General features: G+C 67.9%; 117 protein-coding genes, 3 tRNA genes and 1 pseudogene (2 of these 121 running past the window's edge). 75 read left to right on the top strand and 46 right to left on the bottom strand.

All coding sequences use genetic code 11. The annotated features are described in order from the left end of the window. Nucleotides 1-1186, top strand: the 3' portion of a protein-coding gene (locus ACFQGD_RS31135) for a choice-of-anchor P family protein (protein WP_345391415.1). 383 nt of this gene lie to the left of the window's left edge; 1186 of the gene's 1569 nt are visible here — the last part of the coding sequence; the start codon falls outside the window, past its left edge; its stop codon occupies nt 1184-1186. Nucleotides 1187-1253: 67 nt separating this feature from the next. Here ACFQGD_RS31135 and ACFQGD_RS31130 read toward each other — a convergent pair whose 3' ends face one another. The 4 genes from ACFQGD_RS31130 to ACFQGD_RS31115 all read right to left on the bottom strand — a co-directional run bounded on the left by ACFQGD_RS31130 (nt 1254) and on the right by ACFQGD_RS31115 (nt 6782). After that, nucleotides 1254-3032, bottom strand: coding sequence for an acetolactate synthase large subunit (locus ACFQGD_RS31130; protein WP_345391412.1), 1779 nt, complete (start codon nt 3030-3032; stop codon nt 1254-1256). 125 nt (nt 3033-3157) lie between these two features. After that, complete coding sequence (locus ACFQGD_RS31125) at nt 3158-4192, bottom strand: ion channel (RefSeq protein ID WP_345391409.1); 1035 nt, start codon at nt 4190-4192, stop codon at nt 3158-3160. A gap of 43 nt (nt 4193-4235) precedes the next feature. Beyond that, nucleotides 4236-5354, bottom strand: coding sequence for a tetratricopeptide repeat protein (locus tag ACFQGD_RS31120; RefSeq protein ID WP_345391406.1), 1119 nt, complete (start codon nt 5352-5354; stop codon nt 4236-4238). A 54-nt stretch (nt 5355-5408) separates the two neighbouring features. Then, on the bottom strand, nt 5409-6782 hold the full coding sequence (locus ACFQGD_RS31115; protein WP_345391403.1) for an MFS transporter: 1374 nt from the start codon (nt 6780-6782) through the stop codon (nt 5409-5411). Between the two features lie 188 nt (nt 6783-6970). On the opposite strand from ACFQGD_RS31115, the gene ACFQGD_RS31110 reads away from it, so the two are divergent. After that, a complete protein-coding gene (locus ACFQGD_RS31110) occupies nt 6971-7993 on the top strand; it encodes a DNA polymerase IV (protein ID WP_345392421.1) in 1023 nt (340 codons plus the stop codon). A gap of 3 nt (nt 7994-7996) precedes the next feature. Here the strand turns inward: ACFQGD_RS31110 and ACFQGD_RS31105 are convergent, their stop codons facing one another. The 3 genes from ACFQGD_RS31105 to ACFQGD_RS31095 all read right to left on the bottom strand — a co-directional run bounded on the left by ACFQGD_RS31105 (nt 7997) and on the right by ACFQGD_RS31095 (nt 11491). Further along, nucleotides 7997-8791, bottom strand: coding sequence for a hypothetical protein (locus ACFQGD_RS31105; RefSeq protein ID WP_345391400.1), 795 nt, complete (start codon nt 8789-8791; stop codon nt 7997-7999). Between the two features lie 208 nt (nt 8792-8999). After that, a complete protein-coding gene (locus tag ACFQGD_RS31100; protein ID WP_345391397.1) occupies nt 9000-9878 on the bottom strand; it encodes a diacylglycerol/lipid kinase family protein in 879 nt (292 codons plus the stop codon). Beyond that, the gene (locus ACFQGD_RS31095; protein ID WP_345391394.1) at nt 9878-11491 is read right to left on the bottom strand and encodes an FAD-binding oxidoreductase; all 1614 of its coding nucleotides are present in this window, start codon (nt 11489-11491) and stop codon (nt 9878-9880) included. The genes ACFQGD_RS31100 and ACFQGD_RS31095 overlap by 1 nt, the downstream gene beginning before the upstream one ends. Before the next feature lie 46 nt (nt 11492-11537). On the opposite strand from ACFQGD_RS31095, the gene ACFQGD_RS31090 reads away from it, so the two are divergent. The 6 genes from ACFQGD_RS31090 (at nt 11538) to ACFQGD_RS31065 (ending at nt 18935) form a co-directional block, all read left to right on the top strand. Then, nucleotides 11538-12161, top strand: coding sequence for a TetR/AcrR family transcriptional regulator (locus ACFQGD_RS31090; protein WP_345391391.1), 624 nt, complete (start codon nt 11538-11540; stop codon nt 12159-12161). Beyond that, a complete protein-coding gene (locus ACFQGD_RS31085) occupies nt 12158-13669 on the top strand; it encodes a glycerol-3-phosphate dehydrogenase/oxidase (protein WP_345391388.1) in 1512 nt (503 codons plus the stop codon). The genes ACFQGD_RS31090 and ACFQGD_RS31085 overlap by 4 nt, the downstream gene beginning before the upstream one ends. A gap of 79 nt (nt 13670-13748) precedes the next feature. Then, a complete protein-coding gene (locus tag ACFQGD_RS31080) occupies nt 13749-14030 on the top strand; it encodes a metal-sensitive transcriptional regulator (protein WP_345391385.1) in 282 nt (93 codons plus the stop codon). A gap of 127 nt (nt 14031-14157) precedes the next feature. Next, complete coding sequence (locus ACFQGD_RS31075) at nt 14158-15549, top strand: hypothetical protein (protein WP_345391382.1); 1392 nt, start codon at nt 14158-14160, stop codon at nt 15547-15549. Beyond that, entirely contained in the window at nt 15546-16526 is a 981-nt protein-coding gene (locus ACFQGD_RS31070; RefSeq protein WP_345391379.1) for a glutamate ABC transporter substrate-binding protein, read from the top strand. Before ACFQGD_RS31075 ends, ACFQGD_RS31070 begins: the two co-directional genes overlap by 4 nt. 9 nt (nt 16527-16535) lie before the next feature. Next, entirely contained in the window at nt 16536-18935 is a 2400-nt protein-coding gene (locus tag ACFQGD_RS31065) for a serine/threonine-protein kinase (RefSeq protein ID WP_390183422.1), read from the top strand. 8 nt (nt 18936-18943) lie between these two features. On the opposite strand, the gene ACFQGD_RS31060 is transcribed toward ACFQGD_RS31065, so the two are convergent. From ACFQGD_RS31060 to ACFQGD_RS31050, 3 genes are read right to left on the bottom strand one after another with little or no spacing between them, the layout of a single operon-like run. Then, nucleotides 18944-20155, bottom strand: a complete 1212-nt coding sequence (locus tag ACFQGD_RS31060) for a metallophosphoesterase (protein WP_345391376.1) — start codon at nt 20153-20155, stop codon at nt 18944-18946. A gap of 48 nt (nt 20156-20203) precedes the next feature. Further along, nucleotides 20204-20788: a PaaI family thioesterase gene (locus tag ACFQGD_RS31055; RefSeq protein WP_345391373.1), complete on the bottom strand. Its 585-nt coding sequence runs from the start codon at nt 20786-20788 to the stop codon at nt 20204-20206. Between the two features lie 42 nt (nt 20789-20830). Next, nucleotides 20831-21574, bottom strand: a complete 744-nt coding sequence (locus ACFQGD_RS31050) for an Ig-like domain-containing protein (RefSeq protein ID WP_345391370.1) — start codon at nt 21572-21574, stop codon at nt 20831-20833. A gap of 321 nt (nt 21575-21895) precedes the next feature. On the opposite strand from ACFQGD_RS31050, the gene ACFQGD_RS31045 reads away from it, so the two are divergent. Then, the gene (locus tag ACFQGD_RS31045) at nt 21896-22099 is read left to right on the top strand and encodes a cold-shock protein (RefSeq protein ID WP_345391367.1); all 204 of its coding nucleotides are present in this window, start codon (nt 21896-21898) and stop codon (nt 22097-22099) included. A gap of 69 nt (nt 22100-22168) precedes the next feature. On the opposite strand, the gene ACFQGD_RS31040 is transcribed toward ACFQGD_RS31045, so the two are convergent. Beyond that, entirely contained in the window at nt 22169-22501 is a 333-nt protein-coding gene (locus ACFQGD_RS31040; RefSeq protein ID WP_345391364.1) for a hypothetical protein, read from the bottom strand. A gap of 407 nt (nt 22502-22908) precedes the next feature. On the opposite strand from ACFQGD_RS31040, the gene ACFQGD_RS31035 reads away from it, so the two are divergent. The 6 genes from ACFQGD_RS31035 (at nt 22909) to ACFQGD_RS31010 (ending at nt 25250) form a co-directional block, all read left to right on the top strand. Continuing rightward, entirely contained in the window at nt 22909-23157 is a 249-nt protein-coding gene (locus tag ACFQGD_RS31035) for a hypothetical protein (RefSeq protein WP_345391361.1), read from the top strand. Between the two features lie 362 nt (nt 23158-23519). Beyond that, nucleotides 23520-23592: transfer RNA gene (locus tag ACFQGD_RS31030), tRNA-Glu, on the top strand. A 14-nt stretch (nt 23593-23606) separates the two neighbouring features. After that, nucleotides 23607-23680: transfer RNA gene (locus ACFQGD_RS31025), tRNA-Asp, on the top strand. A 91-nt stretch (nt 23681-23771) separates the two neighbouring features. Then, entirely contained in the window at nt 23772-24335 is a 564-nt protein-coding gene (locus ACFQGD_RS31020) for an LppA family lipoprotein (RefSeq protein WP_345391358.1), read from the top strand. Nucleotides 24336-24410: 75 nt separating this feature from the next. After that, nucleotides 24411-24484, top strand: a tRNA-Phe gene (locus ACFQGD_RS31015). Between the two features lie 286 nt (nt 24485-24770). After that, entirely contained in the window at nt 24771-25250 is a 480-nt protein-coding gene (locus ACFQGD_RS31010; protein ID WP_345391355.1) for a nitroreductase/quinone reductase family protein, read from the top strand. A gap of 54 nt (nt 25251-25304) precedes the next feature. Here the strand turns inward: ACFQGD_RS31010 and ACFQGD_RS31005 are convergent, their stop codons facing one another. From ACFQGD_RS31005 to ACFQGD_RS30975, 7 genes and pseudogenes are all read right to left on the bottom strand, one after another. After that, a complete protein-coding gene (locus ACFQGD_RS31005; RefSeq protein ID WP_345391352.1) occupies nt 25305-27713 on the bottom strand; it encodes an excinuclease ABC subunit UvrA in 2409 nt (802 codons plus the stop codon). Further along, nucleotides 27683-28306, bottom strand: coding sequence for a glyoxalase (locus ACFQGD_RS31000; RefSeq protein ID WP_345391349.1), 624 nt, complete (start codon nt 28304-28306; stop codon nt 27683-27685). Before ACFQGD_RS31000 ends, ACFQGD_RS31005 begins: the two co-directional genes overlap by 31 nt. Then, complete coding sequence (locus ACFQGD_RS30995) at nt 28303-28713, bottom strand: VOC family protein (protein WP_345391346.1); 411 nt, start codon at nt 28711-28713, stop codon at nt 28303-28305. The genes ACFQGD_RS31000 and ACFQGD_RS30995 overlap by 4 nt, the downstream gene beginning before the upstream one ends. Nucleotides 28714-28723: 10 nt before the next feature. Next, nucleotides 28724-29167: a helix-turn-helix transcriptional regulator gene (locus ACFQGD_RS30990; protein WP_345391343.1), complete on the bottom strand. Its 444-nt coding sequence runs from the start codon at nt 29165-29167 to the stop codon at nt 28724-28726. A 151-nt stretch (nt 29168-29318) separates the two neighbouring features. Further along, nucleotides 29319-29557 (bottom strand): annotated as a pseudogene (locus tag ACFQGD_RS30985) (DUF5131 family protein); the annotation flags it as partial. Nucleotides 29558-29674: 117 nt separating this feature from the next. Continuing rightward, nucleotides 29675-30220 (bottom strand): FKBP-type peptidyl-prolyl cis-trans isomerase, encoded by a 546-nt coding sequence (locus tag ACFQGD_RS30980; protein ID WP_345391337.1) that lies wholly within the window; start codon nt 30218-30220, stop codon nt 29675-29677. A 102-nt stretch (nt 30221-30322) separates the two neighbouring features. Then, nucleotides 30323-30577 (bottom strand): helix-turn-helix domain-containing protein, encoded by a 255-nt coding sequence (locus ACFQGD_RS30975; RefSeq protein ID WP_345391334.1) that lies wholly within the window; start codon nt 30575-30577, stop codon nt 30323-30325. A gap of 138 nt (nt 30578-30715) precedes the next feature. Between ACFQGD_RS30975 and ACFQGD_RS30970 the strand changes: the two genes are divergently transcribed. Next, complete coding sequence (locus ACFQGD_RS30970) at nt 30716-31369, top strand: hypothetical protein (protein WP_345391331.1); 654 nt, start codon at nt 30716-30718, stop codon at nt 31367-31369. A gap of 25 nt (nt 31370-31394) precedes the next feature. On the opposite strand, the gene ACFQGD_RS30965 is transcribed toward ACFQGD_RS30970, so the two are convergent. The 4 genes from ACFQGD_RS30965 to ACFQGD_RS30950 form a co-directional block, all read right to left on the bottom strand. Then, nucleotides 31395-31751 carry a J domain-containing protein gene (locus ACFQGD_RS30965; RefSeq protein WP_345391328.1) on the bottom strand — a complete coding sequence of 119 codons (357 nt, stop codon included), beginning with the start codon at nt 31749-31751 and terminating at the stop codon, nt 31395-31397. 6 nt (nt 31752-31757) lie between these two features. Next, a complete protein-coding gene (locus ACFQGD_RS30960; RefSeq protein WP_390221125.1) occupies nt 31758-32099 on the bottom strand; it encodes a hypothetical protein in 342 nt (113 codons plus the stop codon). Nucleotides 32100-32170: 71 nt separating this feature from the next. Beyond that, entirely contained in the window at nt 32171-32602 is a 432-nt protein-coding gene (locus ACFQGD_RS30955) for an Hsp20/alpha crystallin family protein (RefSeq protein WP_345391322.1), read from the bottom strand. 309 nt (nt 32603-32911) lie between these two features. Beyond that, nucleotides 32912-33187, bottom strand: coding sequence for a hypothetical protein (locus tag ACFQGD_RS30950; RefSeq protein ID WP_345391319.1), 276 nt, complete (start codon nt 33185-33187; stop codon nt 32912-32914). Between the two features lie 155 nt (nt 33188-33342). Here ACFQGD_RS30950 and ACFQGD_RS30945 point away from each other — a divergent pair, with 155 nt between their 5' ends. After that, on the top strand, nt 33343-33672 hold the full coding sequence (locus tag ACFQGD_RS30945; RefSeq protein WP_345391316.1) for a helix-turn-helix domain-containing protein: 330 nt from the start codon (nt 33343-33345) through the stop codon (nt 33670-33672). 57 nt (nt 33673-33729) lie between these two features. Here ACFQGD_RS30945 and ACFQGD_RS30940 read toward each other — a convergent pair whose 3' ends face one another. After that, nucleotides 33730-35814 carry a heavy metal translocating P-type ATPase gene (locus ACFQGD_RS30940; RefSeq protein WP_345391313.1) on the bottom strand — a complete coding sequence of 695 codons (2085 nt, stop codon included), beginning with the start codon at nt 35812-35814 and terminating at the stop codon, nt 33730-33732. 311 nt (nt 35815-36125) lie between these two features. Between ACFQGD_RS30940 and ACFQGD_RS30935 the strand changes: the two genes are divergently transcribed. From ACFQGD_RS30935 to ACFQGD_RS30925, 3 genes are all read left to right on the top strand, one after another. Beyond that, nucleotides 36126-36536, top strand: coding sequence for an Hsp20/alpha crystallin family protein (locus ACFQGD_RS30935; protein WP_345391310.1), 411 nt, complete (start codon nt 36126-36128; stop codon nt 36534-36536). A gap of 101 nt (nt 36537-36637) precedes the next feature. Beyond that, entirely contained in the window at nt 36638-38197 is a 1560-nt protein-coding gene (locus ACFQGD_RS30930; protein ID WP_345391307.1) for a bifunctional aminoglycoside phosphotransferase/ATP-binding protein, read from the top strand. A 144-nt stretch (nt 38198-38341) separates the two neighbouring features. Next, on the top strand, nt 38342-39277 hold the full coding sequence (locus ACFQGD_RS30925) for a sigma-70 family RNA polymerase sigma factor (protein ID WP_345391304.1): 936 nt from the start codon (nt 38342-38344) through the stop codon (nt 39275-39277). Between the two features lie 80 nt (nt 39278-39357). Here the strand turns inward: ACFQGD_RS30925 and ACFQGD_RS30920 are convergent, their stop codons facing one another. Further along, nucleotides 39358-39783, bottom strand: a complete 426-nt coding sequence (locus ACFQGD_RS30920) for an archease (protein WP_345391301.1) — start codon at nt 39781-39783, stop codon at nt 39358-39360. Between the two features lie 215 nt (nt 39784-39998). On the opposite strand from ACFQGD_RS30920, the gene ACFQGD_RS30915 reads away from it, so the two are divergent. Both ACFQGD_RS30915 and ACFQGD_RS30910 read left to right on the top strand, forming a co-directional pair. Continuing rightward, complete coding sequence (locus tag ACFQGD_RS30915) at nt 39999-40148, top strand: hypothetical protein (RefSeq protein ID WP_345391298.1); 150 nt, start codon at nt 39999-40001, stop codon at nt 40146-40148. Between the two features lie 413 nt (nt 40149-40561). Further along, nucleotides 40562-40795: a hypothetical protein gene (locus tag ACFQGD_RS30910; RefSeq protein WP_345391295.1), complete on the top strand. Its 234-nt coding sequence runs from the start codon at nt 40562-40564 to the stop codon at nt 40793-40795. A 160-nt stretch (nt 40796-40955) separates the two neighbouring features. On the opposite strand, the gene ACFQGD_RS30905 is transcribed toward ACFQGD_RS30910, so the two are convergent. Beyond that, nucleotides 40956-41840 carry a hypothetical protein gene (locus tag ACFQGD_RS30905; protein ID WP_345391292.1) on the bottom strand — a complete coding sequence of 295 codons (885 nt, stop codon included), beginning with the start codon at nt 41838-41840 and terminating at the stop codon, nt 40956-40958. 237 nt (nt 41841-42077) lie between these two features. Beyond that, on the bottom strand, nt 42078-42512 hold the full coding sequence (locus tag ACFQGD_RS30900) for a universal stress protein (protein WP_345391289.1): 435 nt from the start codon (nt 42510-42512) through the stop codon (nt 42078-42080). A gap of 190 nt (nt 42513-42702) precedes the next feature. Here ACFQGD_RS30900 and ACFQGD_RS30895 point away from each other — a divergent pair, with 190 nt between their 5' ends. After that, the gene (locus ACFQGD_RS30895; protein ID WP_345391286.1) at nt 42703-42951 is read left to right on the top strand and encodes an SHOCT domain-containing protein; all 249 of its coding nucleotides are present in this window, start codon (nt 42703-42705) and stop codon (nt 42949-42951) included. Between the two features lie 7 nt (nt 42952-42958). Beyond that, nucleotides 42959-43648: a hypothetical protein gene (locus tag ACFQGD_RS30890; RefSeq protein ID WP_345391283.1), complete on the top strand. Its 690-nt coding sequence runs from the start codon at nt 42959-42961 to the stop codon at nt 43646-43648. Between the two features lie 45 nt (nt 43649-43693). Here the strand turns inward: ACFQGD_RS30890 and ACFQGD_RS30885 are convergent, their stop codons facing one another. Continuing rightward, nucleotides 43694-44206, bottom strand: coding sequence for a DM13 domain-containing protein (locus tag ACFQGD_RS30885; protein WP_345391280.1), 513 nt, complete (start codon nt 44204-44206; stop codon nt 43694-43696). A 255-nt stretch (nt 44207-44461) separates the two neighbouring features. Here ACFQGD_RS30885 and ACFQGD_RS30880 point away from each other — a divergent pair, with 255 nt between their 5' ends. Further along, on the top strand, nt 44462-45487 hold the full coding sequence (locus tag ACFQGD_RS30880; protein ID WP_345391277.1) for a D-cysteine desulfhydrase family protein: 1026 nt from the start codon (nt 44462-44464) through the stop codon (nt 45485-45487). A gap of 41 nt (nt 45488-45528) precedes the next feature. Here the strand turns inward: ACFQGD_RS30880 and yczE are convergent, their stop codons facing one another. Next, entirely contained in the window at nt 45529-46143 is a 615-nt protein-coding gene (gene yczE, locus ACFQGD_RS30875; protein ID WP_390183444.1) for a membrane protein YczE, read from the bottom strand. Nucleotides 46144-46229: 86 nt separating this feature from the next. Here yczE and yczR point away from each other — a divergent pair, with 86 nt between their 5' ends. Next, nucleotides 46230-47693 (top strand): MocR-like transcription factor YczR, encoded by a 1464-nt coding sequence (gene yczR, locus ACFQGD_RS30870; protein ID WP_345391271.1) that lies wholly within the window; start codon nt 46230-46232, stop codon nt 47691-47693. 458 nt (nt 47694-48151) lie between these two features. Here yczR and ACFQGD_RS30865 read toward each other — a convergent pair whose 3' ends face one another. Together ACFQGD_RS30865 and ACFQGD_RS30860 are read right to left on the bottom strand one after the other, a co-directional pair. Then, a complete protein-coding gene (locus ACFQGD_RS30865) occupies nt 48152-49201 on the bottom strand; it encodes a hypothetical protein (protein WP_345391268.1) in 1050 nt (349 codons plus the stop codon). 172 nt (nt 49202-49373) lie between these two features. Beyond that, complete coding sequence (locus ACFQGD_RS30860; protein ID WP_345391265.1) at nt 49374-50537, bottom strand: pyridoxal phosphate-dependent aminotransferase; 1164 nt, start codon at nt 50535-50537, stop codon at nt 49374-49376. Between the two features lie 29 nt (nt 50538-50566). On the opposite strand from ACFQGD_RS30860, the gene ACFQGD_RS30855 reads away from it, so the two are divergent. Next, nucleotides 50567-51877, top strand: a complete 1311-nt coding sequence (locus ACFQGD_RS30855) for a DUF445 domain-containing protein (RefSeq protein WP_390183424.1) — start codon at nt 50567-50569, stop codon at nt 51875-51877. Here the strand turns inward: ACFQGD_RS30855 and ACFQGD_RS30850 are convergent. From ACFQGD_RS30850 to ACFQGD_RS30840, 3 genes are read right to left on the bottom strand one after another with little or no spacing between them, the layout of a single operon-like run. Beyond that, nucleotides 51850-52383, bottom strand: a complete 534-nt coding sequence (locus tag ACFQGD_RS30850) for an SAM-dependent methyltransferase (protein ID WP_345391262.1) — start codon at nt 52381-52383, stop codon at nt 51850-51852. The two genes, ACFQGD_RS30855 and ACFQGD_RS30850, sit on opposite strands and share 28 nt — an antisense overlap. After that, nucleotides 52380-53168 (bottom strand): SDR family oxidoreductase, encoded by a 789-nt coding sequence (locus tag ACFQGD_RS30845; RefSeq protein WP_345391259.1) that lies wholly within the window; start codon nt 53166-53168, stop codon nt 52380-52382. The genes ACFQGD_RS30850 and ACFQGD_RS30845 overlap by 4 nt, the downstream gene beginning before the upstream one ends. After that, nucleotides 53165-53995, bottom strand: a complete 831-nt coding sequence (locus ACFQGD_RS30840; protein WP_345391256.1) for an ArsR/SmtB family transcription factor — start codon at nt 53993-53995, stop codon at nt 53165-53167. The genes ACFQGD_RS30845 and ACFQGD_RS30840 overlap by 4 nt, the downstream gene beginning before the upstream one ends. A gap of 152 nt (nt 53996-54147) precedes the next feature. On the opposite strand from ACFQGD_RS30840, the gene ACFQGD_RS30835 reads away from it, so the two are divergent. From ACFQGD_RS30835 to ACFQGD_RS30805, 7 genes are all read left to right on the top strand, one after another. Beyond that, a complete protein-coding gene (locus ACFQGD_RS30835; protein WP_345391253.1) occupies nt 54148-54567 on the top strand; it encodes a TFIIB-type zinc ribbon-containing protein in 420 nt (139 codons plus the stop codon). Between the two features lie 4 nt (nt 54568-54571). Next, a complete protein-coding gene (locus ACFQGD_RS30830; RefSeq protein ID WP_345391251.1) occupies nt 54572-55198 on the top strand; it encodes a P-loop nucleotide/nucleoside kinase family protein in 627 nt (208 codons plus the stop codon). Between the two features lie 64 nt (nt 55199-55262). Next, nucleotides 55263-55634: a VOC family protein gene (locus tag ACFQGD_RS30825; protein WP_345391249.1), complete on the top strand. Its 372-nt coding sequence runs from the start codon at nt 55263-55265 to the stop codon at nt 55632-55634. A 404-nt stretch (nt 55635-56038) separates the two neighbouring features. Further along, nucleotides 56039-56557 (top strand): helix-turn-helix domain-containing protein, encoded by a 519-nt coding sequence (locus tag ACFQGD_RS30820; protein WP_390183445.1) that lies wholly within the window; start codon nt 56039-56041, stop codon nt 56555-56557. Nucleotides 56558-56610: 53 nt separating this feature from the next. Continuing rightward, nucleotides 56611-57324 carry a hypothetical protein gene (locus ACFQGD_RS30815; RefSeq protein ID WP_345391247.1) on the top strand — a complete coding sequence of 238 codons (714 nt, stop codon included), beginning with the start codon at nt 56611-56613 and terminating at the stop codon, nt 57322-57324. Between the two features lie 140 nt (nt 57325-57464). Then, the gene (locus ACFQGD_RS30810; protein WP_345391244.1) at nt 57465-57767 is read left to right on the top strand and encodes a DUF2516 family protein; all 303 of its coding nucleotides are present in this window, start codon (nt 57465-57467) and stop codon (nt 57765-57767) included. Between the two features lie 5 nt (nt 57768-57772). Next, nucleotides 57773-58327: a YbaK/EbsC family protein gene (locus tag ACFQGD_RS30805; protein WP_345391241.1), complete on the top strand. Its 555-nt coding sequence runs from the start codon at nt 57773-57775 to the stop codon at nt 58325-58327. Here ACFQGD_RS30805 and purU read toward each other — a convergent pair. Then, on the bottom strand, nt 58324-59223 hold the full coding sequence (gene purU, locus ACFQGD_RS30800) for a formyltetrahydrofolate deformylase (protein ID WP_345391238.1): 900 nt from the start codon (nt 59221-59223) through the stop codon (nt 58324-58326). The genes ACFQGD_RS30805 and purU overlap by 4 nt on opposite strands. 1 nt (nt 59224) lies before the next feature. Then, nucleotides 59225-59725 carry a DUF2505 domain-containing protein gene (locus ACFQGD_RS30795; protein WP_345391235.1) on the bottom strand — a complete coding sequence of 167 codons (501 nt, stop codon included), beginning with the start codon at nt 59723-59725 and terminating at the stop codon, nt 59225-59227. A 62-nt stretch (nt 59726-59787) separates the two neighbouring features. Here ACFQGD_RS30795 and ACFQGD_RS30790 point away from each other — a divergent pair, with 62 nt between their 5' ends. The 6 genes from ACFQGD_RS30790 (at nt 59788) to ACFQGD_RS30765 (ending at nt 66627) form a co-directional block, all read left to right on the top strand. Continuing rightward, nucleotides 59788-60864, top strand: a complete 1077-nt coding sequence (locus ACFQGD_RS30790) for a UDP-N-acetylmuramate dehydrogenase (protein WP_345391231.1) — start codon at nt 59788-59790, stop codon at nt 60862-60864. Nucleotides 60865-61128: 264 nt separating this feature from the next. After that, nucleotides 61129-62298 (top strand): L,D-transpeptidase, encoded by a 1170-nt coding sequence (locus ACFQGD_RS30785; protein WP_345391228.1) that lies wholly within the window; start codon nt 61129-61131, stop codon nt 62296-62298. A 302-nt stretch (nt 62299-62600) separates the two neighbouring features. Next, on the top strand, nt 62601-63842 hold the full coding sequence (gene mshA, locus ACFQGD_RS30780; RefSeq protein WP_345392409.1) for a D-inositol-3-phosphate glycosyltransferase: 1242 nt from the start codon (nt 62601-62603) through the stop codon (nt 63840-63842). After that, a complete protein-coding gene (locus ACFQGD_RS30775; RefSeq protein WP_345391225.1) occupies nt 63839-64357 on the top strand; it encodes a type III secretion system chaperone family protein in 519 nt (172 codons plus the stop codon). The genes mshA and ACFQGD_RS30775 overlap by 4 nt, the downstream gene beginning before the upstream one ends. Nucleotides 64358-64437: 80 nt before the next feature. After that, entirely contained in the window at nt 64438-65409 is a 972-nt protein-coding gene (locus tag ACFQGD_RS30770; RefSeq protein ID WP_345391222.1) for a DUF4349 domain-containing protein, read from the top strand. Between the two features lie 468 nt (nt 65410-65877). After that, nucleotides 65878-66627, top strand: coding sequence for a phosphoglyceromutase (locus ACFQGD_RS30765; RefSeq protein ID WP_345391219.1), 750 nt, complete (start codon nt 65878-65880; stop codon nt 66625-66627). A gap of 3 nt (nt 66628-66630) precedes the next feature. Here the strand turns inward: ACFQGD_RS30765 and ACFQGD_RS30760 are convergent, their stop codons facing one another. After that, on the bottom strand, nt 66631-67386 hold the full coding sequence (locus tag ACFQGD_RS30760) for a dioxygenase family protein (RefSeq protein ID WP_345392406.1): 756 nt from the start codon (nt 67384-67386) through the stop codon (nt 66631-66633). A gap of 185 nt (nt 67387-67571) precedes the next feature. Here ACFQGD_RS30760 and ACFQGD_RS30755 point away from each other — a divergent pair, with 185 nt between their 5' ends. The 12 genes from ACFQGD_RS30755 (at nt 67572) to ACFQGD_RS30700 (ending at nt 78659) form a co-directional block, all read left to right on the top strand. Then, the gene (locus tag ACFQGD_RS30755) at nt 67572-68822 is read left to right on the top strand and encodes a sensor histidine kinase (protein WP_345391216.1); all 1251 of its coding nucleotides are present in this window, start codon (nt 67572-67574) and stop codon (nt 68820-68822) included. Continuing rightward, entirely contained in the window at nt 68819-69517 is a 699-nt protein-coding gene (locus ACFQGD_RS30750) for a response regulator transcription factor (protein ID WP_345391213.1), read from the top strand. The genes ACFQGD_RS30755 and ACFQGD_RS30750 overlap by 4 nt, the downstream gene beginning before the upstream one ends. 140 nt (nt 69518-69657) lie before the next feature. Next, nucleotides 69658-70629, top strand: a complete 972-nt coding sequence (locus ACFQGD_RS30745; protein WP_345391210.1) for a Ppx/GppA family phosphatase — start codon at nt 69658-69660, stop codon at nt 70627-70629. Nucleotides 70630-70687: 58 nt separating this feature from the next. Further along, nucleotides 70688-71872, top strand: coding sequence for a hypothetical protein (locus ACFQGD_RS30740; RefSeq protein WP_345391208.1), 1185 nt, complete (start codon nt 70688-70690; stop codon nt 71870-71872). 60 nt (nt 71873-71932) lie between these two features. Next, on the top strand, nt 71933-72706 hold the full coding sequence (locus ACFQGD_RS30735; RefSeq protein WP_345392403.1) for a sugar phosphate isomerase/epimerase family protein: 774 nt from the start codon (nt 71933-71935) through the stop codon (nt 72704-72706). A gap of 55 nt (nt 72707-72761) precedes the next feature. Then, complete coding sequence (locus ACFQGD_RS30730; protein WP_345391205.1) at nt 72762-73688, top strand: proline dehydrogenase family protein; 927 nt, start codon at nt 72762-72764, stop codon at nt 73686-73688. Nucleotides 73689-73713: 25 nt separating this feature from the next. Next, nucleotides 73714-74565: a thioesterase family protein gene (locus ACFQGD_RS30725; protein ID WP_345391202.1), complete on the top strand. Its 852-nt coding sequence runs from the start codon at nt 73714-73716 to the stop codon at nt 74563-74565. A 120-nt stretch (nt 74566-74685) separates the two neighbouring features. After that, complete coding sequence (gene proC, locus ACFQGD_RS30720; RefSeq protein ID WP_345391199.1) at nt 74686-75534, top strand: pyrroline-5-carboxylate reductase; 849 nt, start codon at nt 74686-74688, stop codon at nt 75532-75534. A 219-nt stretch (nt 75535-75753) separates the two neighbouring features. After that, entirely contained in the window at nt 75754-75966 is a 213-nt protein-coding gene (locus tag ACFQGD_RS30715) for a helix-turn-helix domain-containing protein (protein ID WP_345391196.1), read from the top strand. 147 nt (nt 75967-76113) lie between these two features. Next, on the top strand, nt 76114-76215 hold the full coding sequence (locus tag ACFQGD_RS30710) for a 30S ribosomal protein bS22 (RefSeq protein ID WP_005453035.1): 102 nt from the start codon (nt 76114-76116) through the stop codon (nt 76213-76215). 247 nt (nt 76216-76462) lie between these two features. Continuing rightward, entirely contained in the window at nt 76463-77512 is a 1050-nt protein-coding gene (locus ACFQGD_RS30705; protein WP_345391192.1) for an NAD-dependent epimerase/dehydratase family protein, read from the top strand. A 34-nt stretch (nt 77513-77546) separates the two neighbouring features. Further along, nucleotides 77547-78659: a lysophospholipid acyltransferase family protein gene (locus tag ACFQGD_RS30700; protein ID WP_345391189.1), complete on the top strand. Its 1113-nt coding sequence runs from the start codon at nt 77547-77549 to the stop codon at nt 78657-78659. A gap of 15 nt (nt 78660-78674) precedes the next feature. On the opposite strand, the gene ACFQGD_RS30695 is transcribed toward ACFQGD_RS30700, so the two are convergent. The 3 genes from ACFQGD_RS30695 to ACFQGD_RS30685 all read right to left on the bottom strand — a co-directional run bounded on the left by ACFQGD_RS30695 (nt 78675) and on the right by ACFQGD_RS30685 (nt 81931). Next, entirely contained in the window at nt 78675-79778 is a 1104-nt protein-coding gene (locus ACFQGD_RS30695) for an HAD family hydrolase (RefSeq protein ID WP_417368071.1), read from the bottom strand. A 146-nt stretch (nt 79779-79924) separates the two neighbouring features. Then, a complete protein-coding gene (locus tag ACFQGD_RS30690) occupies nt 79925-81139 on the bottom strand; it encodes a DUF5667 domain-containing protein (protein WP_345391183.1) in 1215 nt (404 codons plus the stop codon). 183 nt (nt 81140-81322) lie between these two features. Next, nucleotides 81323-81931: a sigma-70 family RNA polymerase sigma factor gene (locus ACFQGD_RS30685; RefSeq protein WP_345392400.1), complete on the bottom strand. Its 609-nt coding sequence runs from the start codon at nt 81929-81931 to the stop codon at nt 81323-81325. Between the two features lie 459 nt (nt 81932-82390). Between ACFQGD_RS30685 and ACFQGD_RS30680 the strand changes: the two genes are divergently transcribed. The 7 genes from ACFQGD_RS30680 (at nt 82391) to ACFQGD_RS30650 (ending at nt 91098) form a co-directional block, all read left to right on the top strand. Further along, nucleotides 82391-83908 carry an AMP-binding protein gene (locus tag ACFQGD_RS30680; RefSeq protein ID WP_345391180.1) on the top strand — a complete coding sequence of 506 codons (1518 nt, stop codon included), beginning with the start codon at nt 82391-82393 and terminating at the stop codon, nt 83906-83908. Between the two features lie 163 nt (nt 83909-84071). Next, nucleotides 84072-84308: a glutaredoxin family protein gene (locus ACFQGD_RS30675; protein WP_345391177.1), complete on the top strand. Its 237-nt coding sequence runs from the start codon at nt 84072-84074 to the stop codon at nt 84306-84308. Nucleotides 84309-84365: 57 nt separating this feature from the next. Further along, the gene (locus ACFQGD_RS30670) at nt 84366-86033 is read left to right on the top strand and encodes a molybdopterin-dependent oxidoreductase (protein ID WP_345391174.1); all 1668 of its coding nucleotides are present in this window, start codon (nt 84366-84368) and stop codon (nt 86031-86033) included. A gap of 221 nt (nt 86034-86254) precedes the next feature. After that, the gene (locus ACFQGD_RS30665; protein WP_345391171.1) at nt 86255-87070 is read left to right on the top strand and encodes a redox-sensing transcriptional repressor Rex; all 816 of its coding nucleotides are present in this window, start codon (nt 86255-86257) and stop codon (nt 87068-87070) included. Then, on the top strand, nt 87071-88408 hold the full coding sequence (locus tag ACFQGD_RS30660) for a glutamyl-tRNA reductase (RefSeq protein WP_345391168.1): 1338 nt from the start codon (nt 87071-87073) through the stop codon (nt 88406-88408). Between the two features lie 14 nt (nt 88409-88422). Continuing rightward, the gene (gene hemC, locus ACFQGD_RS30655) at nt 88423-89370 is read left to right on the top strand and encodes a hydroxymethylbilane synthase (RefSeq protein WP_345392397.1); all 948 of its coding nucleotides are present in this window, start codon (nt 88423-88425) and stop codon (nt 89368-89370) included. 183 nt (nt 89371-89553) lie between these two features. After that, nucleotides 89554-91098 (top strand): bifunctional uroporphyrinogen-III C-methyltransferase/uroporphyrinogen-III synthase, encoded by a 1545-nt coding sequence (locus tag ACFQGD_RS30650; protein ID WP_345391165.1) that lies wholly within the window; start codon nt 89554-89556, stop codon nt 91096-91098. Nucleotides 91099-91189: 91 nt separating this feature from the next. Here ACFQGD_RS30650 and ACFQGD_RS30645 read toward each other — a convergent pair whose 3' ends face one another. Next, nucleotides 91190-91738: a hypothetical protein gene (locus tag ACFQGD_RS30645; protein ID WP_345391162.1), complete on the bottom strand. Its 549-nt coding sequence runs from the start codon at nt 91736-91738 to the stop codon at nt 91190-91192. 159 nt (nt 91739-91897) lie between these two features. Here ACFQGD_RS30645 and ACFQGD_RS30640 point away from each other — a divergent pair, with 159 nt between their 5' ends. The 12 genes from ACFQGD_RS30640 to ACFQGD_RS30585 all read left to right on the top strand — a co-directional run bounded on the left by ACFQGD_RS30640 (nt 91898) and on the right by ACFQGD_RS30585 (nt 104543). Next, nucleotides 91898-94285: an LPXTG cell wall anchor domain-containing protein gene (locus ACFQGD_RS30640; protein ID WP_345391159.1), complete on the top strand. Its 2388-nt coding sequence runs from the start codon at nt 91898-91900 to the stop codon at nt 94283-94285. Between the two features lie 194 nt (nt 94286-94479). Continuing rightward, nucleotides 94480-95451, top strand: a complete 972-nt coding sequence (hemB, locus tag ACFQGD_RS30635; protein WP_345391156.1) for a porphobilinogen synthase — start codon at nt 94480-94482, stop codon at nt 95449-95451. A 4-nt stretch (nt 95452-95455) separates the two neighbouring features. Then, complete coding sequence (locus tag ACFQGD_RS30630; protein ID WP_345391153.1) at nt 95456-96079, top strand: hypothetical protein; 624 nt, start codon at nt 95456-95458, stop codon at nt 96077-96079. Next, entirely contained in the window at nt 96076-96561 is a 486-nt protein-coding gene (locus ACFQGD_RS30625; protein WP_345391150.1) for a hypothetical protein, read from the top strand. Before ACFQGD_RS30630 ends, ACFQGD_RS30625 begins: the two co-directional genes overlap by 4 nt. Before the next feature lie 44 nt (nt 96562-96605). Beyond that, entirely contained in the window at nt 96606-97028 is a 423-nt protein-coding gene (locus tag ACFQGD_RS30620) for a hypothetical protein (protein ID WP_345391147.1), read from the top strand. A 68-nt stretch (nt 97029-97096) separates the two neighbouring features. Continuing rightward, nucleotides 97097-98392: a glutamate-1-semialdehyde 2,1-aminomutase gene (hemL, locus tag ACFQGD_RS30615; protein WP_345391144.1), complete on the top strand. Its 1296-nt coding sequence runs from the start codon at nt 97097-97099 to the stop codon at nt 98390-98392. Beyond that, a complete protein-coding gene (locus ACFQGD_RS30610; RefSeq protein WP_345391141.1) occupies nt 98389-99018 on the top strand; it encodes a histidine phosphatase family protein in 630 nt (209 codons plus the stop codon). The genes hemL and ACFQGD_RS30610 overlap by 4 nt, the downstream gene beginning before the upstream one ends. Then, complete coding sequence (locus ACFQGD_RS30605) at nt 99015-99602, top strand: TlpA disulfide reductase family protein (protein ID WP_345391138.1); 588 nt, start codon at nt 99015-99017, stop codon at nt 99600-99602. The genes ACFQGD_RS30610 and ACFQGD_RS30605 overlap by 4 nt, the downstream gene beginning before the upstream one ends. A 49-nt stretch (nt 99603-99651) precedes the next feature. Then, nucleotides 99652-100434 (top strand): cytochrome c biogenesis CcdA family protein, encoded by a 783-nt coding sequence (locus ACFQGD_RS30600; protein WP_345391135.1) that lies wholly within the window; start codon nt 99652-99654, stop codon nt 100432-100434. Further along, nucleotides 100431-102044 (top strand): cytochrome c biogenesis protein ResB, encoded by a 1614-nt coding sequence (gene resB / locus ACFQGD_RS30595; protein ID WP_345391132.1) that lies wholly within the window; start codon nt 100431-100433, stop codon nt 102042-102044. Before ACFQGD_RS30600 ends, resB begins: the two co-directional genes overlap by 4 nt. After that, on the top strand, nt 102044-103072 hold the full coding sequence (ccsB, locus tag ACFQGD_RS30590; RefSeq protein WP_345391129.1) for a c-type cytochrome biogenesis protein CcsB: 1029 nt from the start codon (nt 102044-102046) through the stop codon (nt 103070-103072). The genes resB and ccsB overlap by 1 nt, the downstream gene beginning before the upstream one ends. A 112-nt stretch (nt 103073-103184) precedes the next feature. Next, complete coding sequence (locus tag ACFQGD_RS30585) at nt 103185-104543, top strand: MinD/ParA family ATP-binding protein (RefSeq protein WP_345391126.1); 1359 nt, start codon at nt 103185-103187, stop codon at nt 104541-104543. A 65-nt stretch (nt 104544-104608) separates the two neighbouring features. On the opposite strand, the gene ACFQGD_RS30580 is transcribed toward ACFQGD_RS30585, so the two are convergent. Both ACFQGD_RS30580 and ACFQGD_RS30575 read right to left on the bottom strand, forming a co-directional pair. Next, a complete protein-coding gene (locus ACFQGD_RS30580; RefSeq protein ID WP_345391123.1) occupies nt 104609-104791 on the bottom strand; it encodes a hypothetical protein in 183 nt (60 codons plus the stop codon). Nucleotides 104792-104946: 155 nt separating this feature from the next. Next, entirely contained in the window at nt 104947-105162 is a 216-nt protein-coding gene (locus ACFQGD_RS30575; RefSeq protein ID WP_034267129.1) for a BldC family transcriptional regulator, read from the bottom strand. Between the two features lie 309 nt (nt 105163-105471). Between ACFQGD_RS30575 and ACFQGD_RS30570 the strand changes: the two genes are divergently transcribed. Then, complete coding sequence (locus tag ACFQGD_RS30570) at nt 105472-105807, top strand: DUF4229 domain-containing protein (protein WP_345391114.1); 336 nt, start codon at nt 105472-105474, stop codon at nt 105805-105807. After that, a complete protein-coding gene (gene cds1, locus ACFQGD_RS30565) occupies nt 105804-106880 on the top strand; it encodes an L-cysteine desulfhydrase Cds1 (RefSeq protein ID WP_345391111.1) in 1077 nt (358 codons plus the stop codon). Before ACFQGD_RS30570 ends, cds1 begins: the two co-directional genes overlap by 4 nt. Before the next feature lie 42 nt (nt 106881-106922). Here cds1 and ACFQGD_RS30560 read toward each other — a convergent pair whose 3' ends face one another. Together ACFQGD_RS30560 and menE are read right to left on the bottom strand one after the other, a co-directional pair. Next, entirely contained in the window at nt 106923-107798 is an 876-nt protein-coding gene (locus ACFQGD_RS30560; RefSeq protein WP_345391108.1) for a 1,4-dihydroxy-2-naphthoate polyprenyltransferase, read from the bottom strand. 126 nt (nt 107799-107924) lie between these two features. Further along, nucleotides 107925-109124: an o-succinylbenzoate--CoA ligase gene (gene menE / locus ACFQGD_RS30555; RefSeq protein WP_345392394.1), complete on the bottom strand. Its 1200-nt coding sequence runs from the start codon at nt 109122-109124 to the stop codon at nt 107925-107927. A gap of 155 nt (nt 109125-109279) precedes the next feature. Here menE and ACFQGD_RS30550 point away from each other — a divergent pair, with 155 nt between their 5' ends. Together ACFQGD_RS30550 and glmS are read left to right on the top strand one after the other, a co-directional pair. Continuing rightward, nucleotides 109280-109555, top strand: coding sequence for a hypothetical protein (locus tag ACFQGD_RS30550; RefSeq protein WP_345391105.1), 276 nt, complete (start codon nt 109280-109282; stop codon nt 109553-109555). A gap of 15 nt (nt 109556-109570) precedes the next feature. After that, complete coding sequence (gene glmS, locus ACFQGD_RS30545; protein WP_345391102.1) at nt 109571-111397, top strand: glutamine--fructose-6-phosphate transaminase (isomerizing); 1827 nt, start codon at nt 109571-109573, stop codon at nt 111395-111397. A 10-nt stretch (nt 111398-111407) separates the two neighbouring features. Here glmS and ACFQGD_RS30540 read toward each other — a convergent pair whose 3' ends face one another. Beyond that, entirely contained in the window at nt 111408-111941 is a 534-nt protein-coding gene (locus tag ACFQGD_RS30540; RefSeq protein ID WP_345391099.1) for an SRPBCC family protein, read from the bottom strand. A 119-nt stretch (nt 111942-112060) separates the two neighbouring features. Then, nucleotides 112061-112373 carry the 3' portion of a 1,4-dihydroxy-2-naphthoyl-CoA synthase gene (locus ACFQGD_RS30535; RefSeq protein ID WP_345391096.1) on the bottom strand. Its footprint extends 611 nt past the window's final position, so the window shows 313 of its 924 coding nt (coding positions 612-924); its start codon lies beyond the right edge, outside the window; its stop codon occupies nt 112061-112063.

Below are 112373 nucleotides of genomic sequence, written 5' to 3'. Positions count from 1 at the left end.
CGACAAAAAGGTCGACTCCGACGATCCGGAGTGCCACACCGATGGCGACCCGACCAACCCGGACTCGTATGACCCGCGTGATGACGACGAGTCCAACGGCGATCAGCCGGAGTGCTCGGACGGCGTGGATAACGACGGCGACAAGAAGACCGATTTCCCCGAGGACCCGGGCTGTGACTCGGCTGAGGACGACAGTGAGGCGCCGAACCCGGAGTGCTCGGACGGTGTCGACAACGATGGCGACAAAAAGGTCGATTCCGATGACCCGGAGTGCCACACCGATGGCGACCCGACCAACCCGGACTCGTATGACCCGCGTGATGACGACGAGTCCAACGGCGATCAGCCGGAGTGCTCGGACGGCGTGGATAACGACGGCGACAAGAAGATCGACTACCCGGACGACCCGGGCTGTGACTCGGCTGAGGACGACAGTGAGGCGCCGAACCCGGAGTGCTCGGACGGCGTGGACAACGATGGTGACGGCAAGGTCGACTCCGATGATCCGGAGTGCCACACCGATGGCGACCCGACCAACCCGGACTCGTATGACCCGCGTGACGACGACGAGTCCAACGGTGGCACCGGCGATGGTGCCTTCAGCTGCCGCGCGAGCGCACTGCGCATCGACGGTAGCCCGCTGGCTCCGGTCATCGGAGACCCGTTCGAGCCGTTCGTGGCCAACGACGCCAAGGATCCGTGTGTGGATGCGGATGGATCACTGATCAACACTGGTGACGACATCTCCGGGCCTCCCGGGACGCTCACGGTCAAGGTCCTCCACGCCACCACCGAGGACGACAACGGCGCCGATGCCGAGGCAGGCGCGGCCAACGTGATCGTCAAGGACGAAACGGGTGCTGAGGTGCTGCGGGTTGGCGTGGCGAATGCCAACGCGACCGGCCGGTGCGAAGGTGGTCAGCCGGTGCTCGACGGCGAGTCCGAGATCGTCGGCCTCAAGATCGGTGAGAACGAGACGACGATCCCGCAGGACGACCCGGCGACCCCGGAGGACGAGTCGTTCACCGAGATCCCGCTCGGTCCGCTCGGCACGGTGTTCCTCAACTGGGAGGACGACACCGGCGACGAGCTGACCAGACGTGCGGTGTTCTTCCAGGGCTCACCACTGGGTGACGTCATCGTCGGCGAAGCCATCGCCGACTTCAGTGACAACCCCTGCGCGTAATCACGCGTGATTCACCGGCGGGGCGGGTCCAGGGTGACCCGCCCCGCCGCTCGTGTGCACGGCGTTGTTAGTCGTCGCTGTCGAATAGTGGCCGGATGTCGCGGGCGGCCATGATCTCGTCGTTGCCGGTTCCTGCCGCCACCATGGGCCACACCAGCGATTCCTTGGCGACGACGAAGTCGATCACCACGGGCCGGTCGTTGATGTCGAGCGCTTTCTTGATCACGGCGTCGACGTCGGTCTTGTTGTCGCAGCGTAGCCCTGTGCATCCCATCGACTCCGCGAGCAGCACGATGTCGGGGATCCGTCGGACGTCCAGGTCGGTGTTGGAGTATCGACCCGCGTAGAACAGGTGCTGCCACTGCCGGACCATGCCGAGCGAGCCATTGTTGATCACGGCGACCTTGATTGGGACGTCTTCGATCGCGCAGGTCACCAGCTCCTGGTTGGTCATCTGGAATGAGCCGTCGCCGTCGATCGCCCAGACCAGGGTGTCCGGATGCGCCAGCTTGACGCCCAGCGCGGCGGGTACCGCGAACCCCATGGTGCCGAGGCCACCGGAGTTGATCCAGGTGCCGGGGTGTTCGAACCGCAGGAACTGTGCCGCCCACATCTGGTGCTGGCCGACACCGGCGATGTAGCGGGTGTCGGGGTGGGCGAGTTTCCCGATCCGCTCGATCACGTACTGCGGCGCGAGCCCGCCGTCCGCGGGCCAGGTGTAGCCGAGCGGGTACGTCTCGCGCCAGCCGTCGATGCGTCGCCACCATGCGGTGTAGTCGGCCGCGCCGGCGGAGCGCAGTTCCTGCCTGGTCGCGGCGGTCAGTTCCGCGATGATCTCCCGACAGTCACCGATCAACCCGACGTCGGCGGTCCGGTTCTTGGAGATCTCCGCCGGGTCGATGTCGGCATGAACCACGGTGGCGTCGGGCGCGAACGAGCTGAGCTTGCCGGTGACCCGGTCGTCGAACCGGGTGCCCAACGCGACCAGCAAGTCGGCGCGCTGCATCGCCGCGACCGCGGTGACCGTGCCGTGCATGCCGGGCATCCCGAGATGCTGCGGGTGCGAGTCGGGGAACACCCCGCGCGCCATCAACGTCGTGACCACCGGGATACCGGTCAACTCGGCCAACGTCTTGAGTTGCGTGGCCGCGCGCGCTTTGAGCACGCCACCGCCGACGTAGAGCACCGGTCGCCGTGCGGTGCGGATCAGCTGCGCGGCCTCCCGTAGCTGCCGGTCATGCAAGCGCCGCGCGGGCTTCGCTCGAGGCGATGTCGCCGTCGGCGTCACCGTCGCCTGTAAGACGTCCTTGGGGATGTCGACCAGCACGGGTCCCGGCCTGCCGTGTGATGCCTCGTAGAAGGCGTCCGCGATCACGCGAGGGATGTCGGCCGCGTTGGTGATCAGATAGGTCCGCTTGGTGATCGGCTTGGTGATCGCGCAGATGTCGGCTTCCTGGAACGCCTGCGTGCCCATCACCGCCTGTGCGACCTGCCCGGTGATCGCCACGATCGGCACCGAGTCCATACAGGCATCCGCCAGCGGTGTCACCAGGTTCGTCGCGCCAGGCCCCGAGGTCGCCATGCACACCCCGACCTTGCCACTGGTCTGCGCGTAGCCGGTCGCCGCGTGGCCGGCGCCCTGTTCATGGCGGACCAGCACATGGCGGATCGACGTCGAGTCCATGAGCGGGTCGTAAGCGGGAAGAATCGCGCCACCGGGAATCCCGAAGACGATCTCGACGCCCGCGTCCTCCAAGGCCTTGACGAGCAGGTGCGCCCCGCTGGACGTGGGGCGAGTGGGCACCTCGGTGACGGCTGACGACTCGGTTCGCGCGCGGCTGCCCACGGTTACGTCCTTCCGGTCGATCCGGTGTGGTGCCCATGCTCGGCGCACGCACCGACGGCACACAGAGGACGACTTCTGTTAGCGACGTGGCGGGGTCGCTCCGGCGATCAGCAGCGGCGCGTCGGTTATACGGTCGCCCGCAGCGAGTCGGTGAGCCGCTCGGTCGGGATGCGGCTGGCCGCCATGTAGTACAGCGTCGCGCCCGGCGCGAGCTCGACATCCCAGCTGGGATTGACTAGCAGGTCGTCGCCGGACTGCGCCGCGAGCAGCGTCGCGCCGTGTTGCTCGCCGAGTGCGCGCTGGCAGTCGCCCACCCGCACCGTGCCAACCGGCTCCGGCAGGGTCATGGAGTAGGTGTTCGCCCCGCCATGTGTCAGCAGTTCGGCATACACCTCGGTGATGCCAGGCGACTCCAGTTCCTCGGTCACCATGCGCGGGGTGTGCCACTGCACGCAGTGGATGTCTTCGTCGATGTAGCCGATCTGCGACGCCCGCGCCATGTCGCGCAGCGTGACGACGACGTGTGCACCCGACTGAATGCGATCCACCGTCAGCGCGACGGCCAGCGCCTCGTTGTCGTCACGGACGTCGACCAGCACGGTCGACGCTCGGTGCGCCCCAGCCCTGCGGAGCACGTCGACGTCGGTCAGCTCGCCGCGCACGAACGCGATGTCGCGGTCGGGAATGGGGTGGGTCGCGACGTCGTCCCAGGTACAGAGCACGAGTTCCTGGTCGCAGTCGGCCATCAGCTCGTCAGCGATACGTTCGGTGCGGCCCGGGGTGTAGCCGAGCAGCACGATGTGGCCGGTCGCGGTGACGGTGATCGCACCCTGCATGTGACGCCCCCTTGCGGTTTCGAGCACGGCTGCCAGCTTGGTGAAGACGGTGGTCAGCGTCGCGATGCCGCCGATGATGACGTACACCCCGACCAGGTGGCCGCCCGCCGTCTCGGGGAAGAAGTCGCCGTAGCCGACCGTCGACGCCGTGACGATGAACCACCACCAGTAGTTCGCCGGGTCGACCAGTGGATTGTCCGGTCCCTCCGCCCACGCCATGAGCGGCCACGCCGTCGCGAACACGAACACGGACACGATGGCGGGCGTGGCCCAGCTACGCAGGAAGACCATGCGCGCGAGAAGGCGCGAGATGAAGATCGGCACGCTGCTCCCTTCCTACCCGGTGACATCGTGTCCCAGGCCGCCGTCACCCGCGCGAGCGGTCCGTCTCCGACCCAGCCTGGCGCTGCTCCTCCGCCAGCCGCTCGCGGTAGTGTTCCGCGCGTAGGTGGTGCCCGGTGCGCTCGGCGGCTTCGGCCGTCGCGGCGAGCATCGTCGCCGGCAGCCTGGGCACAGCGGATGCTACGCCGTCGGCCTCGGCGAACACGGCGCTGGCCAGCTGAACGTCGGCGGCGAGCGCGAGCAGCACCAGTTCCTTCACGTACGTACGGCCCATCGCGTACTGCTCCCAATTCGGGACGTCGACAATCACCCGGCCGCACTGTCGCAGCGCCGCGAGCGCCGCCTCGTACTGTCCAGCCCTGCGCCGGAACTCGGCGAGGGTGCACCAGTTGACGGCGAGGTCGCGCGGCGTGCCCAGCAGCGACAAGTACTCCTCCTGGGTCTGCGCCGCCGCCGCGTAATCGCCAACGGCGCTCTGGTGGTAACGCAGCTGACTTAGCGTCGACTGGTCACGCGCGCGGCCATCGGCCCACCGCGCCAGGTAGTCGCGCGCGGCATCGACGTCACCGACAAGCCGGGCTCGCTCGACCCAGGTCATCGGGTCCTCCGCGTCCGGATCGGTGGGGAACTGCCTGCTCTTCCGCTCGAACCACGCTGCCAGCTCGTCCTCGGTCACGATCGGCTCGCCGCGCCGGTCGAGGACCTGCTTCAGCAGCGCGTCCTTGTCCTCGTGGTCGCTCGCGCGGACGTACTCGATCGTGGCAGCCACCCCGGCAGCGAGTAGGTGCTCGACGTCGTAGCCGGTGGTCGTGTCGAAGTTCGCGCGCTTGATCGCCCACTGCGTCCAGACGTCTTCGATCTCACCGTGCTCGGCGAGCAGGAACCCGGCTAGCCGCGCCTCGTCGCTGAGTCCGGCGAGCGGTGCCTTCCGCCGGCACACCGCTTCCTGCTCCGCGATGTGTCGCAGCAGGTCATGATCGTCGGCCCTGCGGTCGTACTGCAATGCCCACAGCACCTTCGCCCGCCGCGCCATCGCCGTGTCGTAGGCGTAACCGTCGGCACCGACAGCCTCGTCGTAACGCAGCTCCTGCCAGCCCGAACGGTTCTGCCGCAGCCGGGCGAGCTCGTCTCGCGCGCTTTCCATCACCCCCAGCAGTGTGCCAGGTTTCACGCGCTCGTCACTGGTCGATTTCGCTCATCAAACCGAGGCGTAGGCGAGGTTCGGCACCCGCTCGATCGCGAACCGCGACCGCAGGTAGAACCACCAGGTCACGGTGATGCAGACGCCGTAGAAGCAGATGAACACAGCCAGCGCCGGCACCAGCGATCCGCCGTTCGACAGTGCGAATCGAAACACTAGGTTCACCGCGACCCCGCCGATGGCGCCAACCGCACCCGTGAGCCCGACGACCGCGCCCGCCTGCCGCTTGGCCGCACTGACGTCGTCCCCACGTTCCCGCGCTCGTGCGGTGAAAATCGACGGGATCATCCGGTAGATGGCGCCGTTGCCGATTCCGGTGAGCACAAACAACGCGATGAACGAGCAGAAAAACACGCCGAAGTCGTGGTCGGTGACGCCGATGAGCGCGGTCGCCGCGCCGACCGCCATCCCGGCGAACGCGAGCAGTGCGATGCGTGCCCCACTGAAGCGGTCGGCGAGCCAGCCGCCGACCGGACGGCACAGCGCGCTGATCAGCGCACCGAGGAAAGCGAACCCGATGAAGTGGTCGTACTCGGCGAAGCTGGTGCCGATGAGCAGCGGGAACGCGAACGAGAACCCGATGAACGACCCGAACGCACCGACGTAGAGCAGCGACGCGATCCAGGTGTGCTTCGTACGCAACGCGGCCTTGTATGAAGAGCCGTCCGGCTTCGCGCTGGTCAGGCTGTCCATGTACCGCCACGCGCACGCCGAGGAGACGATGATCAACGGCATCCATAGCAGCGCCGCGTACGCCAGGTTGATGCCGGTGCCCAGCGTGATCACCAGCGGCACCACGAGTTGTGCGACCGCCGCGCCGATGTTGCCGCCCGCCGCGTTCAGGCCCAGCGCCAAGCCCTTCTCGCGGTCGGGGAAGAAGAACGACATGTTGGCCATCGACGACGAGAACGTCGCGCCGCCGAGCCCCATCGCTGCCGACGTCAGCAGGAAGAACCAGTACGGCGCGCCGCTGGTCACCGCGTAGGCCAGCATCGCGCACGGCACCAGCAGCACCGACGTCGCGATCGTCGTCCACGCCCTGCCACCGAAGACAGGCAACGCGAACGTGTACGGCACTCGCAGCAGCGCCCCGACCAGGTTCGGCACGATCACCAACAGGAACTTCTCGCTGGTCGTGAACGCGAACCCGACGTCGTTCAGACTCACGACGACCACGCTCATCAGCAGCCACACGTTGAACGCCAGGTGTTCCGCCACCACGCCGACGCCCAGGTTGCGCCAGGCGATGCGACGTCCGGTGCGCTGCCAGAACGCCGGGTTCTCCGGATCCCAGACGTCGATCCAGCCGCGTCGCTGACGTGGCCGCTGGTCGCCCGGTTGTTCGGCTGGCTCGGTGAGCACGGCCGTCATCGGCTACCTCCCGTTACGACTTCGTGCCGAGCGTCGTGCGGAGACGTGTCCGAGCCGATTCCGCCGCGTTTCAGCGGCGTAACCGAAACCTCTCCGCGCAGGTCAACGCGGTGGAACGCTGGTCAGGCGGCCAACGGGTCGCCGTGATTCGCCCCACGTTGTCGGTGCCATGCGGCACACTGTGGGCTGTGGCGTGGTGGGTGCTGCATGTTGATCTGGATCAGTTCCTCGCGGCGGTGGAGTTGCTGCGACGACCCGAGCTGCGTGGGAAACCGGTGATCGTCGGGGGAGAAGGCGATCCCACGCAGCGGGGAGTGGTGTCGACGGCCTCGTACGAGGCGCGGGAGTTCGGGGTGCGGTCGGGAATGCCGCTGCGTACCGCGGCCAAGCGCTGCCCTGACGCGGTGTTCCTCCCGGTGGACGCCGACGTCTACAACGCGGTGTCGGCGCGGGTCATGGACACCCTGCGGGAGTTCGGCGCGCCCGTGGAGGTGCTCGGCTGGGACGAGGCGTATCTCGGGGTGGAGACCGACGATCCCGAGGCGCTCGCCGGTGAGCTCCAGCGTGCCGTGCGGGCCGCGACCGAGCTGGACTGTTCGGTGGGCATCGGGGACAACCGGCTGCGCGCGAAGCTGGCCACCGACTTCGGCAAGCCCGCGGGTGTCTTCCGGCTCACTCGGGAGAACTGGTACGAGGTGATGGCGGACCGCCCGCCCGACGCGCTGCTCGGCGTCGGCGCCAAGACGACGAAGAAGCTGGCCGCGCTCGGGATCACGACGGTTCGCGAGCTGGCCGCCGCCGACCGGAACGCGCTCGCGGAGCGGTTCGGGCCGACGATGGGGCCGTGGATCTGGTATCTCGCGCAGGGCAGAGGTGAGACGGAGGTATCAGCGACCCCGTACGTCGCGCGCTCGCGCGGCAGGGAGACGACGTTCCAGCAGAACCTCACCACGTGGGACGACGTCGAACGCGAGATCGCCGTGCTCGCACGCCGGGCCGCTGACGACGTCGCCGAGGAGGGCAGGCCTGCGGCGCGGGTGGTGGTGAAGGTGCGGTTCGCGCCGTTCGAAACGGAGTCGCACGGCGTGACGCTGCCCGTGCCGACGTCCGACCCGGCGGACATCGAGCAGGCGGCACTGGACGTGCTCGGGCGGTTCGAACCGTCCCGTGCGGTGCGCCTGCTCGGTGTCCGTGCGGAGTTCGAGCGATAGCGGCTACATGCCTGGCAGTCTGCGCGGGGCCATCGCCGCCGCCGCACACAGCAGGTAACCGACCGCTGGGCCGAACGCTCCGATGCTCAGCTCGGTGAGGTCCGACGCGCTCGAGATGTCCGCGACCGCCGCGACGTGCACCGCGGCGGACACCAGCAAGATCGCGATCGCGACCCTGCGGAACATCGCGACCGCGGTCTTGAGCACGAAGATCACCACGACGAGCACGCCGATCGCGACCATGCCGATGGTGATGTTGAGTGGGGTGAGTTCGACGTCACCGCCGATGGTGTCACCCAGGTCGACGAACGAGCCGAGGCCGTACTTGAGGGCGAGGAATCCGGCGCCGATCAGTGCGAGCCCACCCCAGATGACCTTGAGCGCGACGGACTCCAGCACGGCGGCGAACGCGAGCAGGACACCGAGCACGACCAGCGGATAACTGAAGATCTCGACGTACGACTCGCCGAACCCGCTCGCGGCCAGGTCGACGTCGCCGGACCACAGGTCGACCAGCGACTGGCTCGTCGACGTGCCGTTGGTCATGGCCAGCCACGGCAGCACCGTGACGCTGAGCAGTTGGACGACCAGACCGAGCAGGGTGAGGATCAGCCCGAGGCCGGGCAGGCGGAACCCGCGTCCGGGCGACGGTGGCGGGGGTGGTGGGGGCTCCGCTTGCGGACGCTGTGGTGGGTATGCCGGTGGACCGTGTTGTTGGTACGGCTGTTCGTACGGCGGCTGCGGATGCCGATACCGCTCCGGCGGTTGCCGTTCCGGATTGATCGGTGGTTGCGACATGCGGGCACGGTACTCGCGAGTCGCACCTTTCGACACCGCGAGTTGTCCGCCGTGTCGCGAGTCCCGAGTTACGGAGGCGCGAGTCCCACGATCCGCCGCGGTGGGTTCCGCGCTCCGGGGCCGCGAGCTCCGACTTGGAGCGCCGTGACCCCTGCGACCGACGTTGTCGACCGTGCTGAACAGAGCACGGGAACGGGGGACACGGCGGTCAGTGTGCCACCGGGGCCAACAGCCGCAGGGCGGCTGGGCGGACGTGGACCGTCACAGGGAGGGTGCCGATCTCGTCGCCGTCGGCGCAGACCGGGACATCGGCGTCCGCGTCGATGGTCACCGACGTCCCCGCGACGAGTGTGACCTCCGGACGACGGATGTGCTCGCCCGTCTTCGCCTCCCGCATGAACTTCACCAGCTCACGCCGGGGGCCGTCGCCGACGGCCATCACGTCGAGCTTCCCGTCGTCCAGCACGGCGGACGGCACGATCCGCAGCCCGTGGCCGTACGCGCCCGAGTTCGCCACCACGACGGAGTACGCGCACACCGAGCGCGCGTCGCCGTCCGTGGTCACCGTGAACGTTGGCGAGCGCCACCGCAGTATCGCCCGCACCGGTGCCAGCCGATACGCCAGTAGCGCGGGCAACCACCGGGTGTCGTTGATGATCCGCGTGGACATCGAGTCGATGCCGACGTAGACGTTGCCCGGGACGACGACGCCGTCCGCGTCGAGGACGTCTATGGCGCGCGGCTCGCCGGACAGCAGCAGCCGCGCCAGTTCAGCGGCCGAGGATGGCAGTCCGAGCGCGCGCCCCAGGTCGTTGCCCCGGCCAGCAGGAACGATGCCGAGCACTCCGCCCGCGTCAACCACGCCGCCGGCGGCGTCGCGGACAAGCCCGTCGCCGCCGACGGCGACGACGACGTCCCCGGCTCGCGCGGTCTCCGCGGCGGTTGACCGAGCGTGCGCGGCGTCAGTCGTCTCGACCACCCGCACCGGGGCGCCAGCTGTGGACAGCGTCTCCGCGATCGGTTCCCACACACGAGCGGCGTGCCCACCACCGGAGATCGGGTTGATCAGTGCGGTGAAGGACCGCATCAGGACGCCGCCGGGATCAGCACGCCGGGGTTGAGAATGCCCGCCGGATCGAGCGTACGTTTGACCTCCCGCAACACGTCGGACGCCAGTGCCCCGATCTCCTCGCCGTACGTCTCGCGGTGGTCGGTGCCGACGCCGTGGTGGTGGCTGATCGCCGCGCCGCACTCGCGAATCGCTCGGTTCGCGGCTTCCTTCGCCTTCGTCCACTCGCCGAGCGGGTCCGCTGTCTGCGCGCACACCACGGTGAAGTACAGCGACGCGCCGGTCTCATAGACGTGCGAGATGTGGCAGAGCACCAGCCCCTGCACGCCCTGCTCACCGAGCGCGCCGGTGATCGCGGACGTGACGGCCTCCTTCAGCGTGTCCAGATTGGACCAGAAGGTCACCGTCTCAAGTGTCTCCACCAGCACGCCCGCGTCCAGCAGTGGATCCCGCAGGTACGGCGCGCGATACCGTCCGGTACGCCACTTCTCGCCCGGTTCTGTGCCGAGCGCCGTGCCGCCGGACGCCGTCAGGGCAGCGGATGCCGCCGCGCGTCGCGCCGTCACGTCCGCAGCGGTGCCCTCGTACCCCACGATCGCGAGGCAGCCGCCTGGTCCGCCGGACAACGCCGAGCCGGGGTCGGCCAGATTGACCGCCGTCTCCGCCTCGTCAGAGAGCCGGATGACTGTCGGGAGTGGACCGTCCTGTGCCAGTGCGCGCAGCGCCCCCGCGCCCTCGCTGAACGACTCGAACCGCCAGCCCTCGTACACCCGCTGCTCCGGTAGCGGCCGGATCCGCACGGTGACCGACGTGATCACGCCGAGCGTGCCCTCCGATCCGAGTACGAGCTGCCGCAGGTCGGGGCCCGCCGCCGACATCGGCGCGCTGCCCAACGACACCGTGCCGCGCGGGGTCGCCAACTCCAGCCCGACGACCATCTCGTCGAACCGCCCGAACCCGGCCGACGCCTGCCCCGCCGAGCGTGCTGCCGCGTACCCGCCGATGCTCGCCCCCTCGTACGACTGCGGGAAGTGTCCCAGCGTGAAACCGTGCTCGTGCAGCAGTCGCTCCGCTTCCGGGCCGCGCGCGCCGGACTGCAACGTCGCCGTGCGCGACACCGGGTCGACGTCGACCAGTCGGTTGAGCCGCCCCATGTCCAGTGCGATCACTCCGGCGAACCAGTCTCGCGCCGGGGCGAGGCCGCCGACGACGGACGTCCCGCCGCTGTACGGCACGACCGCGACGCGCAGCCGCGAGCAAACCTCCAGCACGGCGAGGACTTCGTCGTGCGAGCCGGGGTAGACGACGGCGTCCGGCGCGTCGCTGGCGTCGCCCGCGCGGATCTTCAACAGATCGGATGTGGACCAGCCACGCGTGTGGGCGATGCGCGCGGCATGCTCGGACGTCACGTGCTCCGCGCCGACGATCGACTCCAACTCCGCTTGTGCCTGTTCGCCGAGCGCGACCTGCGCCAGTGGAATCTCGTCCACCTTCACCGGCCCGTGCTCGGGAGTGGTGACGCCGAGCGCCTGCAACGCGCCCGCCGCGGCGTCGGGTAGTTCGGCTGGCGCGGATGGGTTGCCCCAGCGGTACGGGTGGAAGTCGACGACGGGAATGTCGGATTCGGTCATGGTCGCCTCTTCGGACGGGACGGCATTTGCTGATACACTTTGACACATGATGTCGCAGCATCGCAACACGGATGACACCGAGGTGGGTACCGCTGAGCGTCGCGCGCCCAACCTCATCGACGAGCAGCACATCCTCGACGCCGCGTACGAGCTGCTGCTCGCCGTCGGGATGCGTCGCATGACGATGGCCGACATCGCCCGTGCGGCTGACGTTTCCCGTGCCACGCTGTACCGCCGCTGGCACAACGTGCGCGAGATCGTCGCCACCCTGATGACCCGCGAGTGGACGACGCTGGCCAACGCGGAACTGGACGTCACATCGGGCACCGCCCGCGAACGTCTCGTCGGCGGCGTCGTCCGGCTCGTGCGTGCGAGCAGGGACAATCGGATGCTGCGCAAGATCATCGAGGTCGATCCCGAGTTCCTACTGCCGTACCTGCTGCATCGGCGCGGCACCAACACCACTCGCCAGCTCGAACTCATCGAGCACGGCATCCGCCAGGGCATCGCCGACGGCTCCATCCGTGACGGCGACGTCGCCGTACGCGCCGAGTCGGTGCTGCTCACCGCGTGGTCGTTCGCGCTGACCGGACCGGCGCTCGCCGCCTCCCCGCTCGATGTCCTTGATGACCAACTGCACGACCTGCTGGAGAGGTACCTGGCCCCATGAGCACCCCGAACGCGTCGCTGAACGCCGATCGCCGCGCTCGCGAGCTGGCCGAACTGGGTCACGGACTCGTCGACGTTCTCGTCATCGGCGGCGGCGTAACCGGTGCTGGGATCGCGCTGGACGCCGCGTCTCGCGGGCTGTCCGTCGTGCTCGCTGAGAAGCACGACCTCGCGTTCGGCACCAGCCGCTGGAGCTCCAAGCTGGTCCACGGCGGTCTGCGTTACCTCGCGTCCGGCGGGTTCGGCATCGCGCACGAGAGCGCCGTCGAGCGCGGCGTGCTGATGGAACGCACCGCGCCACACCTGGTGCACGCCATGCCGCAGCTCGTTCCGTTGCTGCCCAGCATGAGTGCCGCCGATGCCGCCATGGTGCGGGCGGGGTTCCTCGCGGGTGACATGCTGCGTGTCGCCGCTAGGACCTCCCGGCACACCCTGCCGCGCTCCCGTCGTGTCACCAGCGCCGAGGTGCGCCGCCTCGCGCCTACCATCACCGGAAGCGAGCGCGGCGGTTACGTCTTCTGGGACGGTCAGCTCACCGACGACGCCCGTCTCGTCGTCGCCATCGCTCGCACGGCCGCCGCGCACGGCGCGCGGATCCTCACCCGCTGCGCCGCCGAACAGGTCACCGGAGCAGGCGCGGTGCTGCGGGACACCCTCACTGGCGACACCCACTCGGTCGACGCCAGCCTGGTGATCAACGCGGCGGGCGTCTGGGCGGGGAAGGTCGCCGAGGGCATCTCGTTGCGGCCAAGCAGAGGCACCCACCTCGTGTTCTCGCAACGCAGCTTCGGTGGGCTGAGCGCGGGGCTGACCGTGCCCGTCCCCGGCGAGCGCAACCGGTTCGTGTTCGCGCTGCCGGCGCCCGGCGACCGCGTCTACGTCGGCCTCACCGACGAGGAAGCACCCGACGACATACCCGACGTCCCCACGGCGTCGGACGCGGAGATCGACTTCCTGCTCGCCACCATCAGCCGCGCCTTCACGACCCCGCTGACCAGGGACGACCTGCTCGGCACCTACTCCGGACTGCGTCCATTGCTGGATGCCGGAGGCGGTCGCACCGCTGACGTCTCCCGCGAGCACGCGGTCATCACCGCGCCGGACGGCCTGGTCACCGTCGTCGGCGGCAAGCTGACGACGTACCGCCGCATGGCGCAGGACGCCCTGGATGTCGGTCTCGCCGCGCGCGGGATGGCGGCGGGGGAGTGCGTCACCCGGCGGTTGCCGCTGGTCGGCGCGGCCTCGCGGCAGGCGCTCGCGTCGGTGGCCGCGCCGCGCAGGCTGGTTCGTCGCTACGGCACCGAGGCGCTGAGGGTGCTCGCCGAGGGTGACCCCGAGCCGATCGCGGACGGTATCGACGTCACCGGAGCCGAGCTGCGGTTCGCCGTGCGGCACGAGGGCGCCCTCGACGTCGATGACCTGCTGGATCGCCGGACGCGCGTCGGGCTCGCCGCCACCGACCGGGATATCGCGATGCCCGCGGCCAAGAAGGCACTCGCGGCGGAGTGATGTGCGCGACCCCTGGGCAGGGATACCCCTACCCGGTATGATGGTGGGTGCTACGACGAGCACACCCAGGGGAGCATCAATGCGCGGATACACCCACGACAAGGACCGCTACCTCAAGCGTATGCGCCGGATCGAGGGTCAGGTGCGGGGTATCGCGCGCATGATCGAAGAGGACGAGTACTGCATCGACGTGCTCACCCAGGTCTCCGCCGTCACCAAGGCATTGCAGGCGGTGTCATTGGGCTTGCTCGACGAGCATCTCCAGCACTGCGTCGCCGAGGCGCTCGCCGACGGCGGGGAAGACGCGGAGGCGAAGGTGAAGGAGGCAAGCGAGGCCATCGCGCGCCTCGTCCGCTCCTGACGCCCAGCGCACACCACCCGCGCCGTGTCGCGATTGATATGTGCCGCAGGGCGCATCGCCTGGCTCCGGAATGCCCGGTTCGGCTAGTTTCGTCGGGAAGCACCATTCGTAGCGACAGGGGGCACCGGTGCGCGACACGGCTGATCGTGCGCGGTATCAGACCGTGCCGCAACAGCCAGACGACGCCCGGTCCTTGCTCGCCGCGCTGCTCGCCCTGCCAGGCCGTGGCCTGCGCTCGGTGATCCGCTCGGCGGCGATGACACCGGGCAGGCTGACCGTCATCGCGGTTGGTCTCATCGTGCTGACCGCGCTTGCCGCGCTCACCGCGTCGTTCGCCGTGCGCGATCGCAGCGACACTCTCACCGACCTCACCGAACGCCGAGAACCGCTCGCCGCGGCTGCGCAGCAGGTTTACCGCGCGCTGTCGGACGCTGACGCGACCGCGGCAAGCGCGTTCCTCGCCACCGGCGAGGAACCGGAGGAACTGCGCCAACGCTACGAGAACGACATCGCGATGGCCGGATCCTCGCTGAGCAAGGCGGCGTCCGACCCCGCTGCGACGCCACGCATGACCGCGCAGATCGATGTCATCAGCCAACAGCTACCGGTCTATACCGGGCTGGTCGAGACCGCCCGCACCAACAATCGCCAGGGCTTTCCTGTTGGCGCGTCCTACTTACGGGAAGCGTCCGCGTTGATGCGTACGGTGATCTTGCCCGCTGCCGAGGCGCTGTACCGGATCGACACCGAACGCGTGGCCGAGCAGCAGGATGACGCGGGCGGCTTCCCAGTGGTCGCGATGCTGTTCGTGATCGCGCTGCTCGCCGCGCTGATCGCCACCCAGCTCCATCTGAAGCGCCTGACCAACCGTGTGCTCAACGTCGGCTTGGTCATGGCCACGCTCGCCATCGGTGTTGGGGTGCTGTGGAGCGTCGCGGCTCTGACGGTGCAGAGCGTGTACATCGGCAACGGCAAGGACGACGGAACCGAGCAGGTCGATCTGCTGGTCCAGGCGCGGATCGCGGCGCTGAAATCGCGCGCGGATGAGACATTGACCCTGGTCGCGAGGGGTGACGGCGGTGCGTACGAGGAGGAGTTCGTCCGGCTGTCCGGACGGATGGCAGGAGACGACGGCGGCGGTGGCTGGCTCGCTGACGTCGCCGCCGACGCCACGGACGGCACACCGCTCGCCAGTGAGGTCGCGCTCGCGCAGGAGAGCGCCGAGAAGTGGCTGCGCGCGCACGCGAAGGTGCGCGAACTGGACAACGCGGGGGACTACGCCGAGGCAGTCCAGCTCGCCATCGACGTCGGCAAGCCGGACGGCGCCGCGGTCGCCTTCGTCGCGCTGGACGACCACCTTCGCGCGGCGATCGAGGAGGCAAGGCAGGCGTTTCACGACGACACCACCGCGGCGTCCCAAGTGCTGACCTTGCTCGCCCCTGGCTGGATCGTGCTCGGGATCATCGCGGCGCTCGGCATCGGCGCCGGGATCAGGGAACGGCTGAGGGAGTACCAATGACCGGGCATGTCAGCGGTCGGCTCGCGGCCGTGCTCGCTGTCGGGCTCGTGGGTGTGCTGCTGCTCGCGGGCTGCGGCTCCCCGGGTGAGCCGCCCAATCTCGCGCCGCAGGTCACGGCGCAACGTCCGATGCCGGCCAACGCCGAGGTGAACCCGGAAATCGAGAGCATCGGTGCCGTCAGCGACGACTGCGGCAACCCGACCGCGAGCCTGCGCCCCAAGGGGCTCGCCACCCCGCGCGGCTCCACCATGGCCAAGATCAAGAAGCGCGGCATCTTGCGGGTCGGCGTCGACCAGAACACCTTCCTGTTCGGCTTCCGCAACCCGACGACGGGCGACCTCGAAGGCTTCGACATCGCTCTCGCCCGCGAGATCGCCAAGGCCCTGTTCGGCGATCCCAATCGGGTACGGTTCAAGGCGATCACGTCGCAGCAGCGCATCGACGTCCTGCGTAACGGCACGGTGGACATCGTCGTTCGCACCATGACGATCAACTGCGAGCGCAGGGAGCTGATCGAGTTCTCGAGCGTGTATTTCGTCGCTGGCCAGCGCGTGCTCGTCACGAAGCGTTCCGGCTACACCGGGCTCGCCGACCTCGCGGGCAAGAAGGTCTGCGCGACGACGGGGTCGACGTCGCTGAGCAACATCGCCGCGGCCCCATCGCGGCCGGTACCGGTCGCCGTTGACAACTGGTCGGACTGCCTTGTGCTGCTCCAACAGGGCCAGGTCGAGGCGGTGTCGACGGACGACACGATCCTGGCAGGCATGGCGCAGCAGGACCCGACGACTCACGTCGTCGGCCCGAAGTTCACCAGTGAACCGTACGGTGTCGGCATCCCGAAGGAGAACACGGACATGGTCCGCTACGTCAACGCCGTACTGCGGAAGTTCCGTGAGAACACGTGGCAGGCTGTGTACGACAGGTGGATCGAGCCTGCGCTTGGTCCGGGGTCGCCGCCGAAGCCGACGTACAAGTAGGTGCAGGAGATGACGAGCGCAGACCGTCCTGACGAGGTTAATGGCGACGCTGAACCCGAGCCCGGCGCGGCGACTCCGGATGTCACCAGCGCGTGGACGCCGCCGGAGGAGCTCGAGGAAGTGCCCGACGACCGGATCGCTGAGATGACCAGCGTGCTGCGGCAGGAGACACCGGAGACCAAGGTCGTCCAACCGCCCGAACCCGCGGCGTCTTCCGAGCCTGCTTCTGGCTCGCGCCCGGGCACCGGGTCTGACTCGGTGTCCGGGTCCGGCTGGGGCTCGGCGTCCGGCTCCATCACCGGGCGCAGGACGTCGTCGCGGAGCAGGTCGAGCCATCGAGGCGGACTCGGTGCGGGCATCGTCGACGTGCCGCCGGTGCCGTACCGCGACCCGCAGTCCGCCGTGATGCGCCATCCCGTCGTCGCGGAGAACAAGCGGTTTTGCGGCAACTGCGGCGCGAAGGTCGGCAGGACGAGCGACGGCGAGCCCGGCCCGACAGAGGGCACCTGCGAGCAGTGCGGCACCGCGTTCTCCTTTACCCCGCGCCTCTCACCAGGCGAGACCATCGGCGGGCAGTACGAGGTGCTCGGCGCGCTCGCCTACGGCGGGCTCGGCTGGATCTACCTGGCCCAGGACCATGCCGTCGCCGACCGCTGGGTGGTGCTCAAGGGCCTCATCGACACCGGCGACGAGACCGCCATCGCCGCCGCGGTCAACGAGACCAACTTCCTCGCCGAGGTCGAGCACCCCAACATCGTCAAGATCTACAACTTCGTCGAGCACCCCGACCCGAAGACCGGCACCACCGTCGGCTACATCGTGATGGAGTACGTCGGCGGGCAGTCGCTGCGGCAGCTCGCCCTCGCCCATCACAGGGCGACGGGGAAGCCAGAGGGGCTGCCGATCGGGCAGGTGCTCGCCTACGGGCTGGAGATCCTGCCCGCGCTGGGATACCTGCACAGCAAGGGCCTGCTGTACTGCGACCTCAAGCCGGACAACGTCATCCAGACCAACGAGCACCTCAAGCTCATCGACATGGGCGCTGTCCGGCGAATGGACGACTACACCAGCCCGATGTTCTTCACGTCCGGTTACAGCGCCCCCGAGCTGGCCACCGAAGGGCCGAGCGTGCAGTCGGACCTGTTCACCGTCGGCCGCACGCTCGCGGTGCTGTCCTTCGAGTTCGCCGGGTACTCGACCAGATACAAGACGACGCTGCCGCCGCAAGAGGACGTCCCGCTGTTCTCACTGTTCAGGTCGTACTACCGGCTGTTGAAGCGGGCGACGCACTCCGACCCTGGACGCCGGTTCGCCTCCGCCGCCGAGATGGCCGACCAGCTGACCGGTGTGCTGCGGGAGACGATGGCGCTGGGCACCGGGACGCCGCAGCCGGGCGAGTCGACGATGTTCGGCTCCGAGAATCGCACGTTCGGTGTTGAGGCCGTCGTCGCGGACGGCGACGATGGAGTGCCGGTACCCGACCCCCTTGAGGTGATCGCGTCACTGCCGGTGCCGCTGGTCGACACCCACGACCCCGCCGCGTCGCTGCTGGCGTCCATGACGGCGACGGAGCCGCGCGGCGTGATCGAGGCGCTGGCCCGTGCGCCGCATGACTCGATCGAGGTGCGGCTGCGGGTGGTTCGTGCGCGAGTGGAGCTTGGCGAGCTGGCCGAAGCCAACCGGCAGTTGCAGGCCGCGCAGTACATCGCGGTCAAGGGCGGGTACCCGCACGACTGGCGGTTGGACTGGTATCGCGCGTTGATCGAACTGGCGGGCGGACGGCACAAGCTGGCGCACGCCGCGTTCGACGCCGTCTACGACGATCTGCCCGGCGAGCTCGCGCCCAAGCTCGGGCTCGCGGTGACGTCTGAGGCGATGGGCGACTACTTGGCCGCCGCCCGCTACTACGAGATGGTCTGGCGCACCGACCGAACCTACGTCAGCGCCGCGTTCGGACTGGCGCGCGTGTACTTGGCGCAGGGCGCGCGGGACGGCGCGGTGCAGGTGCTGGAATCGATCCCGCTGTCGTCGACACATCACACCGCCGCCCAGGTCGCCGCGATCAAGACGAAGACGCGGATCGGCACGACGTCCGCGCGGGGCGGCATCGCGGTGGCGGAGCACGACCTGATCGACGCCTCTGAACGGCTGGAACGGCTCACCCTGGACGCCGAACGCAGGGCGCTGCTCGCCGCCGAGGTACTCGAGGCGGCCTACGGCTGGGTGCGGCACTCCGGCGGAAACCGCGCCGGCGGCGCGCGGGTGCTTGGCTGCCAGCTCACCGAACGCGAGGTCCGATTTGGACTGGAGCGGTGCTACCGCGCCCTCGCCCGGCTCTCGACCAGCACGGAACAGCGCATCGCCTTGGTGGACAAGGCCAACGCCATCCGGCCGAAGACGCTGACGTAGGCCTGCGCCTACTGCGCCCGCAGCTCCACGATCGTGATGTCCGGTGGTGCGCCGACACGTACCGGCGGGCCCCAGAATCCCGCGCCGCGCGTGACGTACATCTTCGTTCCGCCGCGCTGGTACATGCCCGCGACGGCGCCCTGCTGCAGCGTGACCAGCAACTCGAACGGCGTGAGCTGCCCGCCGTGGGTGTGCCCGGCCAGCATCAGGTCGACGTCGTGGGCGACGGCGTCCTCGAGGTCGACCGGCTGGTGCGCGAGCAGCACCACCGCCCGCTCCGGATCGCGCCCGGCGAGCGCAGCACTGACGTCGCCGGGGTCCTGGAATTGGTACGCGGTGGCGTCGTTGATTCCGGCGAGGTCGAACGTGCCACCGTTGTGGGTGATCTCGGTGCGGTCGTTGCGGAGCACCGTGATCCCGAGGTCGGGCAGGAAGTCCACCCAGTCCTGATAGCCCGAGTAATACTCGTGGTTGCCGGTGACGAAGAACGTCCCGTGCGTGCTTCGCAGCCCGGCAAGCGGCGCGGCGGCGTCCGCGAGGTCATCGACGCTGCCGTCCACGAGATCGCCAGCGATGCCGACCGCGTCAACGTCCTCAGCGTTGATCATGTCGACGATCCGCTGGGTGAATGACCGGCCGAGGATCGGCCCGAGATGGATGTCGCTGATGAGTGCGATCCGGCAGCCGGCGACTCGCGGGTCGAGCTTGCGCAGGGCGATCGGTACCCGCGTCACGCTGGGCGGCCCGAGCGCGACGGTCGTGCCATACCCGACAAGACCAGCCGCCGTGAGCCCCGCGATCGCGGCGCTGCCCCGCGCGAGCACCCGACGTCGATCCAGCGTGGGCGCGGTGGCGGCGCCGGGGCCGGTGGCGATCGGCTCGACGTCAGTTGGCGGCGTCGAGCGGCCGGGGGCCCGCGAGCCCGACGTCGAGCCATCGGACGGCCCGCCCCGCGCCCACCGGCGCAACGCGAACCGTGGCACCTCGAGTACCAACAATGCCAGCAGCAGGTAGAAGAACAGCGCTAGCCAGAGATACCCCGGCCAGGCTAACCACTGCCCGATGTCCGGGTCGATCCGCGTGGCGAACATGAGGGCCGCGAGCATCAACACGACCATCGTCACGAGCGTGAGCGTCGCGATCCGACGTCCGGTGCCGCGCGGCATGGTGTCGTGGATCAGCCGCCGCCACAGGTAGACGTGCACTAGGGGCAGCAGCACGAGTACAACGATGACGAAGAAGAGCAACGCCGCTGCCTTCCGTTTGACCTACGGGTTGATGTCCCAGCGCTGCGGCTGGGCGGCCTTCTTGGCGCTGTCGCGCAGTTTGTCCAGCGCATCCTCATCGCCGTGCGCGGTGAAGTGCTCCATACCGACGATCACGAACAGCGCCCGTGCCTGGACGGCGACAGGCCCGTCCTCCGCGTTCAGGTGACCGGTGGCGCTGGCGTAGACCTTGCGCCCGCTCACGCCGTCGACGTGCGCGTGGATATACAACGTGGAGCCGACCGGGACCGGTTTCCGGAAGTCGGTCTCGAGCTTGCCGGTCACCGCGGGCTTGCGCAGCAATTGACCGACCGCGGTGCCGAGCGCCTCGTCGAACGCGCAGGCTAGTAACCCACCGTGGGCGAGTCCCGGCGCACCCTGGTGCTCACTGGTGACGTCGAACGTCGACTTGATGATGTACGACTCGGCGACCTCGGTACTCATCCGCAGTCCGCCAGGCTGCTCGTCACCGCAACCGAAACACTCGGTGTAGTGCGGCTGGAGCTTGGTGCCAGGGGTGGGCGCCTTCTCGTGGATCGCGGGCGGATCTGTGTCGATCGGCGGCCATGGTTGCGCGGTGTAACTCACCACTCCACGCTAGCTTGCGGTCGGTGTGAACGGTATTCCGGTTCAGTCGGGTGTGATGCGGAACCTGACGTCCACGTCGGTCGCGCCGTAGTGGCCCTCTGACATGCGCACCGCGTACAGGTTCGCCAGTAGCCGCACCTCCGTGCCCGCTTTCCATCGTTGCTTTGGCCGCCAGGTGATCATGGTGGCGTCCTCGTTCCAGGACCACCCGCCCTTGGTGCGCGGGTTGGCATCGATCGTGAGCGCGCGCTCGACCGCGGCCTTGTCCTCGATGGGTGTGCTGAACCGCAGCATGATCGGGGCTGTGCGGGGGTAAACCCCGCCGTCGACGACGTTTGGCTGAATGGCGACGACGGTGTCTGGCGCGAGTGTCCGGAACGAACCTTCTATGGGGAAGCGCTCGCCCTCGGCGTCGAATGCCGTTCCGGACCACTTATAGCGCTTGTCGAAGCCCAGCGGTTCGGTCGCGGTCCAGCGCCGTTGGTCGTCGGACAGTTCACCCTTGACCTTGATGCCCTCATCGTTGGTGAGGGACACCGACAGCAGGGTGCCGTCCGTCACCGTGATGCGTATAGGCTGAACGGGTGAAACTCCGGAAGCATTGAATTCGGGTTCCGGGACGATGCGGAATCCCTCGGTGGGCGTGGGCGTGGTGTTCGACCCGGCGGGAACGATCTCGGACGCGCACCCGCTCGCCAGCAGAGCGGCCGGTACGAACAGCGCGATGACCAGGGAATTGAGCGACGAAACCGCTCGTAACGGGGTGGTTCTGTTAGGCCGCCGCACGCGCTGTCCCGTCCTTACCGTGGCTCGTGGAATACGCCCATCAAGACGTGCTGGTTCACCCTAATGGGAGCACAGTGGTAAGTGGCAAGAGTCTGTGCGTGGCGACGCGTGATCGCGCGTTTTCCCAAGGGTGTTCCGAAGGCGCGGGTTCCGGGTAGGCTAGCGCGCAGGCCGTCGTTTTGCGTGGTCGTGGCTTCACGCTCGCGGAACTTCTGACGCGAGCTGGAGCGTATGCGCAGCTCGTCTCGTTGGAACCGCCCGGGACGGTCGCGGGTGCCCCACGGGGCACTCGAAGCGGATTCTGTAACGAGGAGAAAAACGGTGGCGCAAGGCACTGTGAAGTGGTTCAACGCCGAGAAGGGCTTCGGCTTTATCGCGCAGGATGGCGGCGAAGGCGACGTCTTCGTGCACTACTCAGAGATCGAGGGTCGCGGCTTCCGCACCCTGGAAGAAAACCAGCGAGTGGAGTTCGAGGTCGGCCAGGGCCAGAAGGGGCCGCAGGCCCAGAAGGTTCGCACGATCTGATCTGGCGCGAACTGAGCTGACAAGGTCCCCGGTGGCATAGCCGCCGGGGACCTTGTTATGAGCGAGGGGCTAGCGGTAGCGGTATGGCTGACGACGTTGCGCGGCCGCGTCGGCTTCCCAGGACAGCCGTTCGAGAACCCACTCTTGGGCAAGCGCTTGGGGTGAGGTCCGGCGGGCCTGGGCGATCTGTTTGAGTTCGTCGATCGCGATGAGGTTCAGCCGTAGCTGCAACACCTGCGCGTCGCCGAACCGCCTGCCGGTGTCGGTCGTTTCGGGTCCCGTCTCCGGCGCCAGTGCCGCGAGGTAGCTCTCCAGCTCCGTGTCCGGGGCGCTCTCGTCCGCGTGCTGGGTCGCTGGCGTGTCGGGCTGTTTTGAGTTACGTGAGTTGAATCGGAAGGCCACGCGGCAACGATAACGACAAGGTCTCAACCCCTCCACGGTGGTGGCGCGGAAACATGCCAATGCATGGAGAGGCCCCCGCGCCAGGGGGAGGAACGCGGGGGCCGGAGGGGATCTCCACAGGCGCTGACCGGGGGTGTGTCAGCACCACGATTGTTACATGAAAGTCCGGCCTATCGCGACCGCTGTACGCAAAAAGATGCCACCGAGTCGTCATACCGTGGCCATCCGCGGGCTACTTCCATCTTGCTGTGGGGAACTCACCCGTTTTGGGACGAGTACCCGCCGAGCTGGCGTTACGACGTTCCGTGATGAATAGTTCACCCAGCGGGGGGCTGCGGTCATGGTCGTGACCTGGTTAGCCTCGCCGCCAGGCGGTTTGCCGTTCGTGTCGAGCGTGAGGAGGCGCTGTGGGTGGGTCGCTAGAAGTCCGAGAGTTCCTCATGCGGTACGACGGCGCCGAGGCCGGTCGTGGACCGGGTGGTGTGCCGTCCCAACGGTCAGGAGGCGCGGACACCGCGAGAGTGTCCGACGACCAGGTGCGTCGCGCGCGCATCGCCGTCGCGAGTGGGTCATTAGGAGCGCAAGACTGTGAGCAGCTGCTCGACATGCTTGGGTTGATCCCCGACGACGATGGTGTGCCGCCGGTGCAGCGGTGAGCTGACGGTCGTGCGGTCCCAGGTGGTATCGGGGTGGCCACATATTTGTCGCCATCCAGATGCGCACCCCCTGGTCGCGCACCTAGACGGCGACTTGGACGACCGTACTACCGGCGTGCGAGCTTGGCAATCGATTACGCAAGCAAGATTCACGATGTCACGCGGGTGACCTAGTGGTGGCAGGCTGCTTGATGGCGATGTCGGCGCGTGGTCGTCGTGGCGGCAGGGCTGACCTGCTCTAAGAATGAAGGCACCCCCCGTGTGAAATGGGTTGAGGCAGTGCCGTATGCTTATACGTGGCTCCCAGGGAATCGTTCCGATGGCTCTGGGAACGCGGTCGGTCGGTTCGCCGAATCGATCGGGCTCCCATCGTCCAGCGGCCTAGGACTCCGCCCTTTCAAGGCGGCAACGCGGGTTCGAATCCCGTTGGGAGTACGACGCACAGTCATGGCCCTGTGGCGCAGTTGGTCAGCGCGCCGCCCTGTCACGGCGGAGGTCGCGGGTTCAAGTCCCGTCAGGGTCGCTCTTATATTCAGCGGGCTTGCCGATCATCGGCAAGCCCGCTGTTTGTTGTCGATCACCATGGCGGCGAGGCCGGTCCCGGGAACGTATTGATGAAGACATCGACCTGGTTCACCGCGCTCGCCGTCGCGGTCATCCTCGCCGTCGGCGGATGTGATACCCGCCCCTCGGAGGACGACGCGCATGAGATGTTCCAGCAGCTCATGGAGCGTCCCGACATCGAAACCGTTCAGGCTGACTACCTCGCGCTTCTGGAACGCATCCGCACCCGTCTCGTCGACGAACTCGGCATCGAGCCGTTCATCCCGGATGAGGAACCGGTTAGCGGCGCGGCATGCCCCGGCGATCTGTCCGAGGTGAAGGAAGCCGAGGTGCGCTTCTACCCATCGGCCTACTCGCCTGACGACATCTCGGACGCTGACTGGCCGCGAGCCGTGGCGCTTGTCACGGACACGATCAGTAAACACGGGTTCGGCGAGCCGAGGACGGTTGTCGACCGTGAGGGTGACCATGAGGTCGCAATCTATGACTCCTATGGCGCCGAGCTCATCTTCGGCACCGCTGAGAACACCATTGTCGGACTGAGCACCGGCTGCCACCTCAGTCGCGAGGCCCACCAGCGTGGCACACCGGAGCCCGAAGAGCCCCTGTACTAGCCACCGCGGCACGGCGCCCGCTGTCGACCCTGCTGCGCCGGTTGCCTCCGCGTGCGATACCCTTGGATACCGCAAGGCCAGGTAGCTCAGTTGGTACGAGCGTCCGCCTGAAAAGCGGAAGGTCGCCGGTTCGATCCCGGCCCTGGCCACCCTGTGTGAAGCCGCTCTGACCTAGGTCGGGGCGGCTTTTTTGCGTCCGGTTCCCGATCATGGTGCGTGCCTGGGGTAGACCGCAGGTGACGTTGTGTCGTGAGAGAAGTCGATCTACTTTGCTCCCTGCGTTACCAAAATTCATCCCGCTTGTCCGGTTTAGATGGTCGCCTAGGGAGCAAAGTAGATCAACTAGCCGCAACCTCGACCACAATTGGGACAAACGGCTCTACTCTGCACAATCTGCCGGGCGCTATGGTTGTCCGACCGATAGCAGGGGTGCTCATGTCCAACGAACTCACGCGACCCGCGCGGCTTCCGCCGAGGTGGGTCGTGCGCCTTGCCTGGAAGGCGCACCGCGCTATCTATCGCGTCACGCGTGGCCACGTAGGTCTCTGGTCCTCGAAGCCCAATCGCTGGGGAGCCGCGCGGCTCACGACCATTGGGCGTCGTTCCGGCGAGGAGCGCAGCGTGATCCTCGGCTATGTCCGGGATGGTCCGAACCTGGTCACCCTCGCGATGAACGGCTGGGCGGAGTCCGAGCCAGCGTGGTGGCTGAACCTGCGGGCCAATCCCGAAGCCACCGTCGAGCTGGCCAGCGGCCGACAGCGGGTGCGGGGGCGTGCGGCCAGTGGCGAGGAACGGGATCGGCTCTGGGCCCAGTGGCAGGAGCTGGACACGAACCTCGATGCCTACGCTGCACGCCGCCCCGGTGAGACCGCGGTCGTGATCCTCGAACCGACGTCGGACTCGGCCGGCAACTGACCCAGCGACTCATCGGACGCGAGCAGCCACCAGCGTCCGCGTGCACCGGCCCCGTCAGCTACCGAGGTAGGCAGCGAGGTGTTCGCCGGTGAGTGTGGATCGTGCGGCGACGAGGTCGGCGGGCGTGCCTTCGAAGACGATCCTGCCGCCGTCGTGACCGGCGCCAGGACCGAGGTCGATGATCCAGTCGGCGTGTGCCATGACGGCCTGGTGGTGCTCGATGACGATGACCGACTTGCCGGAATCCACGAGGCTATCGAGCATGCCGAGCAACTGTTCGACGTCGGCGAGGTGAAGCCCGGTGGTCGGCTCGTCGAGGATGTAGACGTCGCCCTTCCCTGCCATCTGGGTGGCCAGCTTGAGCCGCTGCCGCTCGCCGCCGGACAGCGTCGTGAGCGGCTGGCCAAGGCTGAGATAGCCGAGCCCGACGTCGGCGAGCCGAGCGAGGATCTTGTGTGCCGCCGGTGTGCGTGCCTCGCCGGTGCCGAAGAATTCGTGGGCCTCGGTCACCGACATCGCGAGGACCTCACTGATGTCGCGCCCGCCGAACGTGTACTCCAACACCGATGCCTCGAATCGCTTCCCCTCGCACTCCTCGCAGGGGGTGGCGACGCTCGCCATCATCGCCAGGTCCGTGTAGATGACACCGGCGCCGTTGCAGGTCGGGCACGCGCCTTCGGAGTTGGCGCTGAAAAGCCCTGGCTTCACCGCGTTGGCCTTCGCGAACGCCTTGCGAATCGGGTCGAGCAGCCCGCTGTATGTCGCCGGGTTGCTCCGGCGGGAACCACGGATCGCGCTCTGGTCGATCGACACGACGCCATCGCGGCCGGCCACGGAGCCATCGATCAGTGAGCTCTTGCCCGAACCCGCCACTCCGGTGAGGACGGTCAGCACGCCGAGCGGGATGTCGACGTCGACGTCGACCAGGTTGTGCGTATTGGCACCTCGCACCTCCAACACCCCGGTGCGCTCGCGCACGGATGGCTTCAGTGACACGCGATCGTCCAGGTGCCGACCGGTGAGCGTGCCACTGGTCCGTAACCCCTCGACAGTGCCCTCGAACACCACCTCGCCACCGTCGTGACCGGCGCCGGGGCCGAGGTCGACGATGTGGTCGGCGATCGCCATCGTTTCCGGCTCGTGCTCCACGACGAGCACCGTGTTGCCCTTGTCGCGCAGCCGCAGCAGCAGGTCGTTCATCCGCTGGACGTCGTGCGGGTGCAGTCCGATCGTTGGCTCGTCGAAGACGTAGGTGACGTCGGTGAGCGACGAACCGAGGTGGCGGATCATCTTGGTGCGCTGCGCCTCACCGCCCGATAGCGTGCCCGACGGCCGATCAAGGCTCAGGTAGCCGAGCCCGATCTCCACGAACGAGTCGAGGGTGTCACCCAGTGCGTGCAGCAGCGGTGCCACCGTGGGCTCGTCGAGCCTACGGACCCACGCGGCCAGATCGTTGATCTGCATGGCACAGGCGTCGGCGATGTTGATACCCGCGATCTTCGATGACCGAGCCGCTTCGCTGAGCCGGGTGCCGTCGCATTCGGGGCACGGTTGGAAGACGACGGCGCGATCCACGAACGCCCGGATGTGGGGCTGCATCGCCTCGCGATCCTTGCTGAGCATCGACCGCTGGATCGTCGGAATCAGCCCAGCGTACGTGAGGTTGATGCCGTCGACCTTGATCTTGGTCGCTTCCTTGTAGAGGAGATCGTGGAGCTCGGTCTTGGTGAACTTCCGGATCGGCTTGTCCGGGTCGAAGAACCCGCAGCCGCGGAAGATCCGGCCGTACCAGCCGTCCATGCTGTAGCCGGGAATCGTGATCGCACCCTCGTTCAGCGACTTGCTGTCGTCGTACAGCGCGGACAGGTCGAAATCGCTGACGGACCCCCTACCTTCGCAGTGCGGACACATGCCGCCGGTGCGGGTGAAGGTCACCTTCTCGGCTTTGCCGTCGCCCTTCTTGAGCATCCCCGATGCCTGGACCGACGCCGTGTTGAACGAGAACGCCTGCGGCGGGCCGATGTGCGGCTGACCAAGACGGCTGAACAGGATGCGCAGCATCGCGTTGGCGTCGGTGGCCGTGCCGACCGTGGAACGGGCGTCAGCCCCCATGCGTTCCTGGTCGACGATGATCGCCGTGGTCAGACCATCGAGCACATCGACGTCAGGCCGTGCCAGCGTCGGCATGAAGCCTTGTAGGAACGCGCTGTAGGTTTCGTTGATCAACCGCTGCGATTCCGCCGCGATCGTGCCGAACACCAGGGAGCTCTTGCCCGATCCGGAGACGCCGGTGAAGACCGTCAACCGACGCTTCGGGATCTCGACGTCGATGTCCTTGAGGTTGTTCTCCCGCGCGCCGTGTACCCGGATCAGGTCGTGACTGTCGGCGACGTGCGACGCGGGCGGTCGCGTCTCCGTGCTCGTGTCGATGCTCAAGGTGTCTCCCTCTGTGGCGCTTCCCATACGAACCCGTCGGGATCGGTGAATGATCCGGCATCGCCGCCAATCACGATCCGATGCGACCCCGTTCCTTCTGGCGGGACGCCAGCGTCTTTGGCCAGTCCACGACGTCCGCAGAGCCCCAGTTTGACCTGTCCAGACGATGATTCGAACTCGGTGTACTTGCGACCGAAGCTACGCGCCACCGCCATGCCTCGATCGACGTAGAACCGCTTGCTGGCGGGCATGTCGTCGACGCCTAGCAGCAGAACGATCTCGTCCACCTGCCGACTGGCAGGCCCGGTGTCCTTCTTCTTCGGCGTCGCGATCTTCCAGAGTGCGCCGTCCGGAGCGCGTACGACGCCCCCGTATCCCCAGAGTCCTTTCGCGACGGGCTTCACCGTCGTGGCACCGGCATCAATAGCGGATCCGAATAGTGCGTCAACGTTGGACGGCTGCGACGTGAGGAGCGACAGGGTGTACCCGCGAAAACCGGTCGTCGGCGCGTGCGATTCTCGCACCCGTACCGTCGTGCCCAGATCGAACGCCTTCGTGTAGAAGGCGTCGGCTGTGGCGGGGTCGGGATCTTCCAGGATGACGAATGCGATGCCAGTCATGACACCTCCTGGATGCGGATCATGTTGCCCGCGGGGTCGCGGAAGGCGCAGTCGCGGACCCCGTACGGCTGATCGACCGGTTCCTGGACGACTTCCGCGTCGCTGGCCTGCACCTGCTCGAAGGTGCTGTCGAGGTCCTTGGTCGCCAGCAGAATCCAGCCGAAAGTGCCCTTGGCCATCATTTCCGTGATGGTGCGGCGCTCGTCGTCGGTGATGCCGGGATCGGCGGCTGGCGGCGCCAGGAGGATGGACGTGTCGGGTTGGTTCGGAGGGCCGACCACGATCCAGCGCATGGTGCCGCTTCCGACGTCGTTGCGGACCTCGAAGCCGAGGACGTCGCGATAGAAGGCCAGCGAAGCGTCCGGGTCCTGGTGCGGGAGGTAACTGGTGTGAATGGTGATGTCCATGGCCGTCACGCTAGTGCGGCGCGGGGACCTGTGCTTCTTGATTCCTGATCGGCCTGGTGACCTGCTTGACCACGCATGGCGGCATGCCCGCCGTCACGCGCGCAGCCTGGCGTCGATACTCGCTCGGCGGCATGCCGACCAGCTCGGCGAAGCGCGTACTGAATGTGCCCAGCGACGAGCAGCCCACCGCGAAACAGACCTCAGTGACACTGAGATCGCCACGGCGTAAGAGCGCCATCGCGCGCTCGATGCGCCGCGTCATGAGGTAGCTGTACGGCGACTCGCCGTAGGCACGCCGGAACTCGCGGCTGAGGTGTCCGGCCGACATGTGGGCGCCACGGGCTAGCGCCTCGACGTCGAGTGGGCGCGCGTACTCGCGATCGATCCGGTCGCGAACGCGGCGCAGTCGTGCGAGGTCGCGGAGGTGCTGTTCGGCGGCTGGTCTGCTGGCCACCTGCTTGATCGTGCCACGTCGCACCTAAGTTGCCCAGGGTTGACGGGCACGGGCCCGAGTAACGGCTGGAGCGAGAGGAACCGAACGGCGGCCGGTCGGCCAGTTCCATCACCTCGACAACGTCGCTTACGAAATCGTCCGGTACACCGGGGTGGAAGAGGTCGCTCATCGAGTCGACGAAAACCAGCCGGGCCTCCGCCACCGCAGCGGGTCGCGCAGCTTGTCTGGGTGGAGTGTGAGGGCGAACCCGGGTCCGCTGGTCGCGGCGTCGCCGTCGCGCTGGTATCGCGCGTTACCCATGGCCTTGAGCCGAGCGGCGAACGCCAGCGCATAGCAGTTGTCGCAGCCAGGGCTGACCCGGTCGCACCCCGTGGTGGGGTTCCAGGTCACCGACTCGATCTGACCGTCCTTCGTGCGGTCGTGCGTGGTTACGGACACATCGTCACCCCGAGGCCCACCATGCCTCGCGTGCGTTGTGGGTACCACCCGGGCGACTGAGCTACCCGCTCAGCTGACCTTCTTGAGGTCGACCACGAACACCAGCGTCTCCTCGGCGAGCTGATGGCCAGGGGAAGCGCCGTAACCGAGCTCCGGTGGCACGACCAGCAGCCGCCGCGCGCCTTCCTTCATCCCGATGAGGCCCTCGTTCCAGCCGTCGATCACCGGCGCGTTGCCGACGTTCTCGACGGGGAAGCTCTCGCCACGCTCCCACGACGAGTCGAGCTTGCCGCCGTCGGAGAAGCCGACCAGCTGGTAGTGCACCTCGGCGGTGTCCCCCGCCGTTACCTCGGCGCCGCTGCCCGCCTCGACGTCCTCGATCAGCAGCTCGGTCGGGGCCGAGCAGTCGTCAGGCACGGTGACATCCGGGGCCTGTCCCTTGTCACCCGCCACGGTGAAGTCCTCGGCCACGCATTCCTCGCCCTGGGCGGCATCGGCCTGCTCGGCCGACGTCGTCGCGGGCGACGTCGCGGGGGTGGGTTCGTCCGCAGCGGAACCGCAGGAAGCCAGTGCGGCCGTTGCCGCAGCGGTAATCAGGATGGTGGCAAGACGCATGGCACGTACAGTACTGCCAGTCTCGCTAGCGTTCAGCGCGGGTGGGATCGCGCGTGCGCGTCGCCAACGGTCATCTGCCAGGACTGGTACTTGTCGCGCGAACTAGCGATCCCGGTCATCGATGAGATCCGCCGGGTGCACGTCGAGGACCTGGGCGATGCGGAACAAGGTAGTGAGGTTCATGTTCTTGCCGTTGCGTTCCAAATGGGAAAGCTGCGGTCGGCTCATTCTCGCGCGACGAGCCATCTCCTCTTGGGTGAGGTCCTGCTCGCGTCGCCTTGCGCGAATGCGCGAACCGATTGCCCGCAACCGAAGCCTATACATCTGCTCCGGAGCATCGCCTTCGTTCTCGATCATCGAGAAGCGAGCCTAGCCGATCGAGCGAAAGTCCTGAATAAAAGACTTTTTGTCTTCTTGATGATACAGTCGCGGCAGCATCTTGTCGGGCGACCGGGCGATTCCTGACTAATCCCCATAAGGAAGGAGAACGTCATCGTGCCTGGGCGCAACGCGCTTCCCGCGAACCCGCTCTCGATCTCACTGAACTTCTCTCACACCCGGTTGTGGTGGCAGACCGATGACGAGGACCACGTCCCGGAACAGTGGCACGTCTCGGCGGATGTCTGGGAGTTCGCGAGCTGCCGTGACGACCTCACACACGTCGCCGACCTGGCGCTGGTGATCGCCGACCTCCGGCAGGAGGTGAACCTGCTGGATGCGATCGATGTCGACGACTGGGCGCTGGACTTCATCGCGGAAACGGTGCTCGACCCCAAACAGGGGATGCTCCATCCCGAGCTCGACGACCTAATCGCACCGGGCGTGCCCAGGATGCTCATTTTGCGCGACGTTCGGTTAACCGAGGCGTGGCGGGGTTTCGGCCTCGGCGCTGGCCTCATCGCGGGCGCGTTGCGGACCTTCGCACCCGGCGCGCGTCTCGCGGTGTGCCGGGTGTCAGCGCTGGACTTCGCTCACGAGTCGCCGGATCGCATCAGCGCTGAGCTTGCCAGCGTGCGCGCAGGCCAGTTGCTCGAACGCCTTGGCTTCCGCTGCTGGCACGGCGTCCACGTCGTCGACCTGCGGAACCCGTCATTGGGGCAGGTGCGGTCAGAGATCATCGACAAGCTCACGGATGATTCGGAGAGCTGACACCGGGCGCCTGGTTCACGTCCGATCAACGATGCCTGCGAACCGGCCCCGCGCGCAGGTCGGGTGGTCGATCGGCGTGGTGCCGCACGGGAATGTCGGTGACCTGTTCGTCATGGGCTATCGGGTGTGACGGCGCCTCGGGCCGGCTACGAGGTTGGCCGCGGTTCTGGTCGCGCTCGCGGTCGTGGGCAGCGCGACGGCCAGGATCCCGCAGCAGGTGATACGCCGCCATCACCTGTTCCAGCTCACGTGGGTCCGGATCGCCGCCCGCGTCGGGGTGCAAATGGCGGACGAGCCTGCGATACGCGCCGGTGATCTCGGCGTCCGTCGCGGTCGGCGAGACGCCGAGAACTCGGTACGGATCACGCGACACGTCGGCCATGATCGCTCACCTCGTGCCTACTCCGGGCGTCGTGTCCGTCAACTCGCGGAGATCATCGAGCGCGGGTGCCACGAGCAGGCCGGCCGTCGTCAGGCAACCGCGCGTGGCGTGCAGATCACGCGCCAGCTCCTCACCAACGTGCTGGTTCCCGCCGTCAAACGCGGACGGTGCGTGCTCCCTGATCCGGTCAACCAACTCCCCGAGGGTGCCGGTCAGCCGATGGACGGCCTCGACGGCTTCCCGCACCGCGTCGACATCGGGCTTGGCGAATTCGCGGCAATAGGTCTCTACCTGATGCCGCGCCTCGTCCAACACGGTCCGCGGCAGGGTACTGGCGATCATGGTCATTATTCACTCCTCGGCATGACGGAATCCGGCCCCGGCCGTAACGCCACGGGCCGGATTCCGCCGGTTGTCGGTCAGGCGTTGATCTTCTTGCGGTCCGCGCCGCCGCTGATCTCGATCTTGCGTGGCTTCGCCTTCTCGGCGATAGGTAGCCGGATGGTCAGCACACCGGCGTCATAGTCCGCCTTGATGTTCTCGGCGTCGAGCGTGTCACCGAGGAACAGCTGACGGGAGAACACGCCGCGGGGGCGCTCCGATACCTGAACGTCCGCGTCATCACCGAACTCGGCCTTACGCTCGGCCTTGACCGTGAGCACGTTGCGCTCGACGTCGAGGTCAATCGACTCCGGTGATACGCCAGGCAGGTCGAACTGCACGACGTAGTCGTCTCCGGAGCGGTAAGCGTCCATCGGCATGGCCGCGGGCCTGGCCGACGTGCCGTTGACGCCAAGGAACTGCTGCGTCAGCCGGTCGAGCTCCCGGAATGGGTCGGTACGCATCAACATCGCCACTTCCTCCTTCTCCCTTCAAAGTCGGGTCCGTGGTCCGGATGAGCCGGGTAGCGGGCTCAAAGTTGCAACGAACGAAGAAGTTTTCTTGTTCCTGATAGCAGAGCTAGTTGGTGGGTCGCATCGCGGGCGATCGTTGAGTGTTGGTGGCAATGTGTGTGCGGTAGCGAGGCGGTCATTGGCCCGCCGCGTCGCTGCGGCGGGCCGTTGCTGTTGTCAGGGACGAAGTAGAGGTTCCGTGGTAGTCGATTCGTGCAGCGCGCATCACCTGCCTTCCACTCGCCCAGGGATAGCTGCCATCAGCTCTCACACCGGAGGCGAACGCTGCCGCGCTAGAAGCTCCGCCGGGACGTGCACCGGAGTAGGAGACGGCTCGGTGGCCCATAGCGGTGACGTCCGGATCCGCTCTGGCTCGCGGCGGGAGGGTGTTCGCGTCGGCGGAGTGCTGTCGCGTTCAGCCGGTTCGCCGAAGTTGGCGGCGACGATCGCGTCGAACTCGTCGCGCAGCCAGACGGGGTCCGCACACAGCAGTCTCAGGAACCGCTCCTGTGTGGCCTCAACCGGGGCAACGTAGTGAAGCATCCGCGATCACTCCGGCACGGTCGCTCGTCCGCTTACCAGATCACTCACCGATGTACTTTTTCTATAACCTATCTTGAAGATTGTGTCAAGCACCCTGTCGAGATAACGTTGTAGGCAGACTGGAATGAACCGACCGTGTTACTGAGGAGCGTGGGGTGCGCGATCTCGACAAGCTCAATGACCCGACCTACCCGGCTTTCACCATCGGGCAGGCGGCCGACATGCTTGGGGTTCAGCAAGCATTCCTGCGCAGCCTGGACAACGCGGACGTCTTGACGCCGGAGCGCTCGGGTGGCGGGCATCGCCGCTACTCTCGACGTCAGCTGGAGTTCGTCGCGCGGATGCGCGAGTTGTTCGATCAGGGACACACGCTCGCCGCGGCGAGCCGTATCCTCTGGCTTGAGGACGAGCTAGCCGCCGCTTACGACGAGATCAACAACCTGCGACAGCGACTCGGATATACCGAGGAGCGCGACCGAGCATAGGGCGACCGAGCGGGCGCTGGCGCGGTCGGGTGATTGGCTACAGGCAGACCGCCGTCGTTATCCCGAGGACACCGCTGTTGACCGCAGGTCCACCCGCCGCAGCAGCTGCGCGTTGAGCGCCACGATGATCGTGGACAGGCTCATCAGCACCGCACCAACCGCCATTGGCAGTACGATGCCCGCCCAGGCGAGCACGCCGGCCGCGAGGGGGATCGCGGCGAGATTGTAGCCCGCGGCCCACCACAGGTTCTGCGTCATCTTGCGGTAGCTCGCCGCCGACAGCGTGCTCACCGCGACCACGGCGCGCGGGTCGTCCGACGCGAGCACGATCCCCGCTGACTCGATCGCGACGTCGGTGCCAGCACCGATCGCGATGCCGACATCGGCGCGGGCCAGCGCGGGTGCGTCGTTCACGCCGTCGCCGACCATCGCTACGGTGTGCCCGCGCCGTTGCAGGTCAGCCACAGCCGAGTCCTTGTCCTCCGGTAGCACCTCGGCGTACACCTCGTCGATGCCGAGGCCGCGTGCGACGGCGTCCGCGACCTGCTGTGCGTCACCGGTAATCATCGCGACGGTTACGCCGCGTCGGTGCAGGGCATCGATGGCCTGCCGCGACTCCGGCCGTACCTGGTCCTCCAGCGCGATCGCGCCGACGATCTCGCCCGCCTTGACCACATGCAAAATGGCCGCGCCTCGGTTTCGCCAGCCGGTGACGGTGTCAGACACGCTGTCCGGAACGTCGAGACCCCACTCGCGCAGCAGTGCGGGCCCGCCGACGGCGACCTCATGCCCGTCTACTGTCGCTCGCACGCCCCGGCCCGTCATCGATCGGAAGCTGGACGCGCTCGGGACATCGGCACCACGCTCGGCCGCTGCCGCGACGATCGCTCGCGCCAGCGGGTGCTCGCTTTCCGACTCCACCGCGGCGGCCAGGCCGAGCAGCGCCTCGTCGTCGCCGTCGGCCGCCGCGACGCCGGTCACCGCGTGCTCGCCCTTGGTCAGCGTGCCAGTCTTGTCGAACAGCACGGCGTCGACGTCGCGCATCCGCTCCATGGCGAGTCGGTCCTTGACGAGGATGCCGTTGCGTGCGGACTTCGACGTTGAGATCGACGTGACGAGCGGGATCGCGAGGCCGAGTGCATGCGGGCACGCGATGATCAGCACGGTTACGGAGCGCACTACGGCGGCGTCGGCGTCACCCAGCAACGTCCACACGGCGACGGTGATCGCTGCGGCCGACACCGCGACGTAGAACAGCAGCGCGGCCGCGCGATCCGCGAGCACCTGGGTGCGGGACTTCGACTCCTGCGCCTCCGCGACCAGCCGTTGGATACCGGCGAGCGCGGTGTTCTCGCCGACGGCGTCAACGCGCACGCGGAGGGAGCTGTCGATGGAGACACTGGCGGCGATGACCCGGTCGCCCTCGCCGCGCGTGACCGGATTGGACTCGCCGGTGATCATGGATTCGTCTAGGTCAGCGGCGCCCTGCACGATCTCGCCGTCGGCGGGGACTCGCGCGCCGGGGCGCACCAGGACGACGTCGCCGACCGCCAGGTCTCCGATGTGGACGGTGTGGACGCTACCGTCGTCGTTGACGCGCTCCGCTTCGTCCGGCAACAGTTCCGCGAGCGCGGCGAGTGCACCGCGCGCCTGCCCGATGGCACGCATCTCCATCCAGTGACCGAGCAGCATGATAACGATCAGCAGCGACAACTCCCACCAGACCTCGACCGTGAAGAGGCCCACGCTCGCGGTCAGGCTGGCGACGTAGGCCACCGTGATGGCCATGCCGATCAGCAGCATCATGCCTGGCGCGCGGGAGCGGATCTCGCGAAACGCGCCGACGACGAACGGCCAGCCGCCGTAGAGGAAGATGACGGTACCGAGCACCGGCGCGATCAGGTTCGAGCCCAGGAACGTCGGCGCGGTATAGCCGAACCACTCCTGGATCATGTCGGCGTAGACCACGACGGGCAGTGTCAGCAGTAGCGATAGCCAGAACCGGTCGCGGAACATCGCGGGCGAGTGGCCCTCGTGCTTGTCGTGACCGCCGTGGCCCGTGCCGCCACCGTGGTCACCGTGCCCGGCCTCGGCGCGAGGCTCGGTGTCGTGGTGCCGCACAGCGGTCTCTCGCGCGTCCATGACCGCCTCCTCGACGTGTCGGTGCCCGTGTCGCCGGACCTCGCTGATCCGTGGCTCAATCCGGTTCTACCAACCCGTAACCCATGCCTTCCGCCACCGTCACCGAAACCGGTGGTCGTGGACAGAGCCGAAAGGCCTCGCCGTGCCGTCCGCCGGTCTTCGCTGATCGCCGTCATCAAAGGTCCGTTGACCTGGGGTACTTCGGCCCTGCTCCGCGTTCGCGGCCGCGCCTAGCTTGGGGAATCGCACGGGATGCCATCCCGCCACTGGTGGGTATCCGGAGCGGAAGTTCACTACGAAGGAGCATGACCATGACGTCGCTGATGCATCGCCCCAAGTTCACCTTCGCCGACCCGTTCGAGTGGCTTGAGCAGTCGTGGCCGTTCGCCGCGACCGAGCACGCTATCCGGATCGAGGAGTCGATGAAGGACGACGTGTACCTAGTGCGGGCGGAGCTGCCCGGCTTCGACCCAGACTCCGACATCCACGTCACAGCGGAGAACGGCGTGCTGACGATCATCGCCAAGCGGGAGTCGCGTGAGTCGAGCAACGGCCACAGCGAGTTTCGGTATGGCTCGTTCACCCGGAGCAGGACGCTGCCCGCAGGCGCTGATGCCGACAAGATCACCGCCGAATACACCAACGGCATCCTCGAGGTGACCGTGCCCTGCGGCGGCAAGCAGGAGAGTGCTCAGGTTCCGATCAAAATCGCGAAGCGTTGAGTCGAGGGCGCTGATCCCACGGCATTGGTCGGGTGGCGGCTGGCTCGCGTGGACCAGCCGCCACCGCGCTGTCCCATGGCAACGGAGGAGTCACCGAACGTATGGTGAACGACAAGGAATACCCGCACCGCCGCGTCGCGATGGCATCCTGGCCGCAGCGACACCAGAACGCCGACCCGCCGTTCCGCATGAGCACGAGTATGACGTCAACGGATATCCCGTTCGCCGACGTCCGCGAGACGCATATCGCGGTGCTGTTCCTGGTAGGGGACCGGGTGTACAAACTGAAGAAGCCGGTGGACGTCGGGTTCCTCGATCTGCGCACGCGGGAGCGGCGGCTCGTGGTGTGCCGCAGGGAGGTCGAGCTGAACCGGCGGTTCTCGCCCGACGTCTATCTCGGACTCTCCGATGTCACCGACGTCGACGGCGAGGTGTGCGACCACCTCGTGGTGATGCGGCGGATGCCGGAGGAACGACGGCTGAGCACGCTGGTCGCGGAAGGTGAGCCGGTGGCGGACGTCGTCGGCAAGCTCGCGCGCATGATCGCCGCCAGCCACGCAGCCTCGGAGCGCTCCGATGAGATCACCGAGCAAGGCTCGCGCGACGCGATCCTCGGGCGGTGGCGGGCGAACATCGACGAGCTGCGTGGCCTTGATGATCCTCCCGTCGATCCGGTGGTCGTCGATGAGATCGAAGCGTTGGTTGAGGCCTTTCTGGCTGGCAGAGAGGCGTTGTTCGCGACGCGGATGTCCGAGGGCAGGGTCGTCGACGGCCACGGCGACCTGCTCGCGGACGACATCTTCTGCCTGGATGACGGCCCACGCGTGCTGGACTGCCTCGAGTTCGACGACAAGCTGCGTTGGGTGGACGGGCTGGACGACATCGCGTTCCTCGCCATGGATCTGGAACGTCTTGGTGAGCCGGCGCTGGCCGATCGGCTGCTGGCGCGGTACTCGGAGTTCGCCGCCGATCCCGCACCGGAGTCACTGCGGCGCCACTACATCGCCTACCGGGCATTCGTGCGGGTGAAGGTGGCGTGCCTGCGGCACGCGCAGGGCAACACGGCGGCAGCGGACAACGCCAAGCGCTACGCGGCCATCGCGGTTGACCACCTGCGCAAGGGACAGGTTCGACTGGTGATCGTCGGCGGCCTGCCCGGCACAGGCAAGTCCACGGTCGCCGGGGCGGTCGCCGACGAACTTGGCGCGGTGCTGCTGTCCAGCGACCGGCTGCGCAAGGAGTTGGCCGGTCGCAACCCGACCGACAGCGCGGCGTCGTCCTACGGTGGTGGCATCTACGCCCTCGAGCACACCGAGCGCACCTACGACGAGATGCTGTGGCGGGCACGGGCGCTGTTGGCGCGGGGCGAGACCGTCGTGCTCGACGCGTCGTGGCACCGGCAACCGCACCGCGACGCCGCCCGCGCCGTCGCGGACGAGACTCGTAGCGAACTGGTTCAGCTACGGTGCTACGCGCCCACCGACGTCACCGCCGAGCGGATGCGACGCCGCACCGGCTCGGCATCGGACGCCGACGCCGACATCGCCATGGAGATGGCCGCGCGCACCGACCCGTGGCCCGATGCCATCGCCCTGGACACCGTCAAAGCTCCTAGTGTGACGGCGGCGGAGGCGCTTCGGGCCGTGACACGGTCGCGCTGATACTTACGGTGCCGGCTTATTCCGGCCGGCTTGATCCGCCCCTCGGTGCCGCCTGTGAAGTGCGCATATCGGGAATTCTGATTGGCCCGGGTGCGTTATTCGGGTAGTCGCCGCGACAGGGAGTCGTGGTTGTGGGAGGGATACGTGTCATCTGATGTGACGGTGCCCGCGCCAGCGCGGGAGGCTCATGTCGACACCGAGCCGGATTTGGTTCGGAGCTACCTGAACGAGATCGGCCGCATTCCGTTGCTGGACGCATCGGAAGAGGTCGACTTGGCCAAGCGTATCGAGGCCGGTGTCTATGCTGAGGAACTGCTGCGCTCGAATGCCGACGGGCGAGACCGTCGTGACCTGCGGACAGTCGCTGATGAGGGTGCGCGCGCGAAGGAGCGCATGATTCGCGCGAACCTGCGGCTGGTCGTCGCGGCGGCCAAGAAACGGCGCGGTGGCTTGTCGTTACTCGATCTGATCCAGGAGGGGAACCTGGGTCTGATGCGTGCGGTCGAGAAGTTCGATTACACCAAGGGATACAAGTTCTCCACCTACGCGATGTGGTGGATCAGGCAGGCGATGCAGCGCGGTGACGCTTTCCAAAGCCGTGCTATTCGGCTGCCATCGCATCTGACGGAACGGATTGGGCGGCTGAATCGTGCTGAACGCGAATTGATCGCGCGGCTCGAGCGTGAGCCCACCGACGCGGAACTGGCCGACGCGACAGGCTATACGACCGATGCTGTCCAGCGGATGCGCAGCGTCTCGCGCGTCACCGCGAGCCTCGACGTCCCGGTGGGTGAGGACGGTGAGTCGAGCTTCGGTGAGTTCATGGCGAACCAGGAGTCGGACGATCAGCGGGAGACGGCGGCGGAGCGTGCCGAGCTGGTAGCTGAGGCGCTCGCCGCGCTTGAGCCGCTGACCGCGCGGGTCCTGGCGTTCCGCTACGGGCTCTATGACGGCAACCCGCACACGCTGCAGGAAACCGGGCAGCACGTCGGCCTGTCCCGCGAGCGGGTACGGCGGTTGGAGCGTCAAGCGTTCGATGAGCTGCGAGCAACGGGTCGGCGTGAGGCGCTGGCGGCCTGACACGCGCTCGCGCGCACCGGCCCCTGCTATGGCCAGTGGACGATCAGCGGCCTACCGGCGCCCGTCATGGGCAGGGGTGGTTAGACGCCGACGGATATCGTGCAGCTCCAGTAGCCGGGTCCCTTACTGAGCCGTGGCTTGCGCAACGCGTCGGACTTCGGCATGCCGCTGACCGGGTCCATGTTCCGCAGCTCAGCCATGCCGCACGTGACGTCGAGTCCGCGTGAGCCGGCGCGCACCGTGCTGGTCACCGGCACCTGCCCGGATACATCCATCCGGTATAGCACCTCGTCCAGCACGCCGAACAGCAGCTCCTCATCGGTCTCGCCACCGACCTCGAACTCCACCGTCGACACCGCGTCGCCAGCGCGCTCGACGACACAATTGACAAGGCCACGTACGGCCTGCGCGACGCACTTCTCCCTGCTGGGCGCCCACGCCTCGATCCGAAGATCGGTCGTATGACGTTGCCAGCGATACCCTGACTCAGTTCCCGCTGATCCCACGTGCACTCCTTACGCCATTTCGACCATAAACCTCGCGGCGCGGCGGCGGGAGAGTCGAAATGCCTCATCTAACCCGTCCGGGGTTGGCCACTTCGTTCCGCCGGGCGGCCGGGCTAGTCCGTTAACACTGTGTAGTCAGAATCCGGGCATAACGCGCATCCTCCGGCAGGTGTGTGTCGTTAGTCACAACATCGCGCACGTCGAGAGGAGCGAAGATGTCCCTCCCCATATTCCCAGGCGACTTCGACGACGACCCAGGTCACGTGTGTCCTGAATGCGGCGACCCGATGCCGGACGACGAGGTGTGCGGGAACTGTGTCGAAGAGCTCCAGACAACGGCGGTCAGCGACTGGGATGTGGCGTGATCGCTGTGTGTGATCAACTTGCGGGCTGACGGTGGTGATTCGTCAGTCGGCCACCTTGGCGGTGGGTTGATCATTGACGAGGCCTTTCCGGGCCGCGGCCATGAGTGCGAGTGCGCGATTCGCCGCGCCGAGTTTCTCGCGGGATGACGCTTCCGCGACGATCTCGATGCCCGCGGGTCCTGCGCCACGAGCGCGGTGAATCCGAACGCGCTCAGCGTGCGCGCGTGCCGCGCCGCGGGAGGTGCTCGCGTTCCGTTGACATGACCACCGGTGACCTCTAGTACTTCATTAAGAACAATCTCAAGTTCACTGATTGGTTTACGATGGGCCAGTCGCAGGACGGAACGCCTCCCGGTGTCTCGCTAGGAGAAACCAGTTCGGGTGACGCATTCCATGGCGTCCCGTCTTACCGCATGCTCGCGATGTTGCGGGCCGTGTCCCAACATCGGGCCGAGATGACGTGTAGCTGCGAGCCCGACCTCTACATCGATGGCGTCACTTGTTGCGATCAGGTGACCGCGCACGACCTCGCCCGCTATCGCCTCATCCACCCCATGCGCCTCGGCGCGATCGGGCAGCGGGTGCCGGCCGGGCTCACGGCGGCGGGACACGCGCTGCTCGCAGCGGTTCCCGCTGACGCCGCCTGAGCACCTGCTGGCAGGGGTGCGTTTCGTTACCAGCGCGGAACTGTTCAGCGCCCGGCTTGCAGCCTGTTCCTCGTCTATGTCATCGGGCACGGCGCGAACGGTCGCGCTGGCGCTACTCGGTATCGAGTTCGGTTGGCTGGTGCCCGACGGTGGCCGTGGCTCAGGCGCTGTGGCGGACGTAGGCGTAGAACGCGCGCCCACCGCCCTCCTCGATCGCGCGCCGAGTCTTCCTGCGTCGGGTGTGCAAGCACTCCCAACCGCGCAACCGGAACCGCTTTCCAGTTCGCTCAATAAGACGGCGTTTGATGAGGTCGCCGATGATGCGCTCGATGGCGCGCACTTGGCGGGGGTTCGGTTGTTCTACTTTATGAACTACTGAAGTCAGTTCGGCCCCTGTGAGGCCGGTTGGAGCGTCGTGCTCGACGAGCTCCCCCTCCCGCCATCGCGCCGCCGGGGCGTCCAGCCACAGCAGTTCGGACAGGGCTTCCAGGATCGCGTACTGCGTCGCGGTCACGTGATGGGTCGTCGGTGGCAGCCAGTAGCAGGCTTCCTCGCAGTACTCGTTCTCGGGTACAGGGACAATCGGCGGCGGACTGGCCTCGTGGTTCGTTGTGGTCGTCGAGCGAGGCGTTCCGATACGTCGCGGCTTGGCCGATCTGCCTGACAGTGAGGCGGGACGCGGCCTGCGGCGGCGTGCCTTCGTCGGCGCCTTCGGGTACTGCCGCATCGAGTTTGTGCGTTCTGAGCTGGTGCTATGCGCCAGCGGGTCGAGGTCGCGTCGTTCGTAGTCGCGCGGGTTGATAGCGGTTCCCGCCGGGAGGATCCACTCGCGCCGAGCGTGCTTTTTCGCGGTGCCATCGTCGCGGGTCTCGTAGTCGCGATTGGCGTAGATCTTGGTTCGCCGGGTCATCCCGGCGTTCTCGACGGTCAGTCGCACCGTCGGCTCGTCGACGCCCTTTGTGATCACGGGGCCGCGACTCTTGACGCGCACCCAGTGGTTTCCATCGCGATAGGTCAGACCGGAGGTGAAGTTCTTTCCGAGCATGTTAAGAGACCTTCCACTGCTCGCGGTGGTTTTGTTAAATGAAATTACCGTATCACTTGGTCTCGTACGAGGGAAGATCTGACGCGCAGATTTCGAAAAGCTCGTTCCACTGATGACACGTACTTGCCCTGACCTGGCTGGATGGACGGATCGAGTCGTGACCGCTTAGTCCGGACACGGGCCGGGTATCCGAACGTTGGACCGACTCCGCGTGAGGAGGTGCGTGACCAACGTTGTTCAGCGCGTGCCTCGCACGACGACGACAGGGCACTCGGCGTGGTGCACGCAGTGCTGGCTCACGGATCCGAGCAGCATTCCGGCCACGGTGCTGTGACCTCGGCTGCCGACCACGAGCAGGTCGGCCTCCTTGCTGGCGGCGACGAGGACGTTGGATGGGTGACCGTGCACTACGTCCGCCGTGATCGTGACGCCGGGTGGCACTTCCCCGGCCTCTGCGATCGCCTTGTCCAGCGTTTCGCGTGCCGAGCCTTCCCAATCGACGTCGATGTAGACCGGTGGGTAGCCGAACGTCGCCGGGACCTCCCACGCCGTGATCGCGTGCATGTCGCTGCCCAAGGCCGGCGCGTGCCGCAGCGCCCAGCGCAGTGCCGTGACGCTGCCCGGCGAGCCGTCGATTCCGACGACGACCTGGGTTCGCTGCTCGTCAGTCATCTTTTCCTCCTTCGGTCGGTAGCCCCGAGTCAACCCGGCGCGAACGTGAGCGGCGAGGGGCGAAGGAACCCGAAGCGCAGGACGTTGGTTGTCCTGATTAGATCGGGAACTTTGGCGTCGATGTTGGTGACCAAGGGCCATGGCGGGCGTGCGCATTCCGATGCTGATGTCGTATCGGAGGTGATCGGTGATGATGTACGACTTCGGCGTTGGCTCGGCGTGGATGATGCTGATGCCGGTGGTGTGGCTGGTGCTGATCGGCGTGGTGATCTGGGCCGTGGTGTGGCTGGCGCGGGATCGGAGGGACGGCGGGTCGCGCTACGAGACGCGCGCTGACAGGGAGACGCCGTTGGAGATCCTGGACCGGCGCTACGCCATGGGCGAAGTGGACACCGAGGATTACCTGCGCGCCCGCGACCACCTAGTCTCGAACAAGTGAGACTCCGATGCGGAGACGTTGGCTGCCGCTGACAGTGCTGGTCGTCGCGCTCGTGGCGCTAGTGGCCTCGGTGCTGTGGGTGTTCGCAGGGGACAGGGGGATGTTCGTCGATGGCCGTGCGGTCGTCACTGGGGACGGACCGGTGCGCGACCTTGATGGGGCTCGCGACGCCGCCGATCGGTTCGCCGACCGGCTGGGGCTGACGGTCGGCGAGGTGATGGAGTTCGACAACGGCTTCTACGCCGTGCTGGTCGACGTCGACGGCGAAGGCTCCACCGAGGTGCTGGTCGACCCGGACACCGGGACGACGTGGCTCGAGTACGGCCCGGCGATGATGTGGAACACGCGGTACGGAATGCACCGAAGCGGCATGTACGGAGCGGGAATGCACGGCTGGCGTGATGGCGCTGACTGGGGCGATGGCCCTGACTGGCGTTGCCCTGGCTGGGGCGGTGCGCCTGGTCGTGCCGCTTCCTGTGCCGCCGAGGATGGCCCGGAGCAGGCCCGCCGCATCGCGGACGACTGGCTGCGCGCAGAGCGACCCGGCGAGCGCGCGGGTCACGCGGACGCGTTCCCCGGTTACTACACGCTGCACACCGAGCGCGACGGCGAGGTGACCGGGATGCTGTCCGTCCGCTGCGGCACCGGCGACGTCTGGTACCACTCCTGGCACGGACGCTTTCTGCGCATGGACTAACCGGCGCCGTGTCTGACGTTAACGTCACGTCCGACGTTCGCGTGCTCAGAGATCGAGCGCGGCTGACCCGAACGCGACGTTGAAGCGGTCGCACCAGATGACGACGCTGCGCAGGCCGTTGATGTCGGCATCGGCGGGGATGGCGTAGTTGTGGCTGCCGTGCGTTGCTTTGAGCTTGCCGAGCGCGACGTAGCGGCCGTCGTCGTAGGCGCCCCATTCGTCGAGCCCGGCGGTGGTGTCGGTGAGCCAAACGTGCAGGTCAGGCCCGTCCGAACTGGCCAGTCCTTCCAGGCGAAGCACCCTGCTGCCATCCGGGCGCTCGATGACCAGCGCTTTCCCGGACGTCTCGTGCTCCTGACTAACGAACGTGCCCGACGTCAGCAACTGGGGCGCGGTCACGTCCGCGGGCTCGTCGACCATCTCCGCCGCCGCGAGCGGCGACGTCTCCTGCAACTCACTGCTGGTGAACGCCTTCCACGGCTGGAACGCCCACATCCCAACGCCGATCCCGATCACGGCGACGACGGCCACAGCGGACAGCACGATCTTTCTACGCATCTCGGCGCTCCCTGGTTGTCGGTCATTGGCACCAGTCTTGCGTGAGCGACGGCCGTGGGCCGTCTGATCGTGCTTACGAAAGGCTGACGAGTGTCGGGCTTCGACCGTTATGTCGTCGTGGCGGCACGGTCGGTGCGGTGCCAGAGTGGAACACGGGGTCTCGAATGCCGAACACAGCGTCGGGAAGTAGAACACAGCGTCGTGAGCGTCGGACACGGCGTCACCAGTGCAGGACACGGCGTATGGAGGTTGCGGATGCGTGCTGATCTTGGTTCGTTTCCGAGGGTGGAGCTGGCGCCGTTGCCGACGCCGCTTGAGGACTGTCCCAGGCTCACCGAGCACCTTGGTGGGCCACCAATCCTGATCAAGCGCGATGACGCGACGCTCGCCGGTGCTGGTGGCAACAAGGTCCGCAAGCTGGAGTATCTGCTTGGTAAGGCGCGAGCGGACGGTGCCGACACCGTGATCACGTTCGGTGCGGTGCAGACCAACCACGGCAGGCAGACGGCGGCGGCCTGCGCCCGACTTGGGCTGCGCTGCCAACTGGTGCTCACCGACCTGGTCCCGCGCTCGGATGACGCGTACCTGCACTCCGGCAACATCCTGCTCGACACCGTTTTCGGTGCGGAAGTGCACGTGTGTCCGGGTGAGGACGAGACGGTCGAGACCTTCAAACGGCTCATGACCGATGCGGACGAGGACGGCCGGACTGTCGCGGTGTTACCACTCGGCGGCTCCGACGCGGTGGGCGTGCTTGGCTACGCGAACGCGGCGGCGGAACTGACCGGACAACTCGCCGAACGCGGGATGAGCGCCAGCGAACTCGTGGTTCCCTGCAGTAGCGGCGGAACGGTCGCTGGTCTTGTACTCGGCACCGCGCTGCTCGGTAGCGACCTGCGCATCAACGCCGCCTGCGTCTCCCACAGCGCTAGCGAGACCGAGCAGACCGTCGCCAAACTGCTTGCGGACACCGCCGACATGCTCGGCGTCCACACACCGTCGCTAGATCGAGTGCGTTTCGATGACTCCGTGCTCGGCGCGGGTTACGGCATTCCGGACGAACGGGTGTGGCGAGCGATCCGGTTCATCGGCATCACCACCGGTATCCCGCTCGATCCGGTGTACTCCGGCAAAGCGGCCGCACTACTCATGGACGTCGTGAGCGAGAGTCGTGACGCTGGGTCGGTGGTCTTCCTGCACACCGGCGGCATGCCTGGGCTGTTCGGTTACGGGCCGGAAGCGTATGCCGAGCTGGCCGGAATGACGAACACGATGTCGTGAGTGCAGGACACGGCGTCGGGAACGCGCCGCGCTGGCGGGACTCACGCCACGCACGACGCCGACCGGTCGCGCCAGGTCGTCCGTGCGAGGAAGAACTGCGTGAGGGTGCCGATCGAGAGGGCGTAGAGCACCGTGCCGACCCCGACGGTCCCGCCGAGCAGCCACCCGGTGAGCAGCACGCCTGCCTCGATCGCCGTTCGCACAACCTGCACTGAACGCCCGGTCGTCATCACGAGGCCCGTCATCAGTCCGTCGCGGGGGCCGGGGCCGAGCCGCACGCCGATGTAGGCGGCGGTCGCGACGCCGTTGAGCACGACGCCGCCGACAAGCAGCGCGATCTGCCAGCCGAGCTCGTGCTGCTCCGGCAGCACGAGCCTCACCAGATCGACGGTCACCGCGATCACCACAACGTTCGCGAGGGTGCCCAGCCCGGGACGTTGCCGTAGCGGCACCCACGCGAGCAGCACGACACCGGACGTGATCGCGGTGATGGCGCCGAAGCTGAGGCCGGCGTGCACGGTGAGGCCCTCGTGCAGCACGTCCCACGGACTCAGACCGAGTCCGGCGCGGGTCATCATCGCCATGCTCGTGCCGTACAGCGCGAGTCCGACGATCAGCTGCGTCAGGCGCGCGGTGGGGTGGACGGCGAGGGGCATCGGGGTCAGGCGTGGCGAGCTCACCCGACCAGGTTCGCCGAGGATTGGCTGGCTTTTCCATAACCAATCGGCAAGAATTGGCCTTAATGATGACGCCAACACCGCCCGGTGGTCGCATATCGGGCGCGAAACTGGCCACTGCTCTCGGGCAGTGGCGACGACGTGGCCCGCACCATGGGGCAGCTGACCTCGCCGCGGCCGTCGAGTGGCAGGTGCGGGAGGGGCGGCTGCCGCCAGGTACCCGGCTTCCCGCCGAACGCGAGCTGGCGATGGCACTTCAGGTCAGCCGCACCCTGGTCGGCGCGGCACTGGAGCGGTTACGAGAGCGGGGCCTCGTCGCCAGTAGGCGCGGTTCCGGCTCCTGGATCACGCTGCCGCGCACGTCGGGGCTACCGAGCGAGCCAGAGCCCGATGGTGATGCGATCGACTTCGCCAGGGCGTCGCCGCCCGCCGTTGCCGCGCTGGTGCCCACGCTGGAGGAGGCGATACCCGAGTTGGCGGCGCTGGCGTCCGGCACCGGCTATAGCGAGCGCGGGCTGCCGATGCTGCGGGAACGGATCGCCGCCCGCTACGCCGAGCGGGGCCTACCGACGTCACCCGACGACATCTTGGTTACCAACGGCTCGCATCACGCGTTCGTGCTCGCGCTGCGACACTTCGCGGGGCCGGGCGACCGCGTGCTGGTCGAGCAGCCGAGCTATCCCAACGCCATCGCGGCCGTGCGCGCCGCACACGCGCTGCCGGTGCCGGTTCCGGTCGAGCGCGGCTGGGACGTCGAGGGCATCGAGGCGGCGCTCAAGCAGTCCAACCCCCGGCTGGCGTACCTCATCGCGGACTTCCACAACCCGACCGGCTTGCGGATGGACGTCGAGACGCGCGAACGGCTCGGCGCGGCGTTGGTGCGCGCCCGCACGCCAGTCGTCGTCGACGAGACCATGGTCGAGCTGGACCACGAGGGCGACCCGGCGTTCGGCCCGCCGCCGCTGGCCGCGTTCACCGGCGACGGCGTCGGCGGCAACTGGGCGATCTCGGTGGGCTCCGCGGCCAAGGCGTACTGGGGCGGGCTGCGTATCGGCTGGATCAGGGCGAGCAGGCAGTTCCTCGCCGGGCTGGTGTCGGCGCGGCCCGCGCTTGATCTTGGCTCGCCGATGCTGGAGCAGCTCGTGGTGGCCAAGCTGATGACACGCGACGACGTCCTTCTCGCGCGGCGCGAGCAGGTCACGGGGATGCGGGACACGCTGATCGACGCGGTGCGGACGCACTTCCCACGGTGGACGTTCGAGCGACCGGAGGGCGGGTTGTCGCTGTGGTGCCGGTTGGACGAGCCGATCGGGACGCGGCTGGCCGTCGCGGCGCTCAACCACGGGGTGCGGGTCGCGCCCGGCTCGCGATTCAGCGTGCACGGCGGTCTCGAACAGTGGCTGCGGCTGCCCTACGCGCTACCGGACGATCAGCTCGCGGAGGCCGTCGCGCGGCTGGGCGCCGCCGCGGGTTCGGTGCGAGGCGGGGGAAGTGCGAGCGAGCCGCCAGAGGACGTGCCGGTGGCGTGAATGCGATGCGGTGGCTTTCCGGCGCAGCCCCTCGGTGCGCCGGAAAGCCACCGCCGCTCAGGCGTGGGCCCGGTGCGGCTTCGGCGCGGTGAAGCCGCTGGGCATCGCACGCCTCATGCGGGCCGTTCCCTCGGCGACGGTGTGGTTGCTGGCGGGTCGCGGCGGGAGGTGATCCGCTACCGCCGAGCGGTCCGCCGTCGCGTCAACGGGGACGGCGCGGATGGAATGTGGGCTCCGACGCCACGAGTACGTCCAGGGAGGCGTCGTGGCGTCGGAGCCAGAGCCCGAACCGGCCTGGCGCGGTAGGCCGGTCGGGAAGTTCGTGGTCATTCGTAGGCCTCAACGAGTGAGTACGCGTCGGGAAAGTGCTGATCAGCGAAGTTGCGTCAGAAGGTGCAGCACGCTGGACCGTGTGGCGGAGCGGCTAGAGACGCGGGTATCCCCCGGATGAGGCGGGGTCAGTCAGGTGAGGTGCACGGCAGCGCGGCGTCGATGCCAGCGCCGAGGGCGCGGTGGCCGACGGGACCGCCGATGTGGCCGCCGGACGTCGCGTCGTCGTTGTGGCCGAGGATGGCGAACGGGTTCTTGCTCGCGCCGGTGTCACCGGTCGCGGCTGCCGCCGCCGAGCACGGCACCGTGAGCGAGAACGGCGCGCCAGCGCTGCCTGCCCCGCCGTGACTGGCGTGGTCGGCCGTGGTGTGGGTGTTGTGGCTGGCGAGAACCGGCTCAGGCGGCACGACCGGCGCCGGTTGCCGCGGCAGTGAGACGGGTCGCGGCTTCGTGGCCTGGCGCCGCGTCGTCTGCGCGGTCTGTTTCGCGGGCTTCGCCGGTTGCGTCGCGGCCGGCTCGGGTGTTGGGGAGGTCGCCCGAGTGTCCTGCGTCGGCGCGGGGGCCGGGCCGTCAAGGACGCCGGTGACGCCGCCGACTGTGCCATCCACGGTGCCCGTGACCGTGGTGAGTGTGGTGTCGACGGTGCCGGTCACGGTGTTGAGCGTTGTGTCGACCGTGCCGGTGACCGTGCCGACAGTGGTATCCACCGTGTCGGTCACGGTCTTCGTCAGCCCGCCGGTGGAGTCGTCCAACGTCGAGGTCACGGTGCCGGTCGTCTGGTCAACGGTGTCGGTGAGACCGTCGGTGACCGAGGTCGTGGCGTCAAGGGTGTCGCTCACCCCGCCGGTAAGGCCGCCGAGCAGCCCGCCAGACGACGTGTCGGCGTCCGAGTCGTCCGAGCGGCCTTTGGTGTCCGAGGGTTCTTCAGCGTCCGACGAGTCCGACGAGTCCGACGACTCCGCGGTCGCCGAGGCGTCCGAGCTTGTCGATGTCCGCGTGGTATCGGCGGTGTCCGTCGCGTCGTCTTCCGCGGACGCGGCGGTGCTAAGCAGCGCCGCCGCCACGAACCAGCCGATGAGTGCGAACCCGATGACGATGGCGACTCGCGCGACCGTCATGACGACCGCGACGCCGTGACCTGTGGTGACACGTTCGGGTGACGTCGATGCAGCGTTCATCGCGTCACCACCTCACGTCTCAGTCACGGCAGGTCACTGCTGTGCACCCACGCAGAACTCACCGTCGTTGGGAAACGGCGCAGGGTCTGAGTGTTACACCTCGCAACCCGTCGATCCAGTCTTTGTCGGTAAGAACATTGGCGTGAACTGACCGCTTCGAGTGGTGAGCCGACTACGGAGCGAGCTGATGCAGGCGGGATATGGCTTCGTCAAGTACCTCGTTGGACTTGCAGAACGCGAATCGCAGCAGGTGCTCGTAACCTCCGCTCTCCGCGAACGCGCTCACCGGAACTGCCGCCACACCGACGCGTTCCGGCAGCCGCCACGCTAGTTCGGTCGCGTCCGAGTAGCCGAGCGGGCGGACGTCGGCGCACACGAAGTACGTTCCCGCCGACGACAGCACGTCGAATCCTGCCTTGGTGAGACCTGCCGCGAGCCGGTCGTGCTTCTCGGACAGTGAGTCGCGCAGTCGCCCCACCCAGTCGAGCTCGGTACGCAGCGCGTGCGCCACCGCCACCTGGAACGGTGCGCCGGAGACGAACGTGAGGAACTGCTTTGCCGCGCGCGTGGCCGCGACCAGCTCCGCGCGCCCGCACACCCAGCCGATCTTCCAGCCGGTGCAGTTGAACGATTTGCCCGCGCTAGACACCGACACTGTCCGCTCGGCCATGCCGGGCAGCGTGGTGAGCGGGATGTGCTCGGCGTCGCCGAAGATCAGGTGCTCGTAGACCTCGTCGGTGATGGCGAGCAGGTCGTTGTCCACACACACCTGGGCGATGCCCGCCAGCTCCTCCCGGGTGAACACCGTCCCGGTCGGGTTGTGTGGCGAGTTCACGATGATCGCCTTGGTGCGTGGCGTGACGGCCGCCCGCAGCGCGTCGACGTCGACCGCGAACCGCCCCTCGCGCTGTGTCAGCGACACCACTCGCTTACTGGCGCCCGCCAACGCGATCGCTGCGGCGTACGAGTCGTAATACGGCTCAAGCACGATCACCTCGTCGCCCGCGTCGATCAGGCCGAGCACCGCCGCCGTGATGCCCTCGGTGGCGCCGGTGGTCACCAGGATCTCGCTGGCGGGGTCGTAGTGCGTGCCGTAGCGGATGCGGTGCTGGGCGACCGCGTCCAGGAGTTCTGGCCTGCCCTGTCCCGGTGGGTACTGGTTGATGCCGTCGTCGATGGCCTGCTTCGCCGCGTCGAGCATGCCGCGCGGGCCGTCGGTGTCGGGAAATCCCTGGCCGAGGTTGACCGACTTGGTGCGCACGGCGAGCGCGGTCATCTCGGCGAACACGGTGGACGCGAACGGCCGCAGGCGCGGCACGAGGGCAGGTTCCGACATGAGGTGTGATCTTCACGGAGAATGGCGGTGTGAAGCAAGCCAGCACAACCAGTTCAGCCGAGGGGCACCCTCCGCCGCCCCTGCCAGGCGGTCCGGGCGCGGAGGAAGCCAAGCGGCGCGGCTTGCGCAGGATGAAGGCGGTCGCGCTGTGCTTCCTCATCGGCGCGGCCGTGGTCTTCCTGCTGGCGAGCTGGGCGGAGGCGGCTGGTTGGCCCGCCTGGGTGGGATACGTGCGAGCCGCGGCGGAGGCGGGCATGATCGGCGCGCTCGCGGACTGGTTCGCGGTGACGGCGCTGTTCCGCTATCCACTCGGCATCAAGATCCCGCACACCGCGATCATCCCCAACCGCAAGCAACAGCTCGGGGACAGCCTCGGCGACTTCGTCGGCACGCATTTCCTCGCGCCGGACGTCGTCAGGGAGAAGGTCCGTGGCGCTGACATCGCGAAGAGCCTCGGCGGGTGGCTGGCACGGCCGGAGAACGCCGAGCGGGTGACGGCGGAGCTGGCGAGCGTGCTGCGCGGCGCCGTGACGGTGCTGCGCGACGAAGACGTCCAGGCCGTGATGGAACAGGCCGTCGCCAAGCGCATCATCGACAAGGAGTGGGGACCACCGCTCGGCGCCGTCCTCGGGCAGGTCGTCCTGGACGGCGCGCATCACAAACTGGTCGACCTGGTCTGCGACCGCTCCTACGAGTGGGTGCGCGACAACCACGACACCGTGCTGCGGGTGGTCTCTGACCGTGCGCCGACGTGGTCACCGAAGTTCGTTGACAGCCTTGTGGCGGACAAGGTCTACGGCGAGGTGCTGTCGTTCGCGTGGGCGGTGAAAGTCGACGTCAACCACCCGATGCGGCTCGCGTTGGACCGGTTCCTTTCCGAGTTCGCCACCGACCTGCGCGAGGATGCGGAGACGATCGCACGGGCGGAGCAGGTCAAGCAGCAGGTGATTGAGCACCCCGAGGTGCGGAAGCTGATCGGCGCCGCGTGGGCGACAGGCAAGGACATGCTGCTGCTCGCGACCGAGGATCCTTCGAGCGAACTGCGGCTGCGGGTGCGGCAAGGCCTGTGCCGGCTGGGTGAGCGGTTGGCTTCCGGTGACCCGCTCGCGACGAAGGTCGACCTCTGGATCGAGGACGCCGCGGCACACGTGGTCACCAACTACGCCAGCGAACTGACGACGTTGATCACCGACACGGTGGCGCGCTGGGATCCGCGGGAGACGTCGCGGCGGGTTGAGCTGCAAGTCGGACGGGATCTGCAGTTCATCCGCATCAACGGCACCGTGGTCGGCGCGCTGGCTGGGCTGGTTATCTACTCGACCGCGCAGCTCCTGTTCTGAGCTTGAGTAGGAGCGGTTCTGGTGGCCACAGCTCGAGGCTCGTTTCCGTTTCGCAGGTAGGGTTCGCTTGAAAAACAGGACGGTGGAAGTTGTAGCTCGCGTAGCGGGTCGCCGCCGTCGATGAATAATCTCCGGCCAGGAGCGAGTGCATCGGCGATGCGTTTGAGCGCGCGCTCGCCGACTTTCGGGTGTCGCCCGTCCAGAGCGCCGACACGGACGGCGAAGGCAAGGTCGAAGGGCGCCTCGTTCGGGAGGAGTTCGAAGTCCTCGACGGCGACTTGACGGACGCTCATGAGCCCCGCGTCGATCTCGGCGGCAGCATTCTTCTCGGCGAGTGCGATGCCTTTGGCTGAGCGGTCGATCATGAGGATATGACCGTGGCCGATGCGCCTTGCGACGGCTTTCGCCGCGGCCCCGGGGGCTCCGCCGATCTCAAGCACCCGCATCCCCTCTCGGAGCGGCAGGGCCGCGACGATCTCCGCGAGCCGCGGGGACAGTGTGCTCATGCCAGTGCCTCCGTGGACTTGGTGATCTGGTAGCGCTGGGCGAGTTCGGCGATGGTGGCGGTCGTCCCTGACAGCGCGCCTGCTTTCGGATCGTTCCAGAGGGCTGCCACGACGCGGCCGACGTGCTGGACGGAGTCACTGTTGGGTGGAAGCGGGGCCTCACCGAATGCCGCGAGGATCGCTTCGGTGCGGGTGAAGCCCGGAGAGACCGTGACCGCGGCTACATCGTGCTCGGCGAGGTCTCGCGCCATGGATTTGCCGAGGGTGCTGATACCGGTCATCGCCAGGTCGTAGAAAACGTGTCCGCTGCCGTTCTCGGGCAGTGCGTAGCCGGTGAGCACGAGTAGGCCTGTGCGTTCGATCAGCAGTGGAGCGGCGTGGCGGGCGGTGACCAGGTGACTGCGCAGCCCGGCGTCGATCATGGTGCTCCAGTGGTCGATGCGCAGTTGCCAGAACGGTGCCGGTGCGAACGGCAGGGCGTTGCCGTCGAAGGCGTTGGCGACCACCAGGTCGACGCCTGAGTGCTGTTGACCGATCTGGGCGAACACCTCAGCGACGGCCTCGTCGTCGGTGTGGTCGAGCACGTGTGGAATGCCGGTGCCACCGCGGGCGGACACCTCATCCGCGGTGTCCTCGACAGTGCCGGGAAGCTCGGAGTGCTTACGGTGCCGGCTGTCTCGATCGGTGAGATGGACGACCGAGCCGGTCTCGGCCAGCGCCAGCGCGATGCCTCGCCCGATGCCGCGCGCGCTGCCGGTGACGAGGGCAACCTTCTCCGCGCTCACGACTCGCTCCCAAGGACTTCGAGGGACGGAGGCTGGGTGTTCTTCCCGGCGATCCCGTAGGACTCGCCGTCTTCGACGAGCGCTTTCATCCGGTGGAGCAGGTCGCGCCAACCGCTGTTGTAGCTGTGCTGTGACTCCGGATCGAAGGCGCCGATACTTTCGTGTTCGAGGTCGATCCGCGTCCGCCCGGCCTGCTCGGTGAGGGTGAAGCGCACCGTTCCCGTCACCGCGCCTCCGAGGCCGATGCGTCCGGTCCAGGCCACGCAGCGGTTTGGGGCTAGTTCCGAAATCGTGCCCCAAACGGACTGCTCATCTTCGGCGCGTTCGCACACGAGTCCGCCCAGGCTTGCCTCAGCGGTGATGCGGGTATCGGGCCGGTCGATCATGAGGTAGGGCGAACCCCACCATGGTGAGATGTCACCGGTGAGTGCGTCGAAACATCGGCGAGGTTCTGCGTCGATGTCGATCCGCTGGTTGACGTGTAGGCGTTGGATGTCCACGGGAGTCTCCTCATCGTTCGATTCGAGCTGGCTGCGCAGGCCGTCCAGTGCGGCCGTGTAGCGGCGGTCGATCGGGCGCAACCAGCCGATCGTGGCCTGGTAGAGGGCCGAGGCGTTGAGCGCATTGTGTCGCTCCCGGCCTTGTGCGCTGACCAGTACGAGGCCAGCCCTGCGGAGCACGCCGAGGTGGCGCTGGACCACGAAGCGGTCCAGGCCGGTCGCCTCGACGATCGCTCCTGTGGTGCGGGGCTCGGAGCGCAGCAGATCGATGATCCGCCGCCGCTCCCGATGTGAGAGCGCCTGCCACACCGCGTCACGGTCACTCACTCCACAACTCCGTAATATGTGCGGTTGATCGCACATATTACGGGTGACATCCGGTGGCGTCCAGATCCACCACGGCGCCGAGATCGATAAACGCCTCGAATCTTTCGTTGACTCTCGGTCGGGGGCTGGTGTGAGTCCGTAGTCTGGGGCCTGTGATATGCCCCAAGTGTCAGAACGTGATGCGAACCGTCGACAAGGACGGCGTCCACATCGAACAGTGCGAGGGCTGCGGCGGGATCTTCCTCGACCGTGGCGAGATGGAGCAGATCGCCCGCGCCGAGGCGGCGTTCTATGGCGCGGCCGGTGGTGCGGGCGCCGCTCCGCCGCCGTATAACCCGACCGGGCCAGGACAGCCGCCGCCACCACGGCAGCACATGCCGCCGCCAGTCACGCAGACGCCCGGATACGGCTACTCGGACTCGCCCAAGCCGTACAAGGGCGGGTACAAGGACTCGCCCAAGCCGTATCGGGGCGGTTATCGAGACTCGCCGAAACCGTACGGTCACGGCCATGGCCAGTACGGGCACCGCAAGCGCAAGGGCAACTTCCTCGAGAACCTGTTCGACTTCTAGGAGCATGCTCGATCCGACGATCTGTCCCCGTTGCGGTGACCGGGCGGACGCGCCCGTCGTCGAGGACGACGAGTTGGTGTGCGCTCGCTGCGAGCATCGGTGGCCATTCTCGCGGCTGCCGCTGTTCGCGCTGACGGGCCCCAGCGGGGGTGGGAAGTCGACCGTCGGGCCGGAGCTCGCACGACGGCTGCGGGACGACGCCGTCGTGCTGGAACAGGACGTCCTCTGGACCGGCGGCTTGCGTGACGACGTCGACGGCCATCCCGTGTTCCGGTCCACCTGGCTGCGGATGGCCGCGATGATCCACCAGAGCGGGCGGCCGGTAGTGCTGTGCGGGACGGTGGTGCCGCCCGAATTCGAGCCGCTGCCGGAACGTGCGCTGTTCACCGACATCCACTACCTCGCGCTCGTCGCGGACGACGACGTCCTCGAGAAGCGGCTCGCCGCCCGGCCTGCCTGGCGGGGGTGGGACGACGAGGAACGTGTCGCCGAGATGCTGGCGTTCAACGCGTGGCTACGGGAGACGGCCGCGGAGATGCGCCCGCCGGTGCGGCTGTTCGATACCAGCGACGTCCCGCTCGACGCCGCCGTGGACGTGGCGTGCAGGTGGGTGCGGGAGCTGCTGCCGTAAATCGCTCGGAATTGTCGGGCGTGCCGGGCAGCATGGTTCCCACACACCAACACGGGAGGGAATCATGCCCGGAATCTCCTTTGGCTGCGTCGCGCTGGACTGCCCGGACCCCTGGCGGCTCGCCCAGTTCTACGGCGACCTTCTCGGCTGGCGCATCGACGAGGAGGACTCGCCCGGGGACGACTGGGTGAGCCTGCTCAACCCGGACGGCGGCGCGGACATCTGCTTTCAGCGCGACCCGGACTACCGGCCGTCGACATGGCCGTCGAACGAACGGCCGCAGATGTTGCACCTCGACTTCGACGTCCCCGACATCGACGCCGAGCACGACCGGGTACTGGGGCTCGGCGCGCGGTTGCTCGACGACAGCCCGGAGACGTTCCGAGTTTACGCCGATCCGGACGGTCACCCGTTCTGCCTCGTGCGCGCGGAGTAGCACCGCGCGAACTGTGTCGGTTGGGAAGCGAGGAACACAGCGGCGGGAGTGAGGGACACAGCGGCGGGAGTGAGGGACACACGGGCACGGACGGGGGGCACGGGATTTCGGGCGCACGTTTCGGGAAAGCCGCACGCGGGTATACGTGTGGCCGTGTGGTTATTGCTGCCCACGGTGCCTGGCTGTCCAGGCACGATTTTCCGTAGTTTTCCAACCGGATACCTTTGCGTGACGCGGCGACGTTGACCGGATGGCGGCGTGATGTCCGTGCGGGCGGGCACATGTGGTGTCGCCAGGCATGCGCGTTCGGGTGTCACACGTAACACTCGAAAGGTGCAAGCAAGGTGCTTGCAACTGCTAGCACTGCTGCGTAGACTGGCTGCTATCGCTAGGAGGTGGGCTGGATGCCCGAACAAGACATCACCACGAACTCGGGTGTTCACTCCACGGGTCAGGACGAGGAATCCGCCGCGACGGATGCCTCGACTGGCAAACCGATCGGCAAAGTCGCCGACATCGGTCGCGATATCGGGCAGTACATCCGGCAGCAGCGGGAAAACGCGAAAATCTCGTTGCGTCAGCTTTCCAAATTGGCTGGTGTGTCGAACCCATACCTGAGTCAAATTGAAAGAGGTTCACGTAAGCCCAGCGCGGAGATCCTGCAGCAGATCGCGAAGGGACTGCGAATCTCCGCGGAGGCGCTGTACGTACAGGCGGGAATCTTGGATGTGCCGACTGGAGGTCCGGTAGCGGACGCCATCAGGGCGGATACCGAACTCTCCGAGCGTCAAAAGCAGGTTCTGCTCGATGTCTACGAGTCGTTCCGCAGGGAGAACTCGGCGGAACAGTCCAAGCAAGAACCGTCCACGGTGGAGGGAAGCGTCGATGCTCCCGTCGCCACGGACCGTGACCACGCACAGTAAGTCCACCGCTGCCTCGGCCCGGCAGGGCCGCAGCCAATGAGGAGTGATCTTCGATGACCCGTCCCACTAAGGAAGAAGCCAACAAGGTGCGCGACCAGTTGAACACCGCGATCGAGCAGGTGCGCACCCCGCTGTTCGCCGCGCTCGGTGCGGGCAACAAGGCCAGCCAGGCCGTCGCCGACGCCGTCAACAAGGCCAAGGACGTCGAGGGCCTGCGCGAGCGCGCCAGGAAGAACTTCGACGAGGCCAAGAAGAGCTTCGACGAGCTGCCCAAGGACGTCGAGGGCGTCCGGGAGAACGTTCGTGAGCGGCTCGACCCCGCGGAGTTCCGCAGGCTGGTCGAGGAGTACACCGAGTCCGCGCGGAAGCTGTACGAGCGGCTCGCGGAGTCCGGCGAGGAGACCTGGGACCAGCTGCTTGAGCAGCCGCAGGTCCGCCGCGCCATCGAGCAGCTGCAGGAGGCCATCGACAACGCCGAGAAGCGGGTCGAGGAGGCTACCGGTGACGTGCGGAGCCGGTTCGACGAGGTCGTCGGTCGCGTGACCAAGCGGACCAAGACCGCGGCTGACACCGCCACGAAGGAGGCCTCGGCCACCGCCAAGCAGGCGTCGGCGGCCGCGGCGGAGTCGACCGTCGAGACCACGAAGAAGGCCAGCAGCGCCGCCAAGAAGGCGACCTCGCCTGCCAGCAAGTCGAGCACGAGCACCACCAAGAAGGCACCCGCGAAGAAGACCAACGGCACCGCCAAGAAGTCGACCTCCCAGTGACGGTCTGACTGGTTGTCAGCCGCGCCTCAGGGACGCGGCACAGCACACGACCCCGGCTTCCACAGCGAGAAGCCGGGGTCGTGCGCGTCGTGGCGTGCCGCGGTTGTGAGTTCGCTTGTCGATCGCCGTAGGCTGGTCTCGTGGCACCGCTCTCGCTTTACATCCTGTGGCTGATTCAACTGGCTGGTGTGCCGGTCGGCATCTATGCCTTCGCGCACGCCGCGATGCAGCGCGCCGACGCCTACACGGCGGCGGACCGTATGACCAAGCCCGCTTGGATGGGCATCACCGGCGGCGGCACCGCCGCGATGATCCTGTTCGGCGCGTTCGGTGGCGGTGGTCCCGGCCTGCTGTTCTGGATAGCGGGGCTGGTCGCCGTGCTGGTCTACATCGTCGACGTGCGGCCGAAGCTGATCGAAGTCCAGCGCGGTCACAACTGGTAGGAGTCATGCGTAGCTGGAGCATCGCGGGAACCCTTGACGTCGCCCCCGCCGCCGAGCGGCCCGACCTGCTCGCGGAGCCGGTCGTGAAGGCACTGCGCGCGCTCGGCGCCGACACCGAGGTCGGGGTGGTCGAGATCGACCCGGACCTCGCCGACACCGAGCAGTTCTGCGAGACGTACGGCTCGCCGCTTGACGCGTCGGCGAACTGCGTCGTCGTCGCCGGCAAGCGCGCGGGCGAGGTCCGCTACGCCGCGGCGATGGTGCTCGCCACCACTCGCGCCGACGTCAACAACGTCATCCGCCGCCGCCTCGACGTCCGCAAGGCGTCGTTCGCGCCGATGGCGGACGCGGTGACGCAGACCGGAATGGCTTACGGCGGGATCACGCCGATCGGTCTTCCGGACGACTGGCCCGTGCTGATCGACGCCGCCGCAGCGGAGAAACCCGAACTCGTCATCGGCAGCGGCACCCGCAACGGGAAGCTGCTGGTGACCGGCGAGCTGTTGGCTTCGCTCGCGACCGCCGAAGTGATCGACGACCTGGCGAAGCCGATCATCTAGAAGACCACGGTGCGCCCCGCGTGCACCAGCACGCGATTCTCCAGGTGCCAGCGCAGCCCGCGCGCGAGCGTCACCTTCTCGATGTCACGGCCCTTGCGCACCATGTCCGGGATGGTGTCGCCGTGGTCGACGCGGATGACGTCCTGCTCGATGATCGGGCCCGCGTCCAGCTCCGCCGTGACGTAGTGGCACGTCGCGCCGACCAGCTTGACGCCACGAGCGTGTGCCTGGTGGTACGGCTTCGCGCCGACGAACGACGGCAGGAAGCTGTGGTGGATGTTGATCGCGCGGCCAGCCCACGCGTGGCACAGGTGCTCCGGCAGTATCTGCATGAACCGCGCGAGCACGATCGCGTGCGGGTCGGCATCGTCGGTGATTTCGGCGACCTTCGCGAACGCCTCCGCCTTGCTGGCGGGATCGGTGCCGAACGGCACGTGATGGAACGGGATGCCGTGTGCTCTTGTGACGTCGGCGAGAACGTCGTGGTTGCCGATCACCGCGCTCACGTCGACGTCCAGCTCACCCGCCGCGACCCTGCCGAGCAGGTCATACAGGCAGTGGCCTTCCTTCGACACCAGTACGACGACGCGGCGGCGCAGGCCGGTGTCGTCGATGCGCCAGTGCAGTCCACCGGCGCCGCCTTCGTCGTCCTCGTCCGCGCCCAGCGACACGGCTACCGGCGCGAAGCGTTCCCGCAGCTCGTCGACGTCGTAGGGGAGCGAGTCAGCCCGCACTTCCTGGCGGGTGAAGAACCAGCCGGTGTCCGGGTCGGTGTGATACGCGGCCTCGACGATCCACCCACCCTCCTCGGCGATGAAGGACGCGATCCGCGCCACGATCCCGGTGCGGTCCGGACAGCCGAAGGTGATGACGTAGCGGCGTTCCGACGGGTGCATGTCAGCCGTCCCTGTCCAGCGTCTCGGCGACGTGCCGCGACTCGCGTTCAAGCAGCTGCCCGACGTGCTCGGCGATGGTGCGTTCGATCTTGCCGCCGATCAGCGGGATGCCGACCTTGACCTCGCCCGTGATCCGCAACGCCGTGCCGCCGCCCTGGGGTTTCAGCTCCGAACGGGCGGTGATGGAGCCGGGGACACCGGTGACGCTCGCTGACGCCGTCCCGCTCGCGGTCTCACCGGAGACCTGCCACCGCTGCTCCCGCTCGACGTGCAAGTCTCCGGAGTGGACCCCGCGCACCACGCTCGGCAGCTTCTCGCCGGGAATGCCCTGGCGCATGCGGTAGGTGATCGTGCTCGCGGATTTCTCGTGCGCGAGCAGGTCGGCGTCCTTGCCGCCGATGTCGTCTAGCCGTTGCCGGAGAGCACTCTCGCTGGTGAACGCGGCAAGCACCTGGTCGAATGGATGCGGGAACGTGGTGCTGTGCTCGATGCGGGATGCCATGGGGCGCACATTACCCGGTGTCGCTGTGGGCGGCCGTGCCTGTGAATGCCAGACTTCGTGACATGAACAGCCCTGCGACCTCGGACGGAGTGCGGCTCGGCGAGTACACCACGCTGCGGCTCGGCGGTCCCGCGACCAGGGTGATCACCGCCACGACCGACGAGGATCTGATCGCCGCGGTCGCCAAGTGCGACGCGGCGGGCGAGCCGGTGCTGCTACTCGGTGGCGGATCCAACCTCGTGATCGCCGACGCCGGGTTCAGCGGCACCGTGGTGCGTATCGCGACCGACGGTGAGCGCGTCGAGCCGCTCGACGCCGACCGCGTGTCCGTCGAGGTCGCCGCTGGTGAGGACTGGGACTCGTTCGTCGCGCGGAGCATCGACGCCGGGCTGTCCGGGCTGGAGTCGTTGTCCGGCATCCCTGGTCTGGTCGGCGCGACGCCGATCCAGAACGTCGGTGCCTACGGCTGGGAGGTCGCCGAGTTCCTCCGCTGGGTTCGTATCTGCGACCGCGCGTCTGGCGAGGTTAAGACGCTGGACGTCGATGAGCTTGGGCTGGCGTACCGGACGAGCCGGTTCAAGGGCACTGATGACGCGGTAGTGCTCAGCGTCTGTTTCGCCCTGTACGCAGACGGGGAGGGGCAGCCGGTCCGCTACGCCGAACTGGCGCGCGCGCTCGACGTCTCACCTGGTGACCGGGTGCCCGCCGCCGAGGTGCGCGAGGCCGTGCTCGGGCTGCGGCGTGGCAAGGGCATGGTGCTCGACGAGCACGACAAGGACACCTGGAGCGCCGGATCGTTCTTCACCAACCCGATCATCGCGGAGGCAGACCTGCCTGACGTGCTCGCGCGGATCGCGGACGTCGTTGGCGACGACGTCGTCGTGCCTCGGTTCCCCGCCGCGTCCGGGGTGAAGCTGCCCGCCGCGTGGCTGATCGAACGCGCCGGGTTCGGCAAGGGATATGCGGGTCCCGGCGGGCGGGTCGCGCTGTCCAGCAAGCACACGCTCGCGCTGACCAACCGGGGCGAGGCCAGCACGGACGACTTGCTCGCCCTGGCCCGCGAGGTCCGTGACGGCGTCGCCGAGCGGTTCGGCGTCACGCTGCGTCCGGAGCCGTTGCTGATCGGCTGCTCGCTGTAGGCTCGCGCTTCGCCCTGACCCCGCCCCGCCGGACCAGGCGCCCGCCGTGCCGACCGCGCCAGATGCCGTGGATCTTGAGCACTTCTGTCGTCCGGACAACCAATCGCGCTCAAGATCCACTCGTGGGACACCGCACCGCGCCGGACAGGCACCGCACTACCGCCTGTGCACCGGATAACAGTGACGAATCGACCACAATCGACGTGCCACGGTGTCGGTGCGTCATGGCAAAGTTGAAAGGGCAGGCGAGAGAAAGGGGCGTCGGTGCTCGGAAGGCGGACGGTGTTGCGCACCGCTGCGATGGCGGGTGGCGGTGTCGTGATGGGGAGCGCCGTCGCGTGCAGCGGTGACGACGAGGGTGTCGGCGCCGGCGGGGCGCAAGCGGCCCCGAAGCCTGTCGCGGTCATCAGCACTACGCCCGCTGACGGCGCTACAGACGTCGGTGTGAAGGATGACATCGTCGTACGGGTGGAGCAGGGCACGTTGCGGGACGTGACGCTCACCAACGCGGACGGGGAGCAAGTCGATGGCACCTTCGCGGAGGACAAGCGCAGCTGGCGCGTCACGGAACCGCTCGGGTTCGGCAAGGAATACCGCTACACCGCGCGGGCCGTCGGCACCGACGACAAGGAAGTCGAGGTCACCGGCGGTTTCACGACGCTGACGCCAGCAAGTGCGGTCCGCGCGACCATCAACCCGATCGACGACGTCACCGTCGGTGTCGCGATGCCGATCAGCGTGCGCTTCGACGAGCCGGTCACCGACAAGGCCGCCGCCGAACGAGCGTTGAGCGTGGAGAGCGATCCGCCGGTCGAGGGATCCTGGGCGTGGCTGCACGACCGGCAGGCCGACTGGCGGCCCCGCGAGTACTGGCCGGAAGGCACGCGGGTCAAGGCCGCCGCGATGCTGTACGGCGTGCACTACGGCGGCGGCGCGTACGGCCGCGCCGATTTGACGACGGAGTTCAACATTGGGCGTAACCAGGTCGTCAAGATCCACACACCGGACCATGAGATGCGCGTCTACCGCGACGGCGAGCTGTACAAGACGTACCCGTCAAGCAACGGCAAGGACAAGAATCCCGACCTGAACACGCCCAACGGCACCATGATCGTCATGGCGAAGCACGAGAAAGCGCGCTTCGACAACGCTCGTTACGGCTATACGAACGTGTGGAAGAAATGGGCTGTGCGGTTCTCGAACCACGGCGAGTTCATCCACGAGAACGAGGACAACCGCGCCAACATCGGCAAAAAGAACACCTCCCACGGCTGCGTGAACCTCACCAACGAGGACGCCAAGGAGTACTACCAGACCGCGATGATCGGCGATCCCGTCGAGGTCACCGGCGCGAAGAAGGACATGCCGAAGACGTCCGACGTCAATGACTGGCTCTACGACTGGGAAACTTGGCAGTCCATGTCGGCGCTGTAGGCGCCTCCGGATAGCACCGAAGAGCGACCAAAATCACACGACCCACCCCGTCGCAAGCCCGTGACCTAGGCTTTTCGCGAGAGATGCTCGGCGCAGGGAAGATCACGGCCGCCGCTCGCGTTAAGGCCCGACAGGCAGTCAAGTCAGTCAGCGAGGAGTAGACGGGGATGACCGCAGCGCGCGGGATGGTGCAGGCTGGTTCGCTAATCGGAGCGAGGGGCGGCACCAAGCCAATCCCCGGCGCCCTCGCTGGCGGTGCGATCGCGGGAACCGTCGGCAGGGTGCCGCGCAGGGTCGCCGTGATGTCGGTACACACGTCGCCGCTCGAACAGCCGGGCACGGGTGACGCCGGCGGCATGAACGTCTACATCGCTGAGACGGCCCGGGAGATGGCCCGCAGAGGCATCGAGGTCGAGGTGTTCACCAGGGCTACGTCGTCCGATCAGCCGCCGATCGCGGAGCTCGCTCCCGGCGTGCTTGTCCGGCATGTTCCGGCCGGGCCGTTCGAGCCGCTTGGTCGCCACGAGCTGCCTGCCCAGATGTGCGCGTTCACCGCGGGCGTGCTGCGCGCCGAGGCGTTTCACCCGCCCGGTTACTACGACCTCGTGCATTCGCACTACTGGGTGTCTGGTCAGGTCGGGTGGCTGGCGTCCGAGCGCTGGAACGTGCCGCTGGTGCACACCGCGCACACGCTGGCTAAGGTCAAGAACGCCGCGCTGGCCGACGGCGACACCCCCGAACCACGCACCAGGGTGATCGGCGAGCAGCAGGTCGTGGACGAGGCCGACCGCCTTGTCGCCAACACCGACGTCGAGGCGCGGCAACTGGTCGAGCTGTACGGCGCGGTGCCCGGCACCGTACGCGCGGTCTCGCCCGGCGTCGACCTACGGTCCTTCACGCCAGGATCGACGTCCGCCGCACGGGACGGGCTCGGCATCCCGCAGGACGCCGTCGTGCTCGCGTTCGCGGGACGTATCCAGCCGCTCAAGGCGCCGGACGTCTTGCTGCGCGCCGCCGCCGAGTTGGTTCGCCGCGACCCCGAGTTGGCTCGGCGCCTGGTCGTCCTCGTCGTCGGGGGGCCGTCCGGGACCGGACTGGAACAGCCGGAGAGCATGAAGGAGCTCGCGAACCAACTCGGTATCGCCGCGAACACCCGGTTCCTGCCGCCGCAACCGGCATCCGCGCTCGCGCAGGTGTTTCGTGCCGCGGACGTGGTATCCGTACCCAGTTACAACGAATCGTTCGGACTCGTCGCGCTCGAGGCGCAAGCGTGCGGGACGCCGGTGGTCGCCGCCGAGGTCGGCGGGCTGCCGACGGCTGTGGCTCACGGGGTGTCCGGCTTGCTCGTGCCGTCCCACCGGGCGGACGACTGGGCGGACGCGCTCGCCGCGGTCGCGTGCGATCCGGGATACCGTGCGCGGTTGTCGGCAGGCGCCGTGGACCATGCGCGGGGCTTCTCGTGGCGGCGCACGACCGACGCGCTGCTGGCGGTCTACGCCTCGGCGGTGACGGAGTACGAGCACGCGATGCGGGAGGCGTCATGACGGACCGAGTGCGCACAGTCGTCGAGGAGACGCTGACCAAGCTTGAGCTGACATATACCGAGCATGGGCCTGGCCGGTACTTCGTCACGCTGCCTGGCGAGAAGAAGCTCCAGACCAACTGCTGGTTGATCGAGGGCGACAATTCGTTCGCGGTAGAGGCGTTCGTGTGCCGCCGCCCCGATGAGGCGCACGAGGAGGTCTACCGCTACCTGCTGCGGCGCAACACCCAGCTCTACGGCGTGCATTACGCGATCGACAAGATCGGCGACATCTACCTCGTCGGACGCATCGCGCTCACTTCGGTCACCGAGACCGAGCTGGACAAGCTGCTCGGCCAGGTGCTTGAGGCGGCCGACGGCGACTTCAACATCCTCTTGGAGATCGGCTTCGCGTCCTCGATCAAGCGCGAGTGGGACTGGCGCGTCTCACGCGGCGAGTCGTTGGCTAACCTGCAGGCGTTCAAGCACCTCATCGAGCCGTCCAACGGCGAGCACCGCCCCGTGAGCGATTCGTGACCTGACGGCTGCAACGCCCCGTTGCCGTCCTCCCGTCCTGTCCATCGACCAAGGACGTCGATGCGGACGAAGGTGACGACATGGGCAGGGCAAGCAAAGCGGGACGCACGCGCATCGGCATGACGCTGGCCGTGGGCATGCTGGCGGTGCTGGTGGCTGGGTGCTCCGGCGACGCGGAAGAGGGCGCGGCTGGGCCACACACGGTGTCGACCCCGGCGGGTGATGGTGGCGGGATGACAGAGAATTCCGCCAGCGGCGAGGCGATGGACCGCGCGTCCGTATCCGGTGAGGCGCAGGGAGACGCTGGCGCGCGGAACGGCGACAGCAGCGCGCGGGATCTGTCGGCCGCGCAGCTCGAGGACCGCAAGTTGGCCCGCTCCGCGCGCATGTCGCTGCGCACCGACGACGTCGACGCCGCCGCGGTCGAGGCGCGCAGGATAGTGAGCGACGCCGGTGGGTACGTCGCGTCGGAACGCTCTCGCCGCGACCGGGCCACGCTCACACTCACCGTTCCGAGTGAGGAGATGGACGCCGTGCTTGGCAAGCTCGCTGAGCTCGGTGAACGCAAGGAGCGGCAGGTCACCGTCGAGGACCTGACGGACCAGATCATCGACGTCGACAGCAGGGTGGCCTCGCAGCGGGAGAGCGTGCGCCGGGTGCGGGAGCTGCTCGATCAGGCGGAGTCCATCTCGGACCTGGTCGCGATCGAGCGGGAGTTGGCGCAGCGCGAGTCCGAACTGGAGTCGCTGCTCGCGCGGCAGGACGCGCTGCGAGGCAAGGTCGCCATGGCCCCGATCACGCTGACGCTGCGCGAGACGTCCGCCGATGACGACGAGGACGACGGCGGATTCCTCGGTGGCCTCGCGTCCGGGTGGGGAGCGTTCACCGCGCTGCTCGGCGGGACCGCGGTCGCTCTCGGTGCCGCGTTGCCGTTCGTCGTCTTGGCGGGCGTGCTGGCCGCGGTCGCGTTGGCCGTGCGCAGGTGGCACAAGCACGCGCGGGGCACGGCCCCGGCCCCGGCGGGTGCGGCGGTGCCTGACTCTGAGGCATAGCCACCTACGGTCCGGCACAGCGTGATGGTGGGATAACAACGCGGGACGGCCCGAGGGAGGGGGAGTCGCGAAGACTCGGGCCGCCCCGCGTGGTGCTCCGCCTCGCGAACCCCGCGGACGAGGGGAGGCCGGCGGGGCCGCTGCAGGCGGACGCAGCTCGGCAGGGGGAGACGAGCTGCTTCTCCCGCCCAAAGCCGGGGAGTGCGTGGAGACCGGCCAGGCGGGTTGGATGACAACTTGTCAGATGTGACAAGTGGCCACAACCACCGCGACTACTCTTTTCGAGTGTATTCCCTTGAAATCCTCCACTCAGTGCAGTCAATACCAACGAGTTAGTGGCCTCATACCGCCGAATTGTGGGTCGGCCTTCCCCGGCGGAGTGGTGAACTTCACACCCGGAGTAGATGGTTGTCGTGAGTTCCACACCGCACGAGTGATCGCTTGACCGGCTCGCATAGCCTTCTTGCCATGGGCGAGAAGTCAACGCTGGTGCTACTGCGGCATGGCCAGAGCACCTGGAACGCGGAGAACCTGTTCACGGGCTGGGTCGATGTCCCGCTCTCGGTGCAAGGAGAGGACGAGGCGCGGCGGGGCGGCGAACTGCTCGCCGAAACCGGCATGCTGCCCGACGTCGTCCACACGTCGTTGCTGCGCAGGGCCATCTCCACCGCCAATATCGCGCTGGACGTCGCCGAGCGGCACTGGATCGACGTGCGCCGCGACTGGCGGCTGAACGAGCGCCACTACGGCGCGTTGCAGGGCAAGAACAAGAAGCAGACCCTCGAGGAGTATGGCGAGGAGCAGTTCATGCTCTGGCGTCGGTCGTACGACACCCCGCCGCCGCCGATCGAGAAGGGCAGCGAGTTCAGTCAGGACGCCGATGTCCGCTACGCCGGGCTCGGCGAGGAGATGCCGCTGACCGAATGCCTCGCCGACGTCGTCAAGCGGTTGTTGCCGTACTGGGAGTCCGCGATCGTGCCCGACCTGCGTGCGGGTAAGACGGTCTTGGTCGCCGCGCACGGTAACTCGTTGCGCGCTCTCGTCAAGCACCTCGATGGGATTTCGGACGCCGACATCGCGGGCCTGAACATCCCCACCGGTATCCCGTTGCGCTACGACCTCGACGCGGACCTCGCGCCGCTCAACCCAGGCGGGACGTACCTCGACCCGGACGCCGCCGCCGAGGCAGCCGCGGCTGTCGCCTCCCAAGGGCGGTAGGACTCACCCGAACTGCACCGAGCGCTTCGCGAGGCCGTGCCAGTAGCCGTCGATGACGCTGCGTGCCGCGGGGTCGTCCCCCGCGGCGCCCAGCGAGACGAACAGCGGCGCGAAGTGCTCGGTTCGCGGGTGCGCGATCCGCGCGGCAGGCGCGGTGTCGCCGAAGTTCAGCAACGTGTCGACGTCTCCGCTGGCTAGCGCTTCGGCGCCCCAGTGGTCGAACTCCGATGACCACGCGGCTGGCGCGACGTCGCTCGGCCCACCCAGGTTGATCTGGCGCAGGTTGTGCGTGAAAAACCCGCTGCCGACGATCAGGACGCCCTCGTCACGCAGGGGTGCGAGCCGCGCGCCGATCCCGTGTAGCTCGGCGGGGTCGAGGGTGGGCATGGAGATCTGCAAGACAGGAACGTCGGCGTCCGGGTACATCTCGACGAGCGGGACGTACGCGCCGTGGTCCAACCCGCGTTCCGGCTCGTCGTGGGTGTCGCCGAGCAGCTGACGCACGTGCTGGGCCAGCGTTGGCGCGCCGGGGGCGGGGTACGTGACCGTGTAGTACCGCTCGGGAAAGCCCCAGAAGTCGTAGACCAGTGGCTTCCGCTCGGTCGCGCCAATTGTCACCGGTGCGTTCTCCCAGTGCGCGGACACCATGAGGATCGCGCGTGGCCGGGGTAGCTCCTCGGCCCACCGGGCGAGTTGGTCTGTCCACAGCGCGTCGTCGGCCAGCGGTGGCGCGCCGTGGCTGAGGTAGATCACCGGCATGCGTTCCGTCACGACCGTGCCAACGGTGCCGCGGGCGGTCGTATTCCTTTCACCCACCAGAGTGAGGACAACAGGTAAACGGCAATTGTCCAGCCAGCGAACATCGGCGTCTCGGGTGTCATCGCCGTCACGGAAAGGCTGCGAACACTAGGCCAACGGGCCACCAGCATGCTTACGATTCAGGCGTGACCGAGTCCGCAACGCTCGTACTGGCCGTCACCATCGCGCTGGTCGTCGGGGTCCTGATCGGCATCGGGGTCGCGCGTGGCAGGCGTCGTGCGGCGGCGAGCAGGCCCGCGGGTCCCACCGTGGCCGAGTTGCTGTTGCGCCTAGTGCGGACGTCCCACAGCGGCGTCGCGGTCGTCAACCAGTTCGGCGACACCGTGCTTCACAACCCCCGCGCGGTGGAACTTGGTCTGGTGCGACACGGGCGCGTGGACGCCCGGGCACGGGTGGCGGCCGAACAGGCCGTGGAGACCGATGAGCGCGTGGAGATCGATCTCTCGCCGCTCGGCGGCGCGCGGGGCAGGCAACCGGAGGCGGTACTCGGCGAGGCGATCTCGCTCGGCGACGGCTACACGGTGATCGAGGCCGTCGACCACTCCGAGGCCGCCCGGCTGGAAGCCACCCGCCGGGATTTCGTCGCCAACGTCAGCCACGAGTTGAAGACGCCGGTTGGCGCGATGGCGCTGCTCGCCGAGGCCGTGCTCGACGCGGCCGAGGACACCGACGAGGTGCGCCGCTTCGCGCAGCGAATCCTGAACGAGTCCACCCGGCTTGGCACGCTGGTCACCGAGCTGATCGAGCTGTCCCGGCTGCAGGGCGCCGAGCCACTGCCCGACATGAACGTCGTAGAGGTCGACGCCGTCGTGTCCGATGCGCTCGGCAGGATCGAGGTCACCGCGGACGCCGATGAGCGCACCATCACCACAGACGCCGACAGCGGCCTGCTGGTCGCCGGTGACAAGACGTTACTGGTCACCGCGTTGTCCAACCTGCTGACCAACGCCGTGGCGTACTCCCCGGCAGGTAGTCCGGTGTCCATCTCGCGCAGGCTGGTCGACGGGATGGTCGAGATCGCGGTCACCGACAGAGGTATCGGCATCGCCGAGGATGAGCAGCAGCGGGTCTTCGAGCGGTTCTATCGCGTCGACAAGGCCCGCTCGCGCGCCACAGGGGGCACCGGGCTCGGCCTCGCGATCGTCAAGCATGTCGCCGCCAACCACGGTGGCGAGGTGCGGTTGTGGAGCATGCCAGGCACCGGCTCCACGTTCACGTTGTGCATACCCGCACACGACGGCTCGGGTCAGCGACAAGGGGCCGAGTCGGACACGCGTGGGCAGTCACGCCCGCGCGGACGCTCGGCGACAGAGACACGCAAGGCACACGGCCTCGTCGTGACGAGCGAGCCAACCAACCACGGAGGGATGTTGTGACCAGGGTTCTCATCGTCGAAGACGAGGAGTCGTTCGCCGATCCGCTGACGTTCTTGCTGCGCAAGGAGGGGTTCACGGCGACGGTCGCCACCACGGGCCAGGAGGCGCTCGACGAGTTCGATCGCAACGGCGCCGACATCGTGTTGCTCGATTTGATGCTGCCCGGCATGAGCGGCACGGACGTCTGCAAGCAGCTCAGGGCCCGCGCCGCCGTCCCGGTGATCATGGTGACCGCGCGGGACAGCGAGATCGACAAGGTCGTCGGCCTCGAGCTCGGCGCGGACGACTACGTCACGAAGCCCTACTCCGCCAGAGAGCTGATCGCGCGGATCAGGGCCGTGCTGCGACGTGGTGTCGAGGGCACAGCGGGGGACGGCGACGGTGCGCCCGCTGTGCTCGCGGCGGGTCCGGTGCGGATGGACGTCGAGCGCCACGTGGTGACCGTCGGCGGCGATGAGGTTTCGCTGCCGCTGAAGGAGTTCGACCTGCTGGAATACCTGCTGCGAAACGCGGGCAGGGTCCTGACGCGCGGGCAACTCATCGACCGAGTGTGGGGCGCGGACTACGTCGGCGACACCAAGACACTCGACGTCCACGTGAAGCGGCTGCGGGCGAAGATCGAGCCGGACCCGGGTTCGCCGCGATATCTGGTCACCGTGCGGGGGCTCGGGTACAAGTTCGAGTCCGGGGTGTGATTCGGCGAACGTGCCGTTCACCACGCGTGATCACCAGCGCGTCCACCCAGCGCAGCCAGCGTTCCCTTCACCGCATACCACCTGACGTCGGGCAGATCACAGTGCGCTCAGGGCGGGTGCGCAGGGTAACGTGACTGGGTGTGCGCCTAGGAGTACTTGATGTCGGGTCGAACACGACCCACCTGCTTGTGGTCGACGCGCACCGTGGCGCCCATCCGACCCCGATGCACTCGGAGAAGACCGTGCTGCGGCTATCCGAACGCATCACCACGTCGGGGGAGCTGAGCAAGGATGGTGCCGACGACCTCGTGCGCGCCGTCGACGATGCGAAGAAGGCCGCCCGCAAACTGGGCTGCGAGGAGATGCTGGCGTTCGCGACTTCCGCGGTGCGGGAGGCCACCAACTCTGGCGACGTGCTGCGTAGGGTCGGTGAGGAGACCGGCGTCGAGCTACGGGTGCTATCCGGCGCGGATGAGGCGAAGCTCACCTTCCTCGCCGCGCGCCGCTGGTTCGGCTGGTCGGCGGGGATGTTGCTTGTCCTCGACATCGGCGGCGGCTCGCTCGAGATCGCGATGGGCATCGACGAGGCGCCGGACTTCGCCGCGTCGCTGCCGCTCGGCGCTGGCACCGTCACCCGCACCCGGTTCAGCAACGACCCGCCGTCCCGCTCCGAGATGATCGACACCTCCGCATGGCTGGAGAAGGAACTTGCCGGTCTTCGCAAGCAGGTCAGCAAACATGGCGAGCCTGATCACGTCGTCGCCACCTCCAAGACATTCCGCTCGTTGGCCAGGTTGACGGGGGCCGCCCCGTCGTCGGCCGGGCCGAGAGTGCGTAGGGTGCTGACAGACGTCGGACTGCGGCAGCTGATCGCCTTTATCTCCCGGATGACGGCGGCCGACATCGCCGAGTTGGAGGGAGTCAGCAGCAGTCGGTCGCACCAGTTGGTCGGGGGAGCGCTTGTCGCGCAGGCGACGATGGCGGAGCTGGGACTGTCGGAACTGGAAATGTGCCCGTGGGCGTTGCGCGAAGGTGTCATCCTTCGAAGGCTGGACCACGCCGACGGCGAGGACCAGACTGAACTCACAACGCAACCGGCCGGCTCGAAGTGATGGAGTTGGTCGGCAACACTGGTGAATGTCGGTATCGGCACTAGGCACGGTGGAAGGGATGTCGCGAGAACCCGGTGATCAGCCGACTCGGCGCACGGTCGCGGAGTTGCTCGAACAACACGGTGCGAAGCCTGCGAGCTCGCCGCGCAGGCATCGTCGTCGTGCCACGGAGGACGACGGCGAGAACGAGCTCACCACCACGGCTCCGCAGGCCATCATCGACCGCATCAACAGCGAGGCGGACTCCGGCTCCGCACCAACCCGTCGCAACGGCAGCCCGCACAGCCATGCGGTGTCGGACGAGCCACCAGCGCCGCCGCACGCCGCCCAGCCGCAGGCCCCGCAAGCGCCGCCGCCGGTGCGGCCCGCGCCTCAGCAACCCCCGCGGCCACCGGGACAACCACCCCAGTCGCCCGGCAGCGGTTACCAGCGCGCGATGCCGCCGCCCAGCTCACCGTCGTGGCCGGCGATGCCGCCGCAGGAGCAACAACCGCCGGAGCCGCCGCACCCCCCGCAGCAGCAGGCGCCGCAACAGCAACAGAGCCTCGGCGCGCGGCTGGAGGGTTTCGCCGCGTCCCGGCAGCAACCGCCGGTTGAGGACTCCACGGAACAGATGCCCGCCGTCGGCGCGCCGGGGGATGACGTCTACGGCTACGCCGAGGACTACGAGGACGACTATCAGGGCGGTTACTACCAGGATTTCGAGGACGAGTACGAGTACGACGAGGACTACCAGCAGGGCTACCCGCCCGGCCATCCCGGCGCCGCCTACCAGGCTGACCCCTATGGCTTCGTCGAGGACTACGACTACGAGGACGATTACCCACCCGGCTACGACCCCGACTACGAGGGGGACGTCGACGGCCCGCCCATCCCAGGGGCTCCCGATGAACGGGCCCCGACGGGCGTGATGGCGCCGGTCGGGACGCCGGACGCGAGGGCCGACGCTGAGCGGTTCGACGCCGACGTCGAACCGACGGCGCACGGCAAGGAGTGGCTCGCGGTCGCCGCGCAGCTCACCCTCGGCGTTGTCGGCGGCGCTGCCGTGTGGTTGCTGTTCAACTGGCTGTGGATGCAGATCCCCGCGCTTGCCCTCGTCGCAGCGCTGGCCGTCGTCGTTGGCCTGGTGTGGATCGTGCGCAAGATCCGCAAGGCGGAGGACATGCAGACGACGGTGCTCGCCGTGCTGGTCGGTGTCGTCGTCACGGTGTCGCCCGCCGCGCTGCTCTTGCTGGACAAGTGACTGGACGTAGGTAGGTTGAGCGAAACACCGTGGGGAACGAGCAAGCCTGTTCCGGTGGGGTTGTCCACGGCCTCGGTGTGGCCGCTGCGCGCCAACGCCGGCTTCGAACTGGCGGCCGAGCTTGGTTATGACGGCGTCGAGGTCATGGTGTGGGCCGACTCGATCAGTCAGGACGTCTCCGCGCTGAAGTGGTTGTCGGAGAAGACCGGCGTTCCGGTGCTGTCCATCCATTCACCGTCGTTGCTGATCACGCAGCGGATCTGGTCGCCAGATCCCGAGGTGCGGCTGCGCAGGTCCGTCGAGGCCGCGCTCGAGCTTGGCGCGCGGACGGTCGTCGTCCACCCGCCGTTCCGGTGGCAGCGCCGCTACGCCGACTCCTTTCCCGACCTGGTCGCCGAGTTGGAGGAAACCAGCGGCGTCGAGGTGGCGGTGGAGAACATGTTCAAGGTCAAGCCGCCGGTTGGGGACCGCAACCGCAGGGTGTCGGCGTTCCGCCCGTCGATTGACCCAACCGACGTCGGTTACGCGCACTACACCCTCGATCTCTCGCACACCGCCGCCGCCGGGATGGACGCCTTCGCTCTCGCGGACCGTATGGGGCCGAACTTGACGCACCTACACCTCGCGGACGGCACCGGGTTGCCCAAGGATGAGCACCTCGTTCCCGGCAAGGGCACGCAGCCGTGCGCTGAGATTCTGGAAAAGCTGGTCGCGCAGGAATTCGACGGCCAGGTGGTGCTTGAGGTGAACACCCGCAACGCCCGGAACTCGGCCGACCGAGCGCGACTGCTCGCCGAGTCACTGTTGTTCGCGCGGTTGCACCTGGGGCAGTAGCGCGCCGCGATTCTTGGGCGGCGACAAACCGGGTGATCGTCGTATCGTGCTCACCGTGAACCCGTTGCGTTCGATCATCCTCGCTGCCGCGGGCAGCGACGCTGTCCGAAAGATGATCACGACCGCGCCCGGCACCCGTGCCATGGTGGACCGGTTCGTCGCGGGTGAAAGCGCCGACGACGCGATCGCCGCAGTCGCCGCGCTCGCGGACACCGGTCGCTACGCCACGCTGGACTACCTAGGCGAGGACACCCACGACGCGGCGCAGGCGGAACGCATCGTGCAGGCGTACCTGGCCGTGCTCGATCGGCTGCACGACGCGGACCTGTCCGCCCGCGCCGAGGTCAGTGTGAAGCTGTCCGCGCTCGGGCAACGGCTCAGCCAGCGCCTCGCCGTCGACAACGCCTTTCGGATCTGCGCGGCGGCGGAGCAGTGCGGCACGACGGTCACCGTGGACATGGAGGACCACACCACTACCGACGACACGCTCGCGGCGGTCGCGGAGCTGCGCAAGCCGTGGCCCGACGTCGGCGCGGTGGTGCAGTCGTACCTGCGACGCACCGAGGACGACGTCGCCGCGCTGGCAGCGCCTGGCTCCCGGGTGCGATTAGTCAAAGGCGCGTATAACGAGCCGCGAGATGTGGCTTTTTCCCACAAGCACGATGTCGATCTCGCATTCGTACGCTGTGCCAACGCGCTGCTGGCCGGGGGCGCGTACGCGATGTTCGGCACCCACGATCCCCGGCTGATCGAGCTGGTCAGCGACAGGGCCGAGGCTCACGGCGTGCCACGTGACGGCTATGAATTTCAGCTACTTTACGGCGTCCGTCCGGACGAACAGATACGACTTTCCGAAGCGGGACAGATCGTCCGGGTCTATGTGCCATACGGCGAACAGTGGTATGGGTATCTGATGCGCAGGCTCGCCGAACGCCCAGCAAACACGACATTCTTCCTGCGTTCGGTGGTGACTCGGTCATGAGCACGCCCCACATGGGAGTGATTCGGTGAAGGCAGCGGCCGAACAGGCGGTACAGTTCGCGGCCGCGAGTGCGCCGCGCTCGCTGGGCGACGGTACGTTCACGACGACGTTGCGGCCGGAATGGTCGGTGGGCGGCCACCCACACGCCGGATTCCTCGTGGCGCTGCTGGCACGTGCGGCGGTCGCGGTGGTGGCCGAGCACGCTGAGATGGCGTCCGACCCGATCTCGATCAGCGTCGAGTTCTTGCGCGCGACCAGCCTCGGGCCCGCGCTGCTGCGCACCGACGTCCGCAAGGCCGGTGGGCAGACGACGGTGGTCGGGGTTCGCCTTGAGCAGCGCGGTCGATGCTGTGTCGAGGCGACGGTGATGATCAGCAGGTTGCCGGGCCAGCGTTCGGTGTGGTCGGAGCTGCCGGTGATGCCCGCCGAGCCGCCGAGCAACGCGATCGCGCTCGCCGGGCCGCAGGCCGGCGACGTCGCGCGGCTGACCGAGAACTGCGAGGTCCGGCTGGATGCCAGCACAGCGCTGTTCCTGGCGGGTCGACGGTCCCCTGTCGCCGCGCGCAACGCGAAGGTGCCCCGGTTGCGGCTGCGGTTGTGGGTGCGGCCGAAGTCCGGTGCGATCGATCTGTACTTCGCGCTCCTCGCGGGCGACCTCAGCCCACCGGTGCCATCCAACCTCGGCCACGGCGGGTACGCGCCGCCGGTGCAGCTCACGGCGCTGGTCCGTGCGCGGCCTTCGCCCGGCTGGCTGCGTGTGCACGTCGATTCCCGCGCGGTGAACCGCCCGTGGTTCGACTCCGATGCAACCGTCATCGACGCCACGGGGCAGCTGGTGTGCCAGATGCGGCAGCTGGCGGTGACCCCGGGACGTTGATCTGAAGACGTTGTGGTCGTCATAGCAACCACAACGTCTTCAAGCTCGCTGACGTCAGGAGGCCCACCCAGGTACCCCTCCTGACCAGCCGCGCGGTTCGACGTCTGGCACGCTTAGCCCATGGCTGCGTTCGAGACCCCCGACACCGAGACCTCCGAGCAGACCGCGCCGGTGATCGCCGTCCTCGGGGCTGGCAAGATCGGCGAGGCGCTGATGTCTGGCTTGCTGCACGGTGGGCACACCGCCGATGAGCTGCTGTTCACCGAGCGGCACCCGGAGCGCGCCGCCGAGTTGACCGACGCCTACGACGTCCGAGGCGTCGAGATCGAGGAGGCGGCCGAACGTGCCGATGTCCTTGTCGTCGCCGTCAAGCCGCAGGACATCGAGCCGTTGCTGGAGAAGCTCCGGCCGCTGATGACGCCGGGCAAACTGGTCGTGACGCTCTGCGCGGGACTGCCGACGACGTTGTTCGAGGACCGGCTGGGCGACGTCCCGGTCGTGCGGGTCATGCCGAACACGCCGATGGTCGTCGGCGAGGCGATGAGCGCGATCTCCGCCGGCGCGCACGCGACGCCGGAGCACATGGCGACGGTCGAGAAGATGCTGTCGTGCGTGGGGCAGGTCGTCGAGCTGCCGGAGTCGCAGCTCAACGCCGTGACGGCGTTGTCGGGTTCAGGACCGGCGTACTTCTTCTTCCTGGTCGAGGCCATGATCGACGCGGGCATCCTGCTTGGCCTGCCCCGCGCCATCGCGGAGAAGCTGATCATCCAGTCGGCGGTCGGCTCGGCGAAGATGCTCTCGGACTCCGACGCGCACCCTGTCATCTTGCGCGAGGCGGTGACGTCACCTGCGGGTACCACCATCAATGCCATTCGTGAGCTGGAGAAACACGGCGTCAGGGCGGCGCTGCTCGCCGCGATCGAGGCGGCGAGGGACCGCGCGGTTGAGCTGGGCAAGGCGCACGAGTAGCCCGGTCGGGAGCCGTGTTCGATACCACACCTTTCGGTCCCTAGGTGGTAGCGAAACGCCCACGATCGTTGCAACTTCGGTGCCATCTTGGCTTCATGCGTCGCTATTGCCACACGTGTCCCGTTACTCTCGGACATACGCACGTGTACGTGTCCGTACCGCCCGGCGGGGAAGCCGGGCGGCACGACACGTGCCGGAAGACCAAGGGCACGGTGAACCATGCCGCACAACTCCGATGACCCACCTGCCATGGGGCAGGTGCAGTTCCTCACGGTGGCCGAGGTGGCCTCGCTGATGCGGGTGTCGAAGATGACCGTCTACCGGCTCGTCCACTCGGGCGAGCTGCCCGCGCTGCGGGTTGGCAAATCGTTCCGGGTGCCGGAAAAGGCCGTACACGAGTACCTGGAGAGCGCATACTTCGACGTCGGCTGAACCTGGGATGTTTCGGCCGTGACCGGTGTAGCCGCTACCCGCTGCTCGCCCGGTGACCAACCGCGGGTAATCTGACACGTCGCTGGTCGGCTGCGCGGAAATGCGCTGGCCGAGTACGCAACCGTAGCCGCAGTGTAAGGAGCACCCGTGGGCTCTGTGATCAAGAAGCGTCGTAAGCGCATGTCGAAGAAGAAGCACCGGAAGTTGCTGCGGAGGACGCGCGTCCAGCGTCGTAAGCAGGGCAAGTAACTTACTTCAGCCCGCGCACGCGCACGGGCTGAAATCGCCATTTCACCCGGCCCGGTGTCCACATCGTGGACGCTTTACGGCCATCCGGGTGGTCTCTCCAGCGAGAAACCCGCTCCCGGGTTAACAGCTTGTTAGCGGTCTCCGATAACGGCTGTGCACGCGGTAGCATCACAACCGCGTCAAGTGCCAAGACCCCGCATCGGTTGACGCACCCCGCGATCCGCAATCTCGCTTGCAAGGGAGACCCATGCCGTCGAACATCGTGCTGGTCACCGGGGTCTCGGGGGAGCTCGGTGGCAAGCTGCTCGCACGGCTTGGCAACAACCCGGACTTCGAGCGCGTCATCGGCGTCGACACGAGCCCGCCCCCGAAGCGGGTGATCGCACGTATGGGTAATGCGGAGTTCGTCAGGGCGGACATCCGTAACCCCCTCATCGCCAAGATCATCAGCAGCGCGAAGGTTGACACGGTGGTGCACGCGTCCACGACGGCGCACCCGCCTGGTCCGGCTCGCCGCACGCCGGTCAAGGAGATGAACGTGATCGGCACCATGCGGCTGCTCGCCGCGTGCCAGCGTTCGCCATTGGTACGCAAGCTTGTGGTGAAGTCGACCGCGGCCGTCTACGGTGCGAGCGCCCGGTCGCCAGCGGTGTTCACAGAGGACTCGCCGCTGATGCCGGTTTCGCCGAGGGGATTCGCATCGGACGCCGTCGAGATGGAGGGTTACGTTCGCGGCCTGCAACGTCGCAGGCCGGACATCACGGTCACGGTCGCGCGGTTCACCAGCGTGATCGGACCCGAGGTCGACACCGTGACCACCCGCTACTTCGCGCTTCCCGTCGTACCGACCGTGCTCGGCTACGACGCGCGCATGCAGCTGGTGCACGCCAGCGACGCGCTGAGCGTCCTCGAATTGGCGACGGTGCGCGACAAGCCAGGCGTGTTCAACGTCGGTGGCGATGGTGTGCTCGCGCTGTCGCAGGCGGTGCGGATGGCGGGCAGGGTGGAGTTGCCGGTGCCGATGGCGGCGTTGCCATCGGTGAGCAGGCTGCTGCGCGGCGACAAGCTGGTCGACTTCTCGCACGACCAGCTCAGATTGCTCAACTTCGGTAGGGTCGTTGACACGGGCCTGCTGAAACGCGAATTCGGCTACACGCCTCGTTGGTCGACGCGCGAGGCATTCGAGGACTACGTCCAGGGCAGGGCGTTGCGTCCTGTCGTTGACGGCCGTTCGTTGGCGGCTCTGCTGCGCAAGGTCGCGCTGCCCACCAGCAACGAGCACGTCCCATCACAGTGAGCTCGACGATCTCAACAACCTCGGAGTATCCGTCATGGTTGACAGGAATCCAGTCAGCGGATCAGGACCTACGCGCGCGGCGTCGGTGAAGGACGTCCGCGACGAGGCCCTTGAGGGTCAGTCCGCCCAGGTCATCCCGCTGCGTTCACCGGAACGGGGTGGTAGCCAGCGCCGGAGACAACCCGCTGACGCCGTCGAGCGGCACGGCGACGCCGCCGTGGTCAACCTGCCCGGTTCCGCTAACGTCGCTAGCTCGCACGCTGGTGCCGCCGCGACGTCCGAGGGGGCGGCGGCTGGGCAAGAGGAGTTGGTGCCCGATGTCGTCGGCAAGGCACTCGACTTCCTGCGTGGCCGGCTCACCGGCGAGTACGACGTCGACGAGTTCGGCTTCGACCCCGAGCTGACCGAGACGGTGCTGCTGCCCGCGTTGCGGGTGCTGTACGACAAGTGGTTCCGCGTCGAGGTCCACGGTGCGGAAAACCTGCCGCTCGGTGGCGGCGGGCTTGTCGTGTGCAACCACTCCGGCACGATTCCGCTCGACGCGCTGATGACCATGGTCGCCGTCCACGACAGCCACCCCAAACAGCGTCACCTGCGGCTACTTGGCGCCGACCTGGTGTTCCGGTTGCCGTTCGTCGGCAGTCTCGCCCGTAAGACGGGGCACACCCTCGCGTGCCATCCCGATGCGGAGCGGCTGCTCCGTGGCGGGGAGTTGGTCGGGGTGTTCCCCGAGGGCTACAAGGGCATCGGCAAGCCGTTCAGCGCGCGGTACAAGCTGCAGCGGTTCGGCCGGGGTGGGTTCATCTCGGCCGCGCTACGCGCCGGCGTGCCGATCATTCCCTGCGCGATTATCGGCGCGGAGGAGATCTACCCGAAACTTGGCGACATCAAGCCGCTCGCGCGCCTCCTCGGGCTGCCGTACTTCCCGGTGACGCCGTTCTTCCCGCTGCTCGGCCCGCTGGGCGCCATCCCGCTTCCGACGAAGTGGCACATCGAGTTCGGCGAGCCGGTCCGCACCGATCTCGAAGACGGCGATGCTTGGGACGACCCGATGCGCGTGTTGTCGCTGACCGACCGTGTGCGCGAGTCCATGCAGCAGTTGCTGTACGAACGCCTCGCGCAGCGCGGTGGTGTGTTCGGGGACTGACCTAGGGATCGCCCGTTACCGCTTCCGGTACGCCAGGCCCGCCGCGACGGCGCCCGCCACGGCTCCGGCACCGAGCACGGACGGGACGCCGATCTTCGCCGCCTTACGCCCGGTGCGCCAGTCCCGGATCTCCCAGTGCCGCTCGCGCGCGACGTCGCGTAGCCCGGTGTCCGGGTTGATCGCGACCGCCGTTCCGACGACGGACAGCATCGGCACGTCGTTGAGCGAGTCGGAATAGGCGGTGCAGCGTTTGAGGTTGAGCCCTTCCTTCGCCGCCAGCGCGCGGACGGCGTGCGCCTTGGCCCTGCCATGCAGCAGATCGCCGACGAGCCTGCCGGTGTAGACGCCGTCAACCTGCTCCGCGACGGTGCCGAGCGCGCCGGTCAGCCCTAGCCTGCGCGCGATCATGGTCGCTAGCTCGACCGGCGTCGCGGTCACCAGCCACACCCGCTGTCCCATGTCGAGATGCATCTGCGCGAGTGCCTTGGTGCCGGACCAGATCTTGTCCGCCATCAGCTCGTCGTAGATTTCCTCGCCGACCGCGTTCAGCTCCTCGACGCTACGACCCGCCACGAACGACAGCGCTTGCTCGCGCGGCGACCCGACGTCGCCCTCCTTGCCGCCCACCCGGAACTTCACCTGCTGCCAGGCGAATCCGGCGAGATCGGACGTCGTGAAGTACTTGCGTGCCGCGAGCCCACGCGCGAAGTGGAACATCGACGCGCCCATCATCATGGTGTTGTCCACGTCGAAGAACGCGGCCGCTGTCAGGTCAGGGGCTGCCGGCTCCGGCGGGCCCGGCTCCCTGACCGCGAGCTGCTCCGCGGCGGCAGCGGTGGCCTTGCCCTTCTCGGCGGCCTCTTCGCCGTTCTCGACGTCGACGGATTCGGCGAACTCCGCTGTGACGTCCAGCGGTTCCGGCTCGGCGTCAGTGACGGCGCCGGGCACGTCGTCCTGGTCGACGTCGGGAAGGGTGCCCGGCACGACGTCTCGCCCAGCGTCGTCGCCATCGGGCGTTTTCTGGGCATGCTCCAGGGACACGGCGGCCTCGGCTGATGCTTCACCCGCCATCGCGGCTAGGCGTTCTAGCTCGCGGTTCTTGTCCTTGCCACGCCACAGCGCCACCCGCACCAGCCTCCAGTCAAGGATGTGGAAAGTGCTGGCTTCCAGTGTGTCATTGTGCGTGGGGTGATCGCTGGGGTGGTTGAGCGATCTTCATACCCCTGTTGGTGGTCGTGCGCAGGAAAGACACCACGGCGTCGCGGTTAGCCGATGCCGAGTTCTGGTAACAACGGAATCCCGGGAGAACTCGCTTCGGACGATTCCTCGATCTGCTCGTCATCGGTACCGGGTAGCGACGGCTCGGGCAGCTCAGGCACCGTGAGCGGCTCGTCCGTCGTGTCGTCGCTGGTGTCCTTGGGGGCACTGGTCCTGCCGGTCGGATCGAGGTCCGGCGCGGGTGCCGTCGTCGCGGGAAGGGGCGACGCGGCATCCGGCCCTGACTTCTCGGCCTTCGTCGACGCCGTGCTGGCCTTGGGCTGCACCGCGACCTGCTCGCGTCCGCCCTCGGTGGCGTCACACTGTCCGGTGGCAGGCAGGACACCGATGATGTCGGACTCATCCGAGACGATCGTGGCGCAGTGGGACCGCCCTAGCAACGCGACGGCCCTGTCTTCGATGCCACGCACCAGCTCGGAACTTCGCGAGAACCGGTTCGTGACCGAGTCGGGAATGGAGGTACGCAACGTCGCCATCCGGTCGCCTGCCCGCATTGCCCAGTCGCGCAGCATGGTGAGGTCCCGGCGGTCGTCCTTCTCTGCCGCGTTGTCCGTGATGACCCGGGACGCGATGATCGCGGAACGGTCGAAGTCGATCAGCGTTGACCGGTAGTCGGTCACCTCATCCGCGGTGACACCGCCGTCCGCGTCGTCGCGTTCGACCAGAGCGGTCAGTTCGTCGATACGGGTGGACGCGATCTCGATGTGCTTGCGTGCCCTGCCCTCCTCGGAGAAGGTCAGGTCGAGCGCGATCGACTCCGTCGTGCGCTTGAGGTCGTAGAGCAGGTCACCGGGGATGGCGGTCTGCGAGAGCTCGATGCCGAGCGCACCGGCGGCCACGATGCTGGCCGCCGTCGCGGCGGCCAGCAGTGATGCCTTGCGCTTCTGGCGGTGCTTGATCGTGTCCGCGTGCTGGATGGTGTGCGTGGGAACGGGTTCGCTGGCGTCGCCGGTAGCCGACTCGTGCGCGGTGTCGGTGCTGTCGTCTACGACAGCGGTGGCTGACTTCGCCTCGATGGCGGCGAGGATCCGGTCGCGCCCGCTCTTGTCGAGCGCAGGCTGTGAGCCGAGTTCGCGCAGCGCTGAGACGACCGCGAGCTCGTCAGCGAACTCGTGGTCGTCGTGTGTGTCGGCGCCGTCGACCAGTTGGGCGAAGCGGTCGCTTCTGTCCCTGTCACGCCGATACCAAACGGGCTCGTTCACCCTGCGTCCCCACCTCCCATGAGTGTCCGGTAGTCGCCGGACACCGGCGTGGTGCGCGTGTGTGGCGCTCGCTGCCGGTTATCGGTTCGTTGCAGACTTTCAACGACCCCAGCGTCGTGGTAGTTACGGCAGGCGTGCCAGGTGTGGCGTACGTTAACCCGTTCGAGTGTCATGAGAAGTTCCTTATCGCAAGCCGTTTGGCATGAGCTGCGCCAGCCTGCGCACAGCGCGGTGTTGTAGTGCCTTGATCGCGCCCTCGTTGCGATCCATGATCTCGGCGGTCTCCGCGACGCTGAGGCCTTGCAGGAACCGCAGCACGATGCACTCCTGCTGATCGTCGCCGAGCTCCTGGATGCAACGGAACAGCTCGTCCTTGGTCGCCATGGCGATGACCTGCTGCTCGGGCCCCGTGTCCGCCTGCTTCTCCGCGAGGAACGGCACGCTGCCCGCGTCGGCGATCTCGCCCGTGGCTATCTCCCTGCGGTACCGGCTTGACTTTACGTGATCAAGGATCAAGTTCCTGGCGATGGTGACGAACCAAGCGCCGACGTCGCGGCCCTGGTAACTGACCGAGGTGATGCGGCGCAACGCGCGCAGGAAGGTCTCGCTGGTGACGTCTTCGGCCAGCTCCTTGTCGCCAACCCGGAACAGTACGTACCGGTAGACGGTGTCGACGTACTGGTCGTACAGCATGCCGAAGGCAGCGGTGTCGCCTTGTTGGGCCGCATGGACCAGACCCCACGCCCGCTCTGACGCGGCGTCCTCGGTGCCCGTGCTGTCCGCCGACTTCATCGCGATGTCGTCGCCGGTGTCCACCAAGCTGACAAGGGCATTCGACATGGTCTCCCTCGATCACGGCGCCGGTTACACCTAGTGGCTAGTGATGCCCGAGCTTAGCTACTCGGGCGTAGGAAGCATACGTCGTGGTCACGCTCCTAGGTAGTGGTCGGGCAGATCCGATTACGAGACGCTCATCCGATCGGTCTATGACACGAGACACTTAACCTTGTTCAGCGTGACTTGTGTAACGGTTATGCGCTCCGCTGGCTACGTTGTGTGTTCTATTTGGAGGTAGCGGTTCAATCTTACGCGCGCCGTGGTCATGACAAATGTTCGTTCGGCTGGCGGTTTCCACGGGGCTACCGGGGCACTGTGGTTGGGGTGATGGCCGCTTGCCATGCTGGTGACCCCCTGTGCGCTGCCCCGCGCGAGTGAACGTTCGGAGGCAGACCCCCTGATTAGGAGAGAGTTGTGGCTGCTGACGCGAACGTGGCCGATCTCGCCGCATCGGCGGCGGCGAATTGGCCTGACGTGACGGCGTTCGTTGAGAGCTCGTCCGAGTTGAGGCTGAGTTGGCGGCACGTGGACAAGGCCGTCAACGCCATAGCTGCCACCCTGCGCGAGTCCGGTGTCGCGCCCGGCGACAGAGTCGTGGTGCGGCTGCCGACGTCGGCCGCTTACGCGGTCGCCGTGTTCGGTGTGCTGCGCGCTGGCGGAATCGCGGTGCCGTCATCGCCGCAGTCGCCGGTCGCGGAGCTGCGCGGGCTGCTCGCGCACAGCGGGGCGAACGTCGTCATCACCGCCGCTGGGGACGTCGAGTGGCCGGGGAAATCCGGCACCGTGTTGCCGCCGCCGGACCTGGACGTCAGTGGCGACTCCGTCGATCCAGTCGAACCGGTGACAAGCGGCGAGGACATCGCCATGCTCTGCTACACGACGTCGGCCAAGGGCTCGCCGCGTGGCGTGATGCTCTCGCACCGGGCGCTGCTCGCCAACGTCGAGCAGGTGGGGCGGCTGCGGCCAGCGCCGGTCGCGCATGGCGACCGCGTGCTCGTGGCGATTCCGCTGTTCCACGTCTACGGCTTTGGCCTTGGCCTGCTGCAGGTGGCCGCCCGCGGCGCGACGGCGGTGCTCGCCGAGCGGTTCGACGCGGCCACGGCGTTGGCGGACTGCCGACGTCACGAGATCACCATCGTGGCAGGCGTGCCGACGATGTTCCGCGAGTTCGCCGAGCACCCCTCGGCGGAACTGTCGTCGGGGCTGGCCAGTGTGCGGCTGCTGACGTCGGGGGCGGCGCCACTGCACCCGAAGGTGCTCGCCGCGATCGAGGAGGCTACCGGGCTCGGCGTCTACGAGGGGTACGGGCTCACCGAGACCGCGCCCGTGCTGACCTCGACGATCGTCACCGGCTACCCGAAACCTGGCTCGGTTGGCAGGGCGATCCCCGGCGTCGAGCTACGGTTGATCGGCAACGACGGTGCCGAGGTCGGCGCGCCGGTACCGCTCGACGAGAACGACCCCGACGACCTGCTTGAAGAGGACGACGTCACCGGCCTCGTGACGGTGCGTGGCGACAATCTCTTCTCCGGCTACTGGCCGGACGGCCAGGGCGGCCCCGACGAGGACGGCTGGTTCCAGACCAACGACGTCGGCTATCTCGACACCGACGGTGACCTGCATCTGGTCGACCGCGTGAACGACCTGATCATCGTCAACGGCTTCAACGTCTACCCGCACGAGGTCGAGGACGTCATCGCGGAACTACCTGGCGTCGCCGAGGTCGCGGCGGTCGGTGTGGTTGACGAGCGCAGCGGCGAGGCGGTGAAGGCGGTTGTCGTCGTCGCGCCGTCGGCAGCGCTGTCGGAGCAGCAGGTGATCGACCATTGCACGAAGCAGCTGGCGCGCTACAAGGTACCCAGCTTCGTGGAGTTCGCTGACGATCTGCCACACACCGCCCTCGGCAAGCTCAGCCGCACCCCGCTGCGGTAGGGACTACAGCTGCCGCGCCTGGCTCGCGCTGTGTCCGACGTTCAGAACGCTGTGTCCGACGTTCTGGACACCGTGTCATGCACTCCCGCCGCCGTGTCATGCACTCCCGCCGCCGTGTCCCTCGCTCCGAACGCTGTGTTCCTCGCTCCGGCATGATGGGCGCATGCACGAGGTGACCGTGATGACGAGGCAGGGCTGCTCGTTGTGTGTGACGGCGGAGCGGGAGGTCGAGCGGATCTGCGGCGAGCTGGGCGTGCCGTGGTCGCTGACCGACGTCGACACGGACCCCGAGCTGCGCGCCGAGTACGGCGACCTGGTGCCCGTCATCCTCATCGACGGCAAGGAGCACGGCTACTGGCGCGTCGAGGAGGGCCGCTTCCGCCAGGCGCTGACGACGTAAGGCACTCGTAACCGCCGAACGTCGTTCAGACGTCGGCAGGACGACGATGATGGGGGCATGGACACCCCGCCTGAGCAGCCAGGCCGCGCGAGCGCCGGACCAGACGACGGCGCTCGCCGCGCGGACGCCGACGCGAGCACCGCGCCGGACGGAGCCCGTCTTCCGCTTGGCACGGCCGTGCTCGTTGTCGTGCTCGCGCTGTTCGCCGCCCTCACGGCTGGGCACCTCGTCGCGGCCGTCGTCGGGCCGGGTGCGTCGCCGCTTGTCGCCGTCGGCAACAGCGTCATCGACCTCGCGCCGTCGTGGCTGGTGGAGTTCGGCAAGGACGTCTTCGGCACCAAGAACAAGCTCGTACTGCTGCTCGGCATCGGTCTGGCGCTCGTGCTGCTCGGGGTGGCAACGGGAGCCGCGTCCCGGCGAAAGGCCGCGCCGGGCGTGGGCCTCATCGCCGCGCTGGGCGCGGTCGGGATCGCCGCCGTCGTGACCCGCACCGAGCTGGGGCAACTCGCCGTCGCCGCGCCGATCGTCGGCCTCCTGGTCGGCATCGTCGTGTTCCCGTGGCTGCACAGGCTGGCGCGGGAGACGTACGTGGATAGCTCAGGTAACGCGGGCGGCGCTGATGACGTGCGGACCGTCCGCACCGGAGCCGACGCCCGCCTTACCGACGCCTCCCGACGCCGTTTCATCGGCTCCTCCCTCGGCGTCGCGGCGGGGGCGGGCGTCGCCGGGCTGACCGGGCAGGCGTTCGCCGGGCCGGACGTCCAGGCGTCTCGCGCGGACATCGCGCCGTTCCAGCCCAAAACGACAGCCCCGCCCATCCCCAAAGGCGCGGACTTCGCGGCCAACGGCACCCCCACCCTCATCACGCCGAACCGCGACTTCTACACCATCCACACCGCGCTGGTCGTCCCGCGTGTTCCGGTCGATGACTGGACGTTGCGTATCCACGGCATGGTCGACCGCCCGCTCACCCTCACCTACGACGAGCTGCGACAACGCCCGCTGGTCGAGCGCACTCTCACGCTCGCGTGCGTGTCCAACCCGGTCGGCGGCAGGCTCATCTCCACCGCCAACTTCATCGGCGTCGACCTCCGCGACCTCCTCCAGGAGGCAGGCGTGAAACCCGGAGCCGAGCAGCTGTACTCCACCAGCCACGACGGCTTCACCGCTGGCACGCCCGTCGACGTCGTCATGGAGCCGGATCGGCGCGCGATGCTGGCGCTCGGCATGAACGGTGAGCCGCTGCCGGTCTCCCATGGTTTCCCGGTGCGAATGGTCGTGCCGGGCCTGTACGGCTTCGTCTCCGCGACCAAGTGGCTGGTCGACCTCGAACTGACGACGTGGGACGCCAAGCAGGGCTACTGGCAGCCACGCGGTTGGGCACGGGAGGCGCCGGTCAAGACGCAGTCCCGCATCGACGGCCCGCTCGGCGACATCACGGCGGGCGACGTCGTCGTCGCTGGCACGGCGTGGGCACCGCACGTGGGTATTGACGCCGTCGAGGTTCGCGTTGACGATGGGCCGTGGCAGCGGGCCGAGCTGTCCACCGAGGTCAGCGTCGATACCTGGCGCATGTGGCGCGCGACGGTGCGAATGTCGCGTGGCGAGAACACGGTGACGTGCCGGGCCACGGACCGCACCGGAGCGACACAACCCGAGGTGGAGACGCCGGTAGCGCCGGACGGCGCGACGGGGTGGCACAGCGTGACGTTCACGGCGCGGTAGGCGGCGCGGGTGGCGGCGCCGTGACCCGGACGCAGGCCACCACGACGTGGGCCTGCTCACCCGGCATGACCACGGATTTTGTGCACGCATTCACAAGCGGCTACCGTAGACGTCTAACCTTGTGCCGTACGCGGCGCTTCCTCCGCATTTTTGTATCTATCGCAGGGGTTGAGCCATCGTCGCGTGCGCGGACAAATCGGTCAGCAAGGAGAGCAGAGTAGGTGGCACGGGTACAGCGTGATGGCGGCGACGACTCAGCGCCGACCACCGAGCTGCCCGCCGTGAGGGACCAGGGACCTCCGGCAGTCAACGGGCGGGCGAACGGGCGCGGCGCGCCCATGCCGGCCGACAAGGTGCGGGCGATCCCCGAGGCCGCAGTCGCGCGGCTCGCCGTCTACCTGCGTGTGCTGTCCGGCATGGCTGAGCAAGGCGCGGTCACCGTCTCCAGTGAGGAACTGGCCACCGCCGCGGGCGTCAACTCGGCGAAGCTACGCAAGGACCTCTCCTACATCGGCACCTACGGCACGCGCGGCGTCGGCTACGAGGTCGATGTCCTCACCAGCGAGATCGAGCGTGTGCTTGGGCTGACGCGGCAGCAGAAGGTCGCGGTCGTCGGCATCGGTAACCTCGGCCACGCGCTCGCGAACTATGGCGGCTTCCCTGGTAGGGGCTTCCCGGTCGAGGCGCTGTTCGACGTCGATCCCGACCTGATCGGCATCCCGGTTGGCGGCCTCCCGGTCAACCACATCGACGACATCCCCGACATCTGTGCCAAGCGCAAGATCGCCATCGGCGTGATCGCGACGCCACCGACCGCGGCGCAGGCGGTGTGCGACCGTCTCGTCGAGGGTGGCGTGCACTGCGTGCTGAATTTCGCGCCGGTCGTTCTCCAAGTCCCGGAGCACGTCGAGGTCCGCAAGGTTGACCTCGCGATCGAGCTGCAGATCCTGTCGTTCCACGTCGCCCGCAATGCGGAGCAGCGTGTGAGTCGACGGACGGCGGCGGCGCGCGCATCCTCGAATGGTGAGGTGGTCTGAATGAACGTGCTCGCCGTGGGGCTCTCGCACCGCACCGCGGACCTCGACACCCTTGAGCAGGTCGCGGTCACCCAGGCTGACCTGCCGAAGGTCCTCCACGAGTTGCAGCAGTCGCCCGACATCACCGAGGTCATGCTGCTGTCGACGTGCAACCGCGTCGAGGTCTACGCGATCGTCGAGGCCTTCCATGGCGGTCTGACGTCGGTGTCCACGGTGCTCGCGGACAAGGCGGGCGTCGAGCCGACCGCGCTCTACGAAAACCTCTACGTGCACTACGCCGCCGCGGCGGTGGAGCACATTTTCTCGGTGGCATCCGGGCTCGACTCGATGGTGCTCGGCGAGACGCAGATCCTCGGCCAGGTGCGCGCCGCGTACGCCGACGCGCGCGACGCGGGCACGGTCGGCAGCGCGCTGCACGGGCTGGTGCAGACCACTCTGCGCGTCGGCAAGCGCGTGCACACCGAGACCGGCCTCGGCTCGCTCGGCGCGTCTGTCGTCTCCGAAGCGCTCGCCGACGCGGGTGACATCGATGGCCGCACCGCGGTGATCGTCGGCGCTGGCTCTATGGGCGCGCTGGCGGCGTCGCAGCTGCGTAAGGCGGATGTCGGCCGGATCGTCGTCGCCAACCGCACGCTGGAGAACGCCGAACGGCTCGCCGCGAACATCACCGAGACGGGTGGGGACGCGCAGGCAGTGCCGATGGCCGACCTGGCCACCGCGCTCGCGGACGCCGACCTCGCGGTGGCGTGCACCGGCGCGCAGGACGTCGTGGTCACCACGGAGCACGTGCTGCCGAGGCAGGGCCGTCCGCTCGTCGTCTGCGACCTCGGGCTACCGCGCGACGTCGCACCGGCCATCGGAGACGTCGATGACGTGCGGATCGTGGACCTGGAATCGGTGCGCCGCAGGATGGACACGAGCACGACGTCGGACACCGCCAAACAGACCGCGCGTGCGTCTGGCATCGTGCTCGATGAGGTGCGGGAGTACCTGGCTGGTCAGCGCAGTGCCGAGGTGACGCCTACCGTCGCCGCGCTGCGCAAGCAAGCGGCCGAGGTGGTCGACGCCGAGCTGCTGCGGCTGCACCGGCGGATGCCGGAGCTCGACAGTGATGTGCGCGACGAGGTCGGCAAGACCGTGCGCCGCGTCGTCGACAAGCTGCTGCACACCCCGACCGTGCGGGTGAAGCAGCTCGCGGCTAGTCCGGAGTCCACCGACTATGCCGATGCGCTGCGCGAGCTGTTCGGGCTCGACCCGGCAGCGCCGGTCGCGGTGTCGAAACCCGCTGCGCACACCCCGAAGCACGACCAGATCGACACGGACGGTGAAACCCAGTGAGGGCTGTTCCCACGGTGACCAAGACGATCAGGATCGGTACCCGAGGCAGCGGGCTCGCGCTCGCGCAGACGTCGACCATCGCCGAGCGCATCGAGCGCAGCGGGCAGCGCGTGGAGATCGTGACGATCTCGACTCCTGGTGACCGGTCCAGCGCGCCGATCACCGAGATCGGCGTCGGCGTGTTCACGTCGGCGCTGCGGGAAGCTCTCACGTCAGGTGAGATCGACGTCGCCGTGCACTCGTACAAAGACCTGCCGACGACACCGGAACCCGGGCTCGTCATCGCGGGCGTGCCGGAGCGCGAGGATCCGCGCGACGCGCTGATCGCCCGCGACGGCCTCTCGCTCGGCGAGCTGCCGCCCGGTTCGGTCATCGGCACAGGATCGCCGCGCAGGGCGGCGCAGCTCAGGGCGCTGGGCCTCGGTCTCGAGGTCACCGGCATCAGGGGCAATATCGATACCAGGATGCGCAAGGTGGCAGACGGCGAACTGGACGGCGTCGTGCTGGCCCGCGCCGGGCTGGCTCGTGTCGGCAGGCTGGACGAGATCACCGAGACGATCGACCCGATCCAGATGCTGCCCGCCCCGGCGCAGGGTGCGCTCGCGGTGGAATGCCGCGCGGACGACGTCGACGTCGAGCACCTGATCGCGTCCACTGTGGACAACAAGGCGACCAGGGCTGCCGTGACGGCGGAGCGGGCGGTGCTCGCTCGGCTCGAGGCGGGCTGCAGCGCGCCGGTCGGCGCGTTGGCCGATGTCGTCGAGGACCTTGCCGATGACGGGTCCGTCGTCGAGCGGCTGTCACTGCGCGGCGTCGCCGCGACGGAGACCGAATCCGGCGCGGTCGACCTGCTGCGGGCGTCGGCCACCGGCGAGCTGGCCGATGCGGAGTCGCTTGGCCGCGAGCTGGCGGTCGAGTTACTTGACCTCGGCGCGTCCGCCCCCTCCGGTCCAGGGGCCTGACCCCGCTGGGCCAGGTGGCCATCGCCTCGTGAGCGGCGATCGCGGCGTCCGCCGCTGTCGTCACTGGCGAGGCGGGGTCGCCATGCACGACAACTTGTAAAGCAACGCGGCCGACGAGCCGTCGCGGTGCGACACAATCCCCAAAGCGAAAACCCGCGAGAACGATAGAGGAGAACGCAGAACATGACCCCCGCACGGACTTCAACCGGGCGAGTCGTCTTCGTCGGTTCCGGCCCAGGCGACGTCGGCCTGATCACGGCGCGGGCGACCGAGCTGCTCGGCAAGGCCGACCTCATTGTGACCGATCCCGATGTGCCGTCCACCGTGCTCGCGCTCGCGGGTGACGAGGCAGAGGTGCGCCCGGCCGTCGGTGAGTCGAGCGAGGTCGCCAAGGACCTTGCCGACGCCGCCGAGTCCGGTCGGCTCGTGCTGCGGCTGATCTCGGGCGACCCGCTCACCCGCCCGGCCGTCGTCGCGGAGGCCAACGAGGTCGCCAAGACGTCCGCCGTGTTCGACATCGTGCCCGCCGTGTCGCCCGGCGTCGCCGTGCCCGCGTACGCCGGGATCGCGCTCGGCGGCGAGCACACCGAGGTCGACCTGAACGCCGACGTCGACTGGGCCGGTCTCGCGGGCACGCCCGGCCCGCTTGTGCTAAGCGGTACGTCGGCACACCTCGCCGAGGCCGCGTCGCAGCTGATCGAGCATGGCCGCAAGCCGGATACCCCGGTCGCGGTCACCAGCAACGGCACCATCAACACCCAGCGCACCATCGACACGACGCTGTCGACCATGGCCGCGGACGTCGGCGAGGCCGTTGGCCCGCTGGTCATCACCATCGGCGACGAGGTAGGGGACCGCGCGAAGCTGTCCTGGTGGGAGTCGCGCGCGCTGTACGGCTGGAAGGTGCTCGTGCCACGCACCAAGGAGCAGGCTGGCGCGATGGCGGAGCGGCTGGAGAGCCACGGCGCGACGTCGCACGAGGTGCCGACCATCTCGGTCGAGCCCCCGCGCAGCCCCGCGCAGATGGAGCGCTCGGTGAAGGGCCTTGTCGATGGCCGTTACCAGTGGGTCGTGTTCACGTCGGCCAACGCCGTCCGCGCGGTGTGGGAGAAGTTCACCGAGTTCGGTCTCGACGCCCGCGCGTTCTCCGGCGTCAAGATCGCCTGCGTTGGTGAGGCGACCGCCGCGAAGGTGCGCGGCTTCGGCATCGAGCCCGAGCTGGTGCCGGAGGGCGAGCAGTCCAGCGAGGGCCTGCTCGCGGAGTTCGCGCCGTTCGACGACATCCTCGACCCGGTGAACCGTGTGCTGTTGCCGCGCGCCGACATCGCCACCGAGACGCTGTCCGCCGGACTAGCCGAGCGCGGCTGGGAGGTCGACGACGTCACCGCGTACCGCACCGTGCGCGCGTCGCCGCCGCCCGCCGAGACCCGCGAGATGATCAAGACAGGTGGCTTCGACGCGGTGTGCTTCACCTCGGCGTCGACCGTGCGGAACCTCGTCGGCATCGCGGGTAAGCCGCACGCCCGCACGCTGGTGGCCTGCATTGGCCCGAAGACGGCGGAGACGGCGACGGAGTTCGGCCTGCGTGTCGACGTCCACGCCTCGAAACCGTTGGTCACCGTGCTGGTGGACGAGCTGGCCGCGCACGCGGCGAAGCTGCGCGCCGAGGGTGCGCTGCCGCCGCCCCGCAAGGCCAAGCGCCAGCGCCGCTCCTCGACGTCCTCCTGACGGCGCTGTTCTGACGCCGATGCGGTGAAAGACGCTTTCCCTGCGCTGGATGCAGTGAAGGCGTCTTTCGCCGCGCCAATGGCTGGTGTCGTCAGACCTCAGGGTCGAGCAGGTCGCGCAGGCGCTCGTCGTCGAGCAGATCCCCCAGGTGGACGTCGATCGGGTTGTCGAGCTCGTCGGTTGACCAGTAGAGCGCGGTCAACGTCCCAAGCGGGAACAGTGTCCTGTCCTCATTTGCCAGCGGCTCGTCGTCCTCGTCGAAGTCGGGGAGGATCACGTACGGGGTGTCGTCAACGGCCGGGTGTTCCGGGGTGAACATGCGCGGCGGGTCGTCACTGTCCGGCGACCACGGGTCGAACGCCCACATCGCTCCCTTGTGGCGGCGCAGTATCTCGCCGACATACCAGACGGCTCCCTGAACGAACGGCTCTGATCGCGCGGACAGAAATCCCTCCTCGTCGGTGAACGTCCGTCGGACGAGGTCTTCCAATGCCGCCAACGATTCCGCGCTGAAGTCCCACCGTTCCGGCGTACCCGTGGCCTGTGCCCACTCCTCGAAGGCGTCGGCACGCTCCGCCAGCCAGGACACCAGCTCCGGGTGGCGCCGTGGGTCCGCTTCATCGTCAATGGGATCGCTCATGCTTGCCACTCTATGGGCGGCGAAACGCGACGGTGGGCGAGTTCCGGGAATTCGGCCGCACTCGGCCTGCGCGATCGCTAGGGTGACGAAGGCAGTGAGTTACTGGGGGCCTCACGAGTCGCGACACGTCTAACGCCCCCCCGTGCGAGGGGAGGCGCATTGACGCCGTCAATAACACCACCACGCCGGAGGCGGTGGGTCAGCACCGTCGCCGTCGCGGTTGCCGCCGCGTTGACGGTGACGCTCACCGGGCCGTTCGGCGTGGGCACCGAAGCTGAGGCAGCACAGAAACCCACCCGTTGCGACGAAAAGTGGTTGGGCCGCAAGTACGACGCTCCGGTGGCGGGCTCCGGCATCAAAGGTAAGAACCAGCCCTACAGCGTCAGCCCGGAGAACGAGTGGGGCGACTACTTCTACGACAACCCGAACCACGCGTTCGACGGGCTTGCGGCACCGACGCCAGAAAAGCAGAAGCTGGCCGGGAACACCAAGGCTGACATCAACAAGTGGAAGGCGAGGTACGAGAAAACCGGCAACATCAAGTACCGGGTGCTTGAGATCTACGCCCGCTATGGCAGGCAGCTCAAGTCGGGCAATCGCATCAGGGACTTCTCCCGCTGGCTTGACGTCCGCCTGATCGGCAACGAGGCCAACCGAACCAAGGGCGACGGTTTCGAACGCAAGATCGTCCGGGACTTCAAGCTGGTCGGGCCGGACTGGATCTGCCAGAAGACGGTGAGGGTCAGGGACCCGAAGACTGGCAAGCTCGTCAACCGCACGTACGACGCGTACAACGCCAAGACCAAAGAGCTCGTCGAGTTCAAGTCCAACGGCAAGCATGAGGCAGACCAGTTCCGCCGGGACAAGGAGGTCATGCGGAAGCCGGGCTACCGTGACCACAGGCTTCGGCTGATCACCGGTGAGAAGACCACGCGGAACACCGTCAACCAGTACGGCAAGCTCAACAAGGAGCTGGAGAACGAACGCGGCAAAACCAACCAGGTCACCGTCCGCGAGCAGCGCAACAACGGGTTGGCCAGATGGCGGCCGAACCAGTACACCCGCTTCGACAAGATCATGAACCCGGACCCGAGCCGCGTGGGCACGAAAGGCCCGATCAACGACGTCGCGCGGCGTTCCGGCAGGACTCCGGAGCGGGCCAGGCAGCTCCAGCGGCTCTACAACGGCGCGAACTCCGGTGGCGCGTTCGGGCGCGGCCCCGGTGGCATCGACTTCACCACCCTCGAACTCCAGTACGTCGGCAACCCGCAGCGGGGCAAGGGGATCGACTACTCGTTCCGGGCCGATTACGTCCCCGACCCGGACGTGGACCCCGGCTATGGCGGGGCGGAGAAGCTCCAGCTCGCCTCCGATGCCTTCTTCACGTGGCTCGCGCTGACCCCGGACAAGTTCTGGGTCAACCTCAACCCGGACCAGCCGGACACGATCATGGACAGCACGTTCGCCAGCACCGACGCGGGCCGGGTCCTCCTTGAGGCCGACTTGGCGATGAAGTACGACTTCGCCGAGGCGATCAACCCGGAGAAGCGGGAGGAGGCCCAACTCTACTGGGACACCGCGCCCCGGCGGGACGGCATCCCCTGCTTCCCGACGGTGCGGTTCTGGATCGAGCCAAAGCCCGCGAAGGTCCGGGAGCAGAACGGCGGCATCTACATCCTCGACGCCCCGCTGCGGGTCGACGCCGAGTGGCTGGAAACCGACTGGCAGGCACCCGGCGCGCGTGAGTGTGATCTGACCGAGCCCGAGAAACGGCTCAGCGAAGAGTCAGTGCGGCGGTGGATCATGCCCGAGGTCGAGAAGCGGGTGAACAACAACCCGGAGTACGCCGACCTGCGGCGGGTGTACGCCTCCCGGGTCGCGGCCGAGTGGGTCCGGCAGCAGGACGCGAAAAAGGCCACCGACTTCCGGGAGATCATCAACAGCAACGACGTGTCCCGCTGGCCGCTGCGTGGTGAGAACGTCGACTGGAGCAAGCACGAGGTCTGGCAGCGGTACATGGAGACGCTCCGCGAGGGCATCGAGTGGTTCGAGCTGGAGTACGGCGGCAAGGTGTACAACCAGGGCGCCGGTGGCGTGGACTTCTCCCAGGCTCCGAAGCGGAACGTCACGAAGGTCGAGTTCGACACCCAGCACCCGCGCACGGCGGAGACGACGAAGACGTCGCAACGCACCGAAACCGCGTACCGCAACACGGAGACCGCGTTCCTCGGCGGGACCAGCGCGGGCAACATCGACAACGGAGACCCGGACCCGGACCCGGAACCCGAGCCGAGCCCGACACCGCCGCCGAGTGACCCGCCGACGTCGTCGCCGTCGAACCCGCCCACGCAGCCCAGCGCTCCCGGCGGGGGCGGTGCGGACGGTGGGGACACCCCGGCGCCGCCGGACCAGGCAGGCGGGGACCTGCCGCAGACCGGCGCCAACGCGGCGATCCGCTGGCTCGCGGCGGCCGGTGCCGGGCTGCTCGCCGTCGGCGTTGGTCTGACGTGGTGGCTGCGCCGTCGCAAGACTGCCTCGGAGGGCTGAGCCCGGTACGTCAACGTCGAAGTCGATCAACTTACCTCACCGTACGGCCAGATCGTGTCCGGTTCGCCCGGTTCTGCTGATCACAGCCCGAGGTAAGTTGATCGACTTCGCGGGGCGGGCGCGGTGAATGCGTCTTTCGCCGCACCGCACCCCACGACGTCGCCCGCTACGCCGCCCGGAGTACGGTCCGTGGTGTGTTTCCCGAACAGCGACCACGGCGGTTGCGGAGCACACCGGCGATGCGGCGGCTGGTGCGCGAGACGACCGTGCGGCCACGACAGCTGATCCTCCCGATGTTCGTCGCCGAGGGGCTGTCCGAACCGAAGCCGATCGGCAGTATGCCCGGCGTGGTGCACCACTCGCGCGACTCGCTGCGCAAAGCAGCCGCGGACGCGGTGTCAGCGGGCGTCGGCGGCGTCATGATCTTCGGGGTCCCGCGTACGCACGACGCCACCGGCTCGGCGGGCAGCGACCCGGACGGCGTCCTCAACGTCGCGCTGCGCGACCTCCGCGCCGACCTCGGCGATGACACCGTGATCATGGCCGACACCTGCCTCGACGAGTTCACCGACCACGGCCACTGCGGCGTGCTGGACTCCGAGGGCGGAGTCGACAACGACGCGACGCTCAAGCGCTACGCCGAGATGGCCGTCGCACAGGCGGAAGCGGGCGCGCACATGCTCGGCCCGAGCGGCATGATGGACGGCCAGGTCGCCACCATCCGCGCGGCACTGGACGACGCGGGGCACTCAGATGTCGCGATCCTGGCCTACGCGGCCAAGTACGCCAGCGCGTTCTACGGCCCGTTCCGCGAGGCCGTCAACTCGCAGCTCAAGGGCGACCGCAAGACGTATCAGCAGGACCCGGCCAACGCTCGCGAGGCGATCCGCGAGATCGAGCTGGACATCGCAGAGGGCGCCGACGCGGTGATGGTCAAACCCGCGATGTCGTATTTGGACATCGTGTCGGCCGCGGCGGAGATCTCCGACGTCCCGGTCGCGGCCTACCTGGTCTCCGGCGAGTACTCGATGGTGGAAGCCGCCGTCGAGCGTGGCTGGCTCGACCGCGAGCGCACCGTCGTCGAGATGCTGACGTCGATCCGCCGCGCTGGCGCGGACATGATCCTGACCTACTGGGCGGCCGAAGCCGCGGCGTGGCTGGACTGAACCCGTGACCGGACCGTACGGACCTAACGACCCGGACGAGGACGGCCCGTCCGATGACACCGAGTACCCGGTCGACGAGGCCGAACGCGCGGCGCTTGGGTTGCCGCCACTCTCGTCTGACCGTCGTGAACGTCCGGACCCGCCCCAGCTCGTGCGGATCTCAGTGCTGCTGTGGGTGCTCTCGGCGGTCGTTATGGTCGCCGGGTTCGTGTTGATGCTCGCCAACCAGCGGGCGATCACCGAGGAACTGCTCGACGCCTACGAGACGGCGCGGCGCGCCGGCGAGTCGATCGCCAACCGGGAAGGCATCACCGACTCGGACATCGAGGCAGGCGTACCTGGGTTGTTATGGCTGCTGTTCGCCGGCTCGGTGATGATCGCGGGCCTCATTGGACTGTTCGCGTACCGGGCGCGGGAAGGCACCCGTTCCGCGCGCACCGCGTTGGCCTTGCTGACCCTGGTGCTGCTGGCCTTCGTTGTCGGGATGCCGTCGGCGTTCGTGAACCCGCTGCATGTAGTCGCGCTCGTGCTGGCCGCCGTCGCGGCGGTACTGCTTTTCCTGCCGAACGTGTCGGGGTACTTCCCGCCGCTGCCACGTATGCGCAGACGTTGGCGGGATTTCTCGTGACCACCGACGCCATCGACGTCCGTTACGAGGAACCGGCCGCGAGCTGGTGGGCGTTGCTGTTCGGGCCGGGCTTCGCGCTGGTGGGGATCCTGTTCGAAGTCCTCACACCCGGCCCCGTGCTGTTCCCGGTGTGGCTCATCGCCGCGCTAGCGCTCACCGGATTCACCGCGATGTGGGTGTACGCCCGAAAGCGGTATGCCGTTGTCCGGCTGACATCCGAGTTGTTGCGGCAGGGGGAGGAGTCGCTGCCGGTTGAGCGCATCGCCGCCATCTTGGACGAACACGACGAGGGGGAGAGCGGTACCGAGGACGACAGTGCCGCGCGACCGCCACGCGCGTCACGGGTCCTCGGCGGCGGTCTCGCCGCGCCGAGGAAGTACGACGAGTTGCCGCTGCGCCTTGACGACGGCAGGGTAGTGCTTGCGTGGGCACGAGATGGGCAGGCCCTGCGCACGGCCTTGCGTGAGCTGCTGTCAGCCTGACGGTTGACGACGTGGGGCATGCCCTGGTGTGAGAGGCTGGTTTGGTGAGCGTGACGAGCAGCAGCGAAAGCAGCGCGCTGGAGGCGGACGCGGACCCCGCACCGCGCGACGCGCGGGATGCGCGACAGGAACCCCGGCTGAACCAGCCGGTTCGCGCGCTGGTCGCTGTCGCCGAGGTAGCACTCGCCGGTGTCGCGGTGTGGCTGGCGTTCCGGTTGTGGTCGCACGGCATCACCGAGATCCAGACGTCTATCGGCGAGGGCAGGACGGTCACGCTGACGCGCTACCACGGCGATGCCATCGCCGCCGCCATCGGACTCGGCACGCTGGCCTCGCTGTTCCTGCTCGATGCCGTGCGGCAGTGCGTGCTCGCGGTGCGGGCGCGTCCGGTGCGCGCGAAGCAGAAGAAACGCGCGGAGCGCGAGCAGGAGACCACCGACGTCACCGCGCGGGGCTTCGCCTCGTAGCGCCGCACAGCTCACGCCTGGCCAAGGCCACTGCGGCGGTGGTGCGGCTCGCCTGGGAGACTGCGGGTATGAGTTTCGAGCAGTCGCAGGCATGGTTCGATCGCGCGACAGCGGTGACACCCGGCGGTGTGAATTCCCCGGTGCGGGCGTTCAGTGCGGTCGGTGGCACACCCCGGTTCATGGTCTCCGGTGAGGGCGCGTACCTCCGCGACGCCGACGGCAACCGCTACGTCGACCTCGTCGCGTCCTGGGGCCCGATGATCCTCGGCCACGCGCACCCCGCCGTCGTGGACGCGGTGCGCTCGGTCGCAAGCTCCGGCCTGTCGTTCGGCACGCCGACCATGGGCGAGGTCGAGCTCGCCGAGGCATTGATCGAACGTGTCGCGCCGGTGGAGCGGGTCCGGCTGGTCAACTCGGGCACCGAGGCCACCATGAGCGCGATCCGTCTCGCGCGCGGCTTCACCGGACGCAGCAAGATCGTCAAGTTCGCGGGCTGCTACCACGGCCACGTCGACGCTCTGCTCGCCGAGGCTGGGTCCGGCGTCGCCACGCTCGGGCTGCCGAAGACGCCCGGCGTCACCGGCGCGTCCGCAGCCGACACCATCGTGCTGCCGTACAACGACGTCGACGCCGTGCGGAAGGCGTTCGCGGACCACGGTGGCGAGATCGCGGCGGTAATCACCGAGGCCGCCGCTGGCAACATGGGCGCGATCGCGCCCCGCGACGACTTCAACGCCGAGCTCAAGCGTCTTGCCAGCGAGCACGGCGCGCTGCTTGTCATGGACGAGGTGATGACCGGGTTCCGCGTCTCGTCGTCCGGCTGGTACGGCATCGACGGCGTCGCTGGCGACCTTTACACCTTCGGCAAGGTCATGTCCGGTGGGCTGCCCGCCGCCGCGTTCGGTGGCCGCGCCGACGTCATGGCCTCGCTCGCGCCGAGCGGCCCGGTCTACCAGGCGGGCACGCTCGCCGGGAACCCCGTCGCCGTCGCGGCTGGCCTGACGACGTTGCGCAACGCGGACGCCGACGTCTACCGCGCGCTTGACACCAACGCCCAGCGGCTCGGCGGCCTGCTCGATGAGGCGCTGACCAAGGCAGGTGTCGCGCACACCGTGCAGTACGCGGGCAACCTGGTGTCGGTGTTCTTCACCGAGGAGCCGGTGCACGACTACGCGGGCGCCGCCGCCGCTGAGACGTTCCGGTTCGCGCCGTTCTTCCACGCCATGCTCGAACAGGGTGTCTACCCGCCGCCGAGCGCGTTCGAGGCGTGGTTCGTCAACGCCGCCATGGACGACGAGGCGTTCGAGCGGATCGAGGCCGCGCTGCCGAAGGCCGCGCGGGCCGCGGCGGAGGCCACCAGATGACCCGGACTGTGGTGCACTTTCTCCGCCACGGCGAAGTGCACAACCCGGACGGAATCCTCTACGGGCGGCTGTCCGGGTACAAGCTGTCTGAGCTGGGGCAGCGGCAGGCCATCACGGTCGCCGAGACCCTGGTGCACCACGACATCGCGCACGTCGTCGCGTCGCCGTTGCAGCGAGCGCGAGAGACGGCGTCGCCGATCGCCGCGGCGCATCGGCTCGACGTCGCCACCGACGATCAGCTGATCGAGTCGGAGAATGCCTTCGAGGGGCTGCGGGTCTCGGTTGGTGATGGCGTGCTGCGGCAGCCGAGGCACTGGCCGAAGCTGCGCAACCCGTTTCTACCGTCGTGGGGAGAGCCGTACCGCGTCATCGCGCGCCGGATGCTGGGCGCGGCCTACCGGGCACGCGCGGCCGCCGACGGCCGTGAGGCGGTGTGCGTGTCACACCAACTGCCGATCTGGACGTTGCGGCGGTTCCTCGAAGCGCGTCCGCTGTGGCACGACCCTCGCAAGCGGCAGTGCTCGCTCGCCTCGTTGACCAGCCTCGTCTTCGAGAACGAGACACTGGTGAACATCGAGTACTGCGAACCGGCAGGCCACACCGACCCGAAGGTGCGCGGCGCATGAGATCCCGCCGCCTGGCCGTGCTGGCCGCCGTCGTGCTGCTCGCGCTGACAGCGTGCAGCACGGGTGACGACGCCGTCGTCACCGGCGGCCAGTTCAACTTCGTCGCGCCAGAGGGCAAGACCGAGATCTTCTACGACGGCGCCGATCGGCAGTCGCTGGAGATCTCCGGCGAGGACCTCTTCAACGAGGGCGAGACCATTTCGACGGCGGACTTCGCTGGCAAGGTCGTCGTCATCAACATCTGGGGCCAGTGGTGCGGCCCGTGCCGCCGGGAGGCGCCGGAACTGCAAGAGGTCTACGAGAAGACCAAGGACGACGGCGTCGTTGTGCTCGGCATCGACGTCCGCGACCACTCGCGCACCGCGCCGCAGGACTTCATGCGGGACAGGGGCCTGACATATCCGTCGATCTACGACCCGCCCGGTCGTTCGCTGCTGCCGCTGAAGGGCTATCCGCGCAACATCGTGCCGTCCACGATCGTGCTGGACAAACAGCATCGTGTCGCCGCCGTCTTCCTCAAGGAACTACTCGCGGAAGACCTACTGCCCGTGGTGCGACGGCTGGCCGACGAACCCGACGCATAGACGTTGCCCGGCAGCGGTAGGACGTACGTCACTGCCTACCCTGAGCTACGTGGAGTCCATCACCGAGTTAGCGATATCGGGTCCGCTGCTGCTCGCGGCGGGACTCGCGCTGCTCGCGGGGATGATCTCGTTCGCGTCGCCGTGCGTCGTGCCGCTCGTGCCCGGCTACCTCGCGTACCTCGCCGCGCTGGTCGGGGCGGACGCCCCCGCCGTCAACGCCGCCGAGGCCGAGCAACGCACGAAGCAAGGCCGCTACCGCGTTGTCGGTGCGGCCGCGTTGTTCGTCATCGGATTCACCGTCGTCTTCGCCGCCACCGTTGGCAGCCTGGTGTGGCTGGCCGACGCGTTGCTGGTCAACCAGCAACTGCTGGAACGCATCGGCGGAGTGCTCACCATCGCCATGGCCCTCGTCTTCCTCGGCATGGTGCCGATGCTGCAACGCGAGGCGCGTTTCCACGCCGTGCCGAAGATCGGCGTGGCGGGCGCGCCGGTGCTTGGCGGCATCTTCGCGATCGGGTGGACGCCGTGTATCGGCCCGACCCTGGCGGGTGTCCTCGCGATCGCCAGCTCCACCGGTGATACGGCGGCGCGCGGCTTCTTCCTCGTGCTGGTCTACTGTCTCGGCCTCGGGCTGCCGTTCGTTCTGATCGCGTTCGGCGCGCGATGGGCCGTCCACGCGACCGACTGGCTGCGCCGCAACGGCCGCAAGGTCCAGCTCGCTGGCGGTGGGCTGCTGCTTGTCGTCGGGATCGCGCTCGTCACCGGATTGTGGGGCGAGCTGGTCGGCTGGATGCGCGACGCCTTCATTTCCGACGTGGAGCTGCCACTGTGACCAGCGACCGGCAGACGGAGACCGAGCCCAGCGCCTACCGTGCCACGCCCGCCCGGCGCGCGCTCGCGTTCATCCGCAATACCTGGCGCGGCTTGACGTCGATGCGTACCGCGCTGATCTTGCTGTTTCTGCTCGCGCTCGCGGCGATGCCCGGCGCGATGCTGCCGCAGCGTTCGCTCAACGAACCGAAGGTGCGCGAGTACATCGCCGAACACGGTTGGTGGGGCGAACTGCTGGACGACCTCGGCTTCTTCGCCGTCTACGGCAGCGTGTGGTTCGCCGCGATCTACCTGCTGCTGATGATCTCGCTGGTCGGCTGTCTCGCACCGCGCAGTGTTGAGTATTTCCGGTCGATGCGCGCCAAGCCGGTGCTCACGCCCCGCAACCTGTCTCGGCTGCCGCACCACGCCACCGGCACCGTGGCCGGCGATGCCGACGACGTCTTCGCGGCGGCCCGCTCGCGGCTCAAGGGCTGGCGCACGACGGAACGCGACGAGGGGGATGGGTACAAGAGCATCAGCGCGGAGAAGGGCTACCTGCGCGAGACCGGCAACTTGTTGTTCCACTTCGCGATGCTCGGACTGATCATCGCGTTCGCCGTCGGCAAAATGGTCACCTACGAGGGTCAGGTCATCGTGCATGCCGACGGCTCGGAGTTCTGCAATTCCGGAATCTACGCCTACGACTCGTTCAACCCCGGCCTTCGGGTGGATGGCACCGAGCTGACGCCGTTCTGTGTGCGCGTGAACGACTTCGAGCCGACCTACACCGACATCGGCCAGCCGATCGAGTACCGCGCGGACATCGAGTACTCGTCGGGCGACGACCTCGCGACCAACACCTGGCGGCCGTACCAGCTCGAGGTCAACGAGCCGCTACGCACCGCTGGCGACCGCGTCTATCTGCTCGGTCACGGCTTCGCGCCGGTGTTCACCGTGACCTTCCCGAACGGGGAGAAGCGCACCAAGGCGACGCAGTGGCGGCCAGCCGACCAGACGACGCTGCTCTCCGACGGCGCGACGAAGTTCGACCCGCCCGGCATCACCGACTCGGAGCAGCGTAGGGACAAGCAGCTCGCGGTGACTGGGCTGTTCGCGCCGACCCCTGTGTTCAACGGCAAGATCCTCAGCTCGGCGGGCCCAAGGCTGACCGACCCGGCCGTCGCCGTCGACATCATGCGGGGCGACCTCGGCATCGACTCCGGCTACGGCCAGTCGATCTTCTCGATCGACCAGTCTCAGGTGGAGAAGGGCGCGCTGGAGCGGGTCGCGCGGGAGAACCTGCGGGTCGGCGAGTCCATCACGCTGGAGGACGGTACCGAGGTTTCGTTCGACGGTGTGCGGCGCTGGGTGTCGTTGCAGGTCTCCCACGATCCGACGCAGGTGTGGGTGCTCGGCTTCGCCGTGGCGATGCTGGTCGGGCTCGCGCTGTCGCTGCTGGTCAAGCGGCGGCGCGTGTGGGTTCGCGTCGCCCCTGCTGCCGACGTGGAAGGCGGGGGACGTACCGTTGTCGAGGTCGGTGGCTTGGCGCGCACCGACCAGGCGGGCTATGGCGACGAGTTCGATGAGATCGCCGCTGACCTGCTCAATCAGGACACGAGGAGTCCGTAATGCCGGTTGACGAGACGCTGTCGCGGTTCAGTGACTGGTCGTACAACACCGCGACGCTGATCTACGTGCTCGCGATGGTGTTCTTCGCCGTCGAGCAGGCGTTCGGCCGCGCGGGTCGGCTGCGTGCGGAGCGCACGGCGGCGCCGCGGCGTGAGCTGGTAGGTGCCGCGGCGAGCGGACCGAGCGACCCGGCGAGCCTGACTCCGACGTCGAACGCGAGCGGCGCGTCCGCCACCCCGCCGCTGACGCCCGCCGCGCGGCGTTCGACGTCGCGGGCGGCCCGGTTCGGCCGGATGGGCGTCTCCCTGACGGTGCTCGCCGCGCTGCTGCATCTGGCGGCGCTGGTGCTGCGCGGGTTGGCGACGAGCCGGGTGCCCTGGGGAAACATGTACGAGTACATGATGGCGGTCTGCCTGATCGCGGTCGTCACCTGGCTTGTGGTGCTGCGGAAGTACCCGTCGGTGCGGCACCTGTCGGCGTTCGTGTTGCTGCCGGTCGTTGTCCTGCTGTTCATCGGCGGCACGATGCTGTACGCGACGGCGGCCCCCGTCCAGCCCGCGTTGCAGTCGTACTGGCTGATCGTGCACGTCGCGGCGGCGATCGTGTCGTCTGGGATGTTCCTGGTTCCGGGTGTGGCGAGTGTGCTCTACCTGATGCGCGCCGCCCATGAGTCCAACTCGTCCCGGTTCGCGAAGCTGGCGGGTCACCTGCCCGGCCGCCAGGTCCTCGATCGCGTCTCCTATCGAACCACCGTGCTGGCCTTCCCCATCTACACGTTCGGGGTAGTGTGCGGCGCGATCTGGGCTGAGGCGGCGTGGGGCCGGTTCTGGGGCTGGGATCCTAAGGAGACGGTCGCGTTCGTGGCCTGGGTGGTCTATGCCGCCTACTTGCACGCCCGCGCCACCGCGGGCTGGCGAGGCAAGCCCGCCGCGTGGATCAACGTGACCGGCTTCGCGCTGATCGTGTTCAATCTCTTTTTCATCAATCTGGTCACGGCTGGCCTGCATTCCTACGCCGGAGTGGGCTAACACGGTGATGCGTGTGGCGACATATGCACCAGGGCGGGCTGGCGGCTACCGTCGTTGAGGACGGGACACGGGTGATCTTTTCGCGTGCCCAGCGACACACAGGAGGACCGGAGTGAGCGAGCCGAACCACGAAGCCACCTCGGCGTACCCAGGGCGGACGGATGCCGCTGGCGTCGATGATTCCGGCGGCGTCGATGACGTCGGTGACCTGGGCGACGTGGGCGACATCGACCAGGCGCCCTCGGATGGCCGTACCGACTCGCACGAGTTCCCCGCGACCCACGGCCAGCATGCGGCCGCTCCATTGCCGCCAGTAGGGCATGACGAGGTGCCGCCCGTCGTGCCTGAGGGCGATCCGTACGCGACGCCGCGGTACCAGCAGCCGTATCAACCGCAGCACGCCGCACCGCAGCAGCCCATGCCAGGGCAGCCGCCGGTGCCGGGGTATCCGCAGCAGCCACCCCTCGACCAGCAGCAACACATGATGCCGCCGATGGGGCAGCAGTACCCGCAGCAGCCGCCGCACCCGCAGCGGGGCAGGCATGCCGCTGGCCCGAACGGCGACCTCGCGTCGGCGCACCTGATCCGGCCGGTGAAGCGGCGGCCGCAGTCCGGTTGGCGCAAGGCCGTGTACGTCGCGAGTGGCAGGCTGATCAACCCCGGCGAGAGCCCGGAGGACCGCAGAAAGCGCGAGCTGATCATGCGGGTCAACCAGCCGCTGCGTGGCTGCTACAAGATCGCGATGCTCAGCCTCAAGGGCGGTGTCGGCAAGACGACCATGACCACGACGCTCGGCTCGACGTTCGCCTCACTGCGCGGGGACCGTGTGGTCGCCGTCGACGCCAACCCCGACCGTGGCACCCTGTCGCAGAAGATCCCGATGGAGACGACGGCGACGGTGCGGCATCTGCTGCGCGACGCCGACAGGATCACCCGCTACAGCGACATCCGCGCGTACACGTCGCAGGGGCCAAGCAGGCTGGAGATCCTCGCGAGCGAGCAGGATCCCGCCGTCTCGGAGGCGTTCTCCGAGAACGACTACCGGCGCGCGATCGATTTGCTCGAGCACTTCTACAACATCGTGCTGACCGATTGCGGCACCGGGCTCATGCACTCGGCGATGAAGGGCGTGCTCGAACTGGCCGACTCGCTGGTCCTGGTCTCGTCTGGCTCGGTCGATGGAGCCCGGAGCGCCTCGGCGACGCTGGACTGGCTGGACGCACACGGCTATGGCGAGTTGGTGAAGCGCTCGGTCGCGGTGATCAACTCGGTGCGACCGAGGGCGGGTTCGGTGGACCTTGACAAACTGGAGGCGCACTTCGCGGCGCGCGTTCGTGCGGTCTGCCAGATCCCGTTCGATCCGCACCTGGAAGAAGGGGCGGAGATCGAGCTGGACCGGTTGCACGATGCCACCCGGACCAAGTTGCTTGAACTCGGCGCGGCCGTCGCGGACGGGTTTCCCGGTCAGTAACGACGACTTCGCTACCAGTGTCCGCTGGCAGGCGTGATCCCGGCCGCGCGCGTTCGTAGCCGGGGCTACTCCTCCTCGTCCTTCTTCTTGCGCTGTTGCTCGCTGAGCTTGCGCAGGAAGTCGGGGTCGTCATCGGGAGCGACCTGCGGGCGCTCGCTTGTCACTCCGACGCGTTCGGAGGCGACATACGCACGCCACAGCAGCACCGCGATCGTCACCGCACCGACAGCGGCAAGCAGATAGTGCATCCTCGCTCCTTCCGTGGCGGTAGGTGCCTACTACGAGAGTAGCCCGGTGGAGCTGAGATGTGTGTAAACGCATCGAGCCGAAGGCGGCAGGCGGGTGCGACCCGGCACTCCCTGCCGTCTTCGGCTCGATGCCTACGCCGAGGTGATCCCGGCGATCACTCGACGAGGTCGGTGGCTTCCGTCGTGAGCTTCGCGAGTAGCTCGTTGACCTCTTCCTCGCGGAACCTGCGGTGCCCACCGGGCGTCCGGATCGATCCGATCCGTCCCGCGGCTGCCCACCTGGTCACCGTCTTCGGGTCGACACGGAACAGGGATGCCACTTCGCCAGGGGTGAGCAGACGTCCCCCCGACTGAGGCACTGTTGCGGTCATCCTTCGAGCCTCCTTTACGACTTTCGCTACGATCCCCGCATGACGTATGTGCGGCATACGGACGCCCACGGATGGGCAAATAACACCACAATCATTGCACCGGACGCGCCGAGTACTCGAACGGTTGGCTGATAGTAAAGGGGAGGTAAGGGACTTTAGGGGTATGAATCGGGCGTTGGTCGCCCCATATGGCGGTATGGATGTTCCTCGTATCCCGCCGCAACCCGCGAAGACCCACTCACCCACGCACGGTACCGGCAGGGTCCTGGGGTCATTCGGTCCGTTAGGGAAAGCGTAACGTGGTCTTTTGTGAGTGAACGGACCAACGACCGCTTCGGCGTCGACTTGACGCTCTATTTGCTTGCGCGGCTCGGCCTCGTCGCCCTGGTCACGGCGCTACTTGTCGCGTTCGCGGGCGCGCCGCCCCTTGTCGCGCTGATCGTCGCGCTTGTCGTCAGCTTCCCGCTCAGCCTATTGCTGTTCCGAGGGCTCAACGCGCGCGTGACCGCGGGCCTCGCGGTCAGGGGGGAACGTCGCAAAGCCGAGAAGGCGCGATTGCGCGCCGAGTTGCGCGGTGACCGCGACGCCGAGCGGGGCTCGGACGTGGGTTCCGACGGACGCGCCGAAGGGGGTTCCGAGGGGTGAGCCGTCCCGATCCCGCGTGGGTGGACGAGGCGGTGCGCGTCATCGACGCCGACGCCAACCGCAGCGCGGACACCCACCTCCATGTCTTTCCGCTGCCGCCGGAGTGGGGCATCGACCTGTATCTCAAGGACGAGTCCGTGCACCCGACCGGCTCGCTCAAGCACCGGCTTGCGCGCTCCCTACTGCTGTATGGGCTGGTCAACGGCGATATCGGGCCGGATACCGTGCTGGTCGAGGCGTCGAGCGGGTCGACGGCGGTGTCGGAGGCGTACTTCGCCCGGCTGCTCGGGCTCGACTTCGTGACCGTTGTACCGCGCGGCACGAGTAAAGAGAAGATCGAGCTGATCGAGTTCTACGGCGGGCGTTGTCATTACGTTGACCGGCCGCCGGACATCTACGCCGAGGCGGAGCGGCTGGCGGCGGAATGCGACGGGCATTACCTCGACCAGTTCACCTACGCCGAACGCGCGACCGACTGGCGCGGCAACAACAACATCGCCGAGTCGATCTTCGCGCAGATGCGCCAGGAACGGCATCCGGTGCCGACCTGGGTCGTCGTCGGTGCTGGTACCGGCGGGACGAGCGCGACGCTGGGCCGGTACGTGCGCTATCGACGTCATGCCACCCGGATCGCGGTGGTCGATCCGGAGAACTCGTCCTTTTACCATGCCTGGCGCACCGGTGCGATGGACTACTGCACCGGGATGCCGTCCCGGATCGAGGGCATCGGACGTCCTCGAGTGGAGCCGTCATTCCTGCCAGGCGTGATCGACGAGGTGCTGCCGATTCCGGACGCCGCGTCGTTCGCCGCGATCCGGCTGCTGCGGGAAAGGACAGGGCACTGGGCAGGCGGCTCGACGGGCACGAACCTGTGCGGCGCGTTCCAGCTGATCGCGCGGATGCTGGCGGAAGGCCGCACCGGGAGCGTGGTGACGCTGGTCTGCGACGGCGGCGAGCGCTACGCGCACACCTACTACGACGACGGCTGGATCGCGGAGCAGGGGTTGGACCTCGCGCCGCACCGCGAGCAACTGGAGTCGTTCCTCGCGACAGGGCGCTGGTGTCGAACGTGAGTCGTTGTGGTTGCTGTTGCGACCACAACGACTCACGTTCGGCTATGGCGCTGCCGTCAGCACCGCGCCGGTCACCACCGCCCATAGCAGCAATGCCAGCCCGGTGTCGGCCAGCACCGGGATGAGCGCGCCGCCGGTCGCGCGGCTGAGGACCGTGCGTACCGGGCGAATCAGTGCCAGCGCCGTGATGGTCGCCAGCAGCGCGGGCGGGAGTTTGAACGCCATCGCGATGGTGACCGCGAACGGGGTAATGACCAGCACGAGGTACAGCCGCCGCGTGCGGACGTCGCCGAGCTTGACGGCGAGGGTGCGTTTGCCTGCCTCGGTGTCGCTTGGGATGTCGCGGAGGTTGTTGGCCAGCAGTACGGCCGAGGAGAACGCGCCCACCGCGACCGCGCTGCCGAGTGCGAGCAGGCTGACCGTGCCCGCCTGGACGTACACGGTGCCAAGGACGGCGGCGAGGCCGAAGAACACGAACACCGCGATCTCGCCGAAGCCCGCGTAGCCGTAGGGGCGTTTGCCGCCGGTGTAGAACCACGCGCCGCCGACGCACGCCGCGCCGATTACGAGCAGCCACCACGCGCCACTGAGGACGACAAGGGAAAGCCCCGCGATGCAGGCGAGCACGAAGCTGCTCAGCGCGGCGGCGAGCACGGACTTCGGCTCAACGGTGCCGGACCCGACCAGCCGCAGCGGGCCCACGCGCTCGTCATCGGTGCCGCGGACGCCGTCGGAGTAGTCATTGGCGTAGTTCACGCCGACGATCAGTGCCAGCGCGACGATAAGCGCCAACGTCGAGCGCAGCCACGAGAAGGCGCCCAGTTCGGCGGCGGCGCCCGCCCCCACGACGACCGGTGCGATGGCGTTGGGAAGCGTGCGCGGTCGTGCGCCCCGCACCCATGCGGTGATCGTTGCCATGGGGTGCATTCTTGCCGACGTCGAGTCGCCGGGCGGTGTGCGGTCGCGGCGCGGCGGCTGACACCTAGCGACCACCGTGGCTACGCCCGATGCCGCCGTCACGGTCACAAGGCGAGGTCGAGGACGTCATGATCCCAGGAATCGGCGCACGGCGTCGCGGTCTGGCTTGCCCGGTCCCCTTAGCGGGAGCTCCGGCAGGAATCGGACCCGCTTGGGTGTGGACGGTGCGCCAAGCGCGGTCCGGACGTGGGCTGAGAGGTCGTCCGGGGTTGGTGCCTGGCCAGGGTCCTCCGGAACGATGGCGGCGACGACCGCCTCGCCCCAGTCGGGGTCCGGCACACCGACCACGCAGGTGTCCCGCACGCCCGGGTGCGAGCGCAGGACGTCTTCGACGGCGTGGGCGGCCACCTTCACACCGCCGGTGTTGATGACGTCGTCCGCGCGCCCCAGAATCTCTACGCGGCCGTCCGGTGTGATGCGGCCGAGATCGTTGGTGTGGAACCAGCCGTCCCGGAACGCCGCCGACGCGGACGACGCTGCGGCGTCTTCTAGGTAGCTATCCGCCAGCACCGGGCCCGCGAGCCGCACGCGACCAGCCGGTACGCCCGACGCCGTCGCTCCCCGCGCACCCGTTGCCGTCTCGCCTGGTGCGTCCGTCGCCACGCGTACGCCGTCAAGCGGGACGCCGTCGTACACGCAACCGCCCGCGGTCTCGCTCATGCCGTACGCGCTGATCACGCGGACGCCATGGCCCTCGGCGCGCTCGCGCAGTTCGGCAGGCAACGCGGCGCCGCCGATGATGACGGCGTCGAAGGACGCCGCGGCGTCGGCTTGTCCGGCGTCGAGTAGCCGGGCGAGTTGGGTTGGTACCAGCGCCGTGTAGCGCGGGCCGTCGTCCGACAGGGCCTTGCTGGCCTGCGCGAACTCTTCAGGTCGGAAGCCGCCCGACAGGTCGAGCACGCCCGGCTCCGTGCCAGCGAGCAGCGAACGCACCAGCACCTGCAGACCGCCGATGTAGTGCGCGGGCGTGGCGAGCAGCCAATGCCCGGGCCCGCCGAGTCGTGCGTGTGTGGCTTCCGCCGACGTGGTGAGCGCCCGAGCGGACAGCAGCACGCCCTTCGGCGTCCCGGTGGAGCCAGACGTCATGATCACCACGGCGGCGGACGGCCGAAGGTGGCCTTCGGTACACGATGCGTGCCGAAGGCCACCTTCGGCACGCCCCGGCACAAGGGGCAGCACGGTCTCGCCGCCGTCGAGCGCGTGCGCCAGCGCCCGCGTCAGCGCGCGTACGGCTTCCGGCGAGCCGTCGACGTCCACCACCTTCACCTGGCCCATTCTGCGGGACGGTGCGGGGCGCGGTGTTGTGAAGGCGTCGTTCGCGACACATAGCGTTGCGAACAACGCCTTCACGAAAGTCGCCCCTGCCCGAAATCGGGCACGAATATTGCCGAAACGCCTGACTGGGTGACACGCTGAAGCTCGTGCCCGCTCCCGACCACCCGCCGCAGGATCTCGTCCAGCACGTCGCGGGGACGACGGGGCTGCCAGAGAGTGTCGCGGCGCGCGTGATCGCCGACGTCATCGCCTACTACGGCGAGACGCGCGAGGAGTACGTCCGGCGACGACACGCGGAGTTGCGCCGCAGGGGTCGCAGAAACGCCGAGGCGTGGACGCAGATCGCCGCGGAACTGGCGCGGCGGCCGGTGGGCGCGGGCGAGGTGACGGAGCGCCAACTGCGGCGCATCGTCTACGGCTAAACCGAGGAGGGACACATGTGCGGCATCGTCGGCTACGTCGGCGGCAGGAAAGCGACCCCAATCCTGCTCGAGGGCCTGCACCGGTTGGAGTATCGCGGCTACGACTCGGCGGGCATCGCGGTGCCGCACCGGGCTCGGCTCAAGGTCACCAAGGCGGCCGTGCGTGTCGGTGAGCTGCGTGACTTGGTTGGCGACGGCCTGCCAGCGACGTCCGGCATCGCCCACACCCGCTGGGCTACCCACGGCGAGCCGACCGACGTCAACGCTCACCCGCAGCAGGACACCAGCAAGCGCATCGCCGTCGTCCACAACGGCATCCTGGAGAACGCCGACGAACTGCGTGCGCGACTCACCGCTGACGGCGTCACCTTCGCATCGGACACTGACACCGAGGCGATCGCGCACCTGGTCGCCAAGGCACTCGACGACGGCGCGGAGTCGCTGGAGGCGGCGGTGCGCACCGCGCTGCAGGATGTCGAGGGCGCGTACGGCATCGTCGTGATCGACGCGACGAAGCCGGGGGAGCTGGTCGTCGCGCGCAATGGCAGCCCGATCGTGCTGGGGGTCGGCGACGGGGAGATGTTCGTCGCGTCCGATGTCGCCGCGTTGGTGCGCTACACGCAGAGCGTCGTCTACCTGGACGACGGCGAGCTGGCCACCCTCACGGCGGACGACTACCGCACCAGCACTCTTCAGGCCCGCAGCACCGCGAAGTCACCCACCACCGTGGACGTCGACGACGCCGACTTCCAGCTCGACGGCTACGACAACTTCATGCACAAGGAGATGCACGAGCAGCCGGAGGCGATCCGGCGGGCGTTGCTCGGCAGGCTCGACGAGCGGTTTTCCACGGCGCGGCTCGGTGGTATCAACCTGGACGCGCGGGCGCTGCGGGCTGTGCGCAGCGTGAAGTTCCTCGGCTGCGGTTCGGCGTACTACGCGGGCCAGATCGGCGCGAATCTTGTCGAGGAGCTGGCGCGGCTGCCAGCGGACGCCGAGCCGGCGTCGGAGTTCCGCTACCGCAACCCGGTGATCGATGGCGACACGCTCTACGTCGCCGTCAGCCAGTCGGGCGAGACCGCGGACACTCTCGCCGCCGTCCGTGAGCTGCAACGCAAGGGCGGGCAGGTGATGGGCGTCGTCAACGTCGTTGGCAGCGCCATCGCGCGGGAGTGCGGCCACGGTGTCCTGCTGCACTCGGGGCCGGAGGTGTCCGTTGCGTCCACCAAGGCCGTGACCAGCATGAGCTTCTCGTTCGCACTGCTGGCTCTGCTGCTCGGGCGGGTGCGGGACCTCTCGGTCGCCAATGGCACCCGGATCGTGAACGGCCTCGCCGCGTTACCCGACCTGATCAGCGACATCCTGAAGACCGAGGACGAGATCGCCGAGGTCGCCGACCGCTTCCACGACGCGCGCGGGATGTTCTTCATCGGCCGTGTGCGGTGCTGGCCCGCCGCGCGCGAGGGCGCGCAGAAGCTGAAGGAGATCTCCTACGTCCACGCCGAGGCATATCAGGCGTCCGAGCTGAAGCACGGCCCGTTGGCGCTGATCGACGAGACCATGCCGTCGGTGGTGCTCGTCCCGGACGACGAACTGCTCGCGAAGAACATCGGCACCATCGAGCAGATCAAGGCGCGCGGTGGCCCGGTGATCGCGGTGACCAACGCCGAGCTGCCCTCGGGGCTGGCCGACGCCGAGATCCGTGTGCCGCACGCGACGCCGGAGCTGGACCCGATCCTGCTGACGATCCCGCTGCAACTGTTCGCGTACCACCTCGCGCTCCGCCTGGGGCGGGACATCGACAAGCCGCGCAACCTGGCGAAGAGCGTCACCGTGGAGTGAGCGGGTGGCGCTACGCCTCCGCGAGCGCCGCGATGCCGTCGAGCGTTGTCCGCATGCCGGCGCGGAGGTCGTCGAGACGGTAGGCGACGATCGCCTCTTCCCGATCCGGCGCGCGGTCGATGGCGAGGCTGAGCCCAGATGGCCCCGGCCCCAACCGCGCGGACTGCCGCAGCAGCGTGACGTTACCGTCCGGGCCGTCCGGCGCCAGTTCGAACCGCCACGTCGCCGATGGTGCGTCCGGCTTCGCGTCCGCGCCGCCGAAGACGTCGTCCGGGTCGTACACGGACCAGGCGAACACCCGCTCCGGTACGAGTTCGACGATGCGGGAGAGCGTTCGCCACTCGCCGAGGATCTGGTTTCGGTTGTGGCCGATGAAGCGTGCGCCGAGTGCGGGGCCGGTGGCGCCGTCGACCCACTCCACGCGGTGCAGCTCAGGGCTGAATCGGGCAGGTAGTTCGATGTCCGTCACCAGCGACCACACCCGCGAGGGCGTCGTCCGCACCCGGCGTTCGACCTGTGCTTCCGGTCCGTCCGCGTACCTCACTAGCACCTCCTGAACCCACGGTGTTGATCAACTTACCCCACGGTGTGACCAGGTCACGTCCGCGATGTCCGGTTCTCGTGGTCACAGCCGAGGGGAAGTAGATCAACACCGCCAGCGAGTCAGTAGAAGTACGGGTACGACGTCCAGTCCGGCTCTCGCTTCTGCAGGAACGAGTCCCGGCCCTCGACGGCCTCGTCCGTCATGTACGCCAGCCGCGTCGTCTCGCCGGCGAACAGCTGCTGCCCGACGAGGCCGTCGTCGACGAGGTTGAACGCGTACTTCAGCATCCGCTGCGCCGTGGGAGACTTGCCGTTGATCTCCCACGCCCACCGCAACGCCTCCGCTTCCAACTCAGCGTGCGGGACGACGGCGTTGACCGCCCCCATGGCGTGCATCTGCTCGGCGTCGTACGAACGCCCCAGAAAGAAGATC

It is taken from the genome of Haloechinothrix salitolerans, from assembly GCF_042662605.1.
GTDB classification, from domain to species: Bacteria; Actinomycetota; Actinomycetes; order Mycobacteriales; family Pseudonocardiaceae; genus Haloechinothrix_A; species Haloechinothrix_A salitolerans.
This window is presented reverse-complemented; position numbering and strand designations above follow the sequence as displayed.

What these genes read in the sequence shown, in the direction of transcription:
- ACFQGD_RS30705 (WP_345391192.1), top strand. Translation starts at nt 76,463, where the DNA reads ATGCCGTCGAACATCGTGCTGGTCACCGGGGTCTCGGGGGAGCTCGGT.
- ACFQGD_RS30955 (WP_345391322.1), bottom strand. Translation starts at nt 32,602, where the DNA reads ATGTTGATGCGTACCGACCCATTCCGGGAGCTCGACCGGCTGACGCAG.
- ACFQGD_RS30675 (WP_345391177.1), top strand. Translation starts at nt 84,072, where the DNA reads ATGCACGAGGTGACCGTGATGACGAGGCAGGGCTGCTCGTTGTGTGTG.
- ACFQGD_RS31100 (WP_345391397.1), bottom strand. Translation starts at nt 9,878, where the DNA reads ATGCGGTCCTTCACCGCACTGATCAACCCGATCTCCGGTGGTGGGCAC.
- mshA (WP_345392409.1), top strand. Translation starts at nt 62,601, where the DNA reads ATGTCGGTACACACGTCGCCGCTCGAACAGCCGGGCACGGGTGACGCC.
- ACFQGD_RS30890 (WP_345391283.1), top strand. Translation starts at nt 42,959, where the DNA reads ATGCGGAGACGTTGGCTGCCGCTGACAGTGCTGGTCGTCGCGCTCGTG.
- ACFQGD_RS30860 (WP_345391265.1), bottom strand. Translation starts at nt 50,537, where the DNA reads ATGTCGGAACCTGCCCTCGTGCCGCGCCTGCGGCCGTTCGCGTCCACC.
- ACFQGD_RS31065 (WP_390183422.1), top strand. Translation starts at nt 16,536, where the DNA reads ATGACGAGCGCAGACCGTCCTGACGAGGTTAATGGCGACGCTGAACCC.
- ACFQGD_RS30950 (WP_345391319.1), bottom strand. Translation starts at nt 33,187, where the DNA reads ATGCTTCACTACGTTGCCCCGGTTGAGGCCACACAGGAGCGGTTCCTG.
- ACFQGD_RS31005 (WP_345391352.1), bottom strand. Translation starts at nt 27,713, where the DNA reads ATGGGAAGCGCCACAGAGGGAGACACCTTGAGCATCGACACGAGCACG.
- ACFQGD_RS30815 (WP_345391247.1), top strand. Translation starts at nt 56,611, where the DNA reads ATGACCCGTCCCACTAAGGAAGAAGCCAACAAGGTGCGCGACCAGTTG.
- ACFQGD_RS30935 (WP_345391310.1), top strand. Translation starts at nt 36,126, where the DNA reads ATGACGTCGCTGATGCATCGCCCCAAGTTCACCTTCGCCGACCCGTTC.
- ACFQGD_RS30605 (WP_345391138.1), top strand. Translation starts at nt 99,015, where the DNA reads ATGAGATCCCGCCGCCTGGCCGTGCTGGCCGCCGTCGTGCTGCTCGCG.
- ACFQGD_RS30885 (WP_345391280.1), bottom strand. Translation starts at nt 44,206, where the DNA reads ATGCGTAGAAAGATCGTGCTGTCCGCTGTGGCCGTCGTCGCCGTGATC.
- ACFQGD_RS30910 (WP_345391295.1), top strand. Translation starts at nt 40,562, where the DNA reads ATGCTCGCGATGTTGCGGGCCGTGTCCCAACATCGGGCCGAGATGACG.
- ACFQGD_RS31000 (WP_345391349.1), bottom strand. Translation starts at nt 28,306, where the DNA reads ATGACTGGCATCGCATTCGTCATCCTGGAAGATCCCGACCCCGCCACA.
- ACFQGD_RS30770 (WP_345391222.1), top strand. Translation starts at nt 64,438, where the DNA reads ATGGGCAGGGCAAGCAAAGCGGGACGCACGCGCATCGGCATGACGCTG.
- ACFQGD_RS30575 (WP_034267129.1), bottom strand. Translation starts at nt 105,162, where the DNA reads ATGACCGCAACAGTGCCTCAGTCGGGGGGACGTCTGCTCACCCCTGGC.
- ACFQGD_RS30940 (WP_345391313.1), bottom strand. Translation starts at nt 35,814, where the DNA reads ATGGACGCGCGAGAGACCGCTGTGCGGCACCACGACACCGAGCCTCGC.
- ACFQGD_RS30865 (WP_345391268.1), bottom strand. Translation starts at nt 49,201, where the DNA reads ATGAACGCTGCATCGACGTCACCCGAACGTGTCACCACAGGTCACGGC.
- ACFQGD_RS30645 (WP_345391162.1), bottom strand. Translation starts at nt 91,738, where the DNA reads ATGAGCGATCCCATTGACGATGAAGCGGACCCACGGCGCCACCCGGAG.
- ACFQGD_RS31095 (WP_345391394.1), bottom strand. Translation starts at nt 11,491, where the DNA reads ATGACCGAATCCGACATTCCCGTCGTCGACTTCCACCCGTACCGCTGG.
- ACFQGD_RS30905 (WP_345391292.1), bottom strand. Translation starts at nt 41,840, where the DNA reads ATGCTCGGAAAGAACTTCACCTCCGGTCTGACCTATCGCGATGGAAAC.
- ACFQGD_RS30830 (WP_345391251.1), top strand. Translation starts at nt 54,572, where the DNA reads ATGCTCGATCCGACGATCTGTCCCCGTTGCGGTGACCGGGCGGACGCG.
- ACFQGD_RS30850 (WP_345391262.1), bottom strand. Translation starts at nt 52,383, where the DNA reads ATGAGCACACTGTCCCCGCGGCTCGCGGAGATCGTCGCGGCCCTGCCG.
- ACFQGD_RS31115 (WP_345391403.1), bottom strand. Translation starts at nt 6,782, where the DNA reads ATGACGGCCGTGCTCACCGAGCCAGCCGAACAACCGGGCGACCAGCGG.
- ACFQGD_RS31020 (WP_345391358.1), top strand. Translation starts at nt 23,772, where the DNA reads ATGAAGACATCGACCTGGTTCACCGCGCTCGCCGTCGCGGTCATCCTC.
- ACFQGD_RS30795 (WP_345391235.1), bottom strand. Translation starts at nt 59,725, where the DNA reads ATGGCATCCCGCATCGAGCACAGCACCACGTTCCCGCATCCATTCGAC.
- ACFQGD_RS30930 (WP_345391307.1), top strand. Translation starts at nt 36,638, where the DNA reads ATGGTGAACGACAAGGAATACCCGCACCGCCGCGTCGCGATGGCATCC.
- ACFQGD_RS30650 (WP_345391165.1), top strand. Translation starts at nt 89,554, where the DNA reads ATGACCCCCGCACGGACTTCAACCGGGCGAGTCGTCTTCGTCGGTTCC.
- ccsB (WP_345391129.1), top strand. Translation starts at nt 102,044, where the DNA reads ATGCCGGTTGACGAGACGCTGTCGCGGTTCAGTGACTGGTCGTACAAC.
- ACFQGD_RS30820 (WP_390183445.1), top strand. Translation starts at nt 56,039, where the DNA reads ATGCCCGAACAAGACATCACCACGAACTCGGGTGTTCACTCCACGGGT.
- ACFQGD_RS30610 (WP_345391141.1), top strand. Translation starts at nt 98,389, where the DNA reads ATGACCCGGACTGTGGTGCACTTTCTCCGCCACGGCGAAGTGCACAAC.
- purU (WP_345391238.1), bottom strand. Translation starts at nt 59,223, where the DNA reads ATGCACCCGTCGGAACGCCGCTACGTCATCACCTTCGGCTGTCCGGAC.
- ACFQGD_RS30560 (WP_345391108.1), bottom strand. Translation starts at nt 107,798, where the DNA reads ATGGCAACGATCACCGCATGGGTGCGGGGCGCACGACCGCGCACGCTT.
- ACFQGD_RS30965 (WP_345391328.1), bottom strand. Translation starts at nt 31,751, where the DNA reads ATGGCCGACGTGTCGCGTGATCCGTACCGAGTTCTCGGCGTCTCGCCG.
- ACFQGD_RS30660 (WP_345391168.1), top strand. Translation starts at nt 87,071, where the DNA reads ATGAACGTGCTCGCCGTGGGGCTCTCGCACCGCACCGCGGACCTCGAC.
- ACFQGD_RS30700 (WP_345391189.1), top strand. Translation starts at nt 77,547, where the DNA reads ATGGTTGACAGGAATCCAGTCAGCGGATCAGGACCTACGCGCGCGGCG.
- ACFQGD_RS30715 (WP_345391196.1), top strand. Translation starts at nt 75,754, where the DNA reads ATGCCGCACAACTCCGATGACCCACCTGCCATGGGGCAGGTGCAGTTC.
- ACFQGD_RS30765 (WP_345391219.1), top strand. Translation starts at nt 65,878, where the DNA reads ATGGGCGAGAAGTCAACGCTGGTGCTACTGCGGCATGGCCAGAGCACC.
- ACFQGD_RS30740 (WP_345391208.1), top strand. Translation starts at nt 70,688, where the DNA reads ATGTCGCGAGAACCCGGTGATCAGCCGACTCGGCGCACGGTCGCGGAG.
- yczE (WP_390183444.1), bottom strand. Translation starts at nt 46,143, where the DNA reads ATGCCCCTCGCCGTCCACCCCACCGCGCGCCTGACGCAGCTGATCGTC.
- ACFQGD_RS30880 (WP_345391277.1), top strand. Translation starts at nt 44,462, where the DNA reads ATGCGTGCTGATCTTGGTTCGTTTCCGAGGGTGGAGCTGGCGCCGTTG.
- ACFQGD_RS30825 (WP_345391249.1), top strand. Translation starts at nt 55,263, where the DNA reads ATGCCCGGAATCTCCTTTGGCTGCGTCGCGCTGGACTGCCCGGACCCC.
- ACFQGD_RS30670 (WP_345391174.1), top strand. Translation starts at nt 84,366, where the DNA reads ATGGACACCCCGCCTGAGCAGCCAGGCCGCGCGAGCGCCGGACCAGAC.
- ACFQGD_RS31080 (WP_345391385.1), top strand. Translation starts at nt 13,749, where the DNA reads ATGCGCGGATACACCCACGACAAGGACCGCTACCTCAAGCGTATGCGC.
- glmS (WP_345391102.1), top strand. Translation starts at nt 109,571, where the DNA reads ATGTGCGGCATCGTCGGCTACGTCGGCGGCAGGAAAGCGACCCCAATC.
- hemL (WP_345391144.1), top strand. Translation starts at nt 97,097, where the DNA reads ATGAGTTTCGAGCAGTCGCAGGCATGGTTCGATCGCGCGACAGCGGTG.
- ACFQGD_RS31105 (WP_345391400.1), bottom strand. Translation starts at nt 8,791, where the DNA reads ATGTCGCAACCACCGATCAATCCGGAACGGCAACCGCCGGAGCGGTAT.
- ACFQGD_RS30895 (WP_345391286.1), top strand. Translation starts at nt 42,703, where the DNA reads ATGATGTACGACTTCGGCGTTGGCTCGGCGTGGATGATGCTGATGCCG.
- ACFQGD_RS30980 (WP_345391337.1), bottom strand. Translation starts at nt 30,220, where the DNA reads ATGCGTCTTGCCACCATCCTGATTACCGCTGCGGCAACGGCCGCACTG.
- ACFQGD_RS31070 (WP_345391379.1), top strand. Translation starts at nt 15,546, where the DNA reads ATGACCGGGCATGTCAGCGGTCGGCTCGCGGCCGTGCTCGCTGTCGGG.
- ACFQGD_RS31090 (WP_345391391.1), top strand. Translation starts at nt 11,538, where the DNA reads ATGATGTCGCAGCATCGCAACACGGATGACACCGAGGTGGGTACCGCT.
- yczR (WP_345391271.1), top strand. Translation starts at nt 46,230, where the DNA reads ATGATGACGCCAACACCGCCCGGTGGTCGCATATCGGGCGCGAAACTG.
- ACFQGD_RS31120 (WP_345391406.1), bottom strand. Translation starts at nt 5,354, where the DNA reads ATGGAAAGCGCGCGAGACGAGCTCGCCCGGCTGCGGCAGAACCGTTCG.
- ACFQGD_RS30580 (WP_345391123.1), bottom strand. Translation starts at nt 104,791, where the DNA reads ATGCACTATCTGCTTGCCGCTGTCGGTGCGGTGACGATCGCGGTGCTG.
- ACFQGD_RS30975 (WP_345391334.1), bottom strand. Translation starts at nt 30,577, where the DNA reads ATGATCGAGAACGAAGGCGATGCTCCGGAGCAGATGTATAGGCTTCGG.
- ACFQGD_RS30805 (WP_345391241.1), top strand. Translation starts at nt 57,773, where the DNA reads ATGCGTAGCTGGAGCATCGCGGGAACCCTTGACGTCGCCCCCGCCGCC.
- ACFQGD_RS31010 (WP_345391355.1), top strand. Translation starts at nt 24,771, where the DNA reads ATGTCCAACGAACTCACGCGACCCGCGCGGCTTCCGCCGAGGTGGGTC.
- proC (WP_345391199.1), top strand. Translation starts at nt 74,686, where the DNA reads ATGGCTGCGTTCGAGACCCCCGACACCGAGACCTCCGAGCAGACCGCG.
- ACFQGD_RS30760 (WP_345392406.1), bottom strand. Translation starts at nt 67,386, where the DNA reads ATGCCGGTGATCTACCTCAGCCACGGCGCGCCACCGCTGGCCGACGAC.
- ACFQGD_RS30960 (WP_390221125.1), bottom strand. Translation starts at nt 32,099, where the DNA reads ATGACCATGATCGCCAGTACCCTGCCGCGGACCGTGTTGGACGAGGCG.
- ACFQGD_RS30995 (WP_345391346.1), bottom strand. Translation starts at nt 28,713, where the DNA reads ATGGACATCACCATTCACACCAGTTACCTCCCGCACCAGGACCCGGAC.
- ACFQGD_RS30915 (WP_345391298.1), top strand. Translation starts at nt 39,999, where the DNA reads ATGTCCCTCCCCATATTCCCAGGCGACTTCGACGACGACCCAGGTCAC.
- ACFQGD_RS30900 (WP_345391289.1), bottom strand. Translation starts at nt 42,512, where the DNA reads ATGACTGACGAGCAGCGAACCCAGGTCGTCGTCGGAATCGACGGCTCG.
- ACFQGD_RS30775 (WP_345391225.1), top strand. Translation starts at nt 63,839, where the DNA reads ATGACGGACCGAGTGCGCACAGTCGTCGAGGAGACGCTGACCAAGCTT.
- ACFQGD_RS30790 (WP_345391231.1), top strand. Translation starts at nt 59,788, where the DNA reads ATGAACAGCCCTGCGACCTCGGACGGAGTGCGGCTCGGCGAGTACACC.
- ACFQGD_RS31085 (WP_345391388.1), top strand. Translation starts at nt 12,158, where the DNA reads ATGAGCACCCCGAACGCGTCGCTGAACGCCGATCGCCGCGCTCGCGAG.
- ACFQGD_RS30685 (WP_345392400.1), bottom strand. Translation starts at nt 81,931, where the DNA reads ATGAAGTCGGCGGACAGCACGGGCACCGAGGACGCCGCGTCAGAGCGG.